This window comes from Kitasatospora sp. NBC_00315 (assembly GCF_041435095.1).
GTDB lineage: Bacteria > Actinomycetota > Actinomycetes > Streptomycetales > Streptomycetaceae > Kitasatospora.
On sequence record NZ_CP108025.1, the window covers coordinates 7,687,446 to 7,799,161 of the forward strand.

The following is a 111,716-nucleotide window of genomic DNA, read 5'->3' on the forward strand; positions in this document are numbered from 1 at the left end:
CCGTTGTCATAAGGTGCGGGCATGACCGAACGAGTGGTTCCCGAGACGGAGCGGCGGCGCAGAAGGCCCACCAAGCAGGGCACGGTGCTGACGGAGTCGATCATCGTGGAGACGGCGCTGCGCCTGATCGGACAGCACGGTGCGCAGGCGTTGACCGTGCGGCGCCTGGGCGCCGCGCTGGGCGCCGACCCGAGCGCGATCTACCGCTACTTCCACAGCACCGACGACCTGCTGCTCGCCGTCGCGGAGGAGATGATCGGCCGGGTCCAGCGTGAGTGGCGGCCCACCGGCGACTGGCGGACCGACCTGTCCGACCTCGGCACGCGGATCCACGCCTGCTACGCGGCGCACCCCCAGGTCGCGCTGCTCGCCGCGCACCGGACCACCGGGCGCGGCAACGAGATGCGGGTGGTCGAGACGATCCTGGGCATTCTGCGCTCGGCGGGCTTTCCCGATCCCGAGGCGGTACGGATCTACCACGCCTTCGTCGACCAGGCGCTCGCCTTCGCGGCCCTCGACGCCGCCACGCTGGCGCTGCCGCAGGAGGCCCGGGCGGCCGACGGCGAGGTCTGGCACTCCCGCTACGCGCGACTGTCTCCCGACAGCCACCCCAACATCGCCGCCACCGCCCGTCTCCTGGCCGCCGACATGCGCGGGAGCGGCTACCCCGCCGCACTGGAGCTGCTGCTGGACGCCGCCGCCGTCCGCCTGCTGCCGGGCGGCGCCGCCTGAGAGCCGCCCGCGAACCGCGGGCGGCCGCAGGAGAGACGGCGACAGCCGTGCTCGCGGCCCCACCGGGCGGGGCCGGGGGAGTGGTCAGCGGGGTCGTCGTCCGGTGAGGAGGTGCCAGCGGTCGTGTGCGGCGTCGAGGTCCCGCCGAGCTTCGGGGATGCGGGTGTCGGCGCGCTGGCGGGCGGTGACCGCGTCGAGTCGCAGTCGCGCCTCCTCCTGCTCGGCGGTGTCGGTCTTCGTGCTCCGGAGCTCCGCCGCGGCCTGCCGGATGAGGGCGGGACGCTCCCGGGCGAGTGTCTTGGCGGACGCGATGGCGTTGTGGACATCGACGACGAAGCGACGGACGTCCTCCTCGGCGACCTCCTCGACGGGGTAGGTCAGCAGATGCTGCTTCCCGTCCGGGGCGACCAGGTACACGTGCCCGGCGGTCGGGGAGTGGTCGGAGCGGAGGGCGATCTCGTGCAGGGGGAGGTCCGCGCTCAGGGCGTCGGTGTGCACGGCGAGGACGTGCTCGTGGAGGGAGAGGGCGCCGAGCTCGGACCGGTGTCCGCCGCGGCCGGGGTTGCGCAGGGTGTCGAGGTGCTCCTCGGCCCGGCGCACCCGGCGCCGGTGGGCCGCGGCGGCGGACTCGACGGTGGCCTTCGCGCGGCTGAGTTCCTTCCGCGCGGTCCGCTCCAGGCCGCGCAGGGTGTCCCGTGCGGTGCCGAGGTCGCGGCGCGCGTCGTCGTGCTCGGGCGCGAACACGTGCCTCCAACTGCCCGGGTAGCGGTAGAACCGCAGGCCGACCACGGCGGCCGCGACCACGACGAGCAGCAGTATCCAGACCCCAGCGTTCACGACGCCCTCCCCGGACGGCAGTTGTCCTCCCCGGCCGGCCCCCGATGCGGCGTCGGGTTGCCGCGTCGACGATCTGCACCTGGCCGGGAGGGTTCAAATCCACTGAACAATAGCGGGGTTGGCGGCGCGCCGGTTGCCGCGCGGCAAACGGCCGGCCACGCCGGCCCGCTCGTCGACGCCGCCGGTGGGCGCGGTGGCGGTCCGCGGCACGTGGCGTGCCTCCGGTCCTCGGCGCCACCGGCCGCGAGGGCCTGCCCGCGCGACCTGTCGCCGCGTCCGCCCGTGCGGCACCGCCCGGATCGGCGGTCCTTCGGTACCGGCCGGTGGCCCGCACGACGGTGGAGCCGTCCGGGACGGTCACCCGCGTCATGTCCGCCGACTGCGCTCCTACGCCCACTACCACGTCTGCAACGGTGCGGTGATCTCGGCGCAGTTCGGCGACACCAGGGCGGACGCCGCCGCAAAGCCTGACCGGTCGTCACTTCAGTGGCGTCGATCGCGGATCCGCGACCGGCGCCACTGTGTCGTGCCGGGCGCCGTTTCGACGTCGATCCTCCCGAGTACGGGTGGGGCCGCACGGATCGGCCGTCCTTCCTCTTCGAAAGTTTCGTCCGTAATCGCGGTCGTCTCGCGAACCGTAGGGTCGTGCTGATGTCGCGTCAAGACCCGGTGCAGGCTTTGCTGGACGGTCAACTGCTGGATTGGACCTGCCTTCGAAATGTTTCGAGCTGAGAAGGCAAAAATCTCGGCGAACTTTCGGAAACAGAGTCATTGACCCTCGTTCCGAGCCGGGCACATACTGTCCAGCGATCGAAGCCTCCCGAACCGCAGGCGACTCTCCACCGGCCCACCCACCCAACCACCCATCCGGACGCGCCACAGAGGCGTGTCCCGGGCCGGAGAGCGGAGATCCGGGTCCGTCACCGTCAGGACCCGGTCTCCGGACCTCGATCGCAGCACGACCGGTCCACCCAGGCCGCGTTGAACGCGCCGAGCCGCGGTCACGGCCGCGGCGGCCGGCCTCACCCGGCCGCCGCCGGCCCCGTCGGTCCGTCCCACGCCGCCCACCCTCCCCACCCTCCCCACCCGCCTTCACCAGGAGGAAGCAGGCCCATGAACAACACCCCCACCCGATGGAAGGGCCGCACGGGCAGCCGCGTCAGGCTGCTCATCGCGCTGGTCGCGGCGGTGCTGCTGGTGCCCGGCACCGCGCACGCCGACACGACTGTCACCTCGAACCAGACCGGAACCAACAACGGCTACTACTACTCGTTCTGGACCGACGGGGGCGGCTCGACCTCCATGGGCCTCGGAGCCGCCGGCGCCTACAGCACGTCGTGGAGCAACACCGGCAACTTCGTCGCCGGCAAGGGCTGGAGCACCGGTGGTCGCAGGAGCGTGAACTACTCGGGCAGCTTCAACCCGTCCGGCAACGCGTACCTGTCCCTCTACGGATGGACGACGAGCCCGCTCGTGGAGTACTACATCGTCGACAACTGGGGCACCTACCGGCCCACGGGCACCTACAAGGGCACCGTCACCACCGACGGCGGCACCTACGACATCTACGAGACGACCCGGGTCAACGCCCCGTCCATCGAGGGCACCAAGACGTTCAACCAGTACTGGAGCGTCCGCCAGTCGAAGCGCACCGGTGGCACCATCACCACCGGCAACCACTTCGACGCGTGGGCCAAGTACGGGATGAACATGGGCAGTTTCAACTACATGATCCTCGCCACCGAGGGCTACCAGAGCAGTGGGAACTCCAACATCACGGTGGCCGACGGCGGCACCTCCGGTGGCGGTTCGACCGGCACCGGCGGCTGCACCGCGACGCTCTCGGCCGGCCAGAGCTGGAGCGACCGCTACAACCTCAACGTCGCGGTCAGCGGCTCCACCAAGTGGACCGTGACGATGAACGTCCCGTCCCCGGAGAAGATCCTCTCCACCTGGAACATCAACGCGAGCTACCCCAGCAGCCAGGTGCTGACCGCCACCCCGAACGGCAGCGGCAACAACTTCGGCGTGACGGTCCAGACCAACGGTTCCACGACCTGGCCGACGGTCTCCTGCAGCGCGAGCTGACCGGAGAGGACGGGGTAGCGCCGTTCCTCTGGCGCCGCGTTCCTGACGCCGCGCCGTCACATCGCACGTGTCACATCGCACGTGTCAGATCGCACGTGTCACATCGCACCATCGGGTACCGAGCCGGCGTCCGTTCGCCGCGCGCCAGGGCGTGCGCCCGGGAAGCACGAGTGTGCCTCCCGGGCGCACGCCTGACCGGAGGTCAGACGGCCCGGCGTGCGGTCAGCGCGTTGAGCAGGGCCGCGCCCCGTTCGGCGTCGTCGACACTGACGGCGAATTCGGTGCCCGTGCGGGAGCGGACGACCAGGCACGCGCCCCGCCGGAGCATCACGGTCGTGCCCCGGGCGTCCAGCCGGCAGCCCCAGCCGCCGGCCTGGGCGGGTGTGCGGTCCTCGGCGCGCGCGGACTCGACCTCGTCGAGCGGCCAGTGCCGGACGGGCAGGCCGACCGGGCCGAAGGCGACGTCCAGACCCCGCTCGGTCACCCGGGCCTGCACCGAGGAGCAGCCGAGGACGACCACCGAGGTGATCGCGAGAGCGGTGACCAGCGTCCACGGCGTCCCGATCAGGCCGCCGGCCGCCGCGAGGACGGCTGTCGCGGCGGCCAGGCCCGTCACGGCGGCGAGCAGGTTGAGCCAGGGGTTGACCGTGCGGGAGAGCCAGACCACCTGCTCGCCCTCGGGGAGGTCGAGCGTCGGGCCGTCCGCCGGCGGGCGCGGCGCCGGTCCGGTGGCGCCCCGGCGGCCGACCAGGTGGCCGAGCAGGCCCGCGGCCGTCGCGGCCGCCAGGACGAGCAGCACGACCGCGCCGACCGGTCCGGCCTCGCGCCAGTCGGAGCGGTCCAGGTTGGCGTGCACGAGCGAGGCCTGAGCGCCGGTCAGGAGGACGCCGCCGAACGCCGTCGCGGCCCCCGCCCGGGCCCTCGACCGCAGCCCCCCGCGCCGGCGCAGGACGGTGGCGGCCGCCACCAGGAGCCCCCAGATCAGCGTGGGGAGCAGCGCCGCCGCCCAGAGCGGCATCGAGCTGTCGGGTGTGCCGCCGCTCCAGTGGGTGGCGAGCGGCTCCGGCAGCCGGTTGCGGGCACACCACGGCAGAGCCGGCAGCAGGACGAGAACCCCTGCCGACCAGGTCAGCGCCCCCCATGAGCGGATCCTGCTCCGCTGTTCCCCGTCGTTCACGACATCCCCCTGATCATTTCGATGAGATCCGCCTTGTCGTAGCCGGCGCGGGCGGCGTCGGCGATCAGCCGGCGTGCCCGGTCCAGCAGGTCGGACCGGTGGTCCGCGTCGGCCGCGACGGTGATCCCGCGACCCCGGCGGAACTCCAGCACCCCTTCGTCGCGCAGTGTGCGAAGGCCGCGCAGGACGGTGTTGCTGTTGACGCCGAGGGCCCCGGAGAGGTCCCGCGCGGGCGGCAGCCGGTCGCCCGGTCCGCATTCGCCTTCGGCGATCGCGCGTCGGATCGCCCCCGCCACCTGCTCGTGCAGGGGACGGGTGTCTGCGGTGTCCAGTCTCAGCAGCATGGTGCTAATGACGATAGCACCATTGTCGCCAGGCGGGAGGGGGCCGCCGGTGGCGCCGGGGGAGGGCCGCCACGGAGAGGCCACCGCGCAGCGGGACCGGCCGGTCCCGACCCATCCCCGACCGCACCGGGCGGCGCCCCGACCGCGTCGGCCGTGCCCCCAGCCGTTCCGAGCGGCCCCCCACCCGTTCCGGCCGGCGCCCGTCTGGACCGATGGGGCGACATCGGCCCGGCGCGACCGGCCGGCGAGCGGCCGGTCACATACGCTGAGCCGGCCGCTGCTCGGGCGGTCAGGCTGTCCGGCGGCTCGACGGGAGTGCACGGTGGTGACCTCGGCTTCGGACGCTGGTGCTCCCTCGTCCTCGGCGCGCCGGCGGTTGCGGGCGTGGTTGCTGGAGGGCGCGTCGGACCGGGTCAAGCAGCACCCCGGCCCGCACGCCGAGGCCCCCGCGGAGCAGAGGCAGCGCTGGTGGCGGGTGATGTGCCTGACCGGTCTGGACTACTTCTCCACCCTGGGCTACCAGCCGGGTATCGCGGCGCTGGCGGCCGGGCTGCTTTCGCCGGTGGCGACCATCGTGCTGGTGATCGTCACCCTGTGCGGGGCGCTGCCGGTCTACCGGAGGGTGGCCCAGGAGAGCCCGCACGGGCAGGGATCGATCGCCATGCTGGAGCGCCTGCTGTCGTTCTGGCAGGGGAAACTGTTCGTGCTGGCCCTGCTCGGCTTCGCCGCCACCGACTTCGTGATCACCATCACCCTCTCCGCGGCCGACGCCACCGCGCACCTGGTGGAGAACCCCCACCTGACCGGCGCGCTGCACGGCCGCCAGGTGCTGATCACCATGATCCTGGTGGCCCTGCTCGGGGCGGTGTTCCTCAAGGGCTTCAGCGAGGCGATCGGCGTGGCCGTGGTCCTGGTGGCGGTCTACCTCGCGCTGAACGTGGTGGTGGTCGCGGTCGGGCTCTACCACGTGCTGACCGAACCGCAGCTGATCACGGACTGGACCAACGCGCTGACCGCCGAGCACGGCAACGTGGTGGCCATGGTCGGGGTGGCCCTGCTGGTCTTCCCGAAACTCGCCCTGGGCCTGTCCGGTTTCGAGACCGGGGTGGCGGTCATGCCGCACATCGAGGGGGACGAGGGCGACACCGAGGAGCGGCCGGCCGGGCGGATCCGGGGCACCCGCAAACTGCTCACCACCGCCGCCTTGATCATGAGCGTGTTCCTGATCACCAGCAGCTTCATCACGACCCTGCTCATCCCTGCGGCGGCGTTCGAGCCCGGTGGCGCGGCCAACGGCCGCGCCCTGGCCTACCTGGCCCACAAGTACGTGGGCGGCGCGTTCGGTACCGTCTACGACGCCTCCACCATCGCCATCCTCTGGTTCGCCGGGGCCTCGGCGATGGCCGGCCTGCTCAACCTGCTGCCCCGGTACCTGCCGCGCTACGGCATGGCGCCGCACTGGGCGCGAGCCGTGCGCCCGATGGTGCTGGTGCTCACCGGGGTCGCCTTCCTGATCACCTGGATCTTCGACGCCAGCGTCGACGAGCAGGGCGGTGCCTACGCCACCGGCGTCCTGGTCCTGATCACCTCGGCCGCCATCGCGGTGACCATCGCCGCGCACAAGGCCGGCCAGCGCGGCTGGACCGTGGGCTTCGCGGTCATCGCGGCGGTGTTCGTCTACACCACCGGCGACAACATCGCCGAGCGGCCCGACGGTGTGAAGATCGGTGCCTGCTTCATCGCCGCGATCGTGCTGGTCTCCTTGGCCTCCCGGCTCGCCCGGGCCTTCGAGCTCCGCGTCACCGACGTGGTCCTGGACCCGGTCGCGGCCCGCTTCGTGCGGGACTGCTCGAACCGGACGATCCGGCTGATCGCCAATCAGCCCAACGGCCGCGACCTGGCGGAGTACCGGGACAAGCTCCACCAGATCCGGACGGACAACGACATCCCGGCCGAGGACGACCTGGTGTTCGTGGAGGTCACCGTCCGGGATCCGTCCGACTTCGAGGCGGAGCTGACCGTCCACGGCGAGGTGCTGCACGACCGCTACCGCGTCCTGACGCTGGAGCACTCCAGCATCCCCAACGCCCTCGCGGCGCTGCTGCTGTACATCCGGGACGCGACCGGGCAGCAGCCCCACATCTACTTCGAGTGGACCGAGGGCAATCCCTTCGCGCAGTTCCTGCGCTTCTTCCTGTTCGGTCAGGGCGAGGTCGCCCCGGTCACCCGCGAGGTCCTCCGGGAGGCCGAGTCCGACCGCGCCCGACGGCCCCGGGTGCACGTCGGCTGACCGGCCGACGCGGCGCCCCCGGGCGGGGCTTCGGGCGGGGCTTCGGGCGGGGCTTGCGGGTGGGGCTTGCGGGTGGGGCGCGGCCGGGGCCGCCCGCATCGGCAAAAGGGGCCAAAGCTAGCATGTGTGTGCGCATCGCCTAGCTCGAAAGATGGACCTGTGACTGTCAACGAAGACGTGTTCACGAACTGGAAGAACCGCGAGGAGATCGCGGAGTCGATGATCCCGATCATCGGGCGACTGAACCGGGAGCGGGACGTCACCGTCCTGGTGCACAGCCGCTCGCTGGTCAACAAGTCGGTGGTCAGCATCCTCAAGACCCACCGCTTCGCCCGCCAGATAGCCGGCGAGGAGCTCTCCGTCACCGAGACGCTGCCGTTCCTGCACGCGCTCGCCGCGCTGGACCTCGGCCCCTCCCAGATCGACATCGGGATGCTCGCCGCGACCTACGGGGCCGACGGCCGCGGGCTCTCGGTGGAGGAGTTCACCGCCGAGGCGGTCGCCGGTGCCACCGGTGCCAACAAGCTCGACCGCCGCGAGCCGCGCGACGTCGTCCTGTACGGCTTCGGCCGCATCGGCCGGCTCCTCGCCCGCCTGCTGATCGAGAAGGCCGGCTCGGGCAACGGCCTGCGGCTGCGCGCCATCGTCGTGCGCAGCGGCGGCGACGAGGATCTCGTCAAGCGCGCCTCGCTGCTGCGCCGTGACTCCATCCACGGCCAGTTCCAGGGCACGATCACGGTGGACGAGGCGAACAGCAGGATCATCGCCAACGGCACCGAGATCGCGGTGATCTACTCCAACGACCCGACCTCGGTGGACTACACCGCCTACGGCATCGACGACGCCATCCTGATCGACAACACCGGCCGGTGGCGCGACCGCGAGGGCCTGTCGAAGCACCTCCGGCCCGGCATCGCCAAGGTGGTGCTGACCGCACCTGGCAAGGGCGACGTCCCGAACATCGTCCACGGCGTCAACCACGACACGATCAAGCCCGACGAGCAGATCCTCTCCTGCGCGTCGTGCACCACCAACGCGATCGTCCCGCCGCTGAAGGCGATGGCGGACGAGTACGGCGTCCTGCGCGGCCACGTGGAGACGGTCCACTCGTACACCAACGACCAGAACCTGCTGGACAACTACCACGACTCCGACCGGCGCGGCCGCTCGGCGGCCCTGAACATGGTCATCACCGAGACCGGAGCCGCCTCCGCCGTCGCCAAGGCGCTGCCCGACCTGAAGGCGACGATCACCGGCAGCTCGATCCGCGTCCCGGTGCCGGACGTCTCGATCGCTATCCTCAATCTGCAGCTCGCGCGCGGGACCACCCGCGAGGAGGTCCTCGACCACCTCCGCAACGTGTCGCTGACCTCGCCGCTCAAGCGCCAGATCGACTTCATCAGCGCTCCCGACGCGGTGTCGAGCGACTTCATCGGCTCGCGCCACGCCTCGATCGTCGATGCCGGTGCCACCAAGGTCGAGGGCGACAACGCGATCCTCTACCTCTGGTACGACAACGAGTTCGGGTACTCGTGCCAGGTGATCCGCGTCGTCCAGCACGTCTCCGGGGTGGAGTACCCGACGTACCCGACGCCGGCGCTCTGAGGCCCGGCGGTTCGTCCGGCCCGGCCCGGCGCCACCCGTCCGATCTTCTGACGCTCTGACGGTCCGACGTTCTGGCGGTCCGGTGGGAAGCGGTGGTGGGCCGGCGGTCCGGTGGGCGGGTGCCGTGCCGGTGCGGCGATCGATCCGGGCCGGATTCCGGTCGTCGTCCCACCGGCCACCGGCCACCGGCCACCGGGCCCGGGTCGGCCGGGCCGCTCCGGCCAGGTGGTGTGCGGCTGCGGTCAGGGCCGGTCGAACCAGGCGAAGGCCGCGATCCGCCAGCCGTCCGGGGTACGGACGAACTGGATGCTCTTGGTCCCGCCGCCTTCGAACGGCTCGCCGTCCAGGACACCGGATTTGCGGTACTCGCCGACCCGCGACGCGATGTCGCCCGCGATCTCGGTCCGCTCCGAGGTCTCCCACTCGGAGAACTCGGCCAGCCGGCCGTCGGTCAGCAGCCGCAGACGAGGCTCGATGAACGCGTCGACCGTGTAGACGGCGAACTCGGGGCCGGTCCGGACGATCAGGCCGGCCGGAATCATCAGCCGGCGGATCCTGGCCAGGTCGGGGGTCCGGCCGCCCCGGTTGTCGAAGGCGCCGAAGAACTCGGCGGTGACCAGGTCGATCTCGGTCTTGGACATGGCGCGACGGTAGCACCGGAGCGGCGCCGGGCGCCGTAGCCACCGGGCGGCCGTCCCGGCGTCCCCGGCGTCCCCGGCGTCCTGGGGCTCTCCGGCCGGGTGTCCGCCCGGCCGGTCAGTCAACGGCGGGCGCGGGGCCCGGCTCTGCGGTCCGACGGGCATACACCTCGATCTCGATCTTCATGCGGGGATCGGCCAGGCCGCACACGAGCATCGTCGCGGCCGGGCGGATGTCGCCGAAGCAACGGCGAAGGGTGGGCCAGCACGGCTGGAAGTCCTCGCGGTCGGGCAGCAGGTATCTGACCCGTACCACATCGGCGAACGTGCACCCTGCCTCGACCAGTGCCGCTTCGACGTTGCGCAGGCACTGCTCGGCCTGCTCGATCACGTCGTCCGAGATGGTCATGGCCGCGTAATCGAATCCGGTCGTCCCGGACACGTGCACCCAGTCGCCGTCGACCACCGCTCGGGCGTAGCCGATCTCCTCCTCGAAGGTGGAGCCGCTCAAGATCGTGCGTCGCTCTGTCATGCGGCGAAAGGTAGGCAGCCAGCGGTGATATGTCCAATACTCAGACAGGTGTCACGTGATATCCCTGTCGGTATGGATCGCCCGGAGCTCGGACTCCAGCAACTTCACGCCTTCACGGTGCTCGCCGAGGAACTCCACTTCGGACGGGCGGCGGAGCGGCTCGGCATCGCGCAGCCGCCGCTCAGTCAGCAGATCCGCCGGCTGGAGGTGAAGGTGGGACACCCGCTGTTCACCCGAGGGCCCGGCCGGGTCGCCCTCACCCCGGCCGGGAACGAACTCCTGCCGGCCGCTCTGCGCGCGCTCGACGAGGTCGCCGTCGGCCTGGACGCGGCACGGCGCGTCGGCAGCGGTGCGGCCGGTCGCATCCGGATCGGTTTCTCCGCGTCGCTGGCGCTGACCCTCCTGCCGGGCCTCCTGAGTGCCCATCGAGACCGGTGTCCCGGTGTGGACCTGGAGATCCGCGAGATGACCACGGCGCCGCAGGTGACCGCCCTGCGAGAGCACGTGATCGACATCGGGCTTCTCCGGGAGCCGCCGGACGAGCCGGGGCTGAGCACGGAGACGATCCTCTCCGAGGAGTTCGTCGTCGTCCTGCCGGCCGCCCATCCCCTCGCGGCCCGACGTGTCGTCCCCGTCGAGGCGCTGGCGGACGAGCCGCTCGTGCTGCTGCCGCGCAGTGCCGGACCGACTGTCCACAGCCGCATCCTCGACCTGTGCCACGACGCGGGATTCGAACCCCGCCTGGGCCAGCAGGCGGTGGAGTGGCAGACGGTCTGCGCGCTGGTCGAGGCGGGACTCGGGGTCTCGCTCGCCCCGGCGAGCATTCGCCGGATCCGCCTCACGGGTGTCGCCTACCGCCGGATCGAGCCGAACACCGCGCGCACCACGGTGGCGATGGCCTGGCGCCACGACGACCGGAACCCCCTGGTCTCCCGATTCCTGGAGACCGTCCGCGGTGCGTCCTGAGCCGGCGTCTCGGTGCCTCGGTGTCGCGCGGGCACGGCGTCAGGTGCGGACGGGCAGGCCCTCGCTGGTGACGAAGTAGAAGACGGGCAGTGCGATGAAGACGGTGAGCGCGATGATCGGTGACACCAGGACGCCGACCGCCCCGGCGACCAGGTAGGCCACCGCCCCGGCCCAGGAGCGGAGCCGTCCGTGGGCGACGTAGGTGGGTTCCACGGCCTGGTCGAGCAGTTCCGGGTGCCGGGCGAGGTGTCGGTAGAGCACGATCCAGCTGCCGCACATGGCGGCCGCGATCCCGGCGTACAGGGCGACGGCCACCCGTGCGTCGGGGCCGGAGACATCGCTCTGCAGCGCTTCGGAGAGCACCAGGGTGGGAAAGGCGAGCGCGGCCGTGGTGAAGAGCAGGAGCAGGTTGGCGGCGTGCAGACCGCGATCCGTCGCGCGGATCCGCACGAAGGCCTGATGATGGTTCAGCCAGATCACCGCCACGTAGCTGAAGGAGGCCAGATAGCCGAGGTAGGCCGGCCACTGGCGAAGCAGGGCTCGTCCCAGACCGCCGGGCCGGTGCGGCGGATCGGTGAGGCCGAGCACGAGGATGGTTACCGCGATCGCGAACACGCCGTCGCTGAACGCCTCCGCGCGGGCGGTCTCCGAACGGCTGAACCGGCGGGGGAGGCCGTGCTCCTCGGACATGTGCATCTCCTTGATCCGGTTTTGGTTGAATGATAAATTACACCAGGCTCGACCCCGAACGTGCTCGACCCCGAACAGGCTCGCCCCGACCGGCAGCAGGAGGAACGATGACGACCAGCGTGACGGACAGCCCTGACCGATCGCGATACGAGATCACCGAAGACGGCGAGCTCGCCGGGTTCGCCGAGTATCACCGCCACGAGGGAGAACTCGCCTTCATCCACACCGAGATCGATCCGGGATTCGCCGGACGCGGCCTGGCCGGCGAGCTGGCCCGCGCGGCCCTCGACGACGCCCGGCGCCAGGGGCTCGCGGTGCTCCCGTACTGCCCCTTCATCCGGGGGTGGATCACCAAGCACCCGGACTACGTCGACCTGGTGCCCGAGACCCACCGCGCACGGTTCGGCCTGTGAGCCCCGCACCGGTGGAACGCGCCCCGGGCGCCGGCGCCGCCGGTCCCGCCGAGGCGATCGCTCCCAGGGGCCCCGGCGCGGCCGCCGCACCCGCCGCACCCGCCGCACCCGGCGTGCCCCCCGCCTCCGCCTCCGGCGCGCCCGCCGGCGGGTTCGTCCGGGCGGCGGCCGCCGTCGTGACCAGCACGGCCGACGACTACCGGGTGGACATCCGCTCCGGTCGGCACCGGCTGGCCGCCGACGAGCCGGAGGCGAGCGGGGGCGCCGACACCGCCACCACGCCGGTCGGCCTGCTGCTGTCCGCGCTCGGCTCCTGCACCGCGATCACCCTGCGGATGTACGCGCAGCGCAAGGCGTGGCCGCTGCGGACCGTCCGGGTGCACCTCGGCTACGAGAAGGGCGCCGACAAGGCCGTGCGCATCACACGGCGGATCGACCTGATCGGCGACCTGGACGAGGCCCAGCGCGCCCGGCTGCTCGACATCGCGGAACGGACCCCCGTCACCCGCGCGGTCACCGCCGGCACGCCGGTCGTGGCGGTCGACGCGCACCCGGCGTCCTGAAGGCGCGGGGGAGCGGGCGTTCACCCGGCGGGTGCGCGGCTCCTCGACGTCCGGGGCGTTCATGGCGTCCCCGGTGTGCGGGGCGTTCATGACGCCTCCGGCGCCCGGGCGGCGTCGGGCTCGCGGTGCCGTCAGTCCTCGCCGACAAGGCCGGACAGGGAGCGCGCACCTGACGCCCAGTCGGCCAGGCCCGCGCGTGCGACCAGGTGAATGCCCTGGTCCAGCGCGAACCGCTCCGCGTCCCTGGTGAACCGGCCGTTGGTGACGACCACGGCGACGTCCGCCCGGTGCACGGACCAGGCCGTGCCGTTCACCTGGTAGACGGCCGGGGCCCCGACCGATCCCCGGCCGTGGGTGAAGTGCTTCGCCTGGATCACGTACCGACGCGCCGACGGCGACACCGCGATCACGTCGGCCGCCCTGTCGTTCGCGTGGCCGCCGGCCTTGACGATCTGGAAGCCGTCCCGCTTCAGCAGGTCGGCCAGGTACAGCTCGAAGGCCCGGAAGGGTATCACGTCGAGCCCGGCCGGTCCGGTCGGCGGGACGCTGCTCCAGGGCGCTGGAGCCGCCGCGAACCTCTCCCGGTCGGGTGCCGTCCGGTCGGGTGCCGTCCGGCCCGAGGCCGCCGGCGGTGACGGGCCGTTCGGGGCCGGCCAGGGAGCTTCGTAGGGCAGCCAGGCGGCGCCGGCCGCCGCCGTGATCTCCGCCTCGGCCACCGCCGCTGCCGCCTCTTGCGCCTCCTCCTCCCGCGTCCTCGGGCCGGGGATGACGAACATCGTCGTCCTGTCCTCGCCGCAGCCCCGGACGTCGCTGCGCTCGAACAGGCCGTGCTCCCCGGTGTAGGACTCCACCCAGTCTTCGTACACGCGCCGCGCCTCGGACCAGCGCACGGTCTCGAGCACCCGGCGGCGGTGGCGCGTCGCCTGGACGGCGTAGTACGGCCAGACACCCCCGAGGAAGATCCGGTCCACCCGGTCGCGGAACCGGCTGTACGAGAGCAACGTGGGTGTCACGTCCGCCTGGGCCCGCAGTTCGTCCGACAACTGGTTCAACCCGGTGGCCGAGTCGTAGAGCAGCCTGGCCTCGTCGGCCATGGAGGTCAGGGGCGGGAGCTCCACCCGCCCCGGACGCAGGGCGGGTGGGTCCCCCGCCGTCCGTTCCGCCCGCTCCTCCCGTGCTTCCTCCACGCTGTCCCCCAGCCGTTCTTCCAGTGGTCCGGGCATCGCGGGAAGGCTACCGGGGTGACGGACGGGGCGTCAGAGCCGGGGGCGGGTGGTGCCGCCCCACCCCTCGGCGGGCGGTCGGGGCGGTCGGGGCGGTCGTGGTGGTCGGGCGGTCGGTCGGGCCGTCAGGGCTGGAGGGGCATCGTCCACCAGTTGAGACGGCGGGCTTGCCCGCGAGGCGGTCGGTGAGCCAGGAGATCGCGTCGCCCTGGTCGGTGATGAGGGGCACGAGGTGGTCGGTGAGGACAAGTCACGCTCGGGCGCTTATGGGCGATCAGGGAAACCGGTGAACTCGCTTTCTGTGGAGCGGTGATGCGGTGACGGCCGTGGGCCGCCCGGGATCAGCGCTGCTGTTCGGTCATGGTCGCGCCCACGCCGTCGCGGGTGACGAGGAAGCCGGTCGCGGGCAGCGCGCCGTCGGCCGGCCGGGCGGCCTCCGCCGACGTCCGGTCGGTGCCGGTGAACAGGGAGGTGCCCGCGCCGGCGCCGTCCCAGGTGTTCCCGTCGGAGCGGGCCGCCGGGCCGAGCCGCACGTCCCGGCCGTTGCCCACGGCGGCGTTGCCGCTCAACCGGGCGGCGGCGTCCGGCAGGTAGAACCCGGTCACGCCGTTGCGGAAGGCGGTGTTGCCGGTGAGCCGCAGCGGCCCGGGGTTGCCCTCGTCGTTGAAGCCGAGGCCGGTGTTGTCCCAGGCCGCGTTGTTGCGGACCAGGTGCGCCACCGCGGCGGCGCTGTCGCCGCCCCCGAGCGTGAAGCCGTTGCCCGCGCCCTGCCACGCCGGCACCCGCCACCGGTTCACGCCGTTGCCGTACGACCAGTTGCTCTCGACCGTCACCGGGGAGCCGAAGCCGCCCAGATCCAGGCCGTCGGTGGCGTTGCCGTACAGCCGGCAGCCCCGGACGACGTTGCCCTCCCCGGAGCCGAACGTGACGCCGAGCCCGATACCGCCCGCGCCGTGCGCCGCGTCGTCGTGGTTGTGGAAGAAGTCGCTGTCCAGGACGGCGTTCCCGACCGTGCCGGCATCGCGCAGGGTGAGCCCTGACCTCGCGTTGTCGTGGAACGAGAGCCGCCGGAACACCGTGTACCGGCAGGCGCGGCAGACGTAGGCGTGACTGCCGGAGCCGAAGAGCTCCAGCCCCTGGACCGTCCAGTAGCCGGCCTGCTGGGTGATCGCCCAGGAGGCGGCCGGCACCGCAGACGCGTCGAGGACGGGCCGTTCGTCGCGGTAGTTGCTCAGCGTGATGCGCCGGTCGGCGGCGCCGTCGGTGGCGAGGGAGACCGGCTCGGTCAGCCGGTACGTCCCGCCGCGCAGCGCGATCGTCTGGCCCGGGCGGACCACCGCCGCCGCCCGGCCGAGGGTGGCGTACGGGCGGGCGATGCTGCCGTCGCCGGTGTCCGCCCCGTCCGGGGCCACGTAGATGTCGGCCGCCGTCACTCCGCCGCCCGTACCCGCGCCCGGCGGCGACGCGAGTGAGGACGCCGACGGGCCGGTGACCGAGGACGACGGCGAATCGGAGGGCGCGGCGCCCGGCCCGCCCGACGCGGCACTCCCGGCCGGGGACGGCGGCGGGCCGCCCGGCGCGGGGCCCGACCACGGCGCGATGACGCAGGTGAGCGCGACGGCGGCGGCGACGGCCGCTGCCGCGCCGGCCGCGGCGGGCCGCCCGGTCAGGCGGTGCACGAGCGAACCGAACCAGGCCCACAGTGAGTGCCCGACGCCGGCCACGCCGCCGGCCGCCGCCGAAAGGCCGTCCAGCAGCGAGTGCGGGGCCACCAGCACGCCGATCCCGGGCAGCAGCCGCTCCGGCGGGACGAGTGCGTGACCCGCTCCGCCGCACGGCTGGCAGCCACGGGTGTGGCGGGTCAGGCGCTTGCGCCACACCGAGGTGGTACTGCCGTCCCACCCCTGCACCAGCGCGGCCAGCCCGGGGCAGCGGGGTACCGCGTCCAGCGCCAGCACGACCGTACGGGCCGCCTCCAGCTGGGTCCGCATCCGCTGGACGCGGACGGCCGTGTGCGCGGCGTCCAGCCCGAGGGCCTCGGAGAGCTCGCTCCGGCCGAGGCGGCCGGACACCTCCTGCCACCAGAGGGCGAGCAGCCGCCGGTCGGCCGGCTCCAACCAGCGGGTGGCGCGCACGAGATCACGCCGCTGGCCGGTCAGGACGAGTTCGGCCACCGTGCGCTCCGCGAAGTCGGTCGACGGGTCGGCCACGTCCGCGACGTCGAAGCGGTGCGGCACCTCCACCACCCGGCGCCGCGCGTGCTCGTGGAGCCGCCGGTACGCGATGGCGACCGCCCACGAGCGGAACCGTTCCGGCTCCCGCAGGCCCGGCAGGCCCCGGACCACCCGCAGCATCGTCTCCTGCACCAGGTCGTCGACGTCCGCAGCCGTGTACAGGGCGCGGCCGACGATGTTGTAGATCAGCGGCAGGTGCAGCGCCACCAGGTGGTTCAGGGCCCGCTCGTCGCCGGCCTGGGCGTCGCGGACCAACGCGGCGACGTCCTGCGCCGCGTCCTGCTGATTGCCCGTGAGCATGGGGGATCTCCTCGCCGCTGCGCCTCGGCAGGGCTGCGAGGCGGGGGTGCAGGCACCCGGCAACGCGACGGGCCGGCACCCGGGCACGGTCGACGACCGGTGCGGAAACCGCATCCTGGCACGGCGTCACACGTTCGTAAAGCCGCCCGCCGTGGCATCGCGTCGGGCACCGCGTGGTGGCACCCCGTCGTGTCCACCTCGCCGGGCGTCCGGGTGGGCGGCCCGGTGCGGCGGGGCGCTGTGGCCGGAGAAGAAGTTCTGCGAATTTCGGTTATCCGTCCGGCGGGCGCCCGTCTACCAGGGTGCCGCTGCCCGACCGGGCCGCGGCACGCCCACGGTTCGCCGCCGGGCCCGCACCGCCGGGCCGGGGGCAGCCCGTTTCTCCTGGAGAGGATCAGCTGTGTTCGTACCGTCCGATCGGGCGCCGAGCGAGGCACGGCCGCCCGCCGCCCCCGCCCACCACCGCGCCCCCGCCCACCGCCGGACCGCCGGTCTGCTGGTGGCGTTGTTGCTGGCGGTCTGCGCCGCCCTGGCGGGTGGGGCCGTGCCCGCCGGGGCGGTGGCGCTGCCCGCCGCCGGCACATATCAGTTGGTCGTCACGAAGAGTGGTAAGTGTGTCGATGTGCCCGCTGCCTCGGGGGCTTCGGGTGCGTTGTTGCAGCAGTGGGGTTGCACCGACGGTGCGGCCTGGCAGCAGTTCGTGCTGACGCCGGTCGGGAGTGGGAGCTACCAGCTGGTCAACGCCGGGAACCGTCTCTGTGTCGACGTGCCGGGCGGTTCGACGGCCAGTGGTGTGCAGTTGCAGCAGTGGGGGTGCGGCGCGGGTCAGACCAACCAGCTGTGGTCGCTGACGCCCAGTGGCAGCGGGACCTTCCAGATCGTCAACGCCCGCAGTGGCCTGTGCGTCAGCGACCAGGGCGCCTCCACGGCCAACGGCGCCGCCGTCATCCAGGAGACCTGCACCGCCAACACCAACAAGCAGTGGGCCTTCCGTCCGGTCACCACCGCCACCCCCACGGTCGCCTCCGACGGGACCGGCCGCTACCGGACCGTGCAGGCCGCGGTCGACGCGGTCGCCGCCGGCAACACCGGCCGGGTCATCATCACCATCAAGCCCGGGACCTACCGGGAGCAGGTCACCGTACCGGCCACGAAGCCGTACATCACCCTGCAGGGTCTCGGCGGGGCCCCCGAGGACGTGGTGATCGTCAACAACCGCAACGCCGGGAGCTACGGCACTGCGGGCAGCGCCACCCTCCTCGCCCAGGGGCACGACTTCACGGCCGCCGGTCTGACGCTGAGCAACGACTTCGACGAGAACAGTTCCGACACCGGTGACCAGGCGCTCGCGCTCTACCTCGACGCGGACCGCACCGTGCTCGACGACGTGCGCCTCCTCGGCGACCAGGACACCTTCCTGGTGAACGACAGCGCGCGGGCGTACGTCGTGAACTCCTACGTCGAGGGCACCGTCGACTTCGTCTACGGCAGCGGCGTGGCCGTCTTCAGCGGCTCGCGGATCCACGAGAAGCGCACCACCGGCGGCCCGGTCACGGCCGCCGCCACGCCGGCCGCCCGGGCGTACGGCTTCCTGTTCTACCGGTCGACGATCACCGGGGCGACCGCCAACACCACGCAGCTCGGCCGTCCGTGGCGGCAGGACGCCCAGGTCGTCTACCGGGAGTGCTCGCTCTCCGACACGATCGCCACCGCGCAGCCGTGGACGAACATGTCGACCAGCACCTGGCAGAACGCCCGGTACTTCGAGTACCGCAACACCGGTGCCGGCGCCGGGACGAACGCCAACCGGCCGCAGCTGACGGATGCCCAGGCGGCGGCGTACACACCGCAGAAGTACCTGGCCGGCACGGACGGCTGGAACCCGGTCGGCTGAGCCGGCCCGTCCCACCCCCCCACCCACCCCCTTGGAAGGACGATCCATGACCAGAAGGAAGCCGAACGTGCGGCACCGGCTGTCGAGTGTGCTGGCGGCGTTGGTGCTCGCGGTGTGTGCTGCCGTGGCGGGTGGTGCGGCGCCCGCGGGTGCTGCGGCGCTGCCTGCCGCGGGTACGTATCAGCTGGCCGTGACGAAGAGCGGGAAGTGCGTCGATGTGCCGGGTGCTTCGGCGTCGTCGGGTGCGTTGTTGCAGCAGTGGGGGTGCACGGAGGGCGCGGCGTGGCAGCAGTTCGCGCTGACGCCTGCGGGGACGGGGACGTACCAACTGGTCAGTGCGAGCAGTCACCTGTGCGTCGACGTGCCCGGCGGGTCGACGGTCAGCGGTGTGCAGCTGCAGCAGTGGGGCTGTGGCAGCGGGCAGACCAACCAGTTGTGGTCGCTGACGCCGAGCGGTACGGGGACGTACCAGATCGTCAACGTCCGCAGCGGTCTGTGCGTCAGTGACCAGGGCGCCTCCACGAGCAACGGCGCCGCCGTGATCCAGGAGACCTGCACCGCCAACAGCAACAAGCAGTGGGCCTTCCGGCCGGTCGCGGGCCGCACCTGGTCCGACAAGGCGGACGGCTTCGCCTCCACCGGCGGTGGCACCACCGGTGGCGCCGGCGGTGCCACGGTGACCGTCAGCACCTTCGCCGACCTGGTGAAGTACGCGACGTCCGACAGCCCGTACGTCATCAAGGTGGCCGGGGCCGTCACCGTCACGCCGTACGGCTACGAGATACCCGTGAAGTCGAACAAGACCCTGGTGGGCGTCGGCACCGCGGGTGAGATCGTCAACGGTGGCTTCTTCCTCGGCACGGGTGTCCACAACGTGATCATCCGCAACCTCACCGTCCGGGACACCCGGATGGCCGACGACGACCCGGACGACAAGGTCTACGACTACGACGGCATCCAGATGGACACCGCCGACCACGTCTGGATCGACCACAACCGGATCGAGCGGATGAACGACGGCCTGATCGACAGCCGGAAGGACACCAGCTACCTCACCGTGTCCTGGAACGTCCTCGGCGAGGACAACAAGGCGTTCGGCATCGGCTGGACCGACAACGTGACGGCCCGGATGACGATCCACCACAACTGGATCCACGACACCAACCAGCGCAACCCCAGTGTCGACAACGTCGCCCTGGCCCACCTCTACAACAACTACCTGCAGAACATCACCTCGTACGGCAACCTCTCGCGCGGCGCCTCGAAGACCGTCATCGAGAACAGCTACTACGACAACGTCGCCAACCCCTACAACATCGACACCACGGCGGCCTCGCTGACCCAGAGCGGCAGCATCGTGGTCAACTCCACCGGCAAGCAGCAGACCAACGGCACGACCTTCACGCCGAGCGCCTACTACGCCTACACCCTGGACGCCGCGCAGGACGTCCCGGCCCTGCTCCGTGAGTACGCCGGCCCGCAGAGCACCATCGGCGGCTGACCGGCAGCAGCGGCCCCCGGCCGTACCCGAGGCCGGTGGCCCCGCACGGGCGGGGCCACCGGCCTCGGTGCCGAGGAGCGGGGCGCGGCCTGCCGGCGGCGGCGCGCCCGGGTGCGTGGGGTCGGTGCCGGCGGCCGGTCAGCCGTGCGCGGACGCGGCGACGGTCGCCGGTGGCGCGCTCCCGGTCCGGGGCAGCGGGATGTCGGGCTGAAGCTCCAGGGCGGCGGCCGCCCCGGTGATGTCCAGGATCCTCCGGACGGTCGCCGAGGCGGGCCCCAGGTGGAAGGTCGCGCCGGCGTTGGTGACGCGCTGCCGGGCGCGCAGCAGGCTCCGCAGGCCCGCGCAGTCGCAGAACGTCACGGCGCGCAGGTCGAGGATCAGGATCCGGGGGCGTGCGAGCAGGCCGTCCTCCACGGCCGAGGTGATCTGGTGGGCGGTGTCCATGTCGATCTCGCCCCGGACGTCGACCGTGGTGACGGCGCCGACGACGCTGATCCCCGTTCTCAGGAGCGGGGTCGGCAGGCCCCCGGTCGGACTTGCCGGTACGCCGAGCAGTGTCGGCGGTCGTTCGGCCATGACTGGCCTCCCTTCGCCGGGCGACGCCGCAGACGGCACCCGGGACCGCGAACTGCGGTGTACCCACCCTAGGCGCAACAGTTGCCATCCGACAACATTCGACTGTCGACAACATCCACGCGCGCCGCGCCGCCGACGCCGGCTCGCCGATCCGAGCACGACGGACGAAGCCCCCGGAGGGGCCAGGCGAGGGGCCGCCGGGTGGGCGCCGGATGGGCCCCCCGCGCGGGGCCGCCGGACGCCGGCGCCCGGCGCGGTCCCACCGCGCGTACCGGATCAGGACCGGGCGGCGCGGTCAGGCCGGACGGTCCGCGCCGCCCGCCGCCGCCCGCTCGGCATCCCCCGCGAGGTGCAGCCCGACGTGCTGGTCCGCGGCGTCGCGGAAGGCGCGCAGCCCCGTCGTCAGCGCCCGCCGGGCAGCCGGCGGCATGGCGCTCAGGACCTCCTGCAGATCCTGCTCCCGGCGCGCCCGCAGATCGGTCAGGAACTCCCGCCCGGCCGAGGTGAGCCGCAGCTCCAGCTCACGGCGGCTGGCCGAACTCGCGCTGCGCCGCAGGAACCCGACGGCCTCCAGGCGGTCGCACAGCCGGCTCACCGCCGGTGGGCGGGAGTCCAGCGTCTCGGTCAGATCGCGCAGGTTGATGCCCTCGTTCTTCTCCAGGACGTACAGCACGCGCAGCTGGGACACCGAGACCGGCGCGGTGGACACCTCGCGCCCGCCGCCCCACAACACCTCCAGCAACTCCACCACGGACGACGCGGCACCCGCGGTGCCTATGTGATCCGGAAGCGGGAAGACGGTGTTCATAGTGACCATAGTGGCACCCCCGGCACCGACCGGGGCACCCGTCGGCCCGATCCGCCGACCATCGCAGGAGAGGACGAACCCGTCGTGACGACCACACTGGCCGCCGTGGAGCGCGCACTGCGCACCGCAGCCCCCTACGCCCTGCTCGACGCCACGCGGGCCGCACTCACCTCGCTCTACCCGGTCCGGGACGTCGACCTGCTGATGGCCGACTACAGCCTGACCGTCCTGCAGCGGGTGACGGATCTGCCCTTCACCGCCGCGCCGGTCTCCGCGCACGGCAGCGCGCCCGGACGCGCCTTCGGCTCCCAGCAGCCCTTCCTGGAGGCCGAAACCGGCGTGCTGCACCTTCCGGTCTCGGTGCGCGGCGACCGGCTCGGCGTCCTCAGCCTGACCCTGGCCGGACCGGTCCTGTCCGAGCAGGCGCGGGCCGAGCTGGGGGAGATCGCCGAGATGCTCGGCCATCACATCCTGGTGGCCGAACGCGACACCGACCTGTACCTCCAGGCCCGCCGGAAGGACCGGCTCACCCTGGCGGCGGAGATGCAGTGGCAGCTGCTCCCCGCCCGCGCCTGTTCCCGCGAGGAGTACGCGATCGGCGCCCAGCTCGAACCGGCCTACGCGATCCACGGGGACAACTTCGACTGGTCCGCGACCGGTGAGCGGCTCACCCTGACCATCACCAACGGCATGGGCGAGGGCATCGACGCCTCCCTGCTCACCAACCTCGCCATCAACGCCCTGCGCAACGCGCGCCGGGCGGGCGTGGACATCGCCGACCAGGCGGCGCTGGCCGACCAGGCCGTCTGGGCCCAGCACCAGGGGGAGGCCCACGTCTCGGTGCTGCTGCTGGAGTTCCACCTCGACACCGGTCTCGTCGAGATCGTCGACGCCGGCTCCCCGCAACTGCTGCGGCTGCGCTCCGGCGCCGTGGAGTGGATCCCGTTCGAGGCACAGCTCCCGCTCGGCCTGGCCGACGACACCCCCTACGCCGCCCAGCAGATCAGGGTCGTCCCCGGGGACCGGCTGATCTTCGTCAGCGACGGCGTCTACACGGTCGCCTCCGCCTCCGGGGAGTCGTACGGCGACAAGGCGCTGAACCGCGCGATCCAGGCCACCCGGATGCTGCCGGCGGCCGAGGTTCCCCGGGCCGTCCTCACGGAGCTCGCCCGCCACCGCGAGCACCAGCCGGACGACGACGCGCTGGTGGTCTGCCTCGACTGGTTCGGCCGGGGAGCCGTCGAGGCCGCACCCGCCTGAACGGTCGGGGCGGTGGGTGCGGGCAGGACGTCCGGGACCCGCCGTCCTGGCGAACCACCGGTGGCGGGCACCGGGACGCGAACCACCGGTGCCCGCCACCGGTGTGCACGGCGCGTCGGTGTCCACGGCGCGCTCACCGGCGGTCGCACATGTCGCCGCACATGCCAGGGGCCGGTCGGGCCGCCACGTACGGCGGCCCGACCGGCCCCTGATCGCCGGCTCGGGGGAGAGCCTGCTCAGGTCAGCGCTTGAAGGCGTCCTTCACGTGCTCACCGGCCTGCTTCAGATCCCCCTTGACCTGGTCACCCTTGCCCTCGGCCTCAAGGCGCTCGTTGCCGACCGCCTTGCCGACGGTCTCCTTGGCCTTGCCCTTGGCCTTGTCGGCGGTGTTCTGGATCTTGTCGTCGGTGCTCATCTGCGCCTCCTGGCTGGGGGATGCCGTCTGCTCGGTACATCAGGGCGCCTGCCCGCGTTCGGCACGAGAATGCCGCGGAATGTCCGAATTCACGGAAGAAGTCGGCCGGCCGGCGGGGCATACGCCCCGGTCGGGTCGGCGGGGGCGCCCCGTGGGCCGCTCAGGGACACCGGCCCCAGGCGGTGATCAGGCCGGGGGAGAGGTCGGCGACGGCGCCCGAGGCGAGCGCCTCCTGCGCCTCGGCGAGCCCGGTCGCGTCGATCAGCCCGGTCGCGAGCATCGGCTCCCGGGCGCGTCGCCAGGTGTCCAGCCAGAACGCGGCGATCGGGCTGTCGGCGGTCAGGGCGGGCACCTGGATCTCGGCGGCCACGTCGGCGAGCCCCAGCTCCCGAAGGAGGCCCGGGTAGCGGGGCGTCCAGTCGACGTCCGTGCCGACGCCGGTGCGCAGGGCCTGCCACATCGCCCGCACGGCCCGCCGGTACGGGGTGTCCGGCGGCCCCGCCGTGGTGAGGTCCACGGCGTCCCCCAGCACCAGGTGGCCGCCGGGGGCGAGCAGGGCGCGCAGCCGGGCGGCCACCCGCCGGTGGTCGGGCAGGTGCATGAGCACGAAGCGGGCGTGCACCAGGTCGAACCGGCCGGGGGCGAAGTCGGGCGCCGTGACGTCGGCGGCCAGCGTCCGCAGCGCGCCGCCCGCGTACGGCGCCAGGAAGCGGACGTCCCGGTCGACCGCGAGGACGTCCCGGGCCCCGACCTCGAACGCCAGCCAGCGTGCGATCGTGCCGGTGCCCGCGCCGACGTCCAGGCAACGGCTGCCCGGGCCGACGCCGAGTGCGAGCAGGCGGGCACGGGTGAAGGCGTCGTACGCGAGGGAGCCGAGGTCGATCCGCTCGCCCTCGCCGGGCTTCCACGGCTCGAACAAGGTCTCTCCGTAGCCGCCGCCCCCGTCCGCACCCGCGCGCAGCGCGGGCCCGGCGGTGCTCTCCTCGTCGGACATGGCGTGGTCCTCCCGTCCGTCCTCCCGCCGCCGCCCGGAGCCGGCGAGCGAGGGGCACCTTTCGAGCCTAAGCCGCCTCCGACCGTTCCCGCCGGGCGGGCGACGCGGGGCATCGTGCCTGCGCGTGCGCCGGCTCCGACGGCGTGCGTGCCGAGGGGGCCCGGCGCCGGAGCCCCGCCGGTACGTCGATGCCCGGGATCCGCACGGCAGGAGGCTCAGCGGGCCTGCTCGTCCCCGGTGAACATGTCGACCAGACTGCCGGGTGCGTCGCCGCCGAACATGCGCTCGTGCAGGAGGACGGCCTCGGTGGCCTCCGCGGCGCTGCGGGGGAACAGTGCCTGCTCGTACGCGGTGAGCGCGGCCTCCACGTCGTCCGGGTGCGCGGCGATGGCCCGGCCGAGTTCCGCGCCGTCGTACATGGCCAGGTTGGCGCCCTCGCCGGAGGGGATCATGAGGTGGGCGGCGTCGCCGAGCAGGGTCACTCCCGGTACCCGGTCCCAGCGGTGCCCGGTCGGCAGCGTGTGGAGCGGGCGCAGCACCGGCGCCGTCTCGCCGTCCGTGATCAGCGAGGTCAGCTCCGGCGCCCAGCCCTCGAACTCCTGCGCGATCCGGGCGCTGGCTGCGGCCGCATCGGCGAAATCGACTCCGGCGAACCACTCCTGCGACCGGGAGAGCGCCACATAGGTGTGCAGGGTCCCGCCGCTCTCCCGGTGGGCCTGGATCCCCCTCCCCGGTGCGGGCGCGATCATCGACCCGCTGCCGACCGCTCCGGCGCCGGCCGGGTGCCGGGTGTCGGCGTCGAACAGGTAGGTCTCGACGTAGGACGTGCCGACGTACTCGGGCTCGGCGTCGGAGAGCAGCGGCCTGACCTTCGACCAGGCGCCGTCGGCGCCGACCAGGAGACCGGTGGTCACGGTGGACCCGTCGGCGAAGGCCACTTCGTGCCGGCCGTCGCCGAGCGGCCGGACGCCGGTGACCTTGTCGCCCCACCGCACGGTGCCGGCGGGGAGCGACTGGAGCAGGATCCGGCGCAGGTCGCCGCGGAGCACCTCGGGGCGCCCGCCCGTGCCGTCGTCGGGCTCCTCGTACAGTGCGCTGCCGTGCCGGTCGAGCACCCGCAGTGCCTCGCCGCCCTGGTGGATGATCGCGCGGAACTCGTCGGTGAGGCCGGCCGCCTCGAGCGCGAGCTGCCCGTTGTGCTCGTGGATGTCGAGCTGGCCTCCCTGGGTACGGGCCTCCGGCGAGGGCTCCGCCTCATGGATCGTCGCGGGGATTCCGTGGACGTGCAGGACCCGGGCGAGCGTGAGGCCGCCGAGTCCGGCGCCGATGATCGTGACGTGGGTGCGCATCGCGGCTCCTTCTGGGTCGAGGCCGCGCCGTGGTCGGCGGGCATCTCTGGAACGTCGTTCCATACCCATGGTGGAACGACGTTCCAGCTATGTCAAAATGGCAGCATGACAACCCCTCGCACGCGCCGGTCGCAGCGGCGGACAGAGGCACTCTCCCGTGAGCGCATCATCGAGGCCGCCGTCGAGCTGCTCGACGCGGCCGGCGAGGGCGGGCTGACGTTCCGGGTGCTGACCGAGCGCCTCGCCACCGGGCCCGGGGCGATCTACTGGCACGTGGCGAACAAGGGCGAGCTGCTCGGCGCCGCCACCGACGCCGTGGTCGCCGCCGCCCTGGCCGTCGAGCCCGCCGAGGCCCCGGGCTCGCCGCAGGACGCGGTCCGGGGCGTCGCGCTCGGCCTGTTCGACGCGATCGGGGAGCACCCGTGGCTCGCCACGCAGCTCTCGACGCAGCTCTCCCGCAGCCCCTGGGGCTCGGTGGCGCCACGGATCTTCGAGAGCCTCGGCCGGCAGGTCCGCGCACTGGGCGTGCCCGAGGACGGGTGGTTCGCGGCGACCTCGGTGCTGGTGCACTACATCCTCGGGGCCGCCGGCCAGAACGCCGCGAACTCCGCGAGCGCCCGCGATCTCGGGCCCGGCACGGACCGCACCGAGTTCCTCGGCGCCGTGGCGACGGCCTGGCAGGAGCTCGACCCCGACGACTACCCGTTCACCCGGGCCGTGGCGGCCCAGCTGCGCGACCACGACGACCACGAGCAGTTCCTCGCCGGTGTCGATCTCGTTCTCGCCGGTATCACCGCCGGGTCGGGGCGGACCTCGCGGTAGCGGCGCGGCGGACCTCGCCGTAGGGGCGCGGCGGGCCTCGCGGCAGGGGTGCGGCGGGCCTCGCGGCAGGGGTGCGGCGGACCTCGCGGCAGGGGTGCGGCGCGCCCGCCCCGCCGGGGCGTACCCGGCCCCGTCGCAGGGCCGCCCCGCCCTCGCTCCGCGGCCCGATGAAATTCCCGCTTCTTCCCCCGAATCCCCTGGAAATACGGGTGAATGTTCCCTCGCCGTCCGGGCATGCGATTGCCGACACCGATTGGGAGGTCTTCACCATGGTTCCCCTGCTTCTCGTTCTACTGCTGGCGCTACTGCTCTTCGGCGCCGGTTTCGCTCTGAAGGTCCTGTGGTGGGTCGCACTCGTGGTGCTGGTGGTGTGGCTGGTGGGGTTCCTTGCCCGTGGCACCCACCCCTCGGGCGGTCGGAACCGCTGGTACCGCTGGTAGGCGCGGCAGCCTCACGCAGGCTCTCTCCCGGATCGGCCCACGCCCCGGGACAGCCGATGTCCGTGACCCGGCATCGGATCGGATACTTCGTCAGAACCTCGGAAAGTAGGCTTTCATGTACATCGGACTCGGCACTGTGGTTCTCGTCGTCATCGTCGTGGTCGCCGTTCTCGCGCTCCGGCGCGGCTGACGCCGATTCCTTCCGCGTTTCGCCCGACCGGGCCGTTCCCCCTCTTCGCGGGAGCAATCCGGAATGGGCCCGGCGGGTCGGCCCGGCCCGGAACGGTCACTCCTTCCGGGTGACATCGTCGGGGTTCTCCGGCTGATTCCGGGCCGCGACCTCGAAGGGCCCGACACCCGCCGGCGCGCCGGCGGACGGTACTGCCCGGCCTGCGGCTCCGGATCCCGACGAGGGTCCGGAGCCGCAGGCGTACCCGCAGGTATACCCGCAGGCGTAGGCAATCCCCGGAGGCGGCGCGGTCCACAGAAAGATCTCATAAGACGCATATCGGACGACTTTTCTTGTGGTGCGCATGGGGTTCGGGGCAAGGGGTAGCCGCGAGCGAGGAGCGTTGGGCCTATCGGTGGCTGACGTCCGCGACCAGGGAGAGCGATCCTTCATGGCAGTCCTTCAGGACACCGCGTCCGCCACTGCTCCGGGCCGTGCCGTCACGAGCCCCGGCCCCGCGCCCACCGCCCTCGCACCCGCTGTGCCGGCGCCGCTGACCGGGCGCGCGCCGCTGAGCGAGGCCCCGGACGCGATGGCGCCGAGCGATGCCCGGGCGCTGTCCAAGGACCTGTTCCTGCGCCTGCGGGAGCTGGAGGAGGGCACCCGGGAGTACTCCTACGTCCGCGGCACCCTGATCGAGCTGAACATGACGCTCGTGAGGTTCGCGGCCCGCCGCTTCGGCAATCGCAGTGAGCCGATGGAGGACATCGTCCAGGTCGGCACGATCGGTCTGATCAAGGCCATCGACCGGTTCGACCCGGCCCTGGAGTACGAGTTCAGCACCTTCGCCCTCCCGACCATCACCGGCGAGATGAAGCGGTTCTTCCGCGACACGTCCTGGATGGTGCACGTGCCGCGCGGCATGCAGGAGAGGCGGCTCACCCTGGCGAAGGCCTCCGACGAACTGGAGCAGGTCCTCGACCGGCTTCCGACGGCCGGCGAGCTCGCCGCCCACCTGTCGCTGACCGAGCGTGAGGTGATCGAGGGGATGAAGGCCGCCAACGCCTACCACGCGCACTCGCTGGACGCGCCCTCCGCGAGCGAGGAATCCGGCGCCGGTTCCGGTGCGGGCCTCGGCGCGCGGTTCGCCGTGGAGGAGGCCGGCTTCGAGGCGGTGCTCCACCTGGAGAGCCTCAAGCCGCTCATCGCCGCGCTGCCCGAGCGCGACCGCAGGATCCTCGCCATGCGGTTCGGCGCCGAGATGACCCAGGGGCAGATCGGCCAGGAGCTGGGGCTGTCGCAGATGCACATCTCGCGCCTCCTGACCCGCATTCTCACTCATCTGCGGACCGCCCTCCTGAGTGAGAGCTAGCCCGCCGAAGGTCGGGCACGGATCCGCACGGGCGGATCCGCCGGATTTCCCGCCGCCGGATCAGGCGCGGGCGCAAGGTCGGCGCGAGCATCGGCGGTTCGCCGACGATGAGGGACTGAGGGTGGACATGAACGAGACGGCGAACTCCGCCGCGACACCGGCCGCCGGCGGGCCGGGAGCAGAGGTCCGGTTCACGGACGGCGGGGCGCTCGTCTGCTCCCTGACCGGCGAACTGGACCTGGACGGCGTCGTCACCGCGGGGCCGGTGCTGGAGGAGGCGGTCCGCTCGGGAGCGCCGCTGCTGGTCATCGAGTTCTCCGGGCTCGGGTTCTGCGACTCCTCGGGGCTCAATCTGCTGCTCCGCACCCGGGCGGACGCCGAGGGCGCCGGGACGGCCCTGCGGCTGACGGGGGTGTCGGGCCAGTTGCTGCGGTTGTTGGAGATCACCGGTGCGCACCGGGTGTTCACGATCGAGCCCACGCTCGAACACGCTCTCGCCGCCCGGTGAGCCGGCGCCGAGAGTCCGTACCGGTCCGGGGGCGGTGTCCCGCCCGCCCGTGCCTCGGCACGCGGTGCGCCGCCGGAGTGGTCCTGCCGGGGAAAACCGTCGCCGACCGGGACATCTGGTGTCTCCCGCGCCTCAGCGGGCAGACGTGACCGAGCAGGCCGGGTCGGACGGACGTGTCGACGGACTCCACCCGGCATCCGGACCAGTGACCGCTCGATCTAACGACAGCGCCGAACGGCGGGGTGAGAAGACAGTGACATCCATCGACCCAGGAACCGGCATGCCGCGCGGACCGGGCGGGCCGCCGACCGGTCAGCGCCGGAGGCTGGCCCTGAGAGCCGTACCCGGCCCGGTCGGCCGCGGCCGCCACTTCGCGCGCCAGGCCCTGGACGACTGGGGCCTGGCCGCCGCGGACACCCTCACCGACGACGTCCTGCTGATCGTCTCCGAGCTTCTCGCGAACGCGTGCCTGCACGGCGGCGGGCCCCACGAGCTGGTCCTCACCACCTCGGGCGAGGGACTGCGGATCGAGGTGCCGGACAGCGAGGCGGCCCTGCCGAGCCCGCGTCCGCCGCACCTCACCACCGCGCCGGGCGGTCACGGGCTGCACATCGTCCAGCGTCTGTCCGACCGCTGGGGCACGTCCGCGTACCAGGGCGGCAAGACGGTCTGGGCGGAGTTCGACGCGAACCGCTTCCGGAGCCGGGAGGCCGTCGCCGCCGAGTCCGGTGTCCGTGAGTAGGCCGCGGCGTGTGCCCGAGCCCTCGGAGGAGCACCCGGGCGCCGTCCGGCCGGCCGCACTGGCCGATCCGCCCGGCGCCGTCCGGCCGACCGAGCGGGAGTACCGGCTCCTGGCCGAGATCGAGAAGTCCCGGGCCCGGTGCCGCGCACTGGAGCGCCGGAACGCGGAGCTGACCGCGCGGGACCGGGAGCTGACCGCCCTGTACGGCGTGCTGGCGGCGGAGCTGGAGGAGACCAACCGGGGCGTGGTGGCCCTGTACAGCGAGGAGCACCAGCTCGCCCTGACGCTCCAGCGGACCTTCCTGCCCGCGACGCTCCCGGAGCACAGCGCGGCGGACCTCGCGGTTCGCTACCTGCCCGCCGCGCGGGAGAGCGAGATCGGCGGCGACTTCTACGAGGCCGTCGGCACGCCGGGCGGACTGCTGATGGCGGTCGGCGACGTGGCCGGCCACAACCTGCAGGCCGCCATGGTGATGGGAGAGCTGCGCCACGCACTGCGGGCGTACGCCAACGAGGGGCACCCGCCGCACGTCCTGCTGGAGCTCCTGGACGGCCTGCTGGGCCGTCACCGGCCGGGGTGGACGGCCACCGTCTGCATCGCCCTGCTGGAGTCCGGCACCGGTCTGCTGCACGTCGCCAACGCCGGGCATCTGCCGCCCCTGCTGGTGGCTCCCGGCGGCGGTGCGCGCTTCGTGCACGCCCACGGGCCGCTGCTGGGTCTGGGGCTGCCGCAACCGCGGGCCTCGCGCCACGAGGTGGCGTCCGGCGCCGGGCTGCTGATGGTGACCGACGGGCTCGTCGAGACCCGGGGAATCAGCCTGGACGACTCCCTGGAGGAGCTGCGCCGGGCGGCCGAGGCCGGCCCGGGTGAGCCGGAGGCGCTCTGCGACCTGCTTCTGGAGACCTTCGGCGCCCACCAGGAGGACGACACGGTGGTCTTCGCGGCCCGGCTCACCCGGGCCGGCGCTGAGCCGGGGCCTGATACGGCCTGAGCGGAGCCGGGCGCCCGGGGTCCGGTACCCCGGGCGCGCCGACGCGCCCCGGCTCGGGTGAGGGGGCGGTCGGCGGTCGGCCGTGAGGCCGGAAAGCCGGGCAGGCCGTGAGGTCGGGCAGGCCGGGAGACCGGGCGCAGGCGCGGCCGTCAGCCGAGGGGGAGGTGGGCCCGTACGCGCTTACCGCCCGCGTGCCGCTCGATGTCGTAGCGGCGGCAGAGCGCGAGGACGATCTCCAGGCCGTGCTGGCCGATCCGTCCGGGGTCCGCGGAGCGCGGCGCCGGGAGGGTGGCGTCGGTGTCCCAGACCGTCACCCTGATCTCCTCGCCGGTGAGCTCCAGATCCAGCAGGCAGGGGCCGGGCGCGTACTTGGCGGCATTGGTGACGAGCTCGCTGACGACCAGCCGTACGGTGTCGGCCAGCTCCCCGGTGACCGGCACACCGCGTACGCTCTGCGCCTCGGCCAGGAAGCCGTCGGCGAAGCGGCGGGCCGCCGAGACCGTACCCGGTCTGCCGTCGTAGGTGGCGCCCGCGCGCAGTGCGGTGGTGTCCTGCGCGTGCCCCGTGAGTACTGCGAACTCGGACATCCGGTGCCTTCCCCGTTCGACGGCCCGGCTGGTTAGCCCAGGGCCTGCGGCCCTGCCTACCCCCGTTCCGCCGTCCCACTCCTCACGAGTTCCGGCTCCGCGCGCGGCCGCCGCCGCCCGGACGTGGAGCGCGGCCGCCGCCCGGACGCGGAGCGCGGCCGCGGGCCGGGGCGGCGTGGCCCGCGCGGGTGCTCCCGGTCGTCAGGGCCGGGCGGGGACGGCGGCGGTCTCCAGGTAGAAGTTGTCGATGCTCCGGACGGCGTGGGTGAAGTCGTCGAGGTTGACCGGCTTGGTGACATACGCGTTGGCGTGCCGGTGATAGGCGCCGCTGACGTCCTCGGGAGCGGCCGAGGTGGTGAGGACGACGATGGGGATCAGCTTGAGCGTGTCGTCCGTCTTGAGCACCTCAAGGAGCTCGCGGCCGTTCATCCGGGGCATGTTGAGGTCGAGGATGATGAGGTCGGGAAGCCGCGCGGCCGTCTCCCGGAGGTATTCGAGGGCCGCCACACCGTCCTCGGCCTTGACGATCGTGCGGGCCGTGCCGTGCTCGAACAGCGCCTCCTCGATGAGCATGGCATCGGCGAGGTCGTCCTCGACGAGCAGGACGCTGTACGAGCGGTTCTGGCTGCGGGTGGCCATCAGGGGCTCCGGTTCTCAGGAGGTGGAGGTGCGGTGGGGTGCCGACGGGACCAGCCCCGGCCAGCGTTGGCGAGCGGCCTGGCGGCTGATCTCGCAGGCCTGTCCGAGCTGGGGGTAGCCCGCCCCGGCACCCGCCGCGTCGCGGGCCGCCCGGTCGGCGAGGCGCTCCGCGGCCCGGCGCAGGTGCATCAGGGCGTGCAACAGGGTCAGCGCGTCGCCCTGGGCGTCGTCCTCCCACGGCTCGGCCGGGGGCGGGCCGGCGGCGGGCAGCGGGCGGAAGGCGCGTGCGGCGAGGCGTCCGGCGAGCTCGCCGAGAGCCGCGTCCGCGAGGGCCGCGAGCTGGTCCTCGTCCATGAGGGCGGCGAAGCGGTCGGCTGGCATGGAAGCACCATAGCCCGATCGGCGGGCGGTCGGCGGCGTCAGGTGACCGCCCGCCGCCCGACAACCGAAGTTGTCGGCCGACGTGTATGGTGTGGCTGCCGCGCGCGACCTGCCGCAGGCGGGTAAGGACGTAGGACACCCGGCACCGGGTGCCTGATGGAGGACCTCGACATGGCCAGCCAGACCCCGGCGGGAAACGATCCGGCCGGCCCGACCCGGGCAGCACCCGTGCCGGGACCGCGTGCGACGGTCGGGAAGGCCGCAGGCGCGGCCACGGACCGCGGGCCGGGCTGGAGCACCCGCCGGATGCTGCAGGCCGGCGTGAGCGCCTCGCTGACCGTGCTGGTCCTGCTGGGGGCCGTCGGCGTCTGGGTGTTCGCGCACTCGTCGGAGGTCAACAACCGACTGGTCGACGGCAGCTCACCGGCCCTCATCGCGGCGGTGCGTCTGGAGTCCGGGCTGGTGAACCAGGAGACCGGCATCCGCGGCTACGGCCTCACCGGCGAGGCCGACTTCCTCGCACCGTACGAGCAGGGCCTGGCCCAGCAGCGCGAGGCCGTCGCCACCCTGCGGCAGCTGGCCGGGGGCGCGCAGGACCGGGCCGACCTGGATCTGGTGCTGGAGCGCAGCGAGGGCTGGCAGAGCGCGGTCGCCCGGCCGGTCGCGGCGGCGCCGCCCGGCACCGCCGTACCGGAGGCCGGCCGGCAGGCCGCCGAGGGCAAGGCGGCCTTCGACGGCGTACGGGCCGCGCTGGCGCAGCAGCAGGCACACCTGCAGGCCGAGCGGGAGAGCGGCCGGGAGGCGCTGCGCTCCGTCCGGGCGCTGCGCAATGGTGTGTTCAGCGCCATCGCGCTGATCATCCTGGCCCTGGCCGTGCTGGTCTTCGAGGGGTTGCGGCGGGGCGTCACCCGACCGCTGGAGCACCTGGCGGCGGACGCCGAGCGGGTCGCCGGCGGCGACTTCTCCCACTCGATCACCCCCACCGGCCCGGCCGACCTGCGCCAGCTCGCGGCCGTGGTCGAGGCGATGCGCGGCCGGCTGGCCCGGGAGCTGGAGGGCAAGGAGGAGGCCCGCAGGGTGCTCGACGCCCAGGCCGCCGACCTCCGGCGCTCCAACTCCGAGCTGGAGCAGTTCGCCTACGTGGCCTCGCACGACCTCCAGGAGCCGCTGCGCAAGGTCGCCAGCTTCTGTCAGCTGCTCCAGCGTCGCTACGGCGGGAGCCTGGACGCCAGGGCGGACCAGTACATCGAGTTCGCGGTGGACGGCGCCAACCGGATGCAGACCCTCATCAACGACCTGCTGGCCTTCTCCCGGGTGGGCCGGGTGCACGCGAGTTACGCCCCGATCGACCTGGAGGAGATCCTGGAGCGGACCCTCGACTCGCTGAGCATCGCCATCGAGGACAGCGGCGCCGAGATCACCCATGATCCGCTGCCGGTGATCAACGGGGACGCCACCCAGCTCGGCATGCTCTTCCAGAACCTGATCAGCAACGCCGTCAAGTTCCGCAGCCCGGAGCGCCCCTCGCGGATCCGCCTGGAGGTGGCCCGGGACGGGGACCACTGGCGCCTCGCGGTCGTCGACAACGGCATCGGGATCGAGGCCGAGTTCGTGGACAAGGTCTTCGTCATCTTCCAGCGCCTGCACACCCGCGACGCCTACCCCGGCAACGGGATCGGCCTGGCCATGTGCAAGAAGATCGTCGAGTTCCACGGCGGCACCGTCGCCGTCGATCTGGACCACACCCCGGGCACCCGCCTGGTCTTCACCCTGCCGGCCGGCGCCGAACCGGCCGGGGACGAGGACGCTCCGGCGGCCGGCGACGAGACCGGAGCCACCGACACGTCGACCGGAGCCGGCGGCACGCCGACCGGAGCCACCGGCACGCCGACCGGCGTGACCACCCCGACCGTACGGGCGGAGGCGGGCCGGCCGTGATCCCCGAGCAGCACAGCCGGCCCGAGCAGCCGGGCGACGCTCTGCCCGGTGGCCCCGAACCGGCCGGGGCCTACCGCATCCTGCTCGTCGAGGACGACGCCGGGGACGCGCTCCTGGTCGAGGAACTGCTCGCCGACACCGACCTCAAGCACACCCTTCGGTGGACGCCGACCCTCGCCGCGGCCGTCGTCGAACTGGCCCGGGAGGAGGCGGACTGCGTCCTGGTGGACCTCCACCTGCCCGACGGCTCGGGCGTCGCCGTGGTCGCGGCCGTCCAGCAGGCGTGCCCCCGGGCGGCGGTGATCGTCCTCACCGGCCTCGCGGACTCCGGGGCCGGCGCGCGGGCGGTCGCCGTCGGAGCCCAGGACTACCTGGTCAAGGGCCAGGTCGACGAACAGCTCCTGCAACGCGCGGTGCGCTACGCGGTCAACCGCAAGCTGGCCGAGCGGGCCGGCGCCGAACTGCGCGAGGACCGCATCCGAGCGCGGGAGAACGCCCGGCTGGAACGCGGCCTGCTGCCCACCCCGCTGCTGCGCGGCGGGACCGCCACCGCCACCACCCGCTACCTACCCGGTCGGGAACGCGCCCTGCTGGGCGGGGACTTCCTGGACGTGGTGGAGACGGCGGACGGCGCGGTGCACGCCGTCATCGGCGACGTCAGCGGGCACGGGCCCGACGAGGCGGCGCTCGGCGTCTGCCTGCGGATCAGCTGGCGCGCGCTGGTGCTGGCCGGCCACCGCGGGGTCGAGCTGCTGGATCTGCTGGAGCAGGTCCTGGTGGCCGAGCGGACCCGCTCGGACATGTTCGCCACCTGCACCATCGTCACCCTCGCGCCGCACCGCTCGGAGGCCACCCTGCACCTGGCCGGCCACCACGAGCCGCTGCTCGCCCGCCCCGGCGCCCCGGGCTCCGCGGCCGGGGGCATGGCCGAGGTGCCCGCCCAGCACGGTGTGGCCCTCGGCATCGCGCCGGGCCTGCGGTACTGGCCGCCCACCGTCCTGCCGCTCCCGGCGGCAGGCGCGCTGTTCCTCTACACGGACGGACTCACCGAGGGGCACTGCGGCCCGGGCGCGGAGCGCCTCGGCGCGGACGGTCTGCTGGAGCTGGTCGCGACGGCGCCGGTCTCGGAGCCCCCGGCCCTGCTGGACCACCTGGTCGACACCGTCCGCCGGCTCAACGCCGGCCGGCACGCGGACGACCTGGCCATCCTGCACCTCGCCTGGGACCGGACCGGGGCCCAGGCCCGGTCCGCCGGCGGGCCGGAACTGCGGGTGAGCGGTGGACGCTGAGCTGGGGGTTCAGCGCTCGTTGTGCGGGTGAGCGGTGGACGCTGAGCTGCGGGCTCAGCGCTCGTCGTGCGGCGGAAGGGCGACCGTGTCCAGGTAGAAGGCGTCGATGCTCTGGGCGGCCCGGGTGAAGTCGTCGAGGTTGACCGGCTTCGTCACGTAGGCGTTCGCGTGCTGCCGGTACGAACCGGCGATGTCCTCGGGCGCCGAGGAGGTGGTGAGCACCACCACCGGGATGTGCTGCAGGTCCTCGTCCGTCTTGAGCACGTGCAGCAGCTCACGGCCGTTCAGGCGGGGCATGTTGAGGTCGAGGATGATGAGGTCCGGCAGCCGCCGCAGGCTGTCGCGCAGGTACTCCAGCGCGGCCATGCCGTCCTCGGCCCGGGTGATCGTCCGGGCCCTGCCGCGGTCGAACAGGGCCTCCTCGATCAGCATCGCGTCGGCCGCGTCGTCCTCGACGAGCAGCACGTTCAGTGGACGGGCCGGGGCGGGAACGGTCATGGGGTGCTCCGGTCGGTGGAGGGAGGGTTCGCGGCGCCCGGCACCAGACCGGGCCAGCGTTTGCGGGCGCCCTGACGGCTCATCTCCAGTGCCTCGCCGAGCTGCGGGTAGCCCGCGCCCGCCTCGACGGCCTCCTGGGCCAGCCGGTCGGTCAGCCGCTCCGCCGCCCGCCGCAGGTGCACCAGCGTGTGGAGCCGGGCCAGCGCCTCGCCCTGGGCATCGGCCCCCTCGTCCGCCGGGAGGCCGCCGGGGGCCGCCGGCGGGGGCGGCAACGGCCGGAAGGCCCGCTGCGCCAGCCGGGCGGCCAGGTCGGCGACGGCCGCGTCCGCGAGGGAGGCTATCTGCTCCTCGCTCATGATCGGGGCGCGCCGGGGACGGGACATGCGTACAGCGTACTGGCCGTGGCCCCGGGCCGGTCCGTCCTCCGGGCGGGTGGCGGACGCGGGGCGTCAACCCGGGTGGCCGCCGCTCCCGTCCGCCGGGCGGTGCGGGCCGCCCAGGGCGGCCGCGGCCGCGGCGACGTCCGGGTGCAGGGCGAACAGCCGGTCGACACCGGTGATCTCGAAGACGTGGTTCAGATCCCTGTTGCTGCCGGTGACGGCGAACGGCGCCGCCGCCGCCTGCGCCCGCTGGTAGGCGGAGATCAGGGCGGTGACCCCGATGGAGTCGCAGAACGTCAGACCGGAGGCGTCGAGGATCAGCGGGGTCCCGGCCTCCAGGGGCAGCGTCTCCACGGTCCGGCGCAGCCGGGGGGCGGTGTGGAAGTCGAGGTCGCCGTTCAGCACCACGACACTCGCCCCGGAGGCGTGGGTCTCTACGACGAGGACCAAGGCGTACTCGGGCACCGGATCTCCTGGGATTGCTGAGTGAGGGTGGGGGAGTGGCGGCCCGCCGACGAGCGGGGGCCGCCGTGACGGTCAGCGCAGTCTGGCCGCGAGCAGGGCGATGTCGTCCGTCCGTGCCGTGCCGAACTCCTTCAGCAGGAAGTCGCAGAGCTCGTCGAGCTCCTGGGGGCCGGTGGACAGCGCCCGGCTCAGCCCGGCCAGGCCCCGGTCCAGATTCTCACCGGGCACCTCCACCAGGCCGTCGGTCAGCAGCAGCAGGGTGGAACCGGCGGGGACCGGGTGCGCGACGGCGGGCGGATGCGGATGATCCAGGCCCAGCAGGATGCCGTGCTCCGTCAGATACCGGGTGGAGCCGTCCGGGTGGCGCAGCAGCGGCGGCAGATGGCCCGCGTTGGCGACCTGGATCCGCCGCCCGCCGGGCTCCACCAGCACCAGGCAGACGGTGACCGTGACGGACGGTCTCAGCCGGACCAGCAGCGCGTCCAGCCGGCACAGGAGCGTCTGCGGGTCGTGTCCCTCGATGGCGTACGCGCGCAGGGCGTGCCGCACCTCGCCCATGACCACCGCCGCCGCCAGGGAGTGGCCCGCGACGTCCCCGACGGCCAGCAGCAGCCCGGCCGGGGTCTCGATCGCCTCGTAGAAGTCCCCGCCGATCGCCGAGTGGTCCGCCGCCGGTTCGTAGCGGACCGCCATCTCCACGCCCGGCACCTCGGGCAGCCGGTCGGGCAGGAAGGTCCGCTGCAGGGTGAGGACCAGTGCGTGCTCCTCGCTGTGACTGCGCATCGCCTCCAGGGCCAGCGCGCAGGCCTGGGCGAGCTGGGAGAGCAGTCCGCCGTCGTCGGGCCCGGCGAGCGCGCCCGCGTCCACGGCGAGGACGACGGGCGGCCGGCCCTGCTTGGTACGGGCCACGGTCAGGGCGACCCCGCCGGGGAAGACGTCGACCGCCGCGCCCGCCTCCCGGCCGGTCAGGGCCCGCCATTCGGCGCCCGACACGAGGGCGGTCTCCGTCCCGGTGGCGTCCCCGAGGGCGTGGTCCGCCAGCAGGTCGAGCAGGCCGGCCCCGGCGCTGCCCAGGCGGACGGGGCGGGGCGCACCGGCGCCGCCGGCCGCCGCCGAGGAGGGCCCCGGCGTCCGGGCGACGACCGCCACGTGGACGGCGGCGCCGTCCGGGCTCAGTGCCAGGGCGACCGCGGGGGAGGACATCAGGTCGGCCGCCCCGGTGGCGGCGGCCGAGGTGAACGCCTCCCCGCCCGTCACCCCGTAGACGGTCAGGGTGCTCCGGTTCAGGGTGGCGACGCGCGCCGCCAGCCGCTCGGCACGCCGCCGCGCACGGGCGTAGCGCAGTGCGGCGGTGACGGTCGCCAGCAGTTCGGCCGGGGCGATCGGCTCGGCCAGGTAGGCGTCCGCGCCGCGGTGCAGTCCCTGGGTGCGGTCGGCGACCTCGATGGCGGTCGCCGAGACGTGGATCACCGGGAGCGACGCGGTGCGCGGATCGGCCTTGATCTGCTCGCAGACCTCGAAACCGCTCATGTCCGGCAGGCGGACGTCCACCACGGCGAGCTCCGGCAGCTCGTCGTCGGCGGCCGCGGCCAGCAGTGCCAGGCCCTGCGTCCCGTCGGCCGCCTCCACCACGGTGTGACCCGCCCGCCGCAGCCAACTGCCCACGATGTAGCGGTTGGTCTCGTTGTCGTCGAGGACCAGTACGGTGGCGGCCGCGCCGTCCTCGTTCGGGTTGGCGCTCATCCCTCGCCCCGCTCCCCGGTCCGGGCCGGTGGATCGGCGGCCGGCCGGGCCCCGGCCTCCCGGTGGAAGACCGCCGCCAGCCGCGGGGCGGACAGCGTGGACTTCTCCAGGACGGCGCGGGCGTGCCCCAGCCGCTCGTGCTCCAGCGCGTCCGTCGTCGCCGAGGTGACGACGATCACGGGGATGTCGCGCAGCCGGGGATCGGCCGCCAGCTCCGCCAGCACCTGGTAGCCGTCGACGTCCGGCATGTGCAGGTCGAGCAGCACCGCGTCGGGGTTCTCCCGGCGGACCGCCCCCACCGCCAGGCCGCCCTCGGCGACCTCGACGACCCGCTCGGCCAGCTCCGCGAGAACGGGGCGCAGACTGCTGCGGAAGGCGTCGTCGTCGTCCACGGTGACCAGGACGGCCACCCGGGCGAGCCGCTCCGCCGCCTCCTCGACCGGCGCGGGCGGCGCCGGCGGCAGCCGGACGGCGACGCTGGTGCCCTGCCCCGGAGTGCTCGTCAGGGTGAGCGTGCCGCCGAGCAGTTCGGTGAGCCGGCGCGCGTAGGGCAGCCCCAGGCCCGTCCCGGAGTGGCCCCGCTGGTGCGGTCCGCGCACCTGGTAGAACTCCTCGAAGACCCGGTCCTGCTGATCCTGGGTGATGCCCACACCCGTGTCCCGGACGGTGAGCACCAGCTCCTCGCCGGCGCCGCCCGCCTCCACCGCCAGATCGAGGGCCACCGTGCCCCGTTCGGTGAACTTGAGGGAGTTGGACAGCAGGTTGCGCAACACCCGGATGAGCATCACCTCGTCGCTGACCAGGGCCGGCGCGTCCTCGGGATCGACGATGGCCAGCTCGACGTCCTCCTTCGCGCCGACGCCGCGCAGGATGCCGCGCAACTCGCCGAGCATCGCCCGGAGATCGACCGGCGCCCAGTGCGGGTCGAGGCGCCCGGACTCCGCCTTGGCGACGTCCAGGAGTTCGTCCACCAGCGCGAGCAGGGTGTTGCCCGAGGCCGAGATCAGGGCGACCTGGCGGCGCTGCTCCGCGTCGAGGCCCTCCGAGTCGGTGTCCAGCAGCAGCCGGGCCAGGCCGACCACCGCGTTCACCGGCGTGCGCAGTTCGTGGCTGACGTTGGCCCAGAAGCGGGTCTTCGCCTCGCTGGCCTCCCGCAACTGGTCCGACTTCTCGTCCAGTTCGGCGTAGAGCGCGACGACGCCGCGGTTGGTCTCCTCCAGCTCCGTGGAGAGTTCGGAGTAGAGGGCCATCACCCCGCGGTTGGTCTCCTCCAGCTCCCGGTTCAGCCGGTGCAGTTCCTCCCGCTGCGCGCGGGACTCCTCCAGTGCCGCGATCAGATCCCTGGTCTGGGCGCGGGAGTCCTCGGAGACGCTCGACCCCGAGTGGGAACTGAGCACCTCGCGTGCCCTCTCCATCAGGGCGGGCACGGTCGGGCCGTGCACCGGGAGCTGCTGCTCGACCAGCACCCGTCCGGCGGACGGCCGGTGGTCGTGGCTGACCTGGACCAGGCGCGCCGCCGCGTCGAGCGACTCGGGGCTCGGGCCCGGCCCGTCCTGCCAGTGCAGGTTCACCAGCAGCGCCGGGTTCTCGCCCGGACTGACGGTGAACTCCACGGTGAGCGCCGTCGATCCGAGCAGGCCGCGGCCCAGCTCGCTCAGCGCGGTGGCCAGCCGGACCTGGTCCTGCGTCTCGACGCCGAGGGCCTCGGCGACGGAGCGCCCGACCCGCCGGAGCACGAAGGTGTCCTGCTCGCTGGCGACGGCCACCGTCAGCAGGTGGACGGCCACGGTGCCGGCAGGGCGGCTCACCAGGGCCCCTTCGCGACCACGACGCCGGCGTCGTCGCGGCGCACCGCGGCTTCGCGCAGCAGCTGGGCGGCCACCACGACCGGGGGGTGCTGGAGGAGGCCGGGCAGGGCGCTCGGCTGCCAGCGTTCGGTGAGTCCGTCGGAGTGCATGATCACCGCACCGTTCCGGGGGAGGGGCTGTTCGACCGTGCGCAGCGTCGGCAGATGGTGGCCGACGATGCCGGGCGCCGAGGCCAGTGAGCGGCGGCCGTCGGTCGCCGGGTCGAGGACGAAGGTGCTGACGTTCCCCACCCCGCAGAACAGCACACGGCGTGCCGTCGGCTCGATCCGCACCACGGCGACCGCCCCGCCCCGGCCACCGCGCAGCGCGAGGTGGATCTCGTTCAGCACGGCCTCGGGCCGCTGGGAGCGTCCGGCCCGGAAGGCGGCCACCGCGGCCTGGGCGGCGCGGGCGGCCAGCGGGCCGTGGCCCAGGCCGTCGCAGAGCATGAGGAGCAGCGCGTCCGGATCGGGGGTCGTCTCCGACCGGGGCAGGGCGCTCGGCCGGACGGCGCCGGTCAGCGTGGCCCAGTCCGGACGCGCCGCCGCCGGGCGCCGGTCGTCGTCCCGGGCGGCCCCGGCCGGTGGCGGCCCGGCCGCCCGGGCGGCCCAGGCGTCACCGCACACGTCCTCGCCGCTGATCGCCCGGGTGACGCCCGCCACCGCGGCCTCACCCGCCGTCGCGGCCCGCCGGGCGGCGTCCCTGCTCCAGAACCGCGCCGCGAGGACCGTGCCGCGCCCCGGCAGGGAGTGCACGTCGAAGGTGTCGGCGAGCCGGGAGATGGCGCCCAGCCCGATGCCGAGCGTGCCGGCCGAGGACATGCCGTCGGTGAGCGCGTGCGGCACGTCGGCCATGCCCGGGCCCGCGTCGACGGTGATGAATTCGAGCCCCGCATCGGTCTCGGTCCGCAGCACCCGCAGGAGGAGGGAGCCGTCGACCGCGTGCCGCCGCAGATTGGTCGCGGCCTCGCTCACCGCGAGCGCGATCTCGGCGGTCCGCCGGTCGTCCAGGCCGATCCGTCGTGCCAGCGCGGAGGCGGCGCCGCGTGCCGCCGAGGGAAGGGCCTCCTCGTCGCGGAACCACGCGACGTCCTCGGACTCCAGGAGCGTGGGGCTCATCGGGCCCATTTGGTCACCGACACCAGGGTGCCCTGCCCGACCTCGGTGTCGAGGGAGAACTCGTCCACGAGCCGGCGGGCCCCGCTCAGCCCGAGGCCGAGCCCGCTGCCGGAGGTCCACCCGTCGGTCAGGGCCAGATCCAGATCCGCTATGCCCGGCCCCTGGTCGACGAACACGGCCCGCACACCGAGCCGGCCGTCACGGCGCACGAGCCCGGTGCGCATCTCGCCGCCGCCGCCGTACACGAGCGTGTTGCGGGCCAGCTCGCTCGCGGCCGTGACCAGCTTCGTCTGGTCGACGAGCGAGAGCTTGCAGCGCTGGGCCAGGGCCCGCACCAGCTGACGGGCCCTGACCACGTCGTCGTTCGAGGCGACCGGCACGGTCTCCTGATCGCCCTCGGGGACCGGTGCGGCCCCGGTCACGGCCGCGCCGAACGTCGGCCGTCCGACCGGCCCAGGATCTCCAGGCCCTTCTCCAGGCTGAGCGCGGTGCGCACGCCGCCGAGAGAGAGGCCGAGCTCGACGAGGGTGATGGCGACGGCCGGCCGCATGCCGACCACGACCGTCTCCGCGTCCAGCATCCGGGAGATCGCGGCGGTGGTGGCGAGCATCCGGCCGACGAAGGAGTCGACGATCTCCACCGCGGTGATGTCGATGACCACACCACGGGCGCCGGTGGCGACGATCCGGGCGGCCAGGTCGTCCTGCAGGTCCAGCACGATCTGGTCCTCCAGATCCACCTGGATCGAGACCAGCAGGACGTCGCCGATCTTCAGGACTGGTACGCGTTCGCTCACAGTCGGCCGCCGAGACCGGCCTGGTCAAGGCCGCCACGGCCCAGCGCGTGCTTGAGGGCGTCCGCCAGGGTCGCCTTGGTCACGATGTCCCCGAACTGGATGCCCAGCGCGACGATCGTCTGGGCGATCTGCGGCCGGATCCCCGAGATGGTGCACTCGGCGCCCATCAGCCGGGCCGCCACCACGGTCTTGAGCAGGTGCTGCGCGACCTCGGTGTCGACGGCCGGAACCCCGGTGATGTCGATGATGGCCTGGTCGGAGCCGGTGTCCACCAGCGTCTGGAGCAGCTTCTCCATCACCACCTGGGTCCGCGCGGAGTCCAGGGTGCCGACCAGCGGGACGGCCACCACCCCGTCCCAGAGCTTGACCACCGGGGTGGAGAGCTCCATCAGCTGCTCGGACTGGGCGCTGATGATCTCCTCACGCGTCTTGGCGTACACCTCGACCGTGAACAGGCCGAGGGCGTCCATCAGCCGGGACAGCTGGAAGTAGGCCGCGATGTCGTCCGCCGAGGTCACCGTGCTCGGCGCGAGGATGTCCTTGCACGCGAAGACGCTGGTCGCGGTCTCGGTCGAGGTGAAGCCCTGCCGGGCGCGGTTGCGCGACAGCTCGGTGAGCAGCGCGCGGACCTCGGCGAACTCGTCGCCGCGCCAGTCGAGACCGCCACGGCGCAGGCCCTCCACCAGGGCGGTGTACAGCTCCTGCAGCTCGCGGTCCAGCTCGGCCAGGCTGATCCGGCCGCGCAACGTGTGCGAGACCGCCTCGACCCAGCTCTTGCCGAGCGACTCCCCCTGCTGCGTCAGCAACTCCACCAGCCGTGCCGACATCTCTTGCTCCGCCACCAGGGTGCTCCCCTCAATCCTGTTGCAAATCCGGACACTGGGCAGCGTATGCCATGTCCCCGGGAGCCCCCGACCCGATCGCGGGACGGTCGGCGGCCCGGGGCGGCCTGGCCGCCGCGCAGGCGGGCGGGCCCGAGCACCGGGTGACCGGTCTCACGGACCGGGCCGCGTTCGGCGGTCGCTCACTCCGGCTCCGGACCGGGCGGATCCGCCCCGGGCGGACCCAAGGTGCCGAGGCCGGGGGCGGTGGCCTCCGGGTGGGCGGGGGCCTGTGCCACGACCGGGTGGAAGCTCGCGGTGATGGTCTTCCCGAGCGGCTCGGGCCGGGCCTGCCAGTCGTCCGCGAGCGCGGCGACGATGGCCAGCCCGCGCCCCGAGGTGGCCCCCGCTCCGGCGTCGCCGCGCCGGGGCAGCTGGGTCGAGGAGTCGTGGACGCTGACGTGGAGGCACTCACCGTCCCAGGTGAGGACCAGCACGGCGTCGCTGCGCGCGTGGATGTGGGCGTTGGTGATCAGCTCGGAGACGGTGAGGACCACCGAGTCCGCGGTGTCCGGAGCCTGGGCCGTCCAGCCGAGCTCCGCCAGGTGTTCCCGGGCCCAGCGCCGGCCGGCCCGCACCCCGCTGGACACCGGCAGGCTGCGCGCCCAGCCCATGGCGCGAATCGAGGGATTGTGCTGCTCCATGGCCGTCGCCTCTCCGCCGGGCGTCACCGCTGCCGGGACGCGCCTGATCCGCCCGCCGCGCCCGCCGCAGGGTCTCGCTCCGGCGCCGGGCGGAGGTACCCGTGCCGGGCCGGCCGCCACCGGGGGGCCGCCGGGCACGAACGCGTCGGGATCAGGCCGTCCGACCCTGCCCCTGCGGGCGTCGGCCCGAGCGGCGGGAGAACAGTCCGAGCACGTTGACGGCGGCCAGCGCCATCCCGAGCCCGGCCGAGAAAACGATCACTGTCAGCGCCATGACCGCCATGATCTCCACTGTCCACCTCGTCCGCCCATCGGAGGCGGGGTCCGAACCTCACCCCGACGCAACCGCGTCTGCCCCGACCGCGCACAGCCATGCCGCGCTTTCGGGGCGGCTTTCGGACGCGGCGGCACGGCGGCGGACCGATACGGCGCGGTTCGGTCCGGCGCGGACCGGTACGCCGGTGCTCCGGCGGCGGTTCGGTCCGGCGGTGCTCCGTCACGGCGACCGCCGCCGCCCGGCCGGTAGGGCGGCGGGCAGCGGCGGCGGCCGTCGTCGTCAGGCCAGGATGCTGTCGTACCGGACGGACGCCTCGTCGCCGTCCGTCCCGTCCTCCTCGAAGTCGCCTTCCGTACCGGCGCCCGTCCCCGGGTCGGAGTCGGCCAGCAGGTATCCGTCCGGGGTCACGTTCAGCGGGCCGCTGTCGATCAGGCCCCGCTGCACGGCGCGGACGCCGGCCTGGAAGCGGCTGGTTGCGTCCAACTCCTGCATGATCTCGGCGATGTGCTTGCGGCAGGTACGCACGGACATGCCGAGGCAGCGCGCGATCACCTCGTCCTTGAGGCCGTCGGCCATCAGACGCAGGACGGTGCGCTTGGCGCTGCTCATGCCCGGCGCCGCCCCGCGGGTGGCGCGCTGCGGGACGTCCAGGAACGGGTTGCTCCAGCGCCAGAGCCGCTCGAAGTCGTCGGCGAGCAGGCCGACCAGCGTGGGTTCGCGGATCACCAGGGCCCGGTTCGGCCTGGTCCGGTCGCCGACGAAGGCCACCTGGCGGTCGAAGACGATCAGGCGGGTGAAGTCCTCGCCGAAGATCCGTACCTCGGCGCCCTTGCGGGTGACCTCGTTGACGTAGTCCCTGGTCGGCCCGCTGAAGACGGCGGTGTGCTGGTAGATCGTCCGCAGGCGCAGCCCGCGTTGGAGCATGGCCAGCGCACGGGGGGTGGCGTCGGCGAGCATCTCGGGCCGGCGCCCGCCGCCCGGCTGGGCGGTCAGGGTCTCCTCGCGGCACTGCGCGCCGGCCGTGTCGAGGGCCGAGCGCACCGAATCCAGGTCGTTGAGGATCTCGATCGCGGTGCAGGGCAACTCCGGCTCGGCGCCGCGTTCTTCGTACAGCGGCAGCAGGGCGCCGATCTCCTCGCGTACCCGCTCCACGTCCAACTCCCGCTGGCGGATGGCCATCTCGACCGGTGCCAGCAACGTGGTGAGCGCGGTCACGGGGTGCACCGCGCGCCAGCCGCCGCGACACGGTTTCAGCAGGCGCATGGCCAGCAGTGCGGAGACGGCCTGCCGCGCCTGCAGCGGGTCGGTTCCGGTGGCGACGGCGACGGAGTCCAGGGTGAGGACGTCCGTCTCCAGCGCGTATTTGTAGATGTCGACGCTTTTGGCATCGAGTGAAGGCAGGAGCTGGTGGAGTCCGGCATTCGGCAGGATCACGGTGTCAGCCTTACGTGGGGGGCGACGTCGGTATCGACTCGTGACGGTTGGTGTGAGTCCTACCCATACGCGGACCCGTTGGCAAGTATCTGACAGATGTCCCGGTCCGCGTCAGTCCCCGGCCAGCCTTTACACAGCGTTCATGGTCTTCGTGACGATGATGACGATTGTCGGGTATGTCGCGAGGGTCGTCGATTGTCAGCGAGCATCCGACTTCATGTCCTCACCAAGTTGCAGTGCAACTTCCTGAGACCTTGCGACTCTCCCGAACCACCGCTCCCCTCGCGCAAGCTGACACCGCCAGCACCTTCCGACCGGCGAAAGCGAGGCCAGACATGCGTTACACGCGTCATCTCCTGCTGCGGGTCTCGGCGGCACTCGCCCTCGCGGCGGGCACTCTCAGCATCCTCGGTCTCCTTCCCGGCGACCCGGGCTGGGGCTGACCGCGCGTCCCGCACCCCCCGCAGCATCCCGCGCCCGGCACCCCGCGTGGCGCAACCCGCAGCAGAGCGCACCACCGCATCCGGCACCACCCGAAGTCCGCACCGGCGCAGCGCATCCGCGGCCGGCGGGCCGCGGCGCACCCGCGGCCCGCACCACCCGTGGCGCACCCGCGGCCGCGCACAGGCAGAGCAGGGCACGTCCAACGGGCCCGGCCCGAGGAGGAGATCACGAGATGACCGAGGCGACGCAACCGCATGTGGTGCCCGGACTGCCCCCGGCGGCACGGCTGGCCATCGATTTCGACGTCGAGCGGCTGGTCGCCGACGTCACCGAACTCCGCCGCCAGGCCTGGAGTCTGCAGCGCACCTACGGGGCGGAGGGCGTGATCGACGAGGCGCCCATCGACTGGCGGGTGCTGCCGCTGCGCAGCCCCGGCGGCGACCTGGACCGGACCGACCCGGGCGGCCCCGCGCTGGTCGACTTCGAGCCGACCGCATGGCTGGAGAAGGCGCCGTACCTGGCCGAGGTGCTGGCCACCATCCCCGCCGAGATCCGCAGCGCGCGGCTGATGGCGCTCGGTCCCGGCGCCGCCTCGGCCTCGCACTTCGACAACAAGTACGGCGTCGCCTGGGGCACCGCCCGGGTGCACGTCCCGATCCTGACCCACGCCGAGGCCAGGATGTACATCGCGGACGAGCTGCAGCAGTGGCAGCCGGGTACCTTCTGGTTCGGCGACTTCAGCCAGGTCCACCGGGTGGAGAACACCGGCACCGAGACCCGGGTGCACCTGGTGATCGACACCCTGCCGACCCGGGAGCTCTTCGACCTCCTGCCGGCCGAGGTGCGGGACGCGGTCGACCCCGCCGACATCGTCTTCAGCCGCCCCCGGCAGCCGCTGGCCGCCGAGGCCGCCGACGCCTACCTGGCGAGCTTCGAGCTGCCCGAGTCCTTCACCAACTGGGAGGAGACCGAGGGCGAGTTCCTCCAGCCGCAGAAGCAGCTCGCGGCCGCCGTCGCACGCGAGGGGGAGCACCTGGTGCTCACCCTGGACGGCCGCCCCGAGTTCCGGCTGGTGCATCTCGGCGACGGCGAGTTCCGGTTCGCCGGTTGGACGGAGGAGCGCACCCTCCAGGTCGTCCCGGACGGCGAGGGCCCGCGGGTCGTCCTGCGCACCCGGGTCGGCAGCCGGGTCCAGCAGCTGGAACTCGCCGCCCGGCGCGACCCGGCAGGCTCCTAGGCCGGGCCGGGGCTGCCCCGGCCGTCCCGCCGCCCGCGCGGCGAACGGCCGGACCGGCCCCGGCCCCGACGGGGCCCCGGCCGCCCCGAGCGCCGGTACCCCTTCCGTGGCAGCGGCAGCCCTCAGAGACAGGAAACCCCACTCGGATGACCCAGACCTCGCCCTTCGCGGACGTGCTCGGCGGCCTGAGTTCCACCTCCTGGAACACGCTCGCCGAGAACCGGCTCTACTCCTCCCACGACTGGCTGCGCTTCTGCGCGAGCGACATCGGCGGGAGCACCGTCACGGGCGGGCTGCACGTACCGGTGGGCGGCGGCGGTACGGCGGCGGCGCCGGTCACCGCGGTCGAGCACGAACCCAACTCCTTCTACCAGTGGCAGGCGCACCTCTCCGCGCTGGGCCTGCCCGCCCCGGGCGAGGCCGGCCTGCTGCTCGGTCAGCGCCGCGGCTACCAGACCCATCTGCTGGCCTCGGCGGGCGTAGGGCGGGAGCAGGCGGCCGCGGCGATCCTGGACGCGCTGCAGAAGCTGCGCCTGGAGCTCGCCGGCTCGCAGCTGCTGCCGTCCACGCCCGCCGACCGGCCGGTGCCCGCCTTCGGCCTCTTCCTCACCACCCCGGACGTGCTGGCACTGCGGGCCGCCGGGGCCGCGGGCCCCCCGCTGCTGCTCGCGGCGGACGCCTGGATACCGATCCCGCAGGGCGGTTGGCAGCAGTGGCTGGAGGGGCTGCCGTCCAAACGGCGGGTGGACATGGTCCGCCGGGACGTCAAGCGGTTCGAGGAGGCCGGCTACCGGGTCACCGTCGCCCCGCTCGGCTCCTGCTACACCGAGGCGGCGGAGCTGCTCGTCGGCACCCAGGCCCGATACGGCCACGCCTCGGACCCGGTGGTGCTCGCCGAGTCCTTCCGGCGCCAGGCCGAGGCCATGGGCGACGCCGCGCAGGTCGCGTTCTGCGGCCTGCCGGGACAACCCCCGGTCGGCTTCTGCCTCTACTACGTCTGGGGGGACACCCTCTACCTGCGCGCGGCGGGCTTCGACTACGGCCGACTCCAGGACGCCTGCGAGTACTTCAACACGGTCTACTACGCGCCGATCCGGGCCGCCGGGGAGGCCGGCTGCCGCTGGGTGCACGCCGGCATCGAGGCCGCCGACGCCAAGGCGCTGCGGGGCGCGGAGCTGCGGCCGCTGTGGCTGCTGGACCTCGCCGAGGACAGCACCTCGGCCGCGCACGCGGACACCGTCCGCGCGCACAACGCCGAGGAGCTCCGCCGCCTCACCGGGTCGTCCGGCGCGGTGGCCAAGGCCGTGGCCACCGAGGCGTTCGCCCCGTTCTGCTGACCGGCACCCGCCCCGGGCCGCCCGACCGAGCCCGGCCCCGGCTCCGCCCGACCCTCCCGACGCCACCCGATGGGACTGCCATGCCTACCGACCTCAGAAGCCGCAGCGCGGCACTGGCCATCACCCCGGACTTCGCCCGGTTCTGGCTGGGCCAGGCGGTCGGAAACCTGGCCGGCAAGAGCATCACGCTGCTCATCCCGCTGGTGGCCGTGGTGGCGCTGGACGCCGGTCCGTCCGAGGTCGGGCTGCTGAACGCGGCGCAGTTCGTACCCCTGCTGATCTTCACGCTGTTCGCGGGGGCCTGGCTGAGCGGCCGTCCGCACCGGCCGACGCTGATCACGGCCAACGCGGTCAACGCCCTGCTGCTCGCCCTGGTACCGCTCGCGATGGCCCTGGACGGGCTGAACATCGACCTGTTGTACACGGTGGTCTTCGCGATCGGCGCGGTCACCTGCTTCGGCGACGTGTGCGCCCTCGCCTACGCGCCGGTGCTCGTCCGGGGCGAACAACTCGTGGTCGCCAACAGCAGGTTGGAGACCACCTACGCCCTGGCGACGGTCGCGGCCCCCGGTGTCGGCGGCATCCTGCTCGGCACACTGGGCGGCGCGACCTCGCTGACCCTCGGAGTGGCGGCCTACCTGGCCGCCGTGGCAGCATTCCTGACGATACGTCAGCGCAGTGTCCCGGCGGTGGCGAGCGCCGGCGCCGCGCGACGCGGGACCTTCCGGCTGATCGGGGAGGGCCTGCGGTTCTCCTGGCGGGTGCCGCTGCTGCGCCGGCTCACCCTGCAGGCCGCCTGGTTCAACCTCTTCGAGCAGGCCGTGCTCACCCTCTACCTGGTCTACACCGTCCGCGAACTGCACTTCTCCCCCTGGCTGCTGGGGCTGACGATGACCCTGGGCGGCGCCGGATCCGTGCTCGGGTCGTTCGCCGCGGCCCCGCTCGGCCGCCGCCTCGGCGCCGCCCGGACGCTGATCGTCGGGATGGGCCTGGCCTCGGTCGGACCGATCGTCATCCCGCTGGTCTCCGGCCCCGAGGTGGTCACGGCGGCCGTCTGCACCGTGGCCTTCGTGGTGTACGGCCTCGGGCTCACCGTCTTCAACATCTTCAGCCTCACCGCCCGCCAGCGCACCACACCCGACGGTCTGCTGGCACCGGCCTCCGCCACCAACCGCTTCGTGGCCTTCGGCACCATTGGCATCGGCGCCGCACTCGGCGGCGCGGCCGGCAAATGGCTGGGGCTGCAGCCCGCGCTGCTGCTCGCCACCGCCGGCCTGGTCGCCGGATGGCTGGTCTTCACGGTCAGCCTGGTGCGCTCCGGGTCCGACGGGGCGGGCGGCCGGCACGAGGATCCGGCGGCCGCCCCCGCCGAGCCGGCCGACCGGGTCGTGGGCGCGGACAGCAGATGAGCAGCAGCCGGCCCGGCGGCCCGCCGCCGACCGGTCCGAGGACCGACCCACACCCCCGATCCCACCCCTGAAACGAGGACCCGCCATGCCGTCCGCGCCCCTCGCCCCCTCCGCACCCGACTCCCCGGACGACCGGCCCGAAGCCCTGCTCCTGATGGGCGACCTCGTGGTGCTCGCCCGCCAGGGCCGGCTGATCACCGAGGCCCGCCGCCGGGGCCTGGCCCCGCTCGCGGTGGTGAGCCGGGACACCGACCTGGCGCGGCTCGCCGAGCTGCGGGCCGACCCGGAGCACGCGCTCTCCGGACTCGCCGACGTCGTCCAGGTGGCCGACGCGCAGGTGGCCACCGTGGCCCCCGCCGTCCAGCCGCTGCTGCGCCGCTACCGGGTGCGCGGCCTGATCTCGGTGGGGGAGGTCTTCGTCGAACCCGTGGGCGTCCTCGCCGACGTCCTCGGGCTGCCCGGCACCGGTTCGGCGGCCGCGCTCACCTGTCGCAACAAGCTGCTCCAGCGCACCGCCGCGCCGGCCTACGCACCGGCCTGGCAGACCGTCCCCGCCGACCGGCGGGCGGACTTCACGCTGCCGGCGGAGCAGCTGCCCGCGGTGGTCAAGCCGGCCGGCCGCTTCTACAGCTCCGGTGTCCGGCTGGTGCACACCCAGGCGGAACTGACCGCCGCCCTCGGCGCGCTGGCGGACCACGAGATCGCCCTGGTGGAGAGCCGGGTGGCGGGGCCGGAGTACTCGGTCGAGGCACTGGTCCAGGGCGGCGAGGTGCTCTGGTCCGGGGTCACCGGCAAGGAGAGCAACGAATCCGGCGGGACGTTCTTCACCGAGGTCGAGCACACCTCCCCGGCCGTCCTGGACGAGCCCTCGCGCACGGCGCTGGTCGAGGCCAACCGGGAGGTGCTGCGCCTGGTCGGGCTCCGGGACGGGATCACCCACGCCGAGTACCGGTTGACCGAGGACGGCGTGGTGCTGATGGAGGTGGCCGCCCGGCTGCCGGGGGACGCCATCACCTTCCTGTGGGAGCTGGCGACCGGCGAGGGAGTGGAACCGGTCATGATCGACCTCGCCCTCGGGGTCCCGACCCGCTACCCCGAGCCCCGGCGCCGGGCCCGCCAGACCTTCGTCGACCACCCGCACGGCCGGCTGCGGGACGTCACCGCCGAGGGCGCCGAGGTCTCCTGGATCGTCCGGGACGACCGCTGGCCGCTGCTCGCGCCGCTCGGCCCGGACGCCCCGGCCGCCCTGCGCGGGGTGCTGGTAGGCCGCCGCGCCGGGGATCTGCTCGGCCCCCTGGTGGACTCGGGCCACCGCTCCGCCTCCCTGATCGTCGACAGCCCGCTCGACGACTCCATCGACCGGGCCACCAAGACCTTCGCCGACCGGGTGCGCGTCCTCGTCGACCCGGCGCCCGCCGGCTGAGAGTGCGTACGGCCCTGTTCACCGTCCGGCACCACCCCTACGAACAACCGGAGAGGACCATGTCCGCAACTGCCACCGACTGCCTGGTTTGCGACAGCGCGCTGGAGATCCAGCAGGAGTGGGAGGTCGGGGAGATCGTGGAGTGCGGCTCCTGCGGCCAGGAGCACGAGGTCGTCGAGAAGTCCGCGGCCGCCACCCGGGTCGAGCTCGCGCCCGAGGTCGAGGAGGACTGGGGCGAATGAGCCCGCGGCCCGACGACGTCCTCCTCTCGCTCACCATGCTCCGCCCGGAGGAACGGCTGCTCCTGGACGCCCTGCGCGTCCGGGGGCTGGCCGTGCGCACCGCGCTGCCGCCCGACCTCGCCGACGTGCTGTCGGGCCGGGTCGAGCCGCCGCGGCTGGTGGTGCTCAGGAACCTCTCGCACCGGGAGGCGATCGGCACCGCGCGACGGCTGGAACAGGCCGGTGTGCCGACCTTCAACCGGGCGGCGGCGATCGAGGTCTGCAACGACAAGGGCCTGCAGGCCCTGCTGTTCGCCCGGCACGGGATCGCCCATCCGCGCTCGCTGCACGCCTTCACCCACGACCAGGTCCGTACGGCCGTCGAGGCGGTCGGCCGGCCCGCCGTGGTGAAACCGGTCAGCGGCTCCTGGGGCCGCGGCGTGGTGCGACTGTCGGACGAGGAGGCCCTGGAGGTCTGGATCGGCGCCCGCGAGTCGGTGGACGCGGCCGGCAAGCTGTTCCCCGTCCTGGTCCAGGAGTACGTGGACAAGCCCGGCCACGACCTGCGGGTGGTGGTGGTCGGCCGCGAGCCGGTGGTCGCCATCCGGCGGATCTCGCAGGACTGGCGGACCAACACCCACCTCGGCGCCGAGGTCGAACGGGCCGAGATCACCGACGAGATGGCCAAACTCTGCCTCGCCGCCGTCGACCTGCTCGGCGAGGGCTTCTACGGCATCGACCTGATCGAGGACCGCGCCACCGGTACGACCGCCGTCCTGGAGGTCAACGCCAACCCCGAGTTCGCCCGCTCCTCGGCCCGGCACGGCGTCGACGTGGCCGGCCGGCTGGCCACCTACCTCGCCGGGAGCCTGCTCGGCTGACCCGGGCCTCCACTGCCGCGCACCACCCCCTGCCCGCGCACCACCCACGAAGAGGGTTCGATGGAACTGTTCGACACGGCGGTCGTGCTGACCCGGGTCATGACCTCGGGGACCGTGATGAGCATCGAGAAGAGTGACCGGGAACTACCCGGACTGGAAAGGCAGTTGACCAGGGCCACCGGCCGCGCCCAGGCCGTCCTGGTGAACAGCGCCAGCGCGGCCGTGCACGCCGCGCTGGCCGGCCTCGGGATCGGCCACGGCGACACCGCCGACCTGCCGGGCCTCGACCCGCGCACCGCCGCGTTCGTCGCCTGGCTGGGCGTCACCGCGCGGGACGAGGCCGGCCGCCCGCCGGCCTTCGACCGGATCGCGTTGGACGCACGGAACGCCGACCGGCTCGGCGAGCTGGCGCGCGCACACGGCGACGCCGCGGCCCCGGCCCTGGTGGTCGACCTCACCGGGCTCGGCTTCGGCCCGGCCGCCGCCGTGCTGACCGACGACCCGTCGGTCCGGGCCCGCGCCGAACGCCTGAAGATCTTCGGCGCGTACGACCTGCGCACCATGTGGACCCAGGAGGAGGCCGACGCCGACCTCGTCCCGGGCGTCCAGTTCAACTACCGGCTGAGCCCGCTGGTCGCCGCCTGCGTGCGGATGGCCCTCGTCCAGGCCGGCGCGCCGGCCCCGTCAGGAGCGTCCACGTGATCACCGACTTTCCCGCGGCACCCCTGCCGCTGCCCCGCCCCGAGGAACTCGACGCCCAGCTGGCGGACCTCGGCGGCGAGCCGATCATCCCCAAGGACCAGCGCCGCACGGTCTTCCCGGTCATCACCAAGGAAGACGTCTTCGCCATGCTGCTCGCCCAGCGCAGCAGGCCCGAGAAGGTCGTCGACGACTTCGCCGAGGCCTACCGCTCCTACGTCGGCGCCCACCGGGCGCTGCCGACCGCCAGCGGCACCTCCAGCCTGCACCTCGCCCTGGTCGGCGCGGGCGTGCGGCCCGGCGACGAGGTGATCGTCCCCGCCTTCACCTTCATCGCCACCGCCCAGGCCGTGGTCGCCGCGGGGGCGGTCCCGGTCTTCGCCGACATCGACCCGCTCACCTACTGCCTCGACCCCGCGGCCGCCGAGGCGGCCGTCACCGAACGCACCCGGGCCGTCATGCCCGTCCACGTGCACGGCCTGCCGGCCGACGTGCCGGCCCTGCGCGCCCTCACCGACCGGCACGGCCTGGCCCTGGTCGAGGACGCCTCGCACGCCCACTCCGCCACCCTCGGCGGCGCGGTGGCCGGATCGCTCGGCGACGCCGCCGGGCAGAGCCTGATGGCCGACAAGAACTTCCCGCTCGGCGGCGAGGGCGGGATCGCCTTCTTCGCCACCGACGAGGCCCACCAGCGGGCGATGGACTACCTGGAGCGCCACGGCATCGACTACGGCATGTCCTGGATCGCGGCCGCCTTCGGCAGCAGCCAGCTGCGCCGGCTGCCCTACTACGACGCCGTCCGGGCCCGCAACGCCGCCCTGCTGGCGCAGTCCCTCGCGCAGACCGGCCTGTTCCACCCGCCGTACGTGCCCGAGGGCAGCACCCACGCGTACAACATGTACCGGATCACCCTCGTCCCGGAGGCCGTCGGCCTGGAGGACCTGCCCGTGCACGCCGTCAAGGAGGCCGTGCACCGGCTGCTCGTCGCCGAGGGCGTGCCGGCCCGGGAGTGGCAGAACACCCCGATCCCCTGCCACCTGCCGTTCCGCCGGCGGACCGGCTTCGGCGGCGGCTACCCGTTCACGCTGAACCCGGGAGCCGTCCGCGACCACCGCCCCGAGGACTTCCCCGCCGTCCTCGCCATGCTGGAGAGCACCCTGGTGCTCTGCCGGGAGCTGCGCTCCCCGGTCGAGTACGAGCGGGCACTGCGCTACGCGGACGCGTTCACCAAGGTCGCCCGCCGCCCGGACGCGATCCGCAAGCTGGCCACCGAGCGGGAGTACCCGCGCCCCCACGAGCGGGCGGCCCGCCTTGGCTGAGCACAACGCCCCCGCCGGGCGTCCGATCACCGTCGCGGTCCTCGGCGCGACCGGGTACACCGGCGCCGAGCTGATCCGGCTGCTCCTCGACCACCCGCACACCGAGATCGCCTTCCTCTCCTCCGAGCAGAGCGCCGGCCGCTCCGTGGGCGCGGTGCTGCCGTGGCTGCGCAACCACCCGGCCGCGGCGCAGCTCAAACTGCGCCCGCTCGACGAACTCACCGAGGTCGACGTCGCCTTCGGCTGCCTGCCCGGCGGCCGACTGCCGGCCCGGATGGCACTGGTGGCCGAACGGGCCAAGCGGGTGCTCAACCTGGCCGGGGACTTCCGGCTGCGCGACCCCGAGCAGGCCGCCGCCCACTACCCGGCCTCCGCCGACTGGCCCGAGCCCTTCGCCTACCACGTACCGGAGTTCGCGGACGTGCCGGAGAACCGGTTCGTCAACCTGCCGGGCTGCATGGCCGCCGCCACGCTCTACGCCCTGCACCCGCTGCTCGCCCACGGGCTGGTGGAGCCCGATGTCGTGGTCGACGCCAAGACCGGCTCCAGCGGCTCCGGCCGGGGCTCCACCGAGCACCCGGCCGACCGCACCGGCAACTTCCGCGTCCACCGGCTGCACGGCCACCGGCACGCCCCGGAGATCGTCCAGGCCCTGAACGACTACGCCGGCGCCGCGCCCGACCTGCAGTTCTCCACCTACAGCCTGGACACCGCGCGCGGCATCGTGGTCAGCGCCTACAGCCGGCTGCGACCGGGCGTCGGCGCGCTGGACGTCCGACGGGCGTACGCCAAGTCGTACGCCCGGACGCCGTTCGTCCGGCTGCGCCCCTCGCCGAAGTCCCCCCAGGACCACCCGATGCTGAAATCCGTGGTCGGCTCGAACGTCGCCGAGGTGGCGGTCTCCGTACGCGACGGCCGCTGCGTCACCGTGGCCGCGCTGGACAACCTGCTCAAGGGCGCGGCCGGCCAGGCCGTCCAGACCCTCAACCGGCTGCACGGGCTGCCCGAGGCCACCGGCCTGCCGTTCACGGCGGTGGCGCCGTGACCCGGCCGCTGTACGTCGTCAAGCTCGGCAGCGCCACGCTGGAGCACCCGGGGATCTTCGAGGAGGTCGCGGCACTGTCCCGGCGGGGCGCCCGGGTCCTGCTGGTGGCGGGCGGCGCGGCGGGCATCGAACGGCACTACGCCGCCGTCGGGCGCCCGATCCCCTGGCTCGACCTCGCCAACGGCGACCGCGTACGGCACGTGCCTCCGGCCGAGATCCCGCATCTGATCGCCGCCTACGAGCAGGTCACCCTGCCGCTGGTGGAGGCCGGGCTCGGCGCCCTCGGCCTGCGAGTGTTCACCGGGGCGGCGGCCCGGACCGGCCTGGTGTCGGGCCGCGCCAACCGGCCGCTGAAAGCCGTCTCGCAGGGCCGCGCGCGGGTGGTGCGCGACCACCGCGCGGGTGTGGTGGCCGAGGTCGACGCCGAGCGGCTGGCCGTCCTGCTGGACGCCTACGACGTGGTCTGCGTCAGCCCGCCGGTGCTCGACCTCGACGGCGGCAGCGCACTGAACGTGGACGCCGACGTGCTGGCCGCCGAACTGGCCACCGCGACCGGCGCCGACCACCTGCGGCTGGTCACCGGCACCGCCGGGCTGCTCACCGACCCGGCCGATCCGCACTCCACGCTGCGGCACACCCATCCGGGCGAGGCCGCCCGGTACGCCGGCGGACGGATGCGCCAGAAGGTCAGGGCCGCCGAACTCGCCCTGGCCGGCAGCGCCGACGTGGCGATCACCGGGCCGCACACCCTGGGCCGCCCGGACGGCTGGACCCGCTTCTGGCGCGCCCCCGCCCCCGCCCCGGACCTCGAACTCCTCGGCCGCGCCGTGCAGATCCCCTCCGTCTCCGGGGACGAGCGCGAACTGGCCGACCTGCTCCTCCAGTGGTGCGCCGAGCGGGGCGTCAGTGCCCGCATCGACGAGGCGGGCAACCTGGTGGCGGTCCGCGGCGACGGCCCCCGCCGCCTGCTGCTGCTCGGGCACCTTGACACCGTCCCGTTCCACTGGCCGGTCCGCTGGGACGGCGAGACCCTGCACGGCCGGGGAAGCGTGGACGCGAAGCCGGCCCTGGTCGCCTTCCTGGAGGTGCTGGCCGACGCGGACGTCCCCGAGGACGGGCAACTGCGTGTGGTCGGCGCCGTCGAGGAGGAGATCTCCTCCTCCAAGGGCGCCTTCCACGTCCGTGACCACTACCCGGCCGACGCGGTGGTGGTCGGCGAACCGAGTGGGGCCGGCGCCCTGACCCTCGGCTACTTCGGTCTCTACAAGCTGCGGATCACCGCGACGGTGAGCAGCGGGCACTCCGCCGGCTACGACGCGCTGTCCGCCCCGGACGCCCTGCTGCGGGCACTGGAGCGCACCCGCGGCGCCGTGCTGAAGGTCGCGCCCGGCGCGCTGGACGCGGTGATCACCGTCGACTCCGCCGCGGCGCGGGGGGTGCAGCGCGCGACGGGGGTGCTCAACTTCCGGGTGCCGCCCGACGCGGACCTCGCGGCGATGCGCGAGGCGGCCCGGGAGCAGGCCGGCGACGGCGTGGAGGTGACCGAGCTGCGCGCCACGCCAGGCGTCGCCGGCGGTCGGACCAGCCCACCGGTGCGGGCGTTCGGCCGGGCGTTCGCCCGGGCGGGCATCCGCCCCCGCTTCCTGGTCAAGAAGGGCACCTCGGACATGAACACCCTGGCCACCACCTGGCAGGGCGTCCCCATGGTCGCCTACGGCGCCGGCGACGCCGCGCTGGACCACACCGACCGGGAGCAGCTCGACGCGCAGGAGTACCGGACCGCCCGCGAGGTGCTGGCGGCGGCCGTGGCGGGCTGGTTCGGGGCGCCCCCGGCCGGCGGCGCCGACCGGGCCGGGCAGGAGGAGCGGGCATGAGCGTGCTGTCGACCGGCCCGGCGCCGGCCACCGAGGACACCGACCGAGTGGTCGCCGAGCTCACCGAACGGGCCCTGGCCGCCCGCCGGTTGATCATCGACATGGCGGCCGGTCCGAGAGGCTGCCACCTCGGCGGCAGCCTCTCGGTGACGGACATCCTGATCGCGGCCCTGCACCGGGCCGGGCAGGACGAGGCCACCCGGGTGGTGCTCAGCAAGGGGCACGCCGCGGCGGCGCTCTACGCGGCGCTGCACGTCAGCGGCGTGCTGCCGGAGAACCCGGCGCCGCTGTACGCCGAACCCGGGCACCATTTCACCGGCCACCCGAACCACGTACTGCCGGGCGTGCTCTTCCCGACCGGCAGCCTGGGTCACGGCCTGCCCTACGCGGCCGGCTGGGCGCTGGCCCAGCGGCTCTCCGGCACACCCGGGCTCACGGTGGCGGTGCTCGGTGACGGCGAACTCCAGGAGGGGCTGGTCTGGGAGGCCTGCCAGGTGGCGGCCGCCCGGCGGCTCGGCGCTCTCACGGTGGTGGTGGACCGCAACGGCGGGCAGAACGACGGCCTGGTCGCGGACATCTCCCCGTTGCCGAACCTGGTCGAGCGGTTCACGGCGTTCGGCTTCGAGGCCACCGAGGTGGACGGGCACAACCCCTCGGAACTGCACGCGGTGTTCCGCGCGCGGCGCGATCCGGACGGGCCACCGCTGGCGGTGGTCGCCCACACCGTCAAGGGCAAGGGCGTGCGGGCCGTGGAGGGCAAGGCGGGCTCCCACTACGTGTCGATCGATGCCGCGAAGGCGGCCAAGTGGAAGCGGTTCGTGAAGTGACCCTCACCCGACTGCCCGCCGACAGGGCGGAGCACCCGGAGCCCGCGGCCTCCGCCGAGCCGGCCTCCCTCGAAGCGGCTGCCGCCGAAGCGGCTGCCGCCGTGCCGGAGGCCGCCGTGCTGGCCGGCCGGGACGCCTACCGCGCCGAACTGACCCGGCTCGCCCGGACCGACCCGCGCATCCTGTGCCTGGAGGCCGATCTCGGTGGCCGCAGCCACCCGTTCGCCGAGGAGCACCCCGACCGGTTCTTCAACCTGGGCATCGCCGAGGGCGCCATGATCGACATGGCGGCCGGCCTCGCGATGGCCGGCTACCGCCCGTTCGTCAGCACCTTCGCCCCCTTCGCGGCCCTCCGGGCGGCCGAGAGCCTCAAACTCGGCCTCGGCTACCTCGGCGCCGGGGTGAGCGTGGTGGCGCCGTACGCGGGAGTGTCCGGCGCGTGGTTCGGCACCACGCACCACTGCCTGGAGGACCTGGCGGTGGTCGGGAGCATCCCCGGCGTGACCATCGCCGCCCCCTACGGGGAGGCCGAGATGCGGGCCGTGATCCGCTCCGCCGCCGCCTCGGGGCGGCCGCACTACATCCGGACCGGCCGCAACGCCACGCCGGTGGGGCTGCACCCGGCGGCGGACGCGGCGGTGCCGGTGGTCCGCTGGGACGCCCTCGGCGGCGCGGCCGGCGCCGAGGCCGAGGTCTGCCTGGTGTCGGTCGGTGAGGTCGGTACCGAGCTGTGCCTGGCGGCCCGGGCGATGCGTCCGGAGCTGGCCCACGCCCACCTCTGCTACCTGGACCAGGAGCACCTGGCCACGGCGGCGGCGGAGTTGGCCGAGCGGCACTCCCGCTTCCTGGTGGTCGAGGAGCACCGCCCGGTCGGCGGTGTCGCGGCCGGTCTGGCCCTGCTGATGCCGCGGTGCACCGTCATCGGCGCGAACGCAGGATCGACCTGGCCCTCCGGCGGCGGCGACCACGAGCACGTCCTCGCCGAACTGGGGCTCGACCTGGCCGCCGTCCTCGACGCGGCCGACCGCGCGGCCCGGCACTGAACCGGCGCGCGCACCGCGGCCCCCGGGCCGGCGGTGCGCGCGCCGGAGCCCGCGGTGCGGGTCCGGCGCCCATGCCTCGGACCCGAACTCACCTGATGATCACAAGGATTGGTGGAACGAACAGATGGATCTCGGACTGAACGGCAAGGTCGCCCTGGTGGCCGCGGGCACCAGCGGGCTCGGCCTCGCGGTCGCCACGGCGCTCGCCGAGGAGGGCGCCACGGTCTCGGTGGCCGGGCGCTCGACCGAGCGGCTGGCCAGGGCGGTGGAGTCGCTGGAGAAGGCCGCCACCGGTGGCGGGATCAGCGGCCACTCGCTCGACGTCCGGGACGAGCAGGCGGTGGCCGACTGGGTCGAGCAGGCCGCCGCCCGGCACGGCGGCGTCGACATCGTCGTCACCAACGCGGGCGGCCCCGGCCCCGGCCACGCCACCGCGCACCCGGTGCAGGCCTACCGGGACGCACTGGAGCTGAACCTGCTCTCCGCGGTGTCGCTGGTGTCGGCCGCGGTACCGCACATGCGCCGCAAGGGCTGGGGCCGGGTGCTGTTCATCACCTCGCTCTCCGCCAAGCAGCCGATCGACGGGATGGCGCTGTCCAACACCGTGCGGCCCGGGCTGCTGGGCTACGCGAAGTCGCTGGTCCACGAGCTGAGCCGGGACGGCATCACGGTGAACGTGCTGGCGCCCGGGATGACCCGCACGCCCGAACTGGAGCACTGGGCCGAAGGCCTGGAGGGCGGCATTCCCGGCCTGACCGCCGACATCCCGGTGGGCAGGCTCGCCGAACCGCGGGAGCTCGGGGCGGCGGCCGCCTTCCTGGCCGGCACCCGCAGCGGCTTCGTCACCGGGACCGTGCTCCCGGTCGACGGCGGCGCCTCGCGCGGCCTGTACTGACGCCCGTCCCCGTACGGCGTACGCATCCCGTCCCGTCCCGTCCCGCGTACGCATCCCGCCCCCGCCGGCGGCGCGCCGGCCCGCACCCGAAGGACTGATCGACCATGACCATCCAGCGCGACTCCCGGGACCGGCTCGAAGCGGCCCCGCAGGCGGTGGCCCCGCAGGTGGCCCAGCGGCTCGTGATCGACCACCAGGGCGTCGCCACCGGCCCGGCCTCCGAGGTGCCCGGCGCCCGGCAGGGCGGCACCATCACGCTCCTCGCGGACGCCCCGCCGGAGCACATGGACCCGGCCCAGACCTACATCGGGACCACCCTCGCGGTGGCCACCGCCTTCTTCCACCGCACCCTCACCGGCTACCAGGAGGATCCGGACGGCGACGTGCTCACCCTCGTCGGAGACCTGGCCACCAACGCCGGCCGGACCACCGACCGCGGCCTGACCTGGACGTACACCCTGCGCGAAGGTCTGGCCTTCGAGGACGGCACCCCGATCACCTCGGCCGACGTGGCCTACGCGGTCGCCCGGTCCTTCTCCGAACTCGGCACCTACGGTCCGCAGTTCATCCAGCGGGCCCTCGACCCCGAGCGGACCTACCGAGGGCCGCGGCAGGACGGGCTGCCCGCCCCCGGGGTGAGCACCCCGGACGAGCGGACCATCGTCTTCCGGCTCGCCGAGCCGCACCCCGACTTCCCGTTCTTCGCCGCGACGACCACCACCACCCCGGTGCCCCCCGACCGGGACACCGGCGCCGGCTACAACACCTCCTGGCTCTCCACCGGCCCCTACCGGCTGAAGGACGACCGCCCGGGCGAGTACTTCGTGCTGGAGCGCAACCCGCACTGGCAGCCGGCCTCCGACCCGATCCGCCGGAGCTACGTCGACGAGATCCGCTGGCAGTTCGGCGTCGACCGGACCGCCCAGACCCGCCGCCTGGCCGAGGTCTCCGACGCCGACGCCACCGCCGTCGCCACCACCGACGTGGCCCCCGAGGAGATCCTCGCCGTCCAGCTCGATCCCGAGAAGCTGCGGCGGGTGCTGGACGGCCCGACCGCCTACGCCCAGTACATCTACATCAACACCAGCCGGGTGACCGACCCGGACGTGCGCCGGGCGCTGATCTACGCCTTCGACCGCGAGGCCTACATCGAGGCGGCCGGCGGCTCGGCCGCCGCCGAGCCCGCGACCACCATCCTGGCCCCGCTGCTGCCCGGCCACCGCCGCTACGACGCCTACCCGGCCGGCCCGAACGGTGACCCGGCGAAGGCCGAGCAGCTGCTGGCGGGCAAGACCGTGCCCAAACTGCGGTACGCCTTCCAGGACATCGCCCCGCTGCGCCGGCTCGCACCGGTGGTCAAGGCCGGCCTGGAGCGGGCCGGCTTCGAGATCGAGCTGGTCCCGGTGGACCGGGCCGCCTACTACAGCACGGTCGGGCGCCGCGACACCGACGCCGACCTGGTCTGGGGGGTCTGGGGGCCGGACTTCCCGGACCCGGCCGGGGTGATGGACGTGCTGTTCCGGGGCGACCGCCTCACCGAGACGGGCAACATGAACCTCTCGTACTTCGACGTGCCGGACATCAGCCGGCGCCTGGCCGCACTGGCCAAGGAACCCGACCGGGCCTCGGCCGCGGCCGGGTACGCGGAGCTGGACGAGGAGATCATGACCGAACACGCGCCGCTCATCCCGGTGTTCTACAAGCGGCAGTTCTCGCTCGTCGGACCGCAGGTCGGCGGACTGTTCATCAGCGCGCTCTACTCCTTCCCGAACCTGACCCGGGTGCACGTGCTGCCGCGCAGCACCGGCTGACCCCGGACACCCCGGCACCCCGGACACCCCGGCACCCCGGACACCCCGGGGCCCCGCATACCGAAGACGCAGGGCGGCACCTACCCGGCTCCGCCCTGCGCCGCCGCCCGGCGGCACCAGCCGCCGCCCGCCGCCACCGCCGCTCCGGCACGCCGGTCACCCCGCCGGTTGCCGGAACCCCCGTACACCGAGGAGGATGCCCAGGTGCCGACCCAGCTGCCGACCCGGACCCAGAGGCCCGCACTGCCCCGGCTGCGCGCCGGGCTCGGCGGGATGCCGAGAGCCTTCTGGGTCCTGTGCGCCGGCACCCTGGTCAATCGGGCCGGGACGATGGTGCAGCCCTTCTTCGCGCTCTACCTGACGACCGGTCGGGGTTTCTCGACGGGCTCGGCCGGCCTCCTGCTGGCGCTGTTCGCGGTCGGCGCGCTGCTCTCGCAGGTGCTCGCCGGCTGGCTCGCCGACCGCTTCGGGCGCCGCTCGACCCTGCTCGGCGGCATGCTGGCGAGTGCGGCGCTGATGGTCGCCCTCGCCCTGAGCAGCAGCATCCCGGCCTTCGCGGTGGAGCTGTTCCTGCTGGGTCTGGCGATCGACGTCTACCGGCCGGCCTCCAGTGCGCTGGTCGCCGACCTGATCCCGGAGCGTGACCGCACCCGCGCGTACAGCCTGCTGTTCTGGGCGGTCAACCTCGGCTACACCGCCGGAGTGCTGACCGGCGGGCTGCTGGTGCGGTTCGGCTTCTCCTGGCTGTTCTGGGTCGACGCGGTCTCCTGCGCGGCGTTCGGCATCATGGTCCGGCTCGCCGTCCCCGAGACCGCCCCGCCGCCGGGGACTGCGCCGCACGGCTCCGGCTCGGGCTTCGGCGCGGTCCTGCGCGACCGGGTGATGTGCGTCTTCGTCCTGATCACGGGCGGCTACGCGTTCGTCTACCTGCAGACGATGTCCACCCTGCCGCTCGCGATGCGGGCGGACGGCCTCTCACCCGCCGCCTTCGGCACCGCGATGGCGGTCAACGGCGTGGTCATCTCGATCGTCCAACCGCTCGCGGTGGTCCGGCTCAGCCACTGGAACCGCAACCTCGTGCTGACCGGTGGCATGCTCCTGGTCGGCCTCGGCTTCGGCCTCAACGCGCTGGTGTCCTCCCCACTCGGCTACAGCTCCACCACGGTGGTGTGGTCGCTCGGGGAGATCGCCTTCACCGGCGCCAGCGCGGCCACCGCCGTCGCGCTCGCCCCGGCCCATCTGCGCGGCCGCTACAGCGGGGTGTACGGCTCCGCGTGGTCCCTGGGCGGGCTCCCGGCCCCGGTCCTCGGCGCCTGGCTGCTCGGCCACGGGTCCACCCTGCTCTGGCTGGTCTGCGCGGCGATCGGCCTCTGTGCGGCGGTCGGCCAGATCCTCATCGGCCCGGCCGTCACCCGCCGCACCGCGGCAGCCGCCACCGACCCGGACGCCTCCCCGCAGGCGGACGCCTCGCCGGACACCACCGGTGGCCGTGACAGCGCCGGAGATCACCACGAGGGCGCCGACCCGACCGAATGAGCCACCGGCTCCCCGCTCCCGACGCCTGCCGCGACCCCTCCCGACGCCTGCCGCGACCCCTCCCGGGGACTGCGGACGACCGCACGCGCCGCCGCCTTCGCCACCAATCCGGACGCACGTATCGACGGCCGGTCCTTCGGCGTGCACCATGGTTCGTCCTGGGCGCGGGGGCGCCCGGGACAGGGGCGGAGGGGTTTGATGGGGGAGAGAATCGACCAGGGCGGGGAGCCGGTGCGCCCGTCCTGGCCGTCCTGGCCGGAGCTCGGCGGTTGGAGCGGGGTGTGGGACGCGCCCCGTGACCGGGAACAGGAGGCGGAGCGGGAGCGGCGTTCGGTCACGGGGAGGGTGGAGCTCTTCGCCGGGCCGCTCGACGGACGGTACCCGCGGTTCCCCGGAGCGGCGGGCGGCGAACCCGTCGGAAGGCTGGAGTTCCCCTCGGGACCGGGCGGCCGGTACCCGAACGGGAGGTCCCTCTACGTGCGGGATCCGCAGCGCCCCGGCGTGTACCGATGGGCCGGCGACCTTCCGTAGGCGGACACCCGCCGTCCGGGCGGCCGTCGTCCGGCGTAGCGGGGCGGGCAGCCGTGAGCCGGTCCGCCGCCCGGCGCCGTCACGGCTTCCGCGTGTCGGCGCCGAGGGAACCGTCCTCCACACACAGGACGGGGACGCGCCGGACGAGGTTGTTCGCGAAACCGCCGCGGTTCCACGGCTGGTCGAGCGGCTGGGTGTGTCCCGCCGCGTCGTGGGCGCGGGCACCCAGCACGTGGCGGCCCGGCGAGGCCGTCCAGCCGTGCTGCCAGCCGCGCCAGGCCCAGGGGTGCCGGTCGTCGGCGGGGGTGAGCGCGGCGTCGGCCCAGGAGCGGCCGTCGTCCGTGCTCACCTCGACCCGGACCACGGGAGCGTGGCCCGACCAGGCCCGGCCCTCCAGCCGTACGAGGCCGGGCCTCACGACGCGGGTCCTGGACATGAAGTCCGGGAAGCCGGGCGGCGCGATCAGCGCGCGTGGGGCGATCCGGGAGACGGGTTCCCCCGGCTCCGCGGCCTCCTGCCGCAGGCAGTAGGCGACGGCCTGCTGGAATCCGGTGAACGGCGTCGCGGTGAGGGTGATCTCCCGAAGCCACTTCACCTGCGCCATGCCGTACCAGCCGGGGACCACCAGCCGTAGCGGGCAGCCGTGCTGGGGCGGCAGGGGGTCGCCGTTCATCGCGTACGCGAGCAGGACCCGCGGGTCGTGCCCGGTCGCGATCGGGAGCGGGAGGCTGCGCCGGTAGTCCTGTTCGACGCCGCGTTCGACCCCGTGGTCGGCGCCGGTGAAGACGGCTTCGACCGCGTCGGGCCCGACCCCCGCCGCGGCGAGGACGAGTCCCAGCGGTGCCCCCGTCCACTCCGCCGTGCCGACCCCCTCGACCAGCCACGGCTGGCTGACCGGGCGCGGGGAGAGCAGGGCCCGGCCGTTGCCCGCGCACTCCATGGTCACGCGCTCCGTGACCGCCGGGAAGGACCGCAGGGCGTCCAGATCCAGCGTGAGCGGTTCGCGCACCCGGCCCCCGACGCGCAGGCGCCAGCGCGCGGGGTCGGCGGCCGGGATGTCGTAGTGCGTCAGGACGTAGTGCAGCCCGGGCGGGCTGAGGTCGTAGCGAAGGGCCTCCAGCGGCAGGCCGTGGTTGCGGGCCGCGAGCGCCAGTTCCTCCAGGGAGATCGCCTCACCCGCCGCTGCCAGCCGGGCAGGGCCGCTGATGTCGCCGAGTCGTGGCTCCATGACCCCATTGTCGTCCTCCGCAGGGGAGTCCGGCTCGCCCTCCCGTCCTGAGAAGTCCTCTCCGGTCGGCGGCCTTGGGCGGTTGCCATGCGTCGCAACGGCCCAAGGGGTGGTCGGTGGATCAGTCGGGCGGGTGGTCCAGCAGCCAACCGGCCAGTTCCTCGGCCGCCGGGTCAGACCGGTGTTGCGCTCGCCGTGGTGGACGTGCGCGAAGCCGCCCGGCGGCTCCCACTTCGCGTCGGGGGCCGGGACGGTGACAGCGGTCCGGGTGCGGCGGACACCGGGGCCGGGATGGTGAAGGCGCCGGCGTTCTGCTCGGCCTGTCCGTCCTGCTGGGTCAACGTGCGCTCCAGGTGTGGGTGAACGCGCCGGGCCGGCGGCCGGAGACGGCGGTGGCGGCGCGGATCGTGGTGACGCGCCCAGCACGTCCCCTTCACCGTCACGGTTGGTGAGCGAATCGCCGCTGGTCACCGACATAGGCGGCGGGAGGGCGGAGAGTTGACGGCGGTCGTGACCGAAACCCTTCGTCAGCGAGTTCCCGGGGCCCGCGGCCGAGCCCCGGGAGACGCCGGGTCAGCCGCGGACGGTCGGCTGCGACGCGCTCGCCGTGGCGAGCGGTGCGAGAGCGGCCCGCGCCGGATCCGCCGCCGTGTTCGGGTCCGGGGTCAGGGACGGCACCGCCCGGCGGGCGGGGACGAGCAGGGCGGCGAAGGCGGCGGCCAGGCAGAACACCGCGAGCAGGGCGAAGCCGTGGGTGTAGCCCGCGACGTAGGGTTGTCCGGAGGGCTGCAGGTGGCCGGTGACCAGGCCGGTCATCAGGGCGGCGCCGAGCGAACCGCCGATGGTGCGGATGTTGGCGTTCATGCCGGTGGCCGCCCCGGTCTGGGCCGCCGGAACGCTGTGGACGATGAGGTTGCTCATCGAGGCGAAGGCGAGCCCGATGCCGAGCCCGAAGACGCCCGCGGCCAGGGCGACCTGCCAGGGCCGGTCGTGCCACCCGGCGAGGATCGCGCAGGCGATCGAGCCGAGCACGGCACCGGAGGTGAGCTGGGCCTTCGCCGGGAACCGGCCGGCCAGCCGGCCACTGAGGATGCCGGAGGCGAACATGGCCACCAGCATCGGCAGCATCAGCAGTCCCGCGCCGGTGACGCTCGACCCGAAGCCGTAGCCCGCCGAGGACGGCGTCTGCGCGAAGCCGGGCAGGAACGCCCAGACCGCGTACATGCCGCCGCCGAAGAGCAGCGCGGCGGTGTTGGTCGTCCAGACCGCCGGGAGGCGCATGATGCGCAGGTCGATCAGCGGGTTGCGGGAGCGGGCCTCGGCCAGGGCCCAGAGGGCGAAGAGGACGACGGCCGTCACCAGCAGGACGATCACGGTGGCGGATCCCCAACCCCACTTCGCAGCCTGGCTGACCGGCAGCAGCAGCGCCACCAGCCAGCCGGAGAGCAGGACGGACGCGAGCCAGTTGACGCTTCCCTCGGTGCGGCTCGGCGACTCGGGGACGTAGCGGTGGGCGATGATCGCGGTGATCGCGACGATGATCACGGGGAACCAGAAGAGCCAGCGGTAGTCCAGGGCCCCGACGATCGGACCGGCCAGGACCATGCCGAGGCCGCTGCCCACCGCGATGACGGCGGACAGGTTGCTGATGCTCGCTGGCACCCGGGCGGCCGGGAACTCGTCGCGGATGATCCCGAAGGACAGCGGGAACAGCGCACCCGCGATGCCCTGGAGCACACGGGCGACGATCAGCACCGTGATGTTGGGGGCGAGGGCGGCGACGAGGCAGCCGATCAGCAGGGCGATCAGCGCCGCGACCAGGGTGCGCTTCTTGCCGACCAGGTCGCCGACCCTGCCGAGGATCGGCGTGAAGATCGAGGCGGAGAGCAGATAGGCGGTCATCACCCAGGTGACGGTGGCCTGCGAGGTGTGCATCGCGTGCTGGACGGTCGGCAGGGCGGGCGTGATCAGCGACTGGAGCAGGGCGAACACGCCCGCGCCGGTGGCGAGGACGCCGAAGGTGAGGCGATTGGAATGGCGGTTCATCGGACCTTCTCGGGGCACGGGTACGACGCGGACAGGAGGGTGGCGAGGGCTGCGGACGTACGGAGGGCAGGGTCGTACGGAGGGCGGGAACGGTCGGCAGGTGGGACGGAGGCAGGGCCTGACGGCCTCGCTCGGCGGCCCCGGGCAGGATGCCGCCGGGTGGCGGCGACCCCGGGGCCCGGGAACGCCGGTGGACGGCGCGGCCGGACGGCAGCAGCGCACGGCGGTGGCCCCACTGCTAAAGTTGAGGCATGCCTCCATATTAGCGGAGGTGCCCCTCCGGTTCAATCCGGTATCCGAGATGAGGTCCCCGTGTCGGAACAGGTCGTCGTCAGCGAGTTCCTCGCGGCCCAGCGCCCGCGCCGTGCCGACGCCGCACGGAACTTCGACGCGCTGCTCGCCGCCGCCCGGGAGGCCTTCGCCGAGCACGGCGCAGACGCCTCACTGGAGGACATCGCCCGCCGCGCCGGCGTCGGCATCGGCACCCTCTACCGCAACTTCCCCACGCGCAGGCACCTCTTCGAGACGGTCTACGCCAACGAGGTCAACGACCTGAGCCTGGTGGCGGAGGAACTCTCCGGCGAGCCGCCGTGGCAGGCGCTGACCGGTTGGCTGCGCCGCTTCGTCGCGTACACGCTGACCAAGCGCGCGATCCGCGAGGCGCTGGAGGGGGAGGAGAGCGATGTCTTCCTGGCCTGCCGGCAGTCGATGTACGACGCGGCCGAGCCGCTGCTCAGCCGGGCGCAGGAATCCGGCGAAGTGCGCCAGGACATGAGCGTCGACGACCTTCTGCGCCTCGTCTCCGGCATCAGCTCGGTCGCGTTCCCCGACGAGGAGCAGCGCGACCGCGTGCTGGGCATCGCCCTCGACGGCGTACGCACCGGCAGGTGAGCGGGGCGCCGCCGCCCTGGTGCGAGGCTTCCCCCCCCCGGGCGGCGGACGCGTTGCGCCGGGCGGGGGTCTCGCCGGGCTGAACGCGCCTCGGCGGTGAACGCGACCTGGCGGCCGACGGCGCCCGGTCGGGGTGTCCCGCCGGGGCGACGTCGGCCGCCAGGGTGTCAGGCCGCGAGGGTGTTCAGGGGTGTTCGGGGGTGCCGGGTCGACCGCGTGTGCGGCCTCCGCGGCCGCCGCGTCGTCGGTGGGCTCAGCCCCGCCAGGGGCTGACCACCGCGCGGGCCAGGTCCACGCTGGCGAGCCGCCGGTGGCGCTGGGCGCCGTCGGAGTGCACGGCCGTCTCGGAGGCCTTGAGCGCGTCGGCGACGGTGTGCCCCGCGACGACGAAGGTGTGGACACCGGGCCGTCCGTCACTGCTCACGGTCGGCACGCAGACGCTCCACAGCGCGCCGCGGAACGCGGGTCGGCCGCCCGGGTCGGCCGTCCGCACCGGTGGCACGGAGTGCGCGGCGGGTACCGACGTCGTACGGGGGGAGATGAGAATCCGATGGTTGGCAGGCACGTAGGGCTCCAAAACGCCAAGGCCGGGGAGCGTGGGTGACCGGCTACTGCTGGTGAGATTCCTTCGCTCGCCCGATCGCCAGGGATGCCTGGTGCCGGACGGTCCCATCGGCTCGCAAAGCCGACTGCTCGGTGTTCACGGCGAGCCGCCCACGTTCGCTCAGCTCGCTCGGGACGGCCCCAGCCAGTGCTGATGGCCGTCCGGCCCCGAAGGACTGCCGTCATGATGCCACGAAGGTATAGACCTTTTCGATACCTCGGCGGCAATTTCGCCACCGCCCCACCGATGCCGCCCGGACCGTCACTCCTGGTGAGCGGCCCGGTGACCGGAGGGCTCCAGGGGCTGCACCGTCCGTAGCGTCGTCGGGGCGGCCAGGGGCTCCGGGGGTGCGGCCCGCAGGGTGCCGGCCGCCACGGCCGCCACGGCACAGAACGCGACCGGCAGGAAGAACGCGAGGTTGAGCGGGACGACGTGGGTCAGCGGACCGATCACGGCCGGTCCGGCGAGCATGCCGAGGTAGCCGAGGCCGGCCACCCGGGAGACGTTCGCCCCGGCGGCGGCCGGGTCGGCGTGGCCCGCCGCGCTGAAGAGCTGGGGGATGCAGCCGGACAGGCCGATGCCGAACACGGTCCAGCCGATCAGCGCCGGTGCGATCCACGGTGAGAGCGCGGCGAGGGTCAGGCCCGCACCGCCCAGGACGGAGCCGAAGCGCAGGACGGCGACGGGACCGAAGCGGCCGGCCACCCGGTCGGCCAGCAGACGGCCGGCCGTCATCGCGGCGGCGAAGGCGCCGTAGGCGAGGGCCGCGGTGGCGGCGGGCGCGTCGAGGACGTCCCGCAGGTGCAGCACGCTCCAGTCGTTGGCCACCCCTTCGCAGAGCATGAGCATCAGGGCGAGCGCGGCCAGCACCCAGATCCGGCGGGGTGTCCCGCGCCGGGTCCTCGCGCCGTCGCCGTCGCCGGCCGGCGCCGCGGCGGGCGCGGGCTCGGGCGCCAGCAGTCCGGGGGCGGCCACGGCGGCGGCGACGAGACCGACGCCGGCCACCACGGCCAGCGTCGCGCCGGGGCTCCAGCCCCGCCCGAGGGTGCCGGCGCCGAGAAGCGCGGCGAGGACACCCCCGATGGAGAAGGCGGCGTGGAAGGCGGACATCACCGGGCGGCCGTAGCCACGCTCGACCTGGACGGCATGGGCGTTCATCGCGACGTCCAGGCAGCCGTTGCCGAAGCCGAGCACCAGCAGGGCGCCGCCCAGCGTCCAGGGGCCCCCGGCGAACCCGGGCAGCACGAGGGCCGCGCTGCAGAGCGCCGCGGCGACCGGTACGACGGCCCGGGCGCTGAAGCGGTCGGTGAGCGGACCGACGATCTGCATGCCCGCGAACGCACCGGCCCCGAGCAGCAGCAGCAGCCAGCCGAGGGTGCCGTGCCCGATCCCGGCCCGGTGCTCGACGGTGGGGATGTGGACGATCCACATCCCCATGAGGAAGCCGTTGAGGATGAAGTAGGCGAACGTGGCCAGCCGTGCGGTCGGCAGTGATCTCTCCATGATTTCGAACATAGCAAACAGAATTACTGTTGGATAAGTTGCTCTTCGAACATCATCGATGTTCAATCGTGGTCATGGCGAGTACGGAGCGACTGCGGCAGATCACCGAGGTGGTACGTGAGGCGGGCCGGATGGGCATCGCGGAACTGGCCGAGCTGACCGGGGCCTCCGAGATGACCGTCCGCCGGGATCTGGAGGTGCTGGCCGAACAGGGAGTCCTGGAGCGCTACCGGGGCGGAGCGCGAAGTCTGCTGCTGCGCGGGGAGGAGCCGCCGTTCGCGCTCCGGGTCGCGGAGGGGGCGGAGGCCAAGCGGCGGATCGCGGCCGAGGTGGCGCGGCTCATCTCCGACGGTGAGTCCGTGGTTCTCGACAGCGGCACGACCTGCCTGGAGGTGGCGCACGCGTTGGAGGGCCGCAGGCTCACCGTGATGCCGCTGTCACTGCACGCGGTCAACGCCCTCGCCAGGGCACCGCAGTTGACGCTCCTGGTGCCCGGCGGCCGGCCGCGCGCCGGCGAGCTGGCACTCACCGGCCCGCTGACCGAGGCCTCGCTGGCAGCCCTGCGCTTCGACACCGCCGTCATCGGCTGCTGCGGCCTGACCGCCAGGGACGGCCTGACCGCCTACGACCTGGACGACGCGGCGATCAAGCGGGCCGCGATCGCCTCGGCCCGCCGGGTCATCGCCGTCGCCGACGGCGCCAAGCTGACCCGTACCGCCCTGGCCTTCGTCGCGCCGGCCTCGGCCCTGCACGCGGTGGTCACCGACGAAGGCGCCCCGGCCGGGGAGAGCGCGGCCCTCGCCGCGGCCGGGGTGACCGTGCGCAGGGTGTGAGGCTCCCGCCGAGCGACGCGATCACCGTCCGACCGGACGCCGCCCGTGGCGGGTGTCGTCCGTGGCGGACGCCGTCCCGGGCCGGATCTCCCGGGCCGGGGCCGCGTCGACGCCCCTCCGAAGCCGGTGCGTCGGCACTGACGGCCCACCAGGGGAGTCGCGTCCGGGGCGGTGGCCTCGACCGCCGACGGGCCGGCGTCGGCGTGCTCCCGGTGGCACGGGCGTCGTGTGGTGCCATCTCAGCCGGGTTCCTGTGCGGGCCCCCGGCGTCGCGCTAGGCTGTCCCCATGTCGAACCCCGACGGGCTGCTCGTCGACATCGCCGCGATGGTGGAGTCCGAGCACAGTAACCAAATGCCTCTGACCGTCGTCGTGCCGGGCGCGGTGATCACCGGCAGGCTCGCACCGGAAAGCCTCTGGCGGCAACGCGTGGCGGAAGTCCTGCAGGCCTCCGACCACCTCAAGCCCTTCGCGTCCCTGTTCGTCCCCGCACGGGCCGACGGCGGGCCCGCGGGCGCGGCGGTCGACGCCGACGGCGGGCCGACCCATCTGCACCTGCACGTCGCAAGGATCCTGCAGGGAAGCTACGGCCTGCCGCACACCGGCGGCATGTACCGCATCGCCATCGACAGCGTGAGCAGCTGGACCGTGGGAGACCTCAGCTACTCCGACCAGTGATGGGGAGGGGCCGGTGACCGGGGAGAGCCGGTGACCGGTAGGCCGGTGAGTGCGCGGGCGGACGGCTGACCGTGCCCCGTCCACCGCGCCGTCCGGCCCGACGGCCCCGGCCCGCTCACCCCTCCTCCCGCGCCGCGCCGTCCGTGGCCGCGCCCCGGCGGGCGCGGCGTCGGACGCCCGGTACCGATCAGGACAGGGTGAACCGCTGGGCCGTGGTGCCGTTGCAGTCCCAGATCTGCAGCGCGTCACCCGACTTCCGGGCGTTGTCCCGGTCGTCCAGGCAGCGGCCGGACTGCGGGTTGTAGAGGGTCCCGTCGCCACGGCTCACCCAGGTCTGCGCGCCCGTGCCGTTGCAGTCCCACAACTGGGTCGCGGCGCCGTTCGCGGTGGCGCCGGCCGACACGTCCAGGCACTTGCCCAGAGCGTGCAGGGTCCGGTCGCCCGGGGCCGACCAGCGCTGCGCGTCGGTGCCGTTGCAGCCGGACAGCTGGATCGCCGTCCCGGAGGCGGGGTCGGCGTTGCCGACGTCCGCGCACAGCGCTCCCGGGCCGCCCACCGCGCCGGGCGGCAGCTTCCACGTCTGCGCCGTGGAGCCGCCGCAGTCGTAGATCTGGAGCTGAACGGCGCCGGGCGAGGTGTCGCCGTCCGGGTCGTCGAGGCAGCGGCCCGACGCGGGGTTGGCCAGCGACCCGTCGGTGCGGTGGGTCCACGTCTGGGAGGCCGCGCCCGAGCAGGTGGCGAGACCGACCGGCGAGTGGTTCGCGGTCGCGCCGCCGGTGACCGTCACGCACTTTCCGAGCGCCCGAAGGGTGTTGTCCGCCGGGCGCGAGAAGGTCTGGGCGGCGGTGTGGTTGCAGCCGTAGAGCTGGACGGCCGTTCCGTCGGTGGAGGAGCCGCCGCGGATGTCCAGGCACTGGCCGCCGGGCCCGGTGACCTCGCCCGCGGCGGGGTTGGCGGTCGCGCTGCCGGCGAGCGTGACGGTGTGCGCGGAGCCCAGCGCCAGCGGGGCCGTGCTGACGGTTACCGTGCGCCGGTTGGAGTTCCACGACCAGTCGGTCTCGGGCACCTGCACCCCGTCGACCAGTACGGCGGTCGGCGCGGCCGAGTTGGACAGCCGCAGCGTGTACGCCCGCGCGGTGGGCGCCCCGCCGTAACCGCCGCTCTGGGCGCCGACGGTGAGGGTGCGGCTCGTGTCGTTCCAGGTCAGCGGCGCCGAGGTGGACTGCCCGCTGCGGTATCCGGCGCCCTCGCCGGCGTCCTGGTAGAGGGAGAAGGCGCCGTCGGCGCCGGCCGCGACGTTGACGGTGAGCCGGGTCAGCGGGCTCGTACCGGCGTTGTCGACGTAGTCGGTGCGGGTGGGCAGGATGCCGCCTGCCCTGATCAGCACCGGCATCTGCGAGAGCGGGTCGGTGATGGTCACGGTGGCCGGGCCGGTGTAGGTGCGGCCGGTGAAGTAGTCGGTCCAACTGCCCGGCGGCACCCACACCGACGCCGACCCGTTGCCGTTCGCGTCGTTCGGCGAGGTGATCGGCGCGACCAGCACGTCGTCGCCGTAGAGGTACTCGCCGGTCGCGGTGTAGGCGGCGTCGACGGTCGGGTAGTCCAGGTACATCGGCCGCACGATCGGTACCCCGGTCGCGCTCGCCTGCTGGGCCAGCGTGTACGTGTACGGCACCAGCGCCTCGCGCAGCCGCAGGGACGACTCGGCGGCGGCCGCCGCGGCGCCGGTGTAGTTCCACGGCAGGCGGTCGCCGTGGTCGGAGTGCATGCGGTCGATCGGCTGGAAGGTCCCGAGCTGCATCCACCGGGCGTACATGTCGTCGGCGAGGTGCCCGCCGTGGAAGCTGCCGATGTCGTCGCTGACGTTGGACAGGCCGGCCGCCGCCTCGTCGGCGGTGAAGCGCGCCTCGAAGGACATCATCTCCCAGGTCGCCGGGGTGTCGCCGGTGAACTGCAGGGTGTTGCGCCGCTCCGACCACGGGCCGGCGGGGTAGTTGCTGTCGTCACCGCCGGGGTCGGAGCCACCGATCCGGGAGAACGCGAACCCGCGCAGCCCCTTCGCGGCGCCGTCGTCCGCGTACGCCTGGTTGATCAGACCGTCCGGGGTGACGTGCGGGTCGGAGGCGGAGGAGCCGTCGCAGCAGGCGTCCAGCCACCACTCCCGCACGCCCTGCTGCTCGATCGGCTGGTGCAGCGCCAGGTAGGCGGCGAGCTGCTTCGGGTCGGACCAGTCGAACCTGTACGTGGAGCCGCCGTCGGAGGCCAGCCCGCCGGCCGCGCTGTTGGTGGCGGCGAACTGCGGGTCGGCGCTGTCGATGGTCGGGTGGATGTTCAACGACACCGCGAGGCCCTGGCTCCTGGTCCAGTTCATGAACGCCTGCGGGTCGGGGAAGAGCGAGGAGTTCCAGCCCCAGCCGTTCCACCGGGTCGGCGACTTCCAGTCGGTGTCGACCACCAGCCAGTCGATCGGGGTGTTGCTGGCGCGGAAGGCCGGCAGCAGGGTGTTCTCGTAGTCGGCGGTCGCGTAGGGGTAGTAGCGCGAGTACCACACCCCGTACGCCGACTCGGGCAGCAGCGCGGCGCTGCCGGTCAGGGTGTTGAGGTCGGCCAGCCCCTGCTTGTAGTTCTGGCCGTAGCCGAAGAAGTAGCCGTCCTCGTAGGGCTGTCCGCCGTGCCCGGGCCGGTCGGTGACGGTGTGGGAGGCGCTGAGCAGTGCGCTGCGGGTGTCGTCCATCAGGTACCAGCCGTCGCGGTCCAGGATGCCCGGGTGCTCGGGCACCGGCAGCGTCCCCGGGTTGTCCAGCGAGCGCGACCAGCCGCCGAGGGTGTCGGTCGGACCCGCGCCGTACCCGGTGGTGGTGAGCGCGCCGGAGGCGGTCGGGTAGGCGGTGGTCGAGACCGGCGTGACGGCGAGGCTGTCGATGTTGACCTTGCCGGTGTCGCCGGCGTTCTGCACGATGCTGACGGCGTCGGTGCCGGCGGTGAGGTTCACGGTCGTGGACGCGGTGGACCAGGTGTCCCAGGAGGAGGTCGCCGGCAGGCCGAGCGCGGGCCCGGCGGCGCCGTTGATCCGGGTGGACAGGCTGCCGGTGCCGCCGGCCGCGTTGGAGTAGCGCACCGACAGCCGGTAGCTGCCGGTGGAGGGGATCTGCGAGACGTCCTGTCCGAAACCGCTGCCGGCGCCCTGGTACCCGGCGACGAAGCCGGAACCGGTGTGCCCGCTGTGGTCGTAGGCCGCTTTGGCGGACCCGGTGACCGTGCCGTTCTCCGCCTCGCAGGCCGAGCCCACCACGCAGAACGACGGGAACGACGGCGCGGCCGTGACCCCCGTGCCGGCCAGCGTCACGGCCAGGTTGGCGGCGGTGAACGGTCCGCTGCCCTGTTTGTACCGCAGGGTCAGACCGCTGGTCCTGATCTCCCGGTAGCCGTCCGAGCTCACGCCGGTGGTGTACGCGGGCACCGGGAAGGTCCGATTGACGGCGTTGAAGGTCGTCCCGTCCTGGAACACGCCGTCGCCGGCGTACTCCAGCCGCACCAGCGTCGGGCTCAGCACCTCGAACCGCGCGTTGCCGTCGGTGACGACGTCGCTCGCAGCGCGGGCCGCGGGCGCGGCGGCGACGGTGGCGCCGACCAGCGCGGCGGACAGCAGCGCCAGGCAGCCGCCCACGGCCAGGATCCGCCGGGCCCGACGGGTGCATGAGCCATGCATCACGGGGCTGGTCGGTCGGGCAGACGGCTCTTCAGCGAACAGCATGCTCTCGCCTCCTCGGCAGCGGACTCGGCAGTCGCGGCTTGACGTGCGGGCAGGGTGGACGTCTCCCGCCGGCCGGCGCCCCGGGATCATGGCAACGTTGTCAAGCAGGGGGCTACGGCCCTGCCCCCTCACCGCGGCGAGACGTTAGCAGAGCGCCACCGTGTGCGACACCTCTGTGACCGAAACGCCATCGGCCCGCTGTCCGGCGGCGGCGTGCGGCGGCAGAGCGGGCTCGGCCGTGCCGGGAATCGCGTCGGTGCTTCCCGTGTGGGGCGGTCCGGATGACAAGCTGTCCCGGTCGGGATGCCGCCGGGCGTCCCCCGACCGAGGGGAGGCCCGGGCGTGGGGCTCGGTGGAGTAGCGGGGGAGCACGGCCCCGACCCGGCGGCGCGGCACGTGCCGCCCTTCGATCCGGAGCTGGGCGCCGCGCTGGCGGCAGCAGGCGCGGCGGCGCGGGAGCCGGTCACCTCGGAGAGCCTCGCGGGCAGGCAGCGACGGGACGCCTCGGCCCGGCCCCGGCCCACGGTGGGGGACCTGCGGGACGGCGGCCGGTTCGAGGTGGAGGAGCTGCGCGTACCCGTCCCGGGAGGGCCGGACGGCGGTGACGTCGCCCTCGTCCACGCCCGGCCGACCGGGGCCATCGGGCCGCTGCCGGTGCTGTACTACCTGCACGGCGGCGGAATGATCATGGGCAACGCGTGGTCGGTCCTTCCTCGGCTGCTGCGCGAATGGGCCCTCCCGCTGCAGCTCGCCGTCATCTCCGTCGAGTACCGGCTGGCGCCGAGGGCCCGGTACCTCCAGCCCGTGGAGGACTGTTGGGCCGGTCTCGTCCGGGTGGCAGAGCACGCGGCCGACCTCGGCGTCGACGCGGACCGCGTCATCATCGGGGGGAAGAGCGCCGGCGGTGGACTCGCCGCGGCCCTCGCCCTGCTGACCCGCGACCGGGGCGGCCCGGTTCCGATCGGTCAACTGCTCCTGAGCCCGATGCTCGACGACCGTGACGCCACCTTCTCCGGCCACCAGATGGCCGGCCGCGACACCTGGGACCGGACCTCCAACGCGACCGCGTGGCGGGCACTGCTGGGCGACCGGTACGGCGCCGCCGACCTGTCGCCCTACGCGGCCGCCGCGCGCGCCACGGATCTGTCCGCCTTGGCCCCGGCCTACATCGAGGTCGGATCGGCCGAGACCTTCAGGGACGAGGCCGTGGCCTACGCCGACGGGATCTGGCAGGCCGGTGGCGAGGCCGAACTGCACGTGTGGCCGGGCGCGTTCCACGGCTTCGACACGCTCGCACCGGGTGCGGCCCTCAGCCGGGACGCCCGCGAAGCCCGCTCCCGCTGGCTCCGGCGGATCCTCGGACGATGAGGCTCGGGTGCTCGGGTGCTCGGGTGTACTGAAGTGCACCGCCGGGGCGGCGCGGAGAGCGAGCCGGGGCCGCCGTCCGCGGCACGGGCGGGTGCCGGTCCGGGGTCGTGGTCGCGGGGCCCCGGCTCTCCAGGGGCCCCGCGACCACGTGCGTCAGGCGGAGGGGGTGGTCGCCGCGCCGAGGTGTCGGGTGAAGAAGCGGACCGCGCTGTCGGCCTCGAACCTGGGGAGCTCCTTGTGCGCGCCGGAGTTCACGTGCAGCGACTTCTCCTTCGAGGCGAAGGCGTCGAACAGGGCGAGTCCCTCCTCGCGGGAGATGTGCTCGTCGTCCCACTGCAGGTCGAACTCGATCGGGACGGTGATCCGCTTCGCCTTCTCGGCCAGGACGTCGGGCCAGTGCTGGCCGAAGACCGCGGCGGTGATCCGGGGTTCGGCCGCCACGAACGGAATGCCGATCGCGGTGCCCATGTTGATGCCCCAGTAGCCGACCGGCCCGTCGGCGCCGATCTCCGGGAGCTGCTGGAGCGCGTCCAGGGTCGCCCGGTACTCGGGCAGGGCGAGCTCCGCCAGGTGGTCGTTGTAGCGGACGACGATCGGGCCCTCCGGCTCGCCGGCCGCCCTCGCCCGGAACAGCTCGGCGATCTCGGCCTCGTCGTGCGCGGTGCGCGGCCGGTCGCCGTGCCCGGGCGCGTCGATGACGGCGACGTGGAAGCCGCAGCCGGCCACCAGGAGGCGGGCCCGGCCGGACATCGCCGGGTGCTTCTTGTGGTTGCCGCCGCCGTGGCCCATCAGGACCAGGGGCGCGCGATCGGCGGCGGAGACCGGAGACCAGAGAACACCGGGGACGTCGCCCACGGTGAAGTCGCGCTCGACGACGCCGTTCGACGACGACCGGGCGGTGAAGTGCAGAGAATTCACGGGTGTTGCCTTTCGGAAGGGCCTTGTTGTCGAGGCGCTCCCGGCGACACCTACGTCTGTCGCCCGGCCGTGACGGCTGGGGGGAGCACCCACATCGATACAGCGTTCATGGGTCTCACCTCCTCGGGCGGCGTCACGGGCAACCGAAAGCTATCAGGCCCGACCACCTCGCTCCAGTCCTTTTCGCCGTTCCGCGACCACCGGTGCGCAGGGGGGCAGGTGGCGCGCCCACGAGGCAGCCGGCCGCCGCGCTTCAGCAGCGCCGGGTCCGTCCCGCAGTGCCGTTGACGGTCGGTCACTTCGATCCGTCCGGTTCCTGCGACCGGAGCGCCCGAGCCGGAGGAGGAGGGAATCCGGACGCCCGGGCCGTGGGCCGTCAGCGGACAGCAGGGCACCGCGGGCGCCGCGATCGACGGTGTGTCGGCGGTGCCCGCGGTGCCCTGGTGTGCTGTGCCCGCGGCGCCCTGGCGTGCTGTGTGCGTGCCGCCGTCGCCGGAGGGGCGGGAGCGGTGGTGCGCGGCCGGCCTCCCGGTCGTGCCGTCAGGCGCGGACGGTGAGCCACGCGCCCAGGCCGCTGCAGCCCCGCGCGTCGTAGGTGGTGCTCCGGTAGCCGGCCGGAATCGGCGAGTAGGGGCAGGTCCAGATGCCGTTGCGGACCAGGTTGTGCCGCCAGGCACCGACCTTGCTGCAACCGGTGGGGTCGTAGTCGGTGAGGACGTAGCCGGACACGATCGGCGAACCCGAGCAGGTCCAGAGGCCGTCACGGGCCGGCTGCTGGAACCAGGCGCCGTACCCGTTGCAGCCCCCGGTGTCGAACATGGTGATGACGTAACCGGCGGGAACGGCGACCCCGGGGCAGGTCCAGCCGCCCACCGCGGCCTGGGCCTGCGGGGTGGCCACGCCGGCGGCGGCCGACACGGTGATCTGCCCGGTGGCCGGCGCGGCGGAGGCGCCCGCGGTGCCGGCCGCCGTGGCGGCGAGGAGGACGGCGGCGATCAGCGCGATCGCGCGTGCCAGGGCGGTGGTGCGGCCGTGGAGCGCCCGGCTCGGAGTGCGGCTCGGGAAACGACGGATTCGGTTCATCACTTCACAGTCCTGTCGAGGTGCCCAGTCGGGGCCCGGTGGCCACGGAGGTACTGGTGGTGGGACGAAACGCACCCTAGTGATCTCCGTGGAGGCGACACCGGCAAGGTCGGAAACCGGCGAGCAAGTAGGCCTGAAAGCGATATGACGGCCCGTCGGCCGGGGCGCGGCGCCTGCCCCTGCCCCCGGCCCGGCCCGGGCGGTGGACAAGCGAGGGCGCGGCGCCCCTCGGAAGGGGCGCCGCGCCCTCGCGACCGATGGTCGCCGACGACCGGCGTGCCGACTGCCGGCTACCAGCGGTACCAGCTGTGACGTCGTCCGGAGGAGTGGGTGCCGCGGGCGAGGAAGCCGACCAGCCAGAACACCAGGACGACGACGGCGACCCACCACAGCGCCTTGAGTGCGAAGCCCGCGCCGAACAGCAGCAGGGCCAGCAGAAGAACGAGAAGAAGCGGAACCATGGTGACCTCCCAGTCGGTGACGACGACCGCCTGCCCCGGAGTCGATCGGACAGTCGTACCGATATTCGGCGGAGGAGTGGCAGGCACGACCCGCTCCGGGCACGGTCGGTATCGCTCCGGGTACGGCCGGTTTCCGCGTCGGCATGCCCGGGCGCGGACGGGGCAGACGCGGGGGAGCCCCAGTCCCTCTCGTTTGGAGTGGTCCGATGAAGCAGGTCGAGGAGTCGATCGAGGTCGACGTGCCCGTGTCCGTCGCCTATGCGCAGTGGACGCGGTTCGAGGAGTTCCCGATGTTCATGGACGGCGTGCAGCGCATCGACCGGCGCGCCGCCGGTCTGACGCACTGGGTGGTCAGGGTCGCCGGTGCGACCCGGGAGTTCGATGCCCGAGTGACCGAGCAGATCCCCGACGAGCGGGTCGCCTGGACCACGGTGGCCGGCGATCTGCACCAGGCCGGCGTGGTCACCTTCCACCGGCTGGACAGCACGCGGACCAAGGTGATGCTGCAGCTCGACCACGACCCGCACGGCCTGGTCGAGACGGTCGGCGACCTGCTCGGTTTCGCGGACCGCCAGGCCATCGACGACCTCCGGGCGTTCAAGGCGTTCATCGAATCGAGGGGCGCCACCGTACCGGCGCCGCGCGCCGCCGAGGCCGACGGCGGCATCGGCGGCGGGACGGACGTCGCCTGAACGTCCGTCCCGCGTGACGTCCTGAACGACGTCCCGAGTGTCAGCCCGCCTGCCGTCCCGGCGCTCACGCCGGTGGACGCGGGCTCAGTCGGCCGACGGGGGGAGTCCGGAGGACTGGTGCGAGTGGCCGGGTGCCTCCATCGTCCGCTGGACGGTGCTCAGGCAGGGATCGCAGTAGCGGTCCGACAACGCGCCCCCGTCGGCGCCGGCCGGAACGACCGCGCGCCGGGCGGGCTCCAGCTGCTGCCCGCACAGGGATTTGGTGGCGTCGTCCTTCGCGATGACGTGCCACAACAGGGCGGGCTCGGCCGGGGTGTGATCGTGCTCGGCCCACATCTCGTACATGACTGCCTCCCGGGTCGTACGGCGTCGGTCCGCATACCCACGAAACAGCCGCGGAGCCCGCACGGCGACCGGGCCTGGGCCGGTCGGGTGGCCCGGGCGGCCCGGGCCGGGGCGACCCGACGTACCCGGCTCGGCGCGCCCGCGGCGCGGCAGGTCGGTCACGTGGAGTGATCGAACTGTCCCGGGTGAGCCATCTCTCACTCGGGTGTCAGGCGCGTTTGAGCCTGATGATGCTGGTGAGACAGGGGCGGTCCCCGTTCCCCAGGTGAAGAGTGAGACCTTGAGTCCAGCGCCACTGACACCCGTCACGCACACCGTCCCGGCCGCCCCGTCCGGACGCCCGAGCCCCGGCGGCCTGCCATCGGGCGGCCGGCACGCCACGGGCCCGGAGCCGCTCGCGGCCGAGGAGGTGACCGTCGTCGACCCTCGGATGCTCCGGCGGGCCGTGTCGGCCGCGGCGCTCGGCAATGCGATGGAGTGGTTCGACTTCGGCGTCTACAGCTATCTGGCTGTGACTCTCGGTAAGGTGTTCTTCCCTGCCGCGAGCGGCACGGCGCAGCTGTTGGCGACCTTCGCCACCTTCGCCGCCGCCTTCCTGATCCGCCCGCTGGGCGGCGTGGTCTTCGGGCCGTTGGGCGACCGGGTGGGGCGGCAGAAGGTCCTCGCCGCCACCATGATCATGATGGCGGCCGGCACCTTCGCGATCGGTCTGATCCCCTCCTACTCCATGATCGGGATCGGAGCGCCCGTCCTGCTGCTCGTCGCCCGGATGGTGCAGGGCTTCTCGACGGGCGGTGAGTACGGCGGCGCGACGACCTTCGTCGCCGAGTACGCCCCCGACCGTCGCCGGGGCCTCCTCTGCAGCTGGCTGGAGTTCGGCACCCTGACCGGCTACGTGGCCGGCGCCGGGCTGGTGACGTTGATGACCACCCTGCTCGACGAGCAGAGCCTGCTCTCCTGGGGCTGGCGGCTGCCGTTCCTGATCGCCGGACCGCTGGGCCTGATCGGCCTCTACCTGCGGATGCGGCTGGAGGAGACGCCGGCGTTCCGCAAGCTCCAGCAGGAGGCCGACGCGACCAAGGACGAGCGGCCCCGCAGTCGGCTGCGGGATCTCGTGACCAGGCACCGGAGGGCGCTGCTGCTCTGCATGGCACTGGTGCTGGTCTACAACGTGACCGACTACATGCTGCTGTCCTACCTGCCGACCTACCTGACCACCGAGGTGAGCTTCGGCGCCACCAGCGGTCTCCTGGTGGTGATCGCCGCGATGGGCCTGATGATGGTCGTCAACGGCCCGCTCGGACGGCTGTCGGACCGGATCGGCCGCCGGCCGGTGCTGATGGCCGGCTGCCTCGGGTTCCTGTTCCTCTCGGTGCCCGCCCTGCTGCTGATCCGCCGGGGCGACCAGTGGGCCGTGCTGCTCGGGGTCGGCGGGCTCTGCCTGCTGCTGACCTGCTTCACCAGCACGATGCCCTCCGCCCTGCCGGCCCTCTTCCCGACCCACATCCGGTACGGGGGCATGTCGGTCGGCTTCAACGTCTCGGTCTCGTTGTTCGGCGGTACGACCCCGCTGGTCGTCACCGCGCTGATCAACGCCACCGGCAACCGGATGACGCCCGCCTACTACATGATGGCCGCCGCCGTGATCGGCGCGGTCGCCGTGGCGCTGACGCCCGAGAGTGCGCGCCGCCCGCTGCCGGGTTCGCCGCCGGCGGTCGCCTCGCCCGAGGAGGCCCGCAGGCTGGTCGCGGCCCGAAGCACGGGAAGGGCGGCGGTGACGGGAGCCGGACGGCGCACGTCCTCCTCCCGGAGCGCCGGACAGCCGGCGCACTGACCGGGCCGCCGCGCCCCGCTCCACCCGACCCCGTCCCATCCCGTCCGGATCACCTCGCCCCGCTCCACGCCGCCCCGGCCCGCCTCGCAGGATCGGCGGGCCGGGGTTCGGCGTCGCCCCGGGGCGACCGACCGGTGGCAGACCCGCCGTCAAGCCCCGGGGTGTGTCGGCGGGATGACCGAATCCGATCGGCCTCGGACACGAATTGGTCAAGATTGGCCGCTATGGATGGCGCTTATTGTCTGTCCATCGTCAAGCTCTGTCGCAGCTCAATCCCTGCAGCTACCGACAGGAGTCAGAGTGAGCCCCTCCTCCTCACGCCGTCGTCGCCTCGTACCCGGAGCGACGGCGGTCGCCGCCACCGCAGCCCTGCTCGCCACGACCCTCCAGGTCGGTTCGGCCGCAGCCGTCACCACCCACGACGCGGCGGTCGCCCACGCCAGGACCAACGTCACCGCGAACGCCTCGGTGTTCGGCTTCGGAACGGACCAGGACCTCCAGGTCAAGGACGTCATCATCGACCCGGACGGCACCCAGCACGTCCGCTTCGACCGCACCTACCGCGGCCTGCCGGTCGTCGGCGGCGATCTGGTGGTGCACCAGGACGCCAAGGGCCGGCTCAAGGACTCCACGCGGGCCGCCGCGCACGACGCGGCCGTACGGACCACCGTCCCGGCCGTTCCGGCCGAGGTGAGCGCCGGCCGCGCGCTGGGGAGCGCACCGGGCATCGCGGCCGGCAGCAGCACCCCCGAGTTGATCGTCTGGGCCGCCGACGGCACCCCCCGGCTCGCCTGGCGGAACACCGTCGCGGGCGTCGGGGACCACGGCCAGCCCGCGGGCCGGGTGATCGTCACCGACGCCACCACCGGCGGCCAGATCGAGGCCTACGACGCCGTGCAGGAGGCGACCGGAACCGGCCGCTCGGAGTACACCGGCACGGTCGGCATCGACACCACGGCCCAGAGCGGCGGCTACGCCCTGATCGACCCCGTCCGGGGCCACACCACCAAGGACGCCCGCAACATCTCGGCGGGCTCCGTCACCGCGGGCTCGGGTGCGGTCCTCACCGACGCGGACAACGTCTGGGGCGACGGCAGGAAGTTCTCCACCGACCGGGCCACGGCCGCCGTCGACGCCCACGCCAACACGGCCTGGACGTACGACTACTACAAGAACACCTTCGGGCGCAGCGGGATCAAGAACGACGGCAAGGGCGCCACCGTCTTCGTGCACGTCGGTACCAAGTGGGACAACGCCCAGTGGTCCGACAGCTGCTTCTGCATGATGACCGGCGACGGGGACGGCGTGACCGATCCCGAGCAGGTCGACCTCGACACCATGGGTCACGAGATGACCCACGGCGTCACCAGTGCCACCGCGAACCTGCGCTACAGCGGGGAGTCCGGCGGTCTGAACGAATCGACCAGCGACATCTTCGGCACGATGGTCGAGTGGTACGCCAACAGCGCCGTCGACAAGCCGGACTACCTGTTCAGCGACCAGTCCACGCCGCCCTGGCTGCGCCGTTTCGACAAGCCCTCGCTGGACGGTTCGTCGGCCGACTGCTGGACGAAGAAGGTCGGCCAGCTCGACGTCCACAACTCCTCCGGCGTCGGGAACCACTGGTTCTACCTGGCCAGCGAGGGCAGCGGCGCCAAGACCGTCAACGGCGTCGCCTACAACAGCCCGACCTGCAACGGCTCCACGGTGAGCGGGATCGGCAATCAGAAGGTCGCCGCGATCTGGTACCGCGCGCTGACCGTCTACATGACCTCCACCACCACCTACGCGGGTGCGCGCACGGCGTCACTGAGCGCGGCCAAGGACCTCTACGGCGCGAGCAGCACCGAGTACAAGGCGGTCGCCGCGGCCTGGAGCGCCGTCAGCGTCGGCTGATCCCCTGCACCTCCCGCCGTCCGGGGCCCCCTCGTGGGGGCTCCGGACGGTCTCGCGTACCGGCGCGTACCGGCGCGTACCGGGGCAGTCCGTCGAGCGGGCCGCTCCGCCGACGGGGCCGGACCACGGCCTGCCGGTCCCCGGCCTCCGCCGACCGGGGCAGTCCGCCGACCAGGGCGATCCGTCGAGCGGGGCGGGTCGGTCGGTCGAGGGCGACCGGAACCGCGGGCGGTTCGACCGTCGTCCCTCGCTCGGAAGCCCGGCATCATCGTGATCAGCGCGCCGGACACGCCCGGGATCGGAGGACGGATGACGAGCAGGGTGAGCGGCGCCCCACGGGCCGAGGACCGGCATCGGGTGGGGGGACGGCGCGCGCGGACCTGGGGACTCGCCGGCTGCGGCGCCCTGCTCGCCGGGTCGGCCGGCCTGCTGGTGGCACGGCTGGCGGGCCTGGACGCGGGAACGGTCCTGGCGGTGCCGATGGTGCTCCTCCCCTACACCGTGCTGCTCGGCGTTCTGCTCCTCGGGCTCCAGCTCGCCGTACCCGTCCTGCGCTCGCGCCCGCTCGTGCTGGTCACGGCCGCGCTGACGCTGGCCCAGGCGCTCGTGCTGGCGCCCCGGTTCCTTCCCCACCAGCGGCAGGTGCCCGCAGGGGCGGTCGAGCTGCGGGTGGCCACCCTGAACGGCGACGCCGGCGGGGCGGATGCCCGCGCGGTGGTGGACCTGGTCAGGTCCGAGCGGATCGACGTGCTGGCGGTCGAACAGATCCCGGCGGGCGGGCTGGCCGCGCTCGACCGGGCCGGCCTGGGCACCCTGCTGCCGTACCACGAGCTGCACCCCGAGGACGACTCCTCGATCTACTCGCGGACCGAGCTGACCCACGGGGGCGCCCTCCCCATCGGAACGGCCTGGCCGCAGACCACCGCCGAGATCACGTCGGGCGGGCGTACGGTGCGGCTGGTGGCCGTCCACACCTACTATCCGCTCGGTGACGCCGGACGCTGGACGCGGGACATGGCCGCGCTCACCTCCGAGGCCCGGCGCAGCGGCCCGGACACCGTTTTCCTGGGTGACTTCAACGCCTCCCTCGATCACGCCCCGATGCGCGAGCTCCTGGCGGCCGGCCTCACGGACACCCACGCGGAACTCGGTCGGGGCTGGGCCCGCACCTGGCCGGTGGGCAAGCCGCTCCTGCCGCCGCTGGTCCAGCTGGACCACGTCCTGCACGGTCCGGGCCTGGCGGGCGTGTCCGTCGGTGAGCGCACCGTGCCGGGAACGGACCACCGGGCGGTGGTGGCCGTCCTCGCGCTGATGCCGCAGACGGGCGGAGCGAGCGGCCGAAGCGGCTGATCCGGCTCGCGGGCAGTTCGGCGGCGGGACCGGCCATCGAACCGATCCGGATCCGGTCCAGGGCCCGGCTGCGGTCGGAGCGGGCCCGCAGCAGCGCCGTCATCGCGTCGGGGCGCCGCGCCACCGGATCCGGGACACCGGCCTGCCGGCTCGGGGTGCGCGCGGGGCCCGGGTGGAACCCGCCGGCGGCGCGGGCGGGGCCGGTTCGGTTGTACGCCTGACCGATGACGTGATCCGTAGCACCATGGGCCGGGGAGAGGGGAACCGCTATGGTCGAGCGCGTTGTCGAGACGGATGGCGTCGAGTTGTGCACCGAGTCCTTCGGGGATCCGTCGGATCCGCCCGTCCTGCTCATCATGGGCATCGGGGCCTCGATGCTCTGGTGGGAGGACGGCTTCTGCCGGATGCTGGCCCGGGGCGGGCGTTTCGTGATCCGCTACGACCACCGGGACACCGGCCGATCGGTCACCTACCAGCCGGGCCGTCCCGGATACGGCGGCGCGGATCTGGTCGACGACGCCGCCCGCGTGCTCGACGCCCTCGGCATCCCGGCCGCGCACGTCGTGGGTGTCTCGGCCGGTGGGGCGTTCGCGCAGCTGCTCGCGCTCGACCGCGCCCGCCGGGTCCTCTCGCTCGTCCTGATCAGCACGACCTCCGCCGTGCCCGGCGACGAGGGGCTTGCGCCACCGACCGAGGAGTTCCTGCGGTTCGCCTCCGCCGCGCACGTCGAGCGCGACGACGCCGACTCGGCGGTCGACGAGCGGGTCGCCTACGCGCGCCTGCTCGCCGGCGGCCGTCGCCCGTTCGACGAGAGCGCCGTTCGCGGGCTGGCCCGTCGCGACGTCGAGCGCGCGCACGACTTCACCGCGGCCCGCAACCACGGCTCGCTTCCGGAGGGCGGGCGCCCGGGGGCGCCGCTGTCCTCGATCGCGGTGCCCACGCTGGTGATCCACGGGAGCGCCGATCCGATGTTCCCGCTCCGCCACGGTGAGGCACTCGCGCAACGGATCCCCGGGGCGGCGCTCCTGGTGCTGGAGGACGCCGGTCACGGGGTCGAGCGAGCCGACTGGGAGGTGATCGTCCCCGCCGTGCTCGACCACACCGCCGCAGGCGGCGCGGGCCGGCCGGCGCCCGGGAGCACCCGGGACGCTCGGCGGTCCGGCCGCGGCTGACGGCGGCCGGCCGGCCGGTGCACGCCGCCGGTCGGCGCGCCGGGCCGCCGCCCGCGTCAGCGGTGGGCGGCGACCAGCGCGTCGAGGACCTCCGGCCACGGGGTCGGCCGCAGGGCGAAGGCCCGCTCGGCGGCGGAGGAGTCCAGGACGAAAGGGCCGTTCAGCTGGTAGGCGGTCTCCTTCAGGGCGCGGACGGTCGGGTTGAACAGCCCCACGGCCGCCAGGACCGCGTCAGGCATCCGGCTCACCTTGACCGGCGGGATCCCGGCGGCCCGGCAGAGGTCGGCCACCACCTCGCGCTGGGTGCGCGGCGCGTTGGTCGGCACGTGCCAGGGCCGGCCCCAGGCGCGCTCGTCACCGCCGACGGCGACCAGCAGCCGTGCGGCGTCCTCGGTGTAGGTCCAGCTGTGGGCGGCGTCGGGGTTGCGCAGCACCTGCACGCCGCGCCCGGCCAGCGCACGGGTGAAGACCCGGGCGTCCAGCGCGCTGACGGCGCCGGGGCCGACGTAGTCGGAGCCGCGCACCTCGGTGGCCCGCAGACGGCCCGCAAGGTGCAGCGCGTGGGCGTCCTCCCACATCCGGGCGCGCACCCGGCCCTTCTCCGAGTTCGGGTTCAGCGGGGTCTCCTCCGTCATGGGCGCGGTGACCGCGCCGTAGCCGTAGAGGTTGCCGACGCTGGCGAGGACGGCGCCCGAGCTCTCGGCTGCCACCAGCAGGGCGGCGGCCAGCGGCGGCCAGTCGGTGGCCCAGCGGTGATAGGCCGGGTTGGCGCAGTTGTAGAGCACGGCGGAGCCGGCGGCGGCCTCGGACAGCGCGGTCGCGTCGGAGGCGTCGAGCCGTATGCGGCGGATGCCGTCCGACGCGGCGGCCGTGGCGCCGGAGCGAGTGGCGACCGTGACCTCCTCGCCGCGTGCGGCGAGCAGACGGGCGGTGGCGCTGCCGACGGGACCGGCGCCGACGATCAGGTGCTTGCTCACGATGGACTCCTCGGGGGACAACGGCAGGGGCTGTTGCGAGAACACTGTTCTCGCTCGATGGCGAGCCTGGCGTACGGCCGAGCCGGTGTCAAGAACACCGTTCTCGTAGGGAGGCTCCGTTCTCCTTCGAGACAGCCGTGCTCGGATGTTGCGGGTGTTCTCGTCGGCTGCCAGGATGGGCCCATGCCCACCGCGCCCAAGGCCCTCACCCCCCGCGAGCGGGCCCGCATCGAGGTCACCCGGGACATCAAGGACGCGGCCCGCCGGCAGCTGGCCGAACAGGGCCCGGCCGGCATCTCGCTGCGCGGTGTCGCCCGTGACATCGGGCTGGTCTCCGCCTCCGCGCTGTACCGCTACTTCCCGGGGCGTGACGCCCTGCTCACCGCCCTCATCGCGGACAGCTACGACGCCCTCGGCGACGCCGCCGACGCCGCGGCCGAGGCCGTGCGCGCCGAGGGCCACCTGACCCGGTGGGTCGGCGTCTGCCACGCCGTGCGCGACTGGGCGCTCGCCCACCCGCACGAGTACGCCCTCATCCACGGCTCGCCGGTGCCCGGCTACACGGCGCCCGAGGACACCACCGTGCCGGGGACCCGGGTGCCCTTCCTGATCGGCGGCCTGTTCGCCGAGGCCGCGGGTGCGGGCGCCTACCACCCGCTCGACCGGCTTCCCGTCCCCCCGGGCGCGCACCGGGCGCTTCGTCCGCTGCTCGACCGGTTGCCCGACGGCATCCCGGACGACCTGGTGATCGCCGGGCTCACGGCCTGGACCCATCTCTTCGGCGCGGTCTCCTTCGAGGTCTTCGGCCACCGCGACAACATCGTCAGCGATCACCGGTCCTACTTCGACCACGAGGTACGCCGCATCGGCACCCTGCTCGGCCTGGGCCCGGCGCCGACGCCCGGGGCCGGCCCCGGTCCGGCCGTTGCCGGGCCGTCCGTTGTTGGGCCGTCCGCCGCGGGGCCCTCTGTCGCCTGGCACGAGGCAGCCGGGCACGAGGCAACCGGGCACGGCGCTTCGGGGCGGTGACCGGGAGCGGTCCGGGCGGTCGCCCGCGTTCGCGGGTTTGATCCCGTCGTGTGCGGACAGCCGAGAAGTGGAGCGGTTCGGCGGGACGTCCGGACTCCGGCCGGCCACCGGCCTCGTACCCGGGCCCGGAGCCATCGTCCGACCGGGCCCGCACCCTGAGCCCGGCCCACCGTCGGAGCCCGGCCGGGAGCACGCTGCGGAGAGGAGCACGCGCCATGCCTCGTGGATCGAGCCCGAAGCGGGAGCGGCAGTACGAGCACATCAAGCAGGGCCTGCTGGAGCACGGCAGGGACGAGGAGACGGCCGAGGAGATCGCCGCCCGTACCGTCAACAAGGAGCGAGCCCGGCACGGTGAGTCGAGGACGGCGAGCCGTACCTCCCTGGAGGACATCTCCTCGGGCCGCCGCGGCGGACTCAGGTCCCACGGGGGAGCCCGGGGACGGACCTACGACCAGCTGTACAACGAGGCCCGGCAGCGCGGCATCAAGGGTCGCTCGAAGATGAACAAGCAACAACTGGCGGACGCGCTCGCAGCCTGAGAACACCTCCGAGGGGGAGCGCCCGTGACCGCTCCCGCCCGGCTCGGAGGGAGCGGTGAGCCCGGCATACTGGTCAAACATCCGATGACCGGGGGAGGCGCCGTGGCCGTGACCGACGAGGCGATCGGGAAGATCAAGGAAATGATCATCTCGGGAGCGCTGCAGCCCGGCGACCGGCTGCCCAAGGAGCCCGTGCTGGCGGCGCAGCTCGGCCTGTCGCGCAACTCGCTCCGGGAGGCGGTGAAGGCGCTGTCCCTGCTGAACGTGCTGGACGTGCGGCAGGGCGACGGCACGTACGTCAGCAGCCTGGAACCCCCGCTGCTGCTGGAGGCGCTGACCTTCATCCTGGATCTGCACCGGGACGAGTCGGTGCTGGAGCTGTTCCAGGTCCGCGCGATCCTGGAGCCGGCGGCCGCGGCGATCGCCGCCCAGCTGATGGACGATCGGCAGGTCGCGGAGCTGCGCGCGATGCTGGCCGAGCCGGGGGAGCACCCCACCGTCGAGGAACTGGTCGCCAACGATCTGGAGTTCCACCGCCGGATCGCGGCCGCCACCGGCAACTCGCTGCTCTGCTCGCTGATCGACTCGCTCTCCGGCCGGACCGCCCGGGCGCGGATCTGGCGCGGACTGACCCAGGACTCGGCGGTGGAACGGACGATGGCCGAGCACCTGGCGATCGTGGAGGCGCTGGAGGCGGGCGATCCGGAGACGGCCCGCGCATGGGCCACCGTCCACATCTCCAACGTGACCCAGTGGCTGCGCCGGGCGCTCTGAGCGCCGTCCGGCGCGGCTCTCAGGTGCCTGCCGGCAGCCGGTAGACGCGTACGGCGTTGCCGGCCAGGACGGCCGCCCGCTCGTCCGGGCTCAGCCGCTCCGTCAGCTCCCGCGCGGTGTCCAGCACCTCGCCGTAACCGGCTGCCAGGGTGCAGACCGGCCAGTCCGAGCCGAACAGCAGGCGCTGGGGGCCGAACGCCTCCAGGGCGGTGTCGGCGTAGGGGCGCAGGTCCGCCGCCGTCCGCCGGCCGGGGGACGCCTCGGTGACCAGGCCGGAGAGCTTGGCCACCGTGTTGGGCAGCGCCGCCAGTCGCCGCAGCCGACCGGCCCACGGTGCGAGCTGCCCGGTGGCGACCGGGGGTTTACCGAGGTGGTCGAGGACGAAGGTGAGGCCGGGCAGCGCGGCCGCGGTGGCGGTCGCGGCGGGCAGGTGGAGCGGCCGGACCACGAGGTCGTACGCCAGACCGGCCGCCGCGACGGCGCCCAGCCCGCGGCGTACCTCGGGGCGCAGCAGCCAGCGCGGGTCCGGTTCGTCCTGCACCTGGTGCCGGATCGCGACCAGGTGCCGACCGCCGGGCCCCTCGCGCAGGGCGGCCAGGGCGTCCGCGACGTCCACGGCGGTCAGGTCGGTCCAGCCGACCACGCCGGCCACCAGCTCGCTGCCGGCCGCGAGCGCGAGCAGTTCCGGGGTCTCCTCGGCCACCGTGACGGTCTGCACGACGACGGTGGAGCGGACCCCGGCGGCGGTCGCCTCGGGCGCCAGGTCCGCGAGGGAGAAGGAGCGGCGCAGCGGCGCCAGTGCCCCGCCGCGGATCCAGGTCTGGTCACGGACGGTCAGATCCCAGACGTGGTGGTGCGCGTCCACCACCCCCGCCCCGGGGAGCGGTCCCGCCGTCGCGCCGTCCGGGGCGGGCCTCACGGGCGCTCCCCGGCCGCGCCGGACGCCCTCGGGGCGCTCGTCCGGCCGTCCAAGGGGACGGGCACGTCCGGCGGCAGCAGCCCGGTGGCCCGCAGGTCGTGCCAGAGGGCGTCGGGGATGCCGAGATCCAGGAGGGCGGCGGCGTCGGCGATCTCCGCCGCCGTCCGCGCCCCCACCAGCACCCCGGCGACGGCGGGGTGCCCGAGGGCGAAGCGCACCGCGGCCGCCCGCAGCGGCACGCCGTACCGCGCGCAGAGCGCCTGCATGCGCAGGGCCCGGTCGAGGGTCTCGCGGGGGGCCGCGGCGTAGTCGTAGGTCGCCCCGGGCCGGGGGTCGGCGAGCACGCCGGAGTTGAAGACGCCGCCGATGACGACCGACACGCCCCGCCGTTCGGCCTCGGGCAGCACGTCCGCCAGACCGCTCTGGTCGAGCAGGCTGTAGCGCCCGGCCAGCAGGACGGCGTCGATGTCGGTCTCCCGGACGAAGCGGGCGAGCAGCGCCCCGTGGTTCATCCCGACGCCGATCGCGCGGACCACGCCTTCGTCCCGCAGGCGTTCCAGCGCCGGAACCGCCTGCCGGAGCGCCTCGTCGACGTGGTCGTCGGGATCGTGCAGGTGGACGATGTCGACCCGGTCCAGGCCCAGCCGGTTCAGGCTGGCCTCGATCCCGCGCCGGACGCCGTCCGCGCTGAAGTCCCAGACCCGGCGGTGGCTCGCCGGCACGGCGAACCCGTTGGCGAGGTCGTCGCCGTGCCCGCCGGGGGCAGGCTCCAGCAGCCGGCCGACCTTGGTGGCCACCGTGTACTCCTCGCGCGGGCGCCCGGCGAGGGCGGCCCCGAGCCTGCGTTCGGAGAGGCCGAGGCCGTAGTGCGGGGCGGTGTCGAAGGAGCGGACTCCGGCGGCCCAGGCGCCGTCGACGGCGGCGGCGGCGTCCTCGTCGCTCACGGCGGCGAACAGGTTGCCGATGCCTGCGGCGCCGAACGAGAGCGCGGTGACGCGCGCGGTGGAGCGTCCGAGCGGTCGGGTCCGCACGGGTTTCCCGCTCACCGGGCGGCCGGGCGCAGCCGGAGGCCGGCCATGCCGCCGTCCACGGCCAGGGCCGTCCCCGTGACGGAGGAGGCGGCGGGGGAGGCGAGGTAGACGATCGCGGCGGCGACCTCCTCGGCGGTGACCAGGCGCCCGGTGGGCTGGCGGGCGCTGAGCGCCGCGCGCTCCCCGGCGGGGTCGTCCGCGGCGTCGAGCAGCCGGCCGACCCAGGGGGTGTCCACGGTGCCCGGGTTGACACAGTTGACCCGGACGCCCTCCCGGACGTGGTCGGCGGCCATCGCCAGGGTGAGGGAGAGGACCGCGCCCTTGCTGGCCGAGTACAGGGCTCGTTGCGGCAGGCCGGCGGTGGCTGCGACGGAGCAGGTGTTGACGATCGAGGCGTCGGCGGAGCGGCGCAGGTGGGGCAGGGCCGCGCGGGTGGTGCGGACGATCCCCAGCACGTTGACGTCCAGCACCCGGTGCCAGAGTTCGTCGCCGTTGTCCTCGACGGTGCCGGCGGCGCCGATGCCGGCGTTGTTGACCAGGATGTCCAGCCCGCCCAGCTCGGCGCAGGCGAGGCCGACGGCCCGGCGCACCGACGCGTCGTCGGCGACGTCGGCCCGCCACCCCCGCAGCGGTGCGGCGAGCCCGTCCGGGGCGAGGTCGAGCACGGCGACCTCGGCGCCGCGTTCGCCGAGCAGCCGCGCGGTGGCGAGACCGATCCCGGACGCCCCGCCGGTGACCAGGGCCCGCAGCCCCGTGAGGTCGGTGGTCATGCGGTGGCCCCCTGCTGTTCGTCCCGGTGCCCGGCGGCGAGGTCGGCCGCCCAGAAGGTCCCGTGCGGGTAGGTGTAGGTCTCGATCGAGGTGCGGTGCATGGTGGCGGAGAACCCGGGCGCGCCCGGTGCCAGGTAGTGGCCGTCCCGGACGACCACCGGGTCGGTGAAGTGCTGGTGGAGGTGGTCGACGTACTCGATCATCCGGTTCTCGGTGCTGCCGGAGAGCGCGACGTAGTCGAACATCGCGAGATGCTGGACGAGCTCGCACAGCCCCACCCCGCCGGCGTGCGGGCAGACCGGCACGCCGTACTTGGCGGCCAGCAGGAGGACGGCGAGGTTCTCGTTGACGCCGCCGACCCGGGCCGCGTCCAGCTGGAGCACGTCGATCGCGCGGGCCTGCAACAGCTGCTTGAAGACGATCCGGTTCTGGACGTGTTCGCCGGTGGCGACCCTGACCGGCGCGACCGCGGCCCGGATCGCGGCGTGCCCGAGGATGTCGTCGGGGCTGGTCGGCTCCTCGATCCAGTACGGGTCGAACTCGGCCAGCGCCTTCGTCCAGGTGATCGCGGTGCCGACGTCCCAGCGCTGGTTCGCGTCGACGGCGATCCGGATGTCCGGCCCGACGGCGGCGCGGGCCGCCCGGCAGCGGCGGACGTCGTCGTCGAGATCGGCGCCGACCTTCAGCTTGATCTGGGTGAACCCCTCGGCGACCGCCTGCCGGGCCAGCCGGGTGAGCTTGCCGTCGGAGTAGCCCAGCCACCCCGGGGAGGTGGTGTAGGCGGGGTAGCCGCGCCGGCGCAGCTCGGACTCCCGCCCGGCCGCCCCCCGCCGTCCCCGCCGCAGGAGCTCCAGCGCCTCCCCGGGGGTGAGCGCGTCGGAGATGTACCGGAAGTCGACCTGCGCGACCAGCCAGGCCGGGTCGGCGTCGGCGAGCAGTTTCCAGAGCGGTGCACCCGCCCGCTTGGCGGCGAGATCCCAGACGGCGTTGACCACCGCGCCGACCGCCATGTGCATCACGCCCTTCTCGGGCCCCAGCCAGCGCAGCTGGCTGTCACCGGTCAGGTCGCGGTAGAGCGATCCGGGATCCGCGCACAGCTCGGCGACCGGCCGCCCCAGCACGTGCGCGCGCAGCGCCTCGACGGCGGCCACCTGGACGTCGTTGCCCCGGCCGATGGTGAAGGTGAAGCCGTGGCCCTCGATCCCGTCACCGGCGTCGGTGCGCAGCACCAGGTAGGCGGCGGAGTAGTCGGGGTCCGGGTTCATCGCGTCCGAGCCGGCCAGTTCCCGGGAGGTCGGGAACCTGATGTCGTGGGTGTCGACGGCGACGATCCGTGCGGTTCGTCCGGACAACCGGGTGCCTTTCACGCGTCCCTGGCCTTTCGTGCGCTCGTGCCGGTCACGCGGCCACGAGGGTCTGGCGCTGGACGCCGAGGCCGTCGACGGACAGCTCGACGGTGTCGCCCTCCCGGAGGTAGGGATGGTCGGGTAGTCCGAGCGCGACGCCCGCGGGGGTGCCGGTGTTGATGACGTCGCCGGGGTTGAGCACCATGTACCGGCTGAGGTACCAGACCAGGTGGTTCACCCCGAAGATCATGTTCCTGGTGCTGCCGTTCTGCCGCTGGACGCCGTTGACCGACAGGCGCAGGCCCAGCGACTGGGGATCGCCGGCCTCGTCCGGAGTCACCAGCCAGGGGCCCAGCGGGTTGAAGGTCTCGCAGGACTTGCCGAGGTCCCACTGCCCGGAGTACTCCAGCTGGAACTCGCGCTCCGAGACGTCGTTGCTGATCGCGTAGCCGGCGATCACCCCTTCGGCGTCGTCGGGGCCGTCCAGGTAGCGGGCCTCACGGCCGATCACGACGGCGAGTTCCACCTCCCAGTCCGTCTTCACCGATCCGCGCGGGATCCGTACCTCGTCACAGGGCCCCACCACGGTGGCCGGATCCTTCATGAAGACCACGGGACGCGGCGGCGCGGCGGCGCCGGTCTCCTCGGCGTGGTCGACGTAGTTCAAGCCGATGCAGACCACCTTCCCGGGGCGGGCGACGGGCGGCCCCACCCGGGCGGCCGCGCCGTCCAGGAGCGGCAGCCCACCGGCGGCCAGTGCCGCGCGGACCCGGCCGATGCCGTCGGAGGCGAGGAACGTGCCGTCGATGTCGTCGGTGAGACCTCCGATGTCCAGCAGGCGTCCGTCCGGGTGGAGGACGGCGGGCCGCTCCGCACCCGGGGCGCCAACACGCAAGAGCTTCATGGGATGCCTTCCGCAGGCCGGGCGGGCGGCCCGGCCTTGCTGCTGGGGTGAAACCTGGGATGAATAACCGTCGTCGGCGTGACTTTACGACTGGAGAGGTGCGGAGACAAGACAATCATCGGATGTTAGTGAGGCTGTCCACCGGGCCGGGGGCGCACCCGGACGCCCCGGACGACCCGGACCACCCGGACGCCCCGGACGGCGAGGCCCGCGCCGATCGGCACCGGGGCAGGACGGATCGCTGCCCGGCGTGCTCCCCCGGCGTGCTCCCCCGGCGTGCTCCCGCCCGGCGCGCGTCGCCGCTCGGGCGTCGCCGAGTGCTCGACGCCGGAAATCCGTCGGGGGTTGACGCAGACCCGCTCTGACCGGTGCCGAACCCGCGCACGGGAAGAAGCGCGAGGACTGGTCGCGGATCGGGTCGAGAATGCATGACGGGACAGTAGGCACGGATCCCCCGGTGATCATGAAGCGTAGAGAACTCCGTGATCGGGTGAACCGCGCCTGCCCTGCTGCCAGCACCTACTGGCGGACGCCCTAAGCGCCGCGGATCGCCCGGACCAGCCCGGCGACCAGGTTCGCCCGCTCGGCCATGGTGTCCACCACGAGGTACTCGTGGTCGGCGTGGGCACCGCCGCCGACCGCTCCGAGCCCGTCGAGTGTGGGCACCCCCAGGGCGGCCGTGAAGTTGCCGTCGCTCGCGCCACCGACCGCCCGGCCTTCGATCCCGGGAGCCAACCGCTGTGCCAGCGCGAAGAGTTCGGCCGAGGCCGACTCCGGCATCGGGGGCCGGCTGACGGATCCCGTGACGGCGATCCTCGCCTCGGGAAGATGCGGGGCCAGTGCGGCGAAGGCGGACTCGACGCGTTCCCTCTCGGCCGCCGACTCGACCCGGACGTCGACGACGACCGTCGCCTCCGCGGGAACGACGTTGTCCAGCGTCCCCGCGGAGGCGACGGTCGGGGTGACGGTCGTGCCGGCCTCGGGCCGGCCGAGCGCGGCGATGTCCAGCACCTGGTGCGCCGCCTCGATCAGGGCGTTGACCCCGGCCGCCGGCTCCAGGCCCGCGTGCGAGGCCCGGCCCCTGACGGAGACCTCGAACGTGCCGCAGCCCTTGCGGCCGGTCTTGAGCGCACCGCCGTCCGCCGAGCCCTCCAGCACCAGCACCGCGCCGCAGGCCAGAGCCCGTTCCTCGAGAAGAGCGCGGGACGACCGGGAGCCGACCTCCTCGTCCGCGGTCACCAGGATCTCCACGCCCGACCGGTCGTCGAGCGTCGCCAGGCCGTGGATCGCCTGCACCAGGCCGCCGAGCATGTCGAACACGCCGGGGCCGGTCGCGTGACCGCCCTCGACCCTGAACGGCCTGCGATCGAGGGTGCCCAGCGGGAACACCGTGTCGTGGTGACCGAGCACCAGCACCCGGGGATCGCCGCCGCCCGACCAGTGCACGTGCGGTCCGGCCTCGCTCCCGACGAGGACGGCCTGCCCGCCGAGACGGCTCTCGATGACGGCGGCGACCGTTTTGGCGGACGTCGTCAGGGCCTCGGTGTCACGCGAGGGGGACTCGACCTCGACGAGTGTTCGGAGGTCCTCGATCATCGCGTCCACACTCACGCGGACGGTCCTGTGCATCGTCACCGCGCCAGCGTACCCGGTGCGCCGCGCCGTCCCGGAGGCCGCCGGGCTCCGGCTGACGGCAGCTCCGACGCGGTCCGGCCCGTCCGGGCGGGGCCGCCGGCGGCCCGGTACCACCGGGGAGGCACTCAGGCGCCCCGGTCCGGCACCGGGGCGTAGCCGGTGGGCCGGGACCTGAAGGTGCCCGCCCCTCGGCCCGGCTGCGCAGCCGGTTCGCGCAGCCGTTTCGCGTAGCCGGACAGTTCGGCCAGCGGCACGGTCGCGGTGACCGCCGCGGTGCTCGGCGACCTGGCGACCGAGCCGGTGACCCGGCCCCGCCGGGCCGCCAGGTCGCCGAGCACCGCGCCCACGTCGGCCTCGGGCACGGTGACGCCGACCACCGGTTCCAGGAGTGACATCACACCGGCGCGCAGGGCCTCGCGCAGGCCCGGCCGTCCGGCCGTCCGGAAGGCCGGCTCCGAGGAGCGGTCCAGCTTGTTGACGGAGGCGATCCTCGGCACGCCGTGCCGGTCCGCCTGCCGCCACACCGACTCGCTCCGCGATTCGACCCCGCGACGGCCTCGAACACCGCGATCGCCCCGTCGAGCACCCGCGGTGAGCGCTCCACGGGGCGGCCTCCCTGGACTCAACCCGAAACAGCGCGCCGCCGTACCGTCGCGGCGCGCTCCGTGACCCGGGCCCCGCACCGGATTATCGGGGCGACGGGCCGGGCACCCACGGGACGTCTCGGCGACGGCGACGCCGACGGGCCTGGTGAGCGACCGGGTGAGTGGCCGGGTGAGCGGCCGGGTGAGCGGCCGGGTGAGCGGCCGGGACCGACCTCCACCGGCGGCACGGGAGCGGTGTCAGCGGTGGCCGAGGACGTTGACCACCCTGCCGTTGGGGTCACGGACGAAGAACCGCCGCACTCCCCACTCCTCGTCCTGCAAGGGGTGAACGATCTCCGCGCCGCTCTCCCGCATGACCGCGTAGGCCGCATCCACGTCGTCCACCTCGACGCTCATGTCGGGAGCGACCGGCGCGGTCCGGTCGCCGGTCATGAAACTGATCTGCGCCGCCGGGCTGGACGGGGAGGCGAGCGTCATGATCCAGCCGTGGTTCATGACCTCCGCGAAGCCCAGCAGGCCGTAGAACTCCCGGTTCTCCTGCGCGGCATCGGACTGAACATTGGGCACGACGCGACGAACGGCCACCGGCAACTCCAGGTGAGGACGAACCTGTCTCCGAGACTTCCAGGAGTACCACACCCCACGCGCCGAGCTTCGACAGCGGCGTGCACGGACAGCCGTGGTTCGTCGTCCGAACGGGTCCGCTGCGCAGCTGCCCCGGGGTCGGCCGCGGCCGGGCACTTCCGTGGGCGGGCGCGCTGCTACGCCGATCCGGGTACGGCGTACGGGCGAGCCCGCTTCCTACGCGGCGACGTGGCCGTCCAGGAAACGAAGCAGGACGGCGGCCTCCGCGCGGAGCCGCGCCGCCCGATCGGCGTGCGCGGGTGCGGGCAACTGTGCTGCGGCATCGAGTCGTTCGCCGGCCTCGGCGCGCAGGATCGCTGCCACGTCCTGCTCGCTCAACTCGCGCCGCGCCGCCTCGGTGACGCCGACGCCGATCGGCGACTGTTCGACGGCCGGGCCGTGGCTGCCGGCTTCCTCCACGGGCACCGCCTCGGCGTTGTCCAGCGCGGCGAGTGCTGTGCGCAGAGCGCTCACCGCGATCCTGTCGCGGGCGCGCATGGCTTCCGGCAGGGCTTGACGCATACGAACTCGCAGGGACATGCCGGCGAGGCTACGGCCGCGCCCCCGGACCCGCAACGGGATATCCGACCAGCACCGGGATTCCCGCGACCTGAGCGCTCGGTCGACCCGGTCGGTCGGTCGGCCTGATCCCTTGGTCGGCCTGATCGCTCGGCCGGCCGGAGCGTCACCGGCCCAGCGCGGCCATCGCCGCGTTGTGGCCGGGGATGCCGCTGACGCCGCCGCCACGCGTGGCACCCGCCCCGCAGAGCAGGATGTTGGCATGGCGGGTGGCCACGCCCCACCGGTCGTCCGGATCGCCGTACGGGAACCGGAGGTCCCGGTGGAAGATGTTGCCGCCCGGCAGGCCCAGCTCGCGTTCCAGATCCAGCGGCGTCTTCGCCTCGATGCACGGCCGGCCCTGCTCGTCCGTCGCCAGGCAGTCGCGGAGGGGTTCGGCCAGATGGGCGTCGAGCGGTGCCAGGACGGCTCGCAGGGCCGCCTCCCGGCCGGCGTCGTCGCCGTCCGCGAACAGCCGGGCAGGCAGGTGCAGGCCGAACAGGGTGAGCGTCTGGTAGCCCTTCGCCACTAGATCCGGTCCGAGGATCGACGGATCGGTGAGCGAGTGGCAGTAGATCTCCGAGGGCGCCGCCGCCGGCAGCCGGCCCCCGGCGGCCTCCCGGTACGCGGCCTCCAACTCCCGGTACGACTCCGCGATGTGGAACGTCCCGGCGAACGCCTCGCGCGGGTCCACGGCGCCGTCCCGCAGCCGGGGCAGGCGCCGCAACAGCATGTTGACCTTGAGCTGGGCGCCCTCCGGCGCCGGGCTCTCGGGCGGCTCGCCCAGCAGCCGGTCCAGCACCTGCGGGGCCGCGCCGCACAGCACCTGGCGGGCACCGACCGTACGCTCGCCCCCGGCGGAGCGGAAGGTCACCTCGGCGAGGTTCCCGTCCGTGGCCACCGACGTCACCTCGTGGCCGGTCAGCAGTTCGGCGCCCGCCCCGCGCGCTGCGTCGGCCAGCGCCCGGGTGACTGCGCCCATGCCGCCCACCGGGACGTCCCAGTCCCCGGTGCCGCCGCCGATCACGTGGTAGAGGAAGCAGCGGTTCTGGCGCAGCGACGGGTCATGGGCGTGGGTGAAGGTGCCGATCAGGGCATCCGTCAGCACCACGCCGCGCACCAGGTCGTCCGTGAAGTACCGCTCCACACTCTCGCCGATCGGCCGCTCGAACAGGGCGTCCCAGGCCGCCGGGTCGCCCACCCGGGTGCGCAGCTCCGAGCGGCTCGGCAGCGGTTCGGTGAGGGTGGGGAACACCCGCTCGGCCACCTGCCGGGTCATCCCGTAGAACGCCCGCCAGGAGTCGAACTCGCGCTCCGATCCGGTCAGTTCGCGGAAGGCCGCCGCCGTCCTTGCCTCGTCGCCGGCGTCCACCAGCAACCCGGTGGGCCGCCCGCCACGCACGGTCGGGGTGTACGAGGAGATCCGCCGCCGACGCAGCGTGATCCGCAGCCCCAGCTCGGAGACGATCTTCTCGGGCAGCAGGCTCACCAGGTACGAGTACCGGGACAGCCGCGCCGCCATCCCCGGAAACGCCTGGCCCGAGACGGCCGCGCCGCCCGTTCGGCCGAGCCGTTCCAGGAGCAGAACGCTGCGCCCCGCACGGGCCAGGTAGGCGGCGGCGACCAGGGCGTTGTGGCCGCCGCCGACGATGACGACGTCGTAGGAGGAACGGGCGGGTTCGGTCGCGCCTGCCGGCTCGGGCTGCATGGCGCCCGTCCTATCAGGGCCGGCCGGGTGTTGGCCAGAGTCGTGGATTGATCCGGCGTGGCGTTTCCCTCGTGCCCGGGGCGCGCGGGTGCGGTCGGTCGGTGCCGGTCGGTCGGTGCCAGTCGTTCGGTGCCGGTCGTTCGGTGCCGGGCGAACGGGGTCAGCCGAGCGGGATGTCCGTCTCGCGCAGCGCGGCCAGTGCCGGGGCGTACATCCGGGCCTTGATCGTGCCGAGGGTGGGGCCGGCCTTGGTGGTCTGAGCGGCCGCGATCTCGACGGCGGCACGGCGGACGGTCTCCTCGTCCGCCGCGCGGTCCACGATCGCGGCGCCGAGCGCGTCCCGTCCCCCGTAGCGGCGGGCGGTGGTCATGGCCTCGTGCGCGACCTGCGGGGTCAGCCGGGCCTGGATCAGCGCGGCCATGCCCGCGGTGAACGGGATGTTGATCTCCGCTTCGGGCAGGCACCAGTAGCCCCGGTCCTCGCGCATCACGCGGAAGTCGTGAGCCAGCGAGAGCATGGCGCCGGCCGCGAAGGTGTGCCCCTGCAGGGCAGCCACCGTGACGACCGGGAGGGTCAGGACACGCGCCAGCAGTGCCTGGACGTCGGCGACGTACGCGCCGGCGCGGTCGGTGTGCGCGAACAGCCAGTCCAGATCCAGGCCGTTGGAGAAGAACTTGCCCGTCGCGGCGGTCACCAGGGCGCGTGGCCCCTGGGCCTTCTCCACCTCGTCCAGCAGGTCGTCGACGGTGGCGACCCAGTCGGGGTGGAAGCGGTTCTCGGTGTCGCCGATGTCGAGGATGAAGACGTCGTCCTGACGGTCGAGCGTGGGCATGTCTGCTCCTTCACTTCGCGGGCCGGGGGCGGAGTTGCTTCCGGGCAGGGTGGGCCCGGCCGTGCGACGGCGCCGCCGGACGGTCGTCGGCGTGCGGCTTCCGCCGGGGTGCGGAGCACAGGTCGGCCGCGGTCGCCGCCGGCCCTCGTCCACCCCGGCCGTCGCGTCGAGCCGGTGTCGTACCGAGCGTGTCGTACCGAGAGCGTGTCGCGCACGGGGGCGTCCTCCCGATCGGCGCCGACCGGCGTCGAGCGGGTGCCCGAACACCACCCTACCGGCTAGTAACCATGGTGGACCGGATGCTACCCGAACAGCGAGCCGACAACGAGTGGCACCCTGGGAGGCGGCTGCTCCGGCGCCAACAGTGCTGGGGGAGTCGGAGGTTCGGTCCGCCCGGCGCCGGGCCGGCCGTCGGTCCGACGCGCCCGGTGCGTTCCTCCGGGCCGGTGGGTACGGTCACGGCGGGCGCGCTCCGGACGCTGGTCGACGGGTCGGATCCTCGGCTCCCCGTGCAGGGTGGGCGGATCCCCGGATCGCCTCGGACGTCGGCTCGACATCGCCTCTGACATCGGCTCCGGGAACGCCTCCGGGAGCGCCTCCGGGAGCGTTCCCGGCCTCGCCGGCGGCGGAGCGTCCGGCCGTGGTGCAGGTCACATCCGGGCGACCGCGCGGGATGTAGTCTGGCCCTCTGCCGTAGCGGCAGTCGAGACGGGTCGGGATGATGCGAGCACGAGCACTTCGCTCCGCGCGGGCAACCACGGGTTGTCCGCCGCTCGTTCGCGCCACCTCCCCGCGATCCGCGGGTCCGCAGGGCCCGGACGCCGATGCCCGGCTGGTCCGGCGCCGCTGGATCGACGGGGTCGGCTCACCGACCGGCCTCTGTCAGATCTGACAGCCGGTCACATCGGCGGCGGTAACTCCCGCTGACGCGCGAGCACCCGCGTCCCCGGACAGATCTCCGCCGCACCCCCTGCCGCACTCCCGACGCCGACGCCGACGCCCACGGCCACCGTGCCCCGGGCACGGTGGGCCGCCTGTCGGTCACGGCCGGACAGCCGCCGAACGCCGCTGCCGGGCGGTCGGCGCCCCTCCACAGCAGCCAGATCCCTGGTCAGAGACAGAAATCGAGGAACGGATCCTCATGTCCCCTTCCCACCCGTCCACCACGGACCCCCGCCCACCGGTCGAGGCTCCGTTCGCGCAGCCGGACCTGCACCCGGCGGACTCCCACCCGGCGTACCCCCACGAGGGGGGCCTTCGCGTCGGGGATCTCCACCCGCTGGACAATCCGGCCCGCGCGGCGCTGCTCGGTCCGCACGCGCATCTCGCCGAGCGGTACGGATCCGTGCTGCGCTACCAGGTGGACGTCTCCCCCTTCGTGGCCCTCCCGGACCGGCCCGACGAGTCGGCCTGGAGCGACGTCGCGGCCCTGCTCGGACCGGGCGCCGTCGCGGCGGTCTCCGGTTACGGGGGCACGCCACCGCCGGGCTGGGAGGTCGTCATGCACGGCCCCGGCGTACAGCTGGTGGACGAGGGCGTCGCGGCAGCGCCCGACGCCGAGGCGCTCACGCTGGGGCCCGACGACGTCGAGGAGATGCTCGCGCTGGTGGCGCACGCCCAGCCCGGCCCCTTCCTGCCGCGCACCATCGAGCTCGGCACGTACCTCGGGTTCCGGCACCGCGGCGAACTGATCGCGATGGCGGGCGAGCGGCTGCACGTACCGGGCTGGACCGAGATCAGCGCCGTCTGCACGGCCGCGGACCACCGTGGCAAGGGGCTGGCGACCCGGCTCGTCCACGCGGTCGCGGCCGGTATCCGGGCCCGGGGCGAGACGCCGTTCCTGCACGCCGCCGCGAGCAACACCAACGCGATCCGGCTCTACGAGTCGCTGGGCTTCCGGCTGCGCCGCGAGGTCGCCTTCCTCGCCGTCCGGGTCCCCGTCACCGGCGCGGGCGCATGAGCACGGCCGTCCGGGAGGTGGTGACGCTGGCGAGTGAGCTGATCGCGATCGACACCAGCAACACCGGCGACGCCGCCGCGCCCGGCACCGAGCGGGCCGCCGCCGAGTACGTCGCGGCGAAGCTCGCCGAGGTCGGGTACGAGACCACGTACGTCGAGTCCGGAGCGCCCGGGCGCGGCAACGTGGTCGTCCGGCTGCCCGGCGCGGACCCGACGCGCGGGGCGCTGCTGGTGCACGGCCACCTCGACGTGGTCCCCGCCGACGCGAGCGAGTGGACGATCCCACCGTTCTCCGGCGAGGTCCACGACGGCTACGTCTGGGGCCGGGGCGCCGTCGACATGAAGGGCATGGTCGCGATGACGCTCGCGGTGGCCCGGCAGTTCAAGCGCGACGGTGTGGTGCCGCCCCGGGATCTGATCTTCGCGTTCCTCGCGGACGAGGAGGCCGGAGGCTTCCTCGGCGCCCGCTGGCTGGTCGACAACCGCCCGGAACTCTTCGAGGGGGCCACCGAGGCGATCAGCGAGGTCGGCGGATTCTCCGTCTCCTTCGACGGCGGCACGCGTGCGTACCTGATCGAGACGGCGGAGAAGGGCGTGATGTGGCTGCGGCTGAGAACGACCGGAACGGCGGGGCACGGCTCGATGCTCCACAGTGACAACGCCGTCGCCAAACTCGCCGCGGCGGTCACCCGGCTGGAGTCGCACCGCTTCCCGCTCATCCTCACCGACCCGGTGCGCGAGTTCCTCGAAGGCGTGGGCGAGCTCACCGGCGTCCCCTTCGACGACCGTGATCCGGAGGGCGCGGTGGCCCGTCTCGGGAACCTCTCCCGCATGATCGGGGCGACGCTGCGCGACACCGCCAACGTCACCATGTTCGAGGCCGGTTACAAGGCCAACGTGGTTCCCTCGCAGGCCCGGGCGACCGTCGACGCCCGTATCCTGCCCGGCCGGGAGAAGGCTTTCGAAGCCGAACTCGCCGACATCCTGGGGCCGGAGGTCGAGCGCGAGTGGGACAGCCTGCCACCCGTGCAGACCACCTTCGACGGCTCCCTGGTCGACGCGATGGCCCTGGCGATCGGTGCCGAGGACCCGGGGGCCCGGGTGCTGCCCTACATGCTCTCGGCCGGCACCGACGCCAAGTCCTTCCAGCGGCTGGGCATCCGACACTTCGGCTTCGCACCGCTGCGGCTCCCGGCCGGTCTCGACTTCACGGCCCTGTTCCACGGGGTGGACGAGCGGGTCCCGGTCGACGCCCTGGAGTTCGGCACCAGGGTGCTGGACCGCTTCCTGCGCACCTGTTGACCGCTGCCGGCCGGTCGACGTGACCCGGCCGACTGCGAGCCGTACCGGCCGAGCACGAGCCGTACCGCCCGAGCGCGAGCTGTACCGAAGCGCCACGAGCCGTGCCGAACCGCCAGGATCCCTACCGAACCGCCGCGAACCGTGCCGAACGACCGCGAGCCGAACCCCGTCAAGCACGTCCATCTGAGAGGAACTCGAACATGAGCCGGACACCGCGCTACGCCGACGCCGTCGACACCGCCGTCCACGGCGAGTACCGGATCAACCGGGCCCCGGGCGACGACCGCCCGCTCTACCGCTTCACCGGCCGGATCACCGCCGACGGCAGCAGCGGCTTCCGGGCCGAGCCCGGGCGCTACCACCTGTACGCGGGGTGGTTCTGCCCGTGGGCGCAGCGCGTCACGATCCAGCGTGCCCTGAACGGCTTGCAGGAGGTGGTCTCGGTGTCCTACGTCGACGGTGGGCGCGACGGCAGGGGCTGGGCGTTCCGTGAGACCCACGGCCCGGACCCGGTCAACGGTTTCACCCTGCTGCGCGAGGCCTACGAGGCGACCGAGCCCGGGTTCGACGGACATATCTCGGTACCGACTCTCTGGGACCGTGAGACCGGGCGCATCGTCAGCAACGACTTCGCCGGGATCGGTATCGACCTGGCGACCCAGTTCGGCCCGTGGGGCAACGGCGGCGAGTTCTACCCGGAGCCGCTGCGCGCCCGGATCGAGGAGCTGGACCGCTGGCTCGGCCCCGCGGTGAACCAGGGCGTCAGCGTCGCCGCCGGCGCCGGCCCGGCCGCCGGTGCGGCTCGTGGCGCGCTGCTGACGGCCTTCGCCGAGCTCGACGCGCGGCTCGGACAGGGCCGCTACCTTCTCGGGGAGCGGCTCACCGAGGCCGACGTCCGGCTCTGGGTGGCCCTCGCCCGGTACGACGTGGCGGCCAACGCCACTCGTGCCATCAACCCCGGGCTGGCCGAGTTCCCGAACCTCTGGGACTACGCCCGCGACCTCTACCAGCAGGAGGCGTTCACCGCGACCACCGACTTCGCCACCTTCTCGGCACCCGGGGCGAAGCTGCCGGACTGGGGTGCCCCGCACGGTCGCGAGGCCCTTGCGGGTGCGCTGATCTGACGGTCCGTCTGTCCGCCTGTCCGTCTGTCCGTCTGTCCGCCTGTCCGCCTGTCCGCCTGTTCGCCGATCCGCCGGTCGACGGGGCCCCGCTTCGGACGGGGCCCCGTGCCGGGCGGGCGCGAGAACCCGGCGGGACCGCTCCTCTGACGAGAATCCGCAGGTAGTGGCCGACGGTCGGCCAGTGCCTGGGTGATCAGCTCACCGGCCGCGGCGGTGAAGTGGAGTTCGTGGCGGCGGGCGGCGGGCGGTGACCGTGCAGCGGGCGGCGCGGTGGGTGCCGCGTGCGGCCCGCCTCCCGTCTCCTCCCGCCCGTCCGGTTCCCGTCGTTCGGCCGCCGCCCGTCGGGCCGGCGACCGGGTGCCCGAGGCCGCCGTCCCCGGGTGCCCGAGGCACTGATACGTTCACCGCTACCGAGTCGAACCGGGGGGCACCAATGAACTCAACTGCCGTTCCCACGGCGCTGGTCACCGGCGCCAGCCGGGGCATCGGCGCCGCCACCGCCCGCCGACTCGCCTCCCGGGGCTACCGGGTGGCCGTGAACTACTTCTCCAGCCCGGAGGCCGCCGCACTGGTCGTGGCGGAGATCGAGGCGGCCGGCGGCACGGCCTTCGCGATCCGGGGCGACGTCCGCGACCCGGCCGAGGCCGCCGAGTTGGTGCGACTGGCCGCCGCTGACGGCCGGCTGGACGTGCTGGTCTGCAACGCCGCCGCGCCGTCCTTCACACCCACCCCGGTCGGCACACTGCCGTGGGAGGACTTCCACGCGAAGCTGACGGCCGAACTGGCGGGCGTCTACACCCTCACCCAGCACGCCCTGGCCGTGATGGGCGGGCAGCGCGGCGGGCGGATCGTCTACGTCTCCAGCAACGTGGCCGACGGGCCGCCCGCACCCGGCATGGCCGCGCACGGCACCGCCAAGGCGGCGATCAACACCTTCGCCCGGTTCGTCGCCGCCGAGGCCGGACCGCTGGGCGTCCGGGTCAACGTGGTCGCACCGGGCCTGGTCCGCACGGAGGCGAGCGCCCGACTGCCGAAGGAGTTCTCCCAGCGGATCGCGGACCGCACGCCGCTCGGGCGGATCGCGGAACCCGATGATGTGGCACGGGCGATCGCGCTGCTGGTCAGCGAGGACGCGGCGTTCGTCACGGGGGCCGTCCTCAGCGTCGACGGCGGTTTCGGCATCTCCCGCATCTGACCCGAATCCGCAGGTGGTGGCCGACGGTCGGTCAGTTGATCTCTGTGTTGGCTGTTGGCCTGGTTCGGGGTGTCCGGGTAGGCCGGTGGCCCGGCTGTCGTGCCGGGTGGGCGGCGTTCCGGGGCGGTGTCGGGTGGTTCGGGCCTGGTCGGGCCGGTCGGTCAGGCGGCTGAGAGGTGTCGGTGGGCGCGGATCCGGGCCGGTGCCCGGGCGATCAGCTCACCGGCCGCGGCGGTGAAGTGGAGTTCGTGGCGGCGGGCCAGTCGGCGGGTGCGTGGTCCAGCACGGCGACCTGCGCGGCCATCTCGAACCCCGCACGGACACCTGTCGTCGTATCAGCCGCCGACCTCCGCCAGTACCTGCGGATTCGGGTCAGAGGCCGAGGTCGCTCAGGCCGGGGTGGTCGTCGGGGCGCCGGCCGAGCGGCCAGTGGTACCTGCGGTCGGCCTCGGCGATCGGCACGTCGTTGATCGACGCGTGCCGTACCCGCATCAGGCCGTTCTCGGCGAACTCCCAGTTCTCGTTGCCGTACGAGCGGTACCAGCTGCCGGCCTCGTCGTGCCACTCGTAGGCGAAGCGCACGGCGATGCGGTCGTCCCGGTGGGCCCAGAGCTCCTTGATGAGCCGGTAGTCGAGCTCCATGGCCCACTTGCGGGTGAGGAAGGCGACGATCTCCGTGCGTCCGGTGGCCCACTCGGCGCGGTTGCGCCACCGTGAGTCCTCGGTGTAAGCGAGCGCCACCTTCTGCGGGTCGCGGCTGTTCCAACCGTCCTCGGCCTGACGGACCTTGGCGACGGCCGTGTCGAGAGTGAAGGGGGGAACGGGCGGGCGGGTGGTCATGACGGCTCCCGGCGGTCAGGGCGGCCTCCCGGGCGGGGAAGCCCGGTGGGCGGCGTGGTGGGGCAGCTCGGCGGTGGTGGCGGGCCGGCGGCGGCCCGGCGGCGGACAGGAGGGAGAACGATCGTTCTCCCTCGCGTGCACTACCCTAGGAGAACGGTCATTCTCGCGCAATCCGGGAGTTCGGATGGATCTTGCCGAAGCGGACACCAGGGTGCTCGACGCAGCCGAGGAGCTGTTCTACGAGCGTGGCGTCCAGGTCGTTGGCATGGACGAGATCCGGGCCGCCTCGGGAGTGTCGCTGAAGCGTCTGTACCAGCTCCACCCGTCCAAGTCCGACCTGGTCCGGGCCTATCTGGAGCGTCGTGACACCCGGTGGCGGGCGGACCTGGCCCGGTACGTGGAGGGTCGGCCCGTCGGCGAGGAGCGGCTCCTGGCGGTCTTCGACCGGCTGTACCGGTGGTTCTCCGAACCGTCGTTCCGCGGCTGCGCCTTCGTCAACTCCTTCGGTGAACTCGGAGCCGTGCATCCGGCGGTGGCCGAGGCGGCGCGGGCCCACAAGAACGCCTTCCGCGACTACCTGGCCGCGCTGCTCGAGGACGCGGGCAAGCCGGCCGCGCTGACCGCGCCGCTGTTGCTGCTCGCCGAGGGAGCGATGGTCACGGCCGCCGTCTCGGGCACACCGGAACCGGCCCGGGAGGCACGGCAGGCGGCGGCTTTCCTGCTGGCCGCGGCGCACTACCCCGCGACCGCGGACGCCTGACCACCTCGCCGGGGCCCGTCCGGGCTGCGCCTGCGCCGTAGCGATCACGCGCCCGCGCCATGTCGGCTGGGCCGTGGGTGCCCCTGGCGCGCGGTGGCCTCCACGACGGCCCGGCGTCCCAGCGCACCGCCCGGGCGCACCGCCCGGGATGCGCGGCCCGGTGGCCCGGGGCAGGCTCGGGGTATGGCCTCGATCATTGTGCTGCTGGAGCTGGAGCCGTCCACCGAGGTGCTGGACGCGGGCGAGGTCGACGTGGGCGCCCGGGTCCGCTGGGTGCACGCGGCCCCGGCGGACCCGGACGTGCCCGAGGATCCCGGGCCCCGCACGTTCTGCGGGCTGGACACGACCCCGCTGGAGCAGGAGCAGTACCGGCCGGCCGGACCGGGGGAGCCCTGGTACCCGCCGCAGCACCGGACCCGCCGGTGCAGGGAGTGCGTGGCGGCGCTGCGGAGCCAGTGAGAGCGCCCGTCGCCGGGGTCGGCGGCTCGGGGAGCCGTCCGCGACCACCGCCCGGCGTACGACGGTGAGGGCTGACCGGTGTGGCCACCCCTCATACCCCGGCGGACGGCCCGGCCGCGCTCCGGACGGTCGTGCGGATTCCTAGAGGCCCTGCCAGGTCGGCTTGGCGGCGTAGGTGTCGCGGAAGTAGCCGGCGAGCTTGAGCCCCGAGGCGGCCGCCTCGTCCACGACCACGGTGGCGTGCGGGTGCAGCTGGAGCGCCGAGGCCGGGACGGCGGCGGCGAGCGGGCCCTCGACCGCGAGGGCGACGGCCTCGGCCTTCGCCTCGCCGGTGGCCAGCAGCACCAGGTGGCGGGCCTCCAGGATGGTGCCGATGCCCTGGGTGAGCACGTGGTGGGGGACGTCGTCCAGGCTGTCGAAGAACCGCGCGTTGTCCTCGCGGGTCTGCCGGGTGAGCGTCTTGATCCGGGTGCGGGAGGCGAGCGAGGAGCACGGCTCGTTGAAGCCGATGTGGCCGTCGGTGCCGATCCCCAGCAGCTGGAGGTCCACGCCGCCGGCCTCGGCCAGCGCCCGGTCGTAGGCGATGGCGGCCGCGGCGATGTCCTCGGCGTTGCCGTCCGGGCCGAGGAAGGAGTCCTCGGGCAGGCCGAGCGGCTCGACCACCTCGCGCAGGACGACCGAACGGTAGGACTCGGGGTGGCCCGCCGGCAGGCCGACGTACTCGTCCAGCTGGCAGACCCGCGCGCGGGAGGTGTCCAGCGACCCGGCCCGCACCCGGGCGGCCAGCGCCTGGTAGATCGGCAGCGGGGTCGAACCCGTGGCCACACCGAGCAGCGCGTCGGGCTTGACGGACAGCAGGTCGGCGATCGCCGCGGCGATGAGCTCGCCGCCGGCGGCGGCGTCGGGGACGATCACGATTTCCATGCGGGGGCCACCATTCCTGAACGACGTAGAGGTATAGACCATTCTGCTGTGTATACCCCTCCCAGGTCCACCCCGGCCCCGGTCGGACGGGGTCGGGACCGGGTGCGGATCTGGCCCCGAGCGTCGTCCGGTGCGCTGTTCGGTCAGCCGGTCAGCCGGTCAGCCGGTCAGCCGGTCAGCGGGTCAGCGGGTCAGCGGGTCAGCGGGTCAGCCGGTCGGACCGGCCGGCCTGCTCCGCCCTGTCGGCCCAGCGCCGTTCGACGCCGGCCATCCGCCAGTAGCCGAGGGCGCACGCCCAGACGACCACGAAGAGGCCGACGATGACGTAGCCCACGTTGTCCAGGCTGATGTCGGAGATCCAGCCGGTGACCGGGTCGGTGAGGTCGAGCTTGTCGTGCAGGACGCTGACCAGCTCGATGGTGCCGATGAGGAAGGCGACGGCGATCGAGAGGCCGGTGATGGTGAGGTTGTAGTAGACCTTGCGGACGGGGTTGGAGAACGCCCAGTGGTAGGCGAAGTTCATGAAGGTGCCGTCGAGGGTGTCGAACAGGCTCATGCCGCAGGCGAACAGCAGGGGCAGGCAGAGGATCGCGTACCAGGGCAGTCCGGAGGCCGCGCCGGAGCCGGCCATCACCATCAGGGTGACCTCGGTGGCGGTGTCGAAGCCCACGCCGAACAGCATGCCCAGCGGGAACATCTGGCCCGGGCGGGTGATGGACCTGGTCAGCCGGCCGAGAATGCGGTTCATGAAGCCGCGCTGGTCGAGGTGCTTCTCCAACTGCCTCTCGTCGAACTCGCCCGCGCGCATCGCCCTGTACACCTTGTGGATTCCCACCAGCGCAACCAGGTTGAGTGCGGCGATCAGGTAGAGGAAGGCGCCCGAGACGCTGGTGCCGATCACGCCGAGCGCGTTGTGGACCGGGGAGTTCTCGTCGACCAGGGTGCCGGCGACCTTGGCTCCCGCCGCGATCAGTGCGGCCAGCAGCATGACGACGCTGGAGTGGCCGAGGGCGAACCAGAAGCCGACCGAGACCGGGCGCTTGCCGTCGGCCATCAGCTTGCGGGTGGTGTTGTCGATCGCTGCGATGTGGTCGGCGTCGAAGGCGTGCCGCATGCCGAGGGTGTACGCGGTGATGCCGAGGCCGACGCCGAAGACCTGGGTGCCGACTGCGTAGTGGTTGGGCGCGACGAGCAGGAACAGGGTGCCGAAGGCCACCACGTGCATGGCGGCGATGGCGGCGAGCAGGCCGCCGGTCCGGATGGTGTCCCTGCGCTCCCAGCGCGGTCCGGGTCGCGACTGCTGCGGTGACTGCGTTGACTGCGGTGACTGCGGTGACTGCGCCGGTCGGGTCGAACGGGGTGCGCGGGGTGATCGGGGGGTGTCTCCGGTCAGGGTCATGCTCGGCGGCCTCTCCAGCTCCTCGATGGGGGCACCCCCGGCGTGGGCCGGGGGAGTCGTGCATGCCGTGGCCGGTCTCCTGGCTTCGGGCATGCCTCCCGACCGGCGTACCGGCTGAGGGGCGTCGCATCGCCATCCGGCCTTCCCGGGGCCTGGCGGCTCCGGTGGCTGTCCGCGCGGAGGCGGGCACGATGGGGACACTTCCCGTTCACAGTGGCGAGGGCCGCTCCGGACTGGACCCTGACGGGCCGGCACCGGAATTCCCGAACACCACGGCGAGGAACACGGTAGGTGCTGGCCTCGGAGATCGACAAGTCTGCGCAGTTGCGCAGATATTGCAACAAGAGTTTCCGGAGGTCGCCGGACCGGCGTGCAGCACGGCCGGACGGCGGCACAGCTGAGGGGGCGGCAGCGGCGTGGCCACACGCGCCAGTCCGGCCCGGCAGCGGCTCACGGGCGAGCGGACGAGCGGACGACCTGACGGTGGGTGACCGGGCGCGGTGTGACCGGGTGACCGGGTGACGGGGTGACGAGGGTGGCCGGGGCAGGCGGGTACGCGGTCAAGGCTCAGCGGCAGCGGCAGCGGCAGCGGCAGCGGCAGCGGCAGCGGGCGCGGGGCAGCGGCCGGGGGCACGGGAACACGGGCCAGGCCCACCGGGCGGCCGGTCCCGCCGCTACGACCGCCGGGCGTCCGCCCGTGCCCGAGTGCTCAGGGCCGACGGCTGAGGCGTGTCCCCACGAGGGCATGCGGTCGGGCAGGCGGCGGCCCGCCGCGTCGGGGGCGGGTCAGGGACGCGCCAGCCGGCGTTCGCCGCCCGCTCCCGGCTGGTAGGCCAGGCCGTAGTGCCGGAAGACGGCCTCCTCGTCCTCGGCGGGCAGGATGTCGTCCGTGCCGATCGCCGGTGCGTCCTTCACGAGGGACTTGT

104 protein-coding genes, 2 pseudogenes and 1 riboswitch (1 of these 107 only partly in view) are annotated in these 111,716 nt (G+C 73.7%); of the genes and pseudogenes, 52 read left to right on the plus strand and 54 right to left on the minus strand.

Translation table 11 applies throughout. The annotated features are described in order from the left end of the window. The first annotated feature begins 21 nt into the window (after window positions 1-21). Entirely contained in the window at window positions 22-732 is a 711-nt protein-coding gene (locus tag OG823_RS31845; RefSeq protein ID WP_371483677.1) for a TetR/AcrR family transcriptional regulator, read from the plus strand. 84 nt (window positions 733-816) lie between these two features. Here the strand turns inward: OG823_RS31845 and OG823_RS31850 are convergent, their stop codons facing one another. After that, window positions 817-1,569 (minus strand): hypothetical protein, encoded by a 753-nt coding sequence (locus tag OG823_RS31850; RefSeq protein WP_371483678.1) that lies wholly within the window; start codon window positions 1,567-1,569, stop codon window positions 817-819. Window positions 1,570-2,682: 1,113 nt separating this feature from the next. Between OG823_RS31850 and OG823_RS31855 the strand changes: the two genes are divergently transcribed. Continuing rightward, window positions 2,683-3,657 carry a glycoside hydrolase family 11 protein gene (locus tag OG823_RS31855; RefSeq protein WP_371483679.1) on the plus strand — a complete coding sequence of 325 codons (975 nt, stop codon included), beginning with the start codon at window positions 2,683-2,685 and terminating at the stop codon, window positions 3,655-3,657. Window positions 3,658-3,859: 202 nt separating this feature from the next. Here OG823_RS31855 and OG823_RS31860 read toward each other — a convergent pair whose 3' ends face one another. Both OG823_RS31860 and OG823_RS31865 read right to left on the minus strand, forming a co-directional pair. Continuing rightward, window positions 3,860-4,834, minus strand: coding sequence for a DUF1648 domain-containing protein (locus OG823_RS31860; RefSeq protein WP_371483681.1), 975 nt, complete (start codon window positions 4,832-4,834; stop codon window positions 3,860-3,862). Further along, window positions 4,831-5,178, minus strand: coding sequence for a GntR family transcriptional regulator (locus OG823_RS31865; RefSeq protein WP_371483683.1), 348 nt, complete (start codon window positions 5,176-5,178; stop codon window positions 4,831-4,833). Before OG823_RS31865 ends, OG823_RS31860 begins: the two co-directional genes overlap by 4 nt. Before the next feature lie 322 nt (window positions 5,179-5,500). On the opposite strand from OG823_RS31865, the gene OG823_RS31870 reads away from it, so the two are divergent. Both OG823_RS31870 and OG823_RS31875 read left to right on the plus strand, forming a co-directional pair. Further along, window positions 5,501-7,468 carry an amino acid transporter gene (locus OG823_RS31870; protein WP_371483684.1) on the plus strand — a complete coding sequence of 656 codons (1,968 nt, stop codon included), beginning with the start codon at window positions 5,501-5,503 and terminating at the stop codon, window positions 7,466-7,468. Window positions 7,469-7,627: 159 nt separating this feature from the next. After that, window positions 7,628-9,073 (plus strand): glyceraldehyde-3-phosphate dehydrogenase, encoded by a 1,446-nt coding sequence (locus OG823_RS31875; RefSeq protein WP_371483685.1) that lies wholly within the window; start codon window positions 7,628-7,630, stop codon window positions 9,071-9,073. A 242-nt stretch (window positions 9,074-9,315) separates the two neighbouring features. Here the strand turns inward: OG823_RS31875 and OG823_RS31880 are convergent, their stop codons facing one another. Further along, complete coding sequence (locus OG823_RS31880) at window positions 9,316-9,714, minus strand: DUF4440 domain-containing protein (protein WP_371483686.1); 399 nt, start codon at window positions 9,712-9,714, stop codon at window positions 9,316-9,318. Between the two features lie 115 nt (window positions 9,715-9,829). After that, the gene (locus OG823_RS31885; protein WP_371483687.1) at window positions 9,830-10,243 is read right to left on the minus strand and encodes a RidA family protein; all 414 of its coding nucleotides are present in this window, start codon (window positions 10,241-10,243) and stop codon (window positions 9,830-9,832) included. A gap of 72 nt (window positions 10,244-10,315) precedes the next feature. Here OG823_RS31885 and OG823_RS31890 point away from each other — a divergent pair, with 72 nt between their 5' ends. Then, window positions 10,316-11,209, plus strand: a complete 894-nt coding sequence (locus tag OG823_RS31890) for a LysR family transcriptional regulator (RefSeq protein WP_371483688.1) — start codon at window positions 10,316-10,318, stop codon at window positions 11,207-11,209. A 39-nt stretch (window positions 11,210-11,248) separates the two neighbouring features. Here OG823_RS31890 and OG823_RS31895 read toward each other — a convergent pair whose 3' ends face one another. Beyond that, entirely contained in the window at window positions 11,249-11,899 is a 651-nt protein-coding gene (locus OG823_RS31895) for a TMEM175 family protein (protein WP_371483690.1), read from the minus strand. 107 nt (window positions 11,900-12,006) lie between these two features. On the opposite strand from OG823_RS31895, the gene OG823_RS31900 reads away from it, so the two are divergent. Continuing rightward, window positions 12,007-12,312, plus strand: a complete 306-nt coding sequence (locus tag OG823_RS31900; RefSeq protein WP_371483691.1) for a GNAT family N-acetyltransferase — start codon at window positions 12,007-12,009, stop codon at window positions 12,310-12,312. Beyond that, entirely contained in the window at window positions 12,309-12,875 is a 567-nt protein-coding gene (locus OG823_RS31905) for an OsmC family protein (RefSeq protein WP_371483692.1), read from the plus strand. The genes OG823_RS31900 and OG823_RS31905 overlap by 4 nt, the downstream gene beginning before the upstream one ends. Window positions 12,876-13,006: 131 nt before the next feature. On the opposite strand, the gene OG823_RS31910 is transcribed toward OG823_RS31905, so the two are convergent. The 3 genes and pseudogenes from OG823_RS31910 to OG823_RS31920 all read right to left on the minus strand — a co-directional run bounded on the left by OG823_RS31910 (window position 13,007) and on the right by OG823_RS31920 (window position 16,632). Beyond that, window positions 13,007-14,098: a restriction endonuclease gene (locus tag OG823_RS31910; RefSeq protein ID WP_371483693.1), complete on the minus strand. Its 1,092-nt coding sequence runs from the start codon at window positions 14,096-14,098 to the stop codon at window positions 13,007-13,009. A 125-nt stretch (window positions 14,099-14,223) separates the two neighbouring features. After that, window positions 14,224-14,345, minus strand: a pseudogene (locus OG823_RS31915) (lipase family protein); the annotation flags it as partial. A 94-nt stretch (window positions 14,346-14,439) separates the two neighbouring features. Then, window positions 14,440-16,632: a sigma-70 family RNA polymerase sigma factor gene (locus OG823_RS31920; protein WP_371483694.1), complete on the minus strand. Its 2,193-nt coding sequence runs from the start codon at window positions 16,630-16,632 to the stop codon at window positions 14,440-14,442. A 400-nt stretch (window positions 16,633-17,032) separates the two neighbouring features. Here OG823_RS31920 and OG823_RS31925 point away from each other — a divergent pair, with 400 nt between their 5' ends. Together OG823_RS31925 and OG823_RS31930 are read left to right on the plus strand one after the other, a co-directional pair. Continuing rightward, window positions 17,033-18,526, plus strand: coding sequence for a pectinesterase family protein (locus OG823_RS31925; protein ID WP_371483695.1), 1,494 nt, complete (start codon window positions 17,033-17,035; stop codon window positions 18,524-18,526). Between the two features lie 46 nt (window positions 18,527-18,572). After that, window positions 18,573-20,027, plus strand: coding sequence for an RICIN domain-containing protein (locus OG823_RS31930; protein WP_371483696.1), 1,455 nt, complete (start codon window positions 18,573-18,575; stop codon window positions 20,025-20,027). 138 nt (window positions 20,028-20,165) lie between these two features. Here the strand turns inward: OG823_RS31930 and OG823_RS31935 are convergent, their stop codons facing one another. Beyond that, window positions 20,166-20,603 (minus strand): STAS domain-containing protein, encoded by a 438-nt coding sequence (locus OG823_RS31935; RefSeq protein ID WP_371483697.1) that lies wholly within the window; start codon window positions 20,601-20,603, stop codon window positions 20,166-20,168. 295 nt (window positions 20,604-20,898) lie between these two features. Further along, complete coding sequence (locus tag OG823_RS31940; RefSeq protein ID WP_371483698.1) at window positions 20,899-21,411, minus strand: MarR family winged helix-turn-helix transcriptional regulator; 513 nt, start codon at window positions 21,409-21,411, stop codon at window positions 20,899-20,901. Between the two features lie 84 nt (window positions 21,412-21,495). Between OG823_RS31940 and OG823_RS31945 the strand changes: the two genes are divergently transcribed. Beyond that, entirely contained in the window at window positions 21,496-22,671 is a 1,176-nt protein-coding gene (locus OG823_RS31945) for a PP2C family protein-serine/threonine phosphatase (RefSeq protein ID WP_371483699.1), read from the plus strand. A 241-nt stretch (window positions 22,672-22,912) separates the two neighbouring features. Here the strand turns inward: OG823_RS31945 and OG823_RS31950 are convergent, their stop codons facing one another. From OG823_RS31950 to OG823_RS31960, 3 genes are all read right to left on the minus strand, one after another. Then, window positions 22,913-23,086, minus strand: a complete 174-nt coding sequence (locus tag OG823_RS31950; protein ID WP_371483700.1) for a CsbD family protein — start codon at window positions 23,084-23,086, stop codon at window positions 22,913-22,915. A gap of 160 nt (window positions 23,087-23,246) precedes the next feature. Beyond that, window positions 23,247-24,080, minus strand: a complete 834-nt coding sequence (locus OG823_RS31955; RefSeq protein ID WP_371483702.1) for a class I SAM-dependent methyltransferase — start codon at window positions 24,078-24,080, stop codon at window positions 23,247-23,249. A 215-nt stretch (window positions 24,081-24,295) separates the two neighbouring features. Then, window positions 24,296-25,429: an FAD-dependent oxidoreductase gene (locus tag OG823_RS31960; protein WP_371483703.1), complete on the minus strand. Its 1,134-nt coding sequence runs from the start codon at window positions 25,427-25,429 to the stop codon at window positions 24,296-24,298. A gap of 105 nt (window positions 25,430-25,534) precedes the next feature. Here OG823_RS31960 and OG823_RS31965 point away from each other — a divergent pair, with 105 nt between their 5' ends. The 6 genes from OG823_RS31965 (at window position 25,535) to OG823_RS31990 (ending at window position 30,473) form a co-directional block, all read left to right on the plus strand. Beyond that, window positions 25,535-26,251 carry a TetR/AcrR family transcriptional regulator gene (locus tag OG823_RS31965; protein ID WP_371483705.1) on the plus strand — a complete coding sequence of 239 codons (717 nt, stop codon included), beginning with the start codon at window positions 25,535-25,537 and terminating at the stop codon, window positions 26,249-26,251. Window positions 26,252-26,520: 269 nt separating this feature from the next. Beyond that, window positions 26,521-26,691, plus strand: coding sequence for a hydrophobic protein (locus tag OG823_RS31970; RefSeq protein WP_371483706.1), 171 nt, complete (start codon window positions 26,521-26,523; stop codon window positions 26,689-26,691). A gap of 620 nt (window positions 26,692-27,311) precedes the next feature. Beyond that, complete coding sequence (locus tag OG823_RS31975; RefSeq protein WP_371483707.1) at window positions 27,312-28,232, plus strand: SigB/SigF/SigG family RNA polymerase sigma factor; 921 nt, start codon at window positions 27,312-27,314, stop codon at window positions 28,230-28,232. A gap of 127 nt (window positions 28,233-28,359) precedes the next feature. Further along, window positions 28,360-28,740, plus strand: a complete 381-nt coding sequence (locus OG823_RS31980) for an STAS domain-containing protein (RefSeq protein WP_371483708.1) — start codon at window positions 28,360-28,362, stop codon at window positions 28,738-28,740. Window positions 28,741-29,020: 280 nt separating this feature from the next. After that, entirely contained in the window at window positions 29,021-29,482 is a 462-nt protein-coding gene (locus OG823_RS31985) for an ATP-binding protein (protein WP_371483709.1), read from the plus strand. 10 nt (window positions 29,483-29,492) lie between these two features. Beyond that, complete coding sequence (locus OG823_RS31990; RefSeq protein WP_371483710.1) at window positions 29,493-30,473, plus strand: PP2C family protein-serine/threonine phosphatase; 981 nt, start codon at window positions 29,493-29,495, stop codon at window positions 30,471-30,473. Window positions 30,474-30,622: 149 nt separating this feature from the next. Here the strand turns inward: OG823_RS31990 and OG823_RS31995 are convergent, their stop codons facing one another. From OG823_RS31995 to OG823_RS32005, 3 genes are all read right to left on the minus strand, one after another. Further along, window positions 30,623-31,060, minus strand: coding sequence for an ATP-binding protein (locus OG823_RS31995; RefSeq protein WP_371483711.1), 438 nt, complete (start codon window positions 31,058-31,060; stop codon window positions 30,623-30,625). A 201-nt stretch (window positions 31,061-31,261) separates the two neighbouring features. Beyond that, window positions 31,262-31,699 carry a response regulator gene (locus OG823_RS32000; protein ID WP_371483713.1) on the minus strand — a complete coding sequence of 146 codons (438 nt, stop codon included), beginning with the start codon at window positions 31,697-31,699 and terminating at the stop codon, window positions 31,262-31,264. A gap of 15 nt (window positions 31,700-31,714) precedes the next feature. Beyond that, window positions 31,715-32,080: a hypothetical protein gene (locus OG823_RS32005; RefSeq protein WP_371483715.1), complete on the minus strand. Its 366-nt coding sequence runs from the start codon at window positions 32,078-32,080 to the stop codon at window positions 31,715-31,717. A 306-nt stretch (window positions 32,081-32,386) separates the two neighbouring features. Between OG823_RS32005 and OG823_RS32010 the strand changes: the two genes are divergently transcribed. Together OG823_RS32010 and OG823_RS32015 are read left to right on the plus strand one after the other, a co-directional pair. After that, a complete protein-coding gene (locus OG823_RS32010; protein WP_371483717.1) occupies window positions 32,387-34,018 on the plus strand; it encodes an ATP-binding protein in 1,632 nt (543 codons plus the stop codon). Further along, window positions 34,018-35,307 (plus strand): PP2C family protein-serine/threonine phosphatase, encoded by a 1,290-nt coding sequence (locus tag OG823_RS32015; RefSeq protein WP_371484732.1) that lies wholly within the window; start codon window positions 34,018-34,020, stop codon window positions 35,305-35,307. The genes OG823_RS32010 and OG823_RS32015 overlap by 1 nt, the downstream gene beginning before the upstream one ends. Window positions 35,308-35,361: 54 nt before the next feature. On the opposite strand, the gene OG823_RS32020 is transcribed toward OG823_RS32015, so the two are convergent. The 12 genes from OG823_RS32020 to OG823_RS32075 form a co-directional block, all read right to left on the minus strand. After that, window positions 35,362-35,805 carry a response regulator gene (locus tag OG823_RS32020; protein ID WP_371483719.1) on the minus strand — a complete coding sequence of 148 codons (444 nt, stop codon included), beginning with the start codon at window positions 35,803-35,805 and terminating at the stop codon, window positions 35,362-35,364. Continuing rightward, complete coding sequence (locus tag OG823_RS32025) at window positions 35,802-36,188, minus strand: hypothetical protein (RefSeq protein WP_371483720.1); 387 nt, start codon at window positions 36,186-36,188, stop codon at window positions 35,802-35,804. The genes OG823_RS32020 and OG823_RS32025 overlap by 4 nt, the downstream gene beginning before the upstream one ends. Window positions 36,189-36,254: 66 nt before the next feature. Continuing rightward, window positions 36,255-36,650: an STAS domain-containing protein gene (locus OG823_RS32030; RefSeq protein WP_371483721.1), complete on the minus strand. Its 396-nt coding sequence runs from the start codon at window positions 36,648-36,650 to the stop codon at window positions 36,255-36,257. A 72-nt stretch (window positions 36,651-36,722) separates the two neighbouring features. Then, window positions 36,723-38,393: a SpoIIE family protein phosphatase gene (locus OG823_RS32035; protein WP_371483722.1), complete on the minus strand. Its 1,671-nt coding sequence runs from the start codon at window positions 38,391-38,393 to the stop codon at window positions 36,723-36,725. After that, window positions 38,390-40,201, minus strand: coding sequence for an ATP-binding protein (locus OG823_RS32040; protein WP_371483723.1), 1,812 nt, complete (start codon window positions 40,199-40,201; stop codon window positions 38,390-38,392). The genes OG823_RS32035 and OG823_RS32040 overlap by 4 nt, the downstream gene beginning before the upstream one ends. Further along, complete coding sequence (locus tag OG823_RS32045) at window positions 40,198-41,367, minus strand: ATP-binding protein (protein ID WP_371483724.1); 1,170 nt, start codon at window positions 41,365-41,367, stop codon at window positions 40,198-40,200. Before OG823_RS32045 ends, OG823_RS32040 begins: the two co-directional genes overlap by 4 nt. After that, window positions 41,355-41,780: an anti-sigma regulatory factor gene (locus OG823_RS32050; RefSeq protein WP_371483725.1), complete on the minus strand. Its 426-nt coding sequence runs from the start codon at window positions 41,778-41,780 to the stop codon at window positions 41,355-41,357. Before OG823_RS32050 ends, OG823_RS32045 begins: the two co-directional genes overlap by 13 nt. Next, window positions 41,777-42,154: an STAS domain-containing protein gene (locus OG823_RS32055; protein WP_371483726.1), complete on the minus strand. Its 378-nt coding sequence runs from the start codon at window positions 42,152-42,154 to the stop codon at window positions 41,777-41,779. The genes OG823_RS32050 and OG823_RS32055 overlap by 4 nt, the downstream gene beginning before the upstream one ends. Further along, the gene (locus tag OG823_RS32060; protein ID WP_371483727.1) at window positions 42,151-42,996 is read right to left on the minus strand and encodes an STAS domain-containing protein; all 846 of its coding nucleotides are present in this window, start codon (window positions 42,994-42,996) and stop codon (window positions 42,151-42,153) included. The genes OG823_RS32055 and OG823_RS32060 overlap by 4 nt, the downstream gene beginning before the upstream one ends. 182 nt (window positions 42,997-43,178) lie before the next feature. Continuing rightward, window positions 43,179-43,679, minus strand: a complete 501-nt coding sequence (locus OG823_RS32065; protein WP_371483729.1) for an ATP-binding protein — start codon at window positions 43,677-43,679, stop codon at window positions 43,179-43,181. A gap of 151 nt (window positions 43,680-43,830) precedes the next feature. After that, window positions 43,831-43,953, minus strand: coding sequence for a hypothetical protein (locus OG823_RS32070; protein WP_371483731.1), 123 nt, complete (start codon window positions 43,951-43,953; stop codon window positions 43,831-43,833). A gap of 282 nt (window positions 43,954-44,235) precedes the next feature. Continuing rightward, window positions 44,236-45,390 carry a LuxR C-terminal-related transcriptional regulator gene (locus OG823_RS32075; protein ID WP_371483732.1) on the minus strand — a complete coding sequence of 385 codons (1,155 nt, stop codon included), beginning with the start codon at window positions 45,388-45,390 and terminating at the stop codon, window positions 44,236-44,238. A gap of 676 nt (window positions 45,391-46,066) precedes the next feature. Between OG823_RS32075 and OG823_RS32080 the strand changes: the two genes are divergently transcribed. From OG823_RS32080 to OG823_RS32155, 16 genes are all read left to right on the plus strand, one after another. Continuing rightward, window positions 46,067-47,071, plus strand: coding sequence for an aspartyl/asparaginyl beta-hydroxylase domain-containing protein (locus tag OG823_RS32080; protein ID WP_371483733.1), 1,005 nt, complete (start codon window positions 46,067-46,069; stop codon window positions 47,069-47,071). A gap of 146 nt (window positions 47,072-47,217) precedes the next feature. Continuing rightward, entirely contained in the window at window positions 47,218-48,408 is a 1,191-nt protein-coding gene (locus OG823_RS32085) for a GNAT family N-acetyltransferase (RefSeq protein WP_371483735.1), read from the plus strand. A gap of 80 nt (window positions 48,409-48,488) precedes the next feature. Next, window positions 48,489-49,817 carry an MFS transporter gene (locus OG823_RS32090; protein ID WP_371483737.1) on the plus strand — a complete coding sequence of 443 codons (1,329 nt, stop codon included), beginning with the start codon at window positions 48,489-48,491 and terminating at the stop codon, window positions 49,815-49,817. 85 nt (window positions 49,818-49,902) lie between these two features. Beyond that, complete coding sequence (locus OG823_RS32095; protein ID WP_371483739.1) at window positions 49,903-51,240, plus strand: acetyl-CoA carboxylase biotin carboxylase subunit family protein; 1,338 nt, start codon at window positions 49,903-49,905, stop codon at window positions 51,238-51,240. Window positions 51,241-51,299: 59 nt separating this feature from the next. Continuing rightward, a complete protein-coding gene (locus OG823_RS32100; RefSeq protein ID WP_371483741.1) occupies window positions 51,300-51,482 on the plus strand; it encodes a lysine biosynthesis protein LysW in 183 nt (60 codons plus the stop codon). Then, window positions 51,479-52,342, plus strand: a complete 864-nt coding sequence (locus OG823_RS32105; protein ID WP_371483743.1) for a RimK family alpha-L-glutamate ligase — start codon at window positions 51,479-51,481, stop codon at window positions 52,340-52,342. The genes OG823_RS32100 and OG823_RS32105 overlap by 4 nt, the downstream gene beginning before the upstream one ends. A 60-nt stretch (window positions 52,343-52,402) precedes the next feature. Next, on the plus strand, window positions 52,403-53,044 hold the full coding sequence (locus OG823_RS32110; RefSeq protein ID WP_371483744.1) for a degT/DnrJ/EryC1/StrS aminotransferase: 642 nt from the start codon (window positions 52,403-52,405) through the stop codon (window positions 53,042-53,044). After that, entirely contained in the window at window positions 53,041-54,360 is a 1,320-nt protein-coding gene (locus OG823_RS32115) for an aminotransferase class I/II-fold pyridoxal phosphate-dependent enzyme (protein ID WP_371483746.1), read from the plus strand. The genes OG823_RS32110 and OG823_RS32115 overlap by 4 nt, the downstream gene beginning before the upstream one ends. Then, window positions 54,353-55,405 (plus strand): N-acetyl-gamma-glutamyl-phosphate reductase, encoded by a 1,053-nt coding sequence (gene argC / locus OG823_RS32120; RefSeq protein ID WP_371483747.1) that lies wholly within the window; start codon window positions 54,353-54,355, stop codon window positions 55,403-55,405. Before OG823_RS32115 ends, argC begins: the two co-directional genes overlap by 8 nt. Further along, a complete protein-coding gene (locus OG823_RS32125; RefSeq protein ID WP_371483748.1) occupies window positions 55,402-57,279 on the plus strand; it encodes a M20/M25/M40 family metallo-hydrolase in 1,878 nt (625 codons plus the stop codon). Before argC ends, OG823_RS32125 begins: the two co-directional genes overlap by 4 nt. Beyond that, entirely contained in the window at window positions 57,276-58,106 is an 831-nt protein-coding gene (locus OG823_RS32130) for a 1-deoxy-D-xylulose-5-phosphate synthase N-terminal domain-containing protein (RefSeq protein ID WP_371483749.1), read from the plus strand. The genes OG823_RS32125 and OG823_RS32130 overlap by 4 nt, the downstream gene beginning before the upstream one ends. Beyond that, window positions 58,103-59,149, plus strand: a complete 1,047-nt coding sequence (locus OG823_RS32135; protein WP_371483750.1) for a transketolase — start codon at window positions 58,103-58,105, stop codon at window positions 59,147-59,149. Before OG823_RS32130 ends, OG823_RS32135 begins: the two co-directional genes overlap by 4 nt. A 124-nt stretch (window positions 59,150-59,273) precedes the next feature. Further along, entirely contained in the window at window positions 59,274-60,044 is a 771-nt protein-coding gene (locus tag OG823_RS32140; RefSeq protein WP_371483751.1) for an SDR family NAD(P)-dependent oxidoreductase, read from the plus strand. A gap of 104 nt (window positions 60,045-60,148) precedes the next feature. Next, a complete protein-coding gene (locus OG823_RS32145; protein ID WP_371483752.1) occupies window positions 60,149-61,855 on the plus strand; it encodes an ABC transporter substrate-binding protein in 1,707 nt (568 codons plus the stop codon). A 204-nt stretch (window positions 61,856-62,059) separates the two neighbouring features. Beyond that, window positions 62,060-63,391, plus strand: a complete 1,332-nt coding sequence (locus OG823_RS32150) for an MDR family MFS transporter (protein ID WP_371483753.1) — start codon at window positions 62,060-62,062, stop codon at window positions 63,389-63,391. A gap of 198 nt (window positions 63,392-63,589) precedes the next feature. Beyond that, complete coding sequence (locus tag OG823_RS32155) at window positions 63,590-63,922, plus strand: hypothetical protein (protein WP_371483754.1); 333 nt, start codon at window positions 63,590-63,592, stop codon at window positions 63,920-63,922. Between the two features lie 79 nt (window positions 63,923-64,001). On the opposite strand, the gene OG823_RS32160 is transcribed toward OG823_RS32155, so the two are convergent. After that, window positions 64,002-65,150 carry a sulfite oxidase gene (locus tag OG823_RS32160; RefSeq protein ID WP_371483755.1) on the minus strand — a complete coding sequence of 383 codons (1,149 nt, stop codon included), beginning with the start codon at window positions 65,148-65,150 and terminating at the stop codon, window positions 64,002-64,004. 573 nt (window positions 65,151-65,723) lie between these two features. Then, on the minus strand, window positions 65,724-67,196 hold the full coding sequence (locus tag OG823_RS32165) for an MFS transporter (protein WP_371483756.1): 1,473 nt from the start codon (window positions 67,194-67,196) through the stop codon (window positions 65,724-65,726). Window positions 67,197-67,508: 312 nt separating this feature from the next. On the opposite strand from OG823_RS32165, the gene OG823_RS32170 reads away from it, so the two are divergent. Next, window positions 67,509-68,087 (plus strand): TetR/AcrR family transcriptional regulator, encoded by a 579-nt coding sequence (locus OG823_RS32170; protein ID WP_371483757.1) that lies wholly within the window; start codon window positions 67,509-67,511, stop codon window positions 68,085-68,087. A gap of 253 nt (window positions 68,088-68,340) precedes the next feature. Here the strand turns inward: OG823_RS32170 and OG823_RS32175 are convergent, their stop codons facing one another. After that, a complete protein-coding gene (locus OG823_RS32175; protein WP_371483759.1) occupies window positions 68,341-68,652 on the minus strand; it encodes a hypothetical protein in 312 nt (103 codons plus the stop codon). A 300-nt stretch (window positions 68,653-68,952) separates the two neighbouring features. Continuing rightward, the gene (locus OG823_RS32180; RefSeq protein WP_371483761.1) at window positions 68,953-70,194 is read right to left on the minus strand and encodes an MFS transporter; all 1,242 of its coding nucleotides are present in this window, start codon (window positions 70,192-70,194) and stop codon (window positions 68,953-68,955) included. A gap of 74 nt (window positions 70,195-70,268) precedes the next feature. On the opposite strand from OG823_RS32180, the gene OG823_RS32185 reads away from it, so the two are divergent. Both OG823_RS32185 and OG823_RS32190 read left to right on the plus strand, forming a co-directional pair. Further along, a complete protein-coding gene (locus OG823_RS32185; protein ID WP_371483762.1) occupies window positions 70,269-71,027 on the plus strand; it encodes a DeoR/GlpR family DNA-binding transcription regulator in 759 nt (252 codons plus the stop codon). A 287-nt stretch (window positions 71,028-71,314) separates the two neighbouring features. Beyond that, window positions 71,315-71,704 carry a hypothetical protein gene (locus OG823_RS32190; protein ID WP_371483764.1) on the plus strand — a complete coding sequence of 130 codons (390 nt, stop codon included), beginning with the start codon at window positions 71,315-71,317 and terminating at the stop codon, window positions 71,702-71,704. A 187-nt stretch (window positions 71,705-71,891) separates the two neighbouring features. Here the strand turns inward: OG823_RS32190 and OG823_RS32195 are convergent, their stop codons facing one another. Continuing rightward, window positions 71,892-75,413 carry a ricin-type beta-trefoil lectin domain protein gene (locus tag OG823_RS32195; protein WP_371483765.1) on the minus strand — a complete coding sequence of 1,174 codons (3,522 nt, stop codon included), beginning with the start codon at window positions 75,411-75,413 and terminating at the stop codon, window positions 71,892-71,894. 387 nt (window positions 75,414-75,800) lie between these two features. On the opposite strand from OG823_RS32195, the gene OG823_RS32200 reads away from it, so the two are divergent. Further along, the gene (locus tag OG823_RS32200; protein WP_371483767.1) at window positions 75,801-76,826 is read left to right on the plus strand and encodes an alpha/beta hydrolase; all 1,026 of its coding nucleotides are present in this window, start codon (window positions 75,801-75,803) and stop codon (window positions 76,824-76,826) included. A gap of 153 nt (window positions 76,827-76,979) precedes the next feature. On the opposite strand, the gene OG823_RS32205 is transcribed toward OG823_RS32200, so the two are convergent. The 3 genes from OG823_RS32205 to OG823_RS32215 form a co-directional block, all read right to left on the minus strand. Continuing rightward, complete coding sequence (locus tag OG823_RS32205) at window positions 76,980-77,744, minus strand: alpha/beta hydrolase (RefSeq protein WP_371483768.1); 765 nt, start codon at window positions 77,742-77,744, stop codon at window positions 76,980-76,982. 540 nt (window positions 77,745-78,284) lie between these two features. Then, a complete protein-coding gene (locus OG823_RS32210; RefSeq protein ID WP_371483770.1) occupies window positions 78,285-78,827 on the minus strand; it encodes a hypothetical protein in 543 nt (180 codons plus the stop codon). Between the two features lie 290 nt (window positions 78,828-79,117). Beyond that, the gene (locus OG823_RS32215) at window positions 79,118-79,288 is read right to left on the minus strand and encodes a hydrophobic protein (protein WP_371483771.1); all 171 of its coding nucleotides are present in this window, start codon (window positions 79,286-79,288) and stop codon (window positions 79,118-79,120) included. A gap of 206 nt (window positions 79,289-79,494) precedes the next feature. Between OG823_RS32215 and OG823_RS32220 the strand changes: the two genes are divergently transcribed. Then, window positions 79,495-79,980: an SRPBCC family protein gene (locus OG823_RS32220; protein ID WP_371483772.1), complete on the plus strand. Its 486-nt coding sequence runs from the start codon at window positions 79,495-79,497 to the stop codon at window positions 79,978-79,980. A gap of 84 nt (window positions 79,981-80,064) precedes the next feature. Here OG823_RS32220 and OG823_RS32225 read toward each other — a convergent pair whose 3' ends face one another. Beyond that, a complete protein-coding gene (locus OG823_RS32225; protein ID WP_371483774.1) occupies window positions 80,065-80,325 on the minus strand; it encodes a hypothetical protein in 261 nt (86 codons plus the stop codon). Between the two features lie 280 nt (window positions 80,326-80,605). Between OG823_RS32225 and proP the strand changes: the two genes are divergently transcribed. The 4 genes from proP (at window position 80,606) to OG823_RS32245 (ending at window position 86,577) form a co-directional block, all read left to right on the plus strand. Further along, window positions 80,606-82,159: a glycine betaine/L-proline transporter ProP gene (proP, locus tag OG823_RS32230; RefSeq protein WP_371483776.1), complete on the plus strand. Its 1,554-nt coding sequence runs from the start codon at window positions 80,606-80,608 to the stop codon at window positions 82,157-82,159. Window positions 82,160-82,459: 300 nt separating this feature from the next. Beyond that, window positions 82,460-84,055, plus strand: a complete 1,596-nt coding sequence (locus tag OG823_RS32235) for a M4 family metallopeptidase (protein ID WP_371483777.1) — start codon at window positions 82,460-82,462, stop codon at window positions 84,053-84,055. Between the two features lie 309 nt (window positions 84,056-84,364). Then, window positions 84,365-85,405, plus strand: a complete 1,041-nt coding sequence (locus tag OG823_RS32240) for an endonuclease/exonuclease/phosphatase family protein (protein WP_371483778.1) — start codon at window positions 84,365-84,367, stop codon at window positions 85,403-85,405. Between the two features lie 269 nt (window positions 85,406-85,674). Then, complete coding sequence (locus OG823_RS32245; protein WP_371483779.1) at window positions 85,675-86,577, plus strand: alpha/beta fold hydrolase; 903 nt, start codon at window positions 85,675-85,677, stop codon at window positions 86,575-86,577. 56 nt (window positions 86,578-86,633) lie between these two features. On the opposite strand, the gene OG823_RS32250 is transcribed toward OG823_RS32245, so the two are convergent. Next, complete coding sequence (locus OG823_RS32250) at window positions 86,634-87,554, minus strand: NAD-dependent epimerase/dehydratase family protein (protein ID WP_371483781.1); 921 nt, start codon at window positions 87,552-87,554, stop codon at window positions 86,634-86,636. Window positions 87,555-87,737: 183 nt separating this feature from the next. On the opposite strand from OG823_RS32250, the gene OG823_RS32255 reads away from it, so the two are divergent. From OG823_RS32255 to OG823_RS32265, 3 genes are all read left to right on the plus strand, one after another. Then, entirely contained in the window at window positions 87,738-88,583 is an 846-nt protein-coding gene (locus tag OG823_RS32255; RefSeq protein WP_371483783.1) for a TetR/AcrR family transcriptional regulator, read from the plus strand. Window positions 88,584-88,798: 215 nt separating this feature from the next. Further along, on the plus strand, window positions 88,799-89,122 hold the full coding sequence (locus tag OG823_RS32260) for a plasmid stabilization protein (protein WP_371483785.1): 324 nt from the start codon (window positions 88,799-88,801) through the stop codon (window positions 89,120-89,122). A gap of 102 nt (window positions 89,123-89,224) precedes the next feature. Next, entirely contained in the window at window positions 89,225-89,896 is a 672-nt protein-coding gene (locus OG823_RS32265) for a FadR/GntR family transcriptional regulator (protein WP_371483786.1), read from the plus strand. Between the two features lie 19 nt (window positions 89,897-89,915). Here OG823_RS32265 and OG823_RS32270 read toward each other — a convergent pair whose 3' ends face one another. The 11 genes and pseudogenes from OG823_RS32270 to OG823_RS32320 all read right to left on the minus strand — a co-directional run bounded on the left by OG823_RS32270 (window position 89,916) and on the right by OG823_RS32320 (window position 100,828). After that, window positions 89,916-90,815 carry an amidohydrolase gene (locus OG823_RS32270; protein ID WP_371483787.1) on the minus strand — a complete coding sequence of 300 codons (900 nt, stop codon included), beginning with the start codon at window positions 90,813-90,815 and terminating at the stop codon, window positions 89,916-89,918. After that, window positions 90,812-91,846 carry an aldo/keto reductase gene (locus OG823_RS32275; RefSeq protein ID WP_371483788.1) on the minus strand — a complete coding sequence of 345 codons (1,035 nt, stop codon included), beginning with the start codon at window positions 91,844-91,846 and terminating at the stop codon, window positions 90,812-90,814. The genes OG823_RS32270 and OG823_RS32275 overlap by 4 nt, the downstream gene beginning before the upstream one ends. Before the next feature lie 11 nt (window positions 91,847-91,857). Continuing rightward, window positions 91,858-92,616, minus strand: a complete 759-nt coding sequence (locus OG823_RS32280; protein WP_371483789.1) for an SDR family NAD(P)-dependent oxidoreductase — start codon at window positions 92,614-92,616, stop codon at window positions 91,858-91,860. After that, window positions 92,613-93,968 (minus strand): enolase C-terminal domain-like protein, encoded by a 1,356-nt coding sequence (locus tag OG823_RS32285; RefSeq protein WP_371483790.1) that lies wholly within the window; start codon window positions 93,966-93,968, stop codon window positions 92,613-92,615. Before OG823_RS32285 ends, OG823_RS32280 begins: the two co-directional genes overlap by 4 nt. Window positions 93,969-94,014: 46 nt before the next feature. Continuing rightward, window positions 94,015-94,866 (minus strand): fumarylacetoacetate hydrolase family protein, encoded by an 852-nt coding sequence (locus tag OG823_RS32290; RefSeq protein ID WP_371483791.1) that lies wholly within the window; start codon window positions 94,864-94,866, stop codon window positions 94,015-94,017. Window positions 94,867-95,400: 534 nt separating this feature from the next. Further along, window positions 95,401-96,495, minus strand: coding sequence for a M20 family metallopeptidase (locus OG823_RS32295; protein WP_371484734.1), 1,095 nt, complete (start codon window positions 96,493-96,495; stop codon window positions 95,401-95,403). A 131-nt stretch (window positions 96,496-96,626) separates the two neighbouring features. Then, a pseudogene (gene fusA / locus OG823_RS32300) lies at window positions 96,627-96,962 on the minus strand (elongation factor G); the annotation flags it as partial. 381 nt (window positions 96,963-97,343) lie between these two features. Continuing rightward, window positions 97,344-97,691: a VOC family protein gene (locus OG823_RS32305; protein ID WP_371483792.1), complete on the minus strand. Its 348-nt coding sequence runs from the start codon at window positions 97,689-97,691 to the stop codon at window positions 97,344-97,346. Between the two features lie 216 nt (window positions 97,692-97,907). After that, the gene (locus OG823_RS32310) at window positions 97,908-98,228 is read right to left on the minus strand and encodes a hypothetical protein (protein ID WP_371484735.1); all 321 of its coding nucleotides are present in this window, start codon (window positions 98,226-98,228) and stop codon (window positions 97,908-97,910) included. Between the two features lie 187 nt (window positions 98,229-98,415). Then, window positions 98,416-99,996 (minus strand): phytoene desaturase family protein, encoded by a 1,581-nt coding sequence (locus tag OG823_RS32315; RefSeq protein ID WP_371483793.1) that lies wholly within the window; start codon window positions 99,994-99,996, stop codon window positions 98,416-98,418. A 160-nt stretch (window positions 99,997-100,156) separates the two neighbouring features. Beyond that, entirely contained in the window at window positions 100,157-100,828 is a 672-nt protein-coding gene (locus OG823_RS32320; protein WP_371483794.1) for an enoyl-CoA hydratase-related protein, read from the minus strand. 1,141 nt (window positions 100,829-101,969) lie between these two features. On the opposite strand from OG823_RS32320, the gene OG823_RS32325 reads away from it, so the two are divergent. The 4 genes from OG823_RS32325 (at window position 101,970) to OG823_RS32340 (ending at window position 106,408) form a co-directional block, all read left to right on the plus strand. Further along, window positions 101,970-102,788: a GNAT family N-acetyltransferase gene (locus OG823_RS32325; protein ID WP_371483795.1), complete on the plus strand. Its 819-nt coding sequence runs from the start codon at window positions 101,970-101,972 to the stop codon at window positions 102,786-102,788. After that, a complete protein-coding gene (locus tag OG823_RS32330) occupies window positions 102,785-104,089 on the plus strand; it encodes a M20/M25/M40 family metallo-hydrolase (RefSeq protein ID WP_371483797.1) in 1,305 nt (434 codons plus the stop codon). The genes OG823_RS32325 and OG823_RS32330 overlap by 4 nt, the downstream gene beginning before the upstream one ends. Window positions 104,090-104,289: 200 nt before the next feature. Next, window positions 104,290-105,213 (plus strand): glutathione S-transferase C-terminal domain-containing protein, encoded by a 924-nt coding sequence (locus tag OG823_RS32335; protein WP_371483798.1) that lies wholly within the window; start codon window positions 104,290-104,292, stop codon window positions 105,211-105,213. Between the two features lie 433 nt (window positions 105,214-105,646). Beyond that, complete coding sequence (locus OG823_RS32340) at window positions 105,647-106,408, plus strand: SDR family NAD(P)-dependent oxidoreductase (RefSeq protein ID WP_371483800.1); 762 nt, start codon at window positions 105,647-105,649, stop codon at window positions 106,406-106,408. A 372-nt stretch (window positions 106,409-106,780) separates the two neighbouring features. On the opposite strand, the gene OG823_RS32345 is transcribed toward OG823_RS32340, so the two are convergent. Then, window positions 106,781-107,248, minus strand: coding sequence for a DUF1348 family protein (locus OG823_RS32345; protein ID WP_371483801.1), 468 nt, complete (start codon window positions 107,246-107,248; stop codon window positions 106,781-106,783). 184 nt (window positions 107,249-107,432) lie between these two features. On the opposite strand from OG823_RS32345, the gene OG823_RS32350 reads away from it, so the two are divergent. Together OG823_RS32350 and OG823_RS32355 are read left to right on the plus strand one after the other, a co-directional pair. Further along, a complete protein-coding gene (locus OG823_RS32350) occupies window positions 107,433-108,008 on the plus strand; it encodes a TetR/AcrR family transcriptional regulator (protein ID WP_371483802.1) in 576 nt (191 codons plus the stop codon). A 183-nt stretch (window positions 108,009-108,191) separates the two neighbouring features. After that, window positions 108,192-108,467, plus strand: a complete 276-nt coding sequence (locus OG823_RS32355) for a hypothetical protein (protein ID WP_371483803.1) — start codon at window positions 108,192-108,194, stop codon at window positions 108,465-108,467. Between the two features lie 141 nt (window positions 108,468-108,608). Here the strand turns inward: OG823_RS32355 and OG823_RS32360 are convergent, their stop codons facing one another. From OG823_RS32360 to OG823_RS32370, 3 genes are all read right to left on the minus strand, one after another. Further along, entirely contained in the window at window positions 108,609-109,391 is a 783-nt protein-coding gene (locus OG823_RS32360; protein ID WP_371483805.1) for a glucosamine-6-phosphate deaminase, read from the minus strand. A gap of 199 nt (window positions 109,392-109,590) precedes the next feature. After that, entirely contained in the window at window positions 109,591-110,790 is a 1,200-nt protein-coding gene (locus OG823_RS32365; RefSeq protein WP_371483807.1) for a HoxN/HupN/NixA family nickel/cobalt transporter, read from the minus strand. Window positions 110,791-110,841: 51 nt separating this feature from the next. After that, window positions 110,842-111,080, minus strand: a riboswitch (cobalamin riboswitch). Window positions 111,081-111,576: 496 nt separating this feature from the next. Next, window positions 111,577-111,716, minus strand: the 3' end of a protein-coding gene (locus OG823_RS32370; protein WP_371483808.1) for a PRC-barrel domain-containing protein. It continues 217 nt past the right edge of the window; the window shows 140 of its 357 coding nt (coding positions 218-357); its start codon lies beyond the right edge, outside the window; the stop codon is at window positions 111,577-111,579.

What these genes read in the sequence shown, in the direction of transcription:
- OG823_RS31845 (WP_371483677.1), top strand. Translation starts at nt 22, where the DNA reads ATGACCGAACGAGTGGTTCCCGAGACGGAGCGGCGGCGCAGAAGGCCC.
- OG823_RS31855 (WP_371483679.1), top strand. Translation starts at nt 2,683, where the DNA reads ATGAACAACACCCCCACCCGATGGAAGGGCCGCACGGGCAGCCGCGTC.
- OG823_RS31865 (WP_371483683.1), bottom strand. Translation starts at nt 5,178, where the DNA reads ATGCTGCTGAGACTGGACACCGCAGACACCCGTCCCCTGCACGAGCAG.
- OG823_RS31880 (WP_371483686.1), bottom strand. Translation starts at nt 9,714, where the DNA reads ATGTCCAAGACCGAGATCGACCTGGTCACCGCCGAGTTCTTCGGCGCC.
- OG823_RS31885 (WP_371483687.1), bottom strand. Translation starts at nt 10,243, where the DNA reads ATGACAGAGCGACGCACGATCTTGAGCGGCTCCACCTTCGAGGAGGAG.
- OG823_RS31890 (WP_371483688.1), top strand. Translation starts at nt 10,316, where the DNA reads ATGGATCGCCCGGAGCTCGGACTCCAGCAACTTCACGCCTTCACGGTG.
- OG823_RS31895 (WP_371483690.1), bottom strand. Translation starts at nt 11,899, where the DNA reads ATGTCCGAGGAGCACGGCCTCCCCCGCCGGTTCAGCCGTTCGGAGACC.
- OG823_RS31900 (WP_371483691.1), top strand. Translation starts at nt 12,007, where the DNA reads ATGACGACCAGCGTGACGGACAGCCCTGACCGATCGCGATACGAGATC.
- OG823_RS31910 (WP_371483693.1), bottom strand. Translation starts at nt 14,098, where the DNA reads ATGCCCGGACCACTGGAAGAACGGCTGGGGGACAGCGTGGAGGAAGCA.
- OG823_RS31920 (WP_371483694.1), bottom strand. Translation starts at nt 16,632, where the DNA reads ATGCTCACGGGCAATCAGCAGGACGCGGCGCAGGACGTCGCCGCGTTG.
- OG823_RS31930 (WP_371483696.1), top strand. Translation starts at nt 18,573, where the DNA reads ATGACCAGAAGGAAGCCGAACGTGCGGCACCGGCTGTCGAGTGTGCTG.
- OG823_RS31935 (WP_371483697.1), bottom strand. Translation starts at nt 20,603, where the DNA reads ATGGCCGAACGACCGCCGACACTGCTCGGCGTACCGGCAAGTCCGACC.
- OG823_RS31940 (WP_371483698.1), bottom strand. Translation starts at nt 21,411, where the DNA reads ATGAACACCGTCTTCCCGCTTCCGGATCACATAGGCACCGCGGGTGCC.
- OG823_RS31950 (WP_371483700.1), bottom strand. Translation starts at nt 23,086, where the DNA reads ATGAGCACCGACGACAAGATCCAGAACACCGCCGACAAGGCCAAGGGC.
- OG823_RS31955 (WP_371483702.1), bottom strand. Translation starts at nt 24,080, where the DNA reads ATGTCCGACGAGGAGAGCACCGCCGGGCCCGCGCTGCGCGCGGGTGCG.
- OG823_RS31960 (WP_371483703.1), bottom strand. Translation starts at nt 25,429, where the DNA reads ATGCGCACCCACGTCACGATCATCGGCGCCGGACTCGGCGGCCTCACG.
- OG823_RS31965 (WP_371483705.1), top strand. Translation starts at nt 25,535, where the DNA reads ATGACAACCCCTCGCACGCGCCGGTCGCAGCGGCGGACAGAGGCACTC.
- OG823_RS31970 (WP_371483706.1), top strand. Translation starts at nt 26,521, where the DNA reads ATGGTTCCCCTGCTTCTCGTTCTACTGCTGGCGCTACTGCTCTTCGGC.
- OG823_RS31975 (WP_371483707.1), top strand. Translation starts at nt 27,312, where the DNA reads ATGGCAGTCCTTCAGGACACCGCGTCCGCCACTGCTCCGGGCCGTGCC.
- OG823_RS31980 (WP_371483708.1), top strand. Translation starts at nt 28,360, where the DNA reads ATGAACGAGACGGCGAACTCCGCCGCGACACCGGCCGCCGGCGGGCCG.
- OG823_RS31985 (WP_371483709.1), top strand. Translation starts at nt 29,021, where the DNA reads ATGCCGCGCGGACCGGGCGGGCCGCCGACCGGTCAGCGCCGGAGGCTG.
- OG823_RS31995 (WP_371483711.1), bottom strand. Translation starts at nt 31,060, where the DNA reads ATGTCCGAGTTCGCAGTACTCACGGGGCACGCGCAGGACACCACCGCA.
- OG823_RS32000 (WP_371483713.1), bottom strand. Translation starts at nt 31,699, where the DNA reads ATGGCCACCCGCAGCCAGAACCGCTCGTACAGCGTCCTGCTCGTCGAG.
- OG823_RS32005 (WP_371483715.1), bottom strand. Translation starts at nt 32,080, where the DNA reads ATGCCAGCCGACCGCTTCGCCGCCCTCATGGACGAGGACCAGCTCGCG.
- OG823_RS32010 (WP_371483717.1), top strand. Translation starts at nt 32,387, where the DNA reads ATGCTGCAGGCCGGCGTGAGCGCCTCGCTGACCGTGCTGGTCCTGCTG.
- OG823_RS32020 (WP_371483719.1), bottom strand. Translation starts at nt 35,805, where the DNA reads ATGACCGTTCCCGCCCCGGCCCGTCCACTGAACGTGCTGCTCGTCGAG.
- OG823_RS32025 (WP_371483720.1), bottom strand. Translation starts at nt 36,188, where the DNA reads ATGTCCCGTCCCCGGCGCGCCCCGATCATGAGCGAGGAGCAGATAGCC.
- OG823_RS32035 (WP_371483722.1), bottom strand. Translation starts at nt 38,393, where the DNA reads ATGAGCGCCAACCCGAACGAGGACGGCGCGGCCGCCACCGTACTGGTC.
- OG823_RS32045 (WP_371483724.1), bottom strand. Translation starts at nt 41,367, where the DNA reads ATGGGCCCGATGAGCCCCACGCTCCTGGAGTCCGAGGACGTCGCGTGG.
- OG823_RS32065 (WP_371483729.1), bottom strand. Translation starts at nt 43,679, where the DNA reads ATGGAGCAGCACAATCCCTCGATTCGCGCCATGGGCTGGGCGCGCAGC.
- OG823_RS32070 (WP_371483731.1), bottom strand. Translation starts at nt 43,953, where the DNA reads ATGGCGCTGACAGTGATCGTTTTCTCGGCCGGGCTCGGGATGGCGCTG.
- OG823_RS32080 (WP_371483733.1), top strand. Translation starts at nt 46,067, where the DNA reads ATGACCGAGGCGACGCAACCGCATGTGGTGCCCGGACTGCCCCCGGCG.
- OG823_RS32085 (WP_371483735.1), top strand. Translation starts at nt 47,218, where the DNA reads ATGACCCAGACCTCGCCCTTCGCGGACGTGCTCGGCGGCCTGAGTTCC.
- OG823_RS32090 (WP_371483737.1), top strand. Translation starts at nt 48,489, where the DNA reads ATGCCTACCGACCTCAGAAGCCGCAGCGCGGCACTGGCCATCACCCCG.
- OG823_RS32095 (WP_371483739.1), top strand. Translation starts at nt 49,903, where the DNA reads ATGCCGTCCGCGCCCCTCGCCCCCTCCGCACCCGACTCCCCGGACGAC.
- OG823_RS32100 (WP_371483741.1), top strand. Translation starts at nt 51,300, where the DNA reads ATGTCCGCAACTGCCACCGACTGCCTGGTTTGCGACAGCGCGCTGGAG.
- OG823_RS32105 (WP_371483743.1), top strand. Translation starts at nt 51,479, where the DNA reads ATGAGCCCGCGGCCCGACGACGTCCTCCTCTCGCTCACCATGCTCCGC.
- OG823_RS32110 (WP_371483744.1), top strand. Translation starts at nt 52,403, where the DNA reads ATGGAACTGTTCGACACGGCGGTCGTGCTGACCCGGGTCATGACCTCG.
- OG823_RS32130 (WP_371483749.1), top strand. Translation starts at nt 57,276, where the DNA reads ATGAGCGTGCTGTCGACCGGCCCGGCGCCGGCCACCGAGGACACCGAC.
- OG823_RS32140 (WP_371483751.1), top strand. Translation starts at nt 59,274, where the DNA reads ATGGATCTCGGACTGAACGGCAAGGTCGCCCTGGTGGCCGCGGGCACC.
- OG823_RS32145 (WP_371483752.1), top strand. Translation starts at nt 60,149, where the DNA reads ATGACCATCCAGCGCGACTCCCGGGACCGGCTCGAAGCGGCCCCGCAG.
- OG823_RS32155 (WP_371483754.1), top strand. Translation starts at nt 63,590, where the DNA reads ATGGGGGAGAGAATCGACCAGGGCGGGGAGCCGGTGCGCCCGTCCTGG.
- OG823_RS32160 (WP_371483755.1), bottom strand. Translation starts at nt 65,150, where the DNA reads ATGGAGCCACGACTCGGCGACATCAGCGGCCCTGCCCGGCTGGCAGCG.
- OG823_RS32165 (WP_371483756.1), bottom strand. Translation starts at nt 67,196, where the DNA reads ATGAACCGCCATTCCAATCGCCTCACCTTCGGCGTCCTCGCCACCGGC.
- OG823_RS32180 (WP_371483761.1), bottom strand. Translation starts at nt 70,194, where the DNA reads ATGGAGAGATCACTGCCGACCGCACGGCTGGCCACGTTCGCCTACTTC.
- OG823_RS32185 (WP_371483762.1), top strand. Translation starts at nt 70,269, where the DNA reads ATGGCGAGTACGGAGCGACTGCGGCAGATCACCGAGGTGGTACGTGAG.
- OG823_RS32190 (WP_371483764.1), top strand. Translation starts at nt 71,315, where the DNA reads ATGTCGAACCCCGACGGGCTGCTCGTCGACATCGCCGCGATGGTGGAG.
- OG823_RS32195 (WP_371483765.1), bottom strand. Translation starts at nt 75,413, where the DNA reads ATGCATGGCTCATGCACCCGTCGGGCCCGGCGGATCCTGGCCGTGGGC.
- OG823_RS32210 (WP_371483770.1), bottom strand. Translation starts at nt 78,827, where the DNA reads ATGAACCGAATCCGTCGTTTCCCGAGCCGCACTCCGAGCCGGGCGCTC.
- OG823_RS32215 (WP_371483771.1), bottom strand. Translation starts at nt 79,288, where the DNA reads ATGGTTCCGCTTCTTCTCGTTCTTCTGCTGGCCCTGCTGCTGTTCGGC.
- OG823_RS32220 (WP_371483772.1), top strand. Translation starts at nt 79,495, where the DNA reads ATGAAGCAGGTCGAGGAGTCGATCGAGGTCGACGTGCCCGTGTCCGTC.
- OG823_RS32225 (WP_371483774.1), bottom strand. Translation starts at nt 80,325, where the DNA reads ATGTACGAGATGTGGGCCGAGCACGATCACACCCCGGCCGAGCCCGCC.
- OG823_RS32240 (WP_371483778.1), top strand. Translation starts at nt 84,365, where the DNA reads ATGACGAGCAGGGTGAGCGGCGCCCCACGGGCCGAGGACCGGCATCGG.
- OG823_RS32245 (WP_371483779.1), top strand. Translation starts at nt 85,675, where the DNA reads ATGGTCGAGCGCGTTGTCGAGACGGATGGCGTCGAGTTGTGCACCGAG.
- OG823_RS32255 (WP_371483783.1), top strand. Translation starts at nt 87,738, where the DNA reads ATGCCCACCGCGCCCAAGGCCCTCACCCCCCGCGAGCGGGCCCGCATC.
- OG823_RS32260 (WP_371483785.1), top strand. Translation starts at nt 88,799, where the DNA reads ATGCCTCGTGGATCGAGCCCGAAGCGGGAGCGGCAGTACGAGCACATC.
- OG823_RS32280 (WP_371483789.1), bottom strand. Translation starts at nt 92,616, where the DNA reads ATGACCACCGACCTCACGGGGCTGCGGGCCCTGGTCACCGGCGGGGCG.
- OG823_RS32290 (WP_371483791.1), bottom strand. Translation starts at nt 94,866, where the DNA reads ATGAAGCTCTTGCGTGTTGGCGCCCCGGGTGCGGAGCGGCCCGCCGTC.
- OG823_RS32295 (WP_371484734.1), bottom strand. Translation starts at nt 96,495, where the DNA reads ATGCACAGGACCGTCCGCGTGAGTGTGGACGCGATGATCGAGGACCTC.
- OG823_RS32310 (WP_371484735.1), bottom strand. Translation starts at nt 98,228, where the DNA reads ATGCGCGCCCGCGACAGGATCGCGGTGAGCGCTCTGCGCACAGCACTC.
- OG823_RS32315 (WP_371483793.1), bottom strand. Translation starts at nt 99,996, where the DNA reads ATGCAGCCCGAGCCGGCAGGCGCGACCGAACCCGCCCGTTCCTCCTAC.
- OG823_RS32320 (WP_371483794.1), bottom strand. Translation starts at nt 100,828, where the DNA reads ATGCCCACGCTCGACCGTCAGGACGACGTCTTCATCCTCGACATCGGC.
- OG823_RS32325 (WP_371483795.1), top strand. Translation starts at nt 101,970, where the DNA reads ATGTCCCCTTCCCACCCGTCCACCACGGACCCCCGCCCACCGGTCGAG.
- OG823_RS32330 (WP_371483797.1), top strand. Translation starts at nt 102,785, where the DNA reads ATGAGCACGGCCGTCCGGGAGGTGGTGACGCTGGCGAGTGAGCTGATC.
- OG823_RS32335 (WP_371483798.1), top strand. Translation starts at nt 104,290, where the DNA reads ATGAGCCGGACACCGCGCTACGCCGACGCCGTCGACACCGCCGTCCAC.
- OG823_RS32340 (WP_371483800.1), top strand. Translation starts at nt 105,647, where the DNA reads ATGAACTCAACTGCCGTTCCCACGGCGCTGGTCACCGGCGCCAGCCGG.
- OG823_RS32345 (WP_371483801.1), bottom strand. Translation starts at nt 107,248, where the DNA reads ATGACCACCCGCCCGCCCGTTCCCCCCTTCACTCTCGACACGGCCGTC.
- OG823_RS32350 (WP_371483802.1), top strand. Translation starts at nt 107,433, where the DNA reads ATGGATCTTGCCGAAGCGGACACCAGGGTGCTCGACGCAGCCGAGGAG.
- OG823_RS32355 (WP_371483803.1), top strand. Translation starts at nt 108,192, where the DNA reads ATGGCCTCGATCATTGTGCTGCTGGAGCTGGAGCCGTCCACCGAGGTG.
- OG823_RS32360 (WP_371483805.1), bottom strand. Translation starts at nt 109,391, where the DNA reads ATGGAAATCGTGATCGTCCCCGACGCCGCCGCCGGCGGCGAGCTCATC.
- OG823_RS32365 (WP_371483807.1), bottom strand. Translation starts at nt 110,790, where the DNA reads ATGACCCTGACCGGAGACACCCCCCGATCACCCCGCGCACCCCGTTCG.